The organism is Microcoleus sp. A6-C6, assembly GCF_036705955.1.
GTDB lineage: Bacteria > Cyanobacteriota > Cyanobacteriia > Cyanobacteriales > Microcoleaceae > Microcoleus.
The window spans coordinates 1-99,697 of record NZ_JAUBVR010000013.1 but is presented as its reverse complement, the minus strand read 5'-3'; the positions used below and the strand labels follow the sequence as shown (position 1 = coordinate 99,697).

Below are 99,697 nucleotides of genomic sequence, written 5' to 3'. Positions count from 1 at the left end.
CTCTGGCTTTTCGCTCATCTGACTACATTACCATATTTTTCGGCTCTCAATCAACTATTTTTTACCTGAATCCTTACTGCAATGCAAACATCGGAAGGACGTTTGTAGAGGAGGTTGATTCCTCACCCACGATCTCACCGCAGTTGGCAATATTGTTAGCGGAACTCGACGAGTTAAACGAGGAAGATTCATGAATCGATACAATACGATCGTCCAATGTTCTGACTAAGATCAACTTTTTCTAGTGACGATTCCAGAATTTGCCGATCGCGTTATCATGCCTTGTACTCATGGCAAAACCCGCAAAGCAGCCATCCGACATGGCGAAGAAGTCAGAAACGGCTTTGCAATAACTGCGAGACGCTTATGTATACGAAAAATATTGGCGGCAAAATGTTTTAATGTACGCGCGAGCACAGCTATCTCGCAGGAATCGCCCATCCCGTCAATTTACCAAAAGTGCGATCGACCTCAACCCCTCAAATCTCCCCATTCAACAAACTCTAAAAAATAGATAAGGTGCTCAGTGCGCGCCCTAATCGAAACCAATAAACCGGGTTATTTCAGAGATAGTTGATGATTTTCAGCAAGTATTTTCGTGAAAAAACCCGGTTTCTAGTAACCCGTTCGCAAGTCCTAAATCAGTGGAAAGTTAAGCAGGTTCTAATTTGGCAATTACCTTTTCCATGTACTCGGCAACTTTGGTTTCTTTTTCCACAGAGTTGGTTTCCATGTAAACGCGCATCAAAGGTTCAGTTCCCGAAGGCCGCAGCAATACCCAACCGCCGTCTTCAAGATAAAGTTTAATCCCGTCTTTGCGGCCAATTTCCTTAACACCGATACCCGCTATTTCTGTCGGGGGATTCTTGGTGAAAGAATCCAAAACTGCTGCTTTGTGGGCTTCCTCTAGGTGCAAGTCCAAGCGTTTGTTGTACAGGGGGCCGTCGGCTTCTTTGATGGCTTCTTCTACTAGCTGAGAAAGGGGTTTGCCTTCGTAGGCGATCGCCTCAGCAACTAGCATATCAGCCAAAATCCCGTCTTTTTCGGGGATGTGACCCAAAACGCTCAAACCGCCAGACTCTTCGCCACCGATGAGCACCGCTGTTTCCCGCATTTTTTCGCCGATGTATTTGAAGCCGACTGCGGTTTCGTAGATTGTTAAACCGTATTTAGCGGCCATATTGTCGAGCAAATGGGTAGTTGCGACGGTACGGACGATCGCCCCAGTCAAGCCTTTATTCTTAACCAAGTGGCGAGCCAACAGCAACAGCACGGTGTTTGGAGTCAAGACATTTCCCAACTCGTCCACAATACCAAAGCGATCGGCATCGCCATCGGTAGCCAAGCCCAAATCAGCCGAATCCTTCTTAACAGCTTCCACCAACTCTACTAACTGTTCGCCCTTGGGTTCAGGCATTCCGCCCCCAAACAGCACATCGCGGTAGGTGTGAAAACTTTCTACATCGCAGCCGCAGTGTTCCAAAACCCCGTCGAGATAGCCACGAGAAGTCGAATAAAGAGCGTCGTACTTCACCTTCAACTTAGCAGAGCGAATCCGTTCCACATCGATCAAAGTATAGAGAAACTTCAAATATTCGGGTTTCGGGTCAAAAGTGGAGATTTTATCGTTGTGGCTACCTTTGGCTGGGGCATCTGAAGCACCAGCAATATTTGCCACAATCGTATCAGTAATTTCCGGGGTAGCCGGGCCCGCATAGTCGGGGATGTATTTGATGCCGCAGTAAGGTGCGGGATTGTGCGATGCGGTGAACATCAAAGCGCCTGCGGAGTTTAGATGCTTGGCGCTGTAGGCGATGACTGGTGTCGGACAATCTCGATCGACTACCATCACAGTCCATCCCAAATCTGCCAAGACTTCGGCAGAGGTGCGGGCGAACTCGTCTGCCAGAAAGCGGGTATCGTAGGATACTAGCACTGGACGGTCTTTGGTGTAAGCGGTTTCGAGGTAGCTGGCGATCGCCCTGGTGACTTTTCGCACGTTGGCAAAAGTAAAGTCATGGGCAATCAGTCCCCGCCACCCATCGGTTCCGAACTTGATTTCTGTTGAATTGCTGGCGCTCATTTTATCCACTTCCTCTCGTCCTACTAATCCTACCCGAAGGTATAGCCTTAAAGACGCACTGGCTGTCCTGTTTGTAAGGATCGATCGCCCGTGAGGCATTGAAACCCACTTCTATCGTTGTGGGGGGAAGGTACCTCTTCCGGCCGAGGACTGGAACCAGCCAGGGTTTGTAGAGTGTGGGAACGATCGGGTGAGTCATCGAGATTCCGGTTTTGAATGGTGCTTGGGCGATCGAATGGACGTTCGATCGATAGCGGGCGATTCACGAAGAGGGATAGCTTCGCTTCACCGGGAAGCTAAAAAGCTGATAGAAAAAACCGCTAGCAATGGCATTAACGAAACGCACTTAAATCTGATTCTCCTCTCAAATTTAATTATTTATTCATAAAAGCCCCTCGTTGAATGTGTTAAGGTTCCGTAATTACCGCAAAAACGAAAATATTTTTTTGATTCACATAAGAAAATAAATCAATCAAAGTCACCGCTCGATCGTGATATAGCCTAGATTATTTGAGAACGTAGGGCGATCCTCTTCGTTGGCGTAGCCCCCGTAGGGGCGGGCTTCGCTAACGACAAAAGCACTCCAAAACAAAAATAAAATATCTCAAGTAGCAGTTTTTTTAAAGCAGACTTGACTTTAATTCTGAGGTTTTAAAACAAATTAAATTTATTTTCAGCCGTTTTTACAAGTCAAGAAAAAAATCTCAGGATCGTGATCGCAGGGTTAGGGTGTTCTAGCGCACAGTAAATAGCGTTATTAACGTGTATCTTATAAAAGATGCAGGCTGTAAAGCCAAATTGCCTATAACTTTAAGCACAATAGCGGATAACTGTCAGCGTACAAATGCAGAAGATTGTAGTTAATAACGTTAAAAGTTAGAGGAATCGATCGGGTGCTACTTCACAAAAAAAACGAGGTTTCTCATGGCTAGTATTTCACAACTCTCTTCAAAGTCTTTACCTGTGGCAGACGAAATTCAACAGGGCGACAGTTTTGCGTCACACAGTATTATGGGCTTGGACACTCACAAACTCCCAGAGGCTAAAGGCGTCAGCGTTTCTTCCTTAGCAGTTAGCTGGGCAAAAAAATATTACAGTATAGTGGCGGCAAGAAAAAAGCAAGCGCAGCAGCAATTTTCCGAAAGCCCAGAGTCAAGAAATTTTGAGGGAAATCGAGCCAAAATAGTTGACAAATTGACAGATACTCTGAAAGTAGCCAGCGAGATAGCTTGGAGTAGAGTCGAAGCGGTTTTAGAGGGACAAATAGAGCAGCAGGCGATCGATCCGAGCTTAATTAATCGTGAAGAAATTGTCGCCGACACTCGCGCCTTATATCGGAAAGCAATAGACGCTTACGGCGATAGAGAACCTGTTTTTCGCTTGTCAGTGCTGGTGGGAAAAGATATTGTTCAAGTGAGGCGAAAATACTCAGAGACAGATCCGTTAGTGCTGGGATTTGTAACGCTGGAGTTTCAATACACTAGCAAAATCTTGTTAGGATGTCTTTCGCAGTCAGATCGATCGCAATTTGCACCATACTTAAAAGTTGTAGATGACTACCTGCACATTCCCTACGGAGAGATTAACGAGGCTGCGGCGAATCAGCCCCCCAATTCAAAAGCTCTTCTAGCTGTGCAACATTTGTTGCAGCAGACGACTCAGATTGCTAGTGCAGTCTACGATAGAGCTAGTGCCCAGCATCCAGGATACCGCAGCAACAGCGGTTATTTGAGCGATCGGGAGATCAAAAATTCTGGCATCCGGGATGTCGAGATTTTTCAAAGCTACTTGTGCTGGTGCGTTTTGGAAGGTAGCATTCGCGCGGTACAGCAAGAATTGTTTCCAATTTGCGTGATGCTGTACCCGAAACTTCATGTAAGTTGGGAATTAGTGCAGGATATGCTGCTGATTTTGTTTAGGGAAATATCCGATCGGCTTCCTGCTGAAGATTTAATAGTATTTTTACCTTATTTGCGGACTGTGACAGAGATGTTTTCCAGCGATGTCTTTGAAAATTAGGGAATTGGGCATAGGGCATAGGGCATAGGGCATTGCAAGTGTCTGGTAAGGTGCTTATGGCGCACCCTAACATTGACCAATGCCAGCGTAAATTGTGTTTATATTCAATTTAATTGAATATAATTTTACCAATTACCTATTTGAAGCTAAAAGCTGCAAGTGCCAAACATCCCCAACCGACAATCAAAGCAACTCCGCCCAGGGGCGTAATTGCACCCAGCCATTTGATGTCTGTCAAACTCAGGGCGTACAAACTGCCTGAAAAGACGATCGTGCCGGCAATAAAAGCCCATCCAGCCACTGCAAAAAAGGTTTGAGACTCTGGGGCGCGGCTTAATAGTAAAGCGACGAGTAATAGAGCTAGGGCGTGATACATTTGATAGCGGGCTGCGGTCTCAAAAATGCCTAAAGCTCGATCGCTCAATTGATTTTTTAAAGCGTGGGAAGCAAAAGCACCGCCTCCAACGGATAAACCTCCGAATAGGGCGGCGGTGGCTATAAAAATGCGCGTTAGGATTAGCGTTGACATAAAGAAGGAAGAAGGAAGAAGGAAGAAGGAAGAAGGAAGAAGGAAGAAGGAAGAAGAAAGAAATAAAGAAATAAAGAAATAAAGAAATAAAGAACCTTTCTGTAGGGTGTGTACTGCGCACCTTACCCTTATTAGTAATTGTGAGGTTGAAGGTAGAAAGAATAAGGAAGAAGGCAGAGGAAAAAATAAGCTAATTGTTGATATCGAAGGTGTTCGGTAAGGTGCGCGGTGCGCACCCTGCGTTTATGAAAAAGTCGCTTTTTTACCGATATTTTTACCCTATTTGCGCACAGCTTCCAGCAAGCGAGAATAGTAAAAGCTAGTGCTATTCATGGCTGTTCTGTTAATCACAAATCCGTTGCTTTCTAAGATTTTGATAATATCTGCTTCGCGGTGCTGGTAAGCGCGAGTAGTTTTGCTTGGCCCTGGGAAAAGTTCGCCAAATTTTTTGAGGGCGGTAAGTGCTATAGTTTTGGGGGCAAAACTGAGAATTAGTCGCGATTGGGCGATCGAGCTTAGGTGAGCGATCATTTCCGCAGCCTTACTTTGAGGATAGTGGATCAGCACGTCCAAACAAATAACCGTATGGAATTTGCCCGTTAAGGCTTCTAAATCTTGGGTGGCGAAAGATATGTTGTAGAGCTTGCCGGGAACTGCTGTCGATCGATCGTAGGCTTCTGCTACCATCTTTTCAGAGATGTCGCTAGCACAAACAATTGCCCCAGCGTCAGCCAAAGGAATGGTCAGAGATCCCACACCGCAGCCGGCATCGCAGATACCAAGCCCGCGCAGATTGCCGTCAGCTTCCAGCCATTCGATGACTGTATCCACCGTTTTCTGATGCCCGGTGCGGATGTCTAGCTGCACTTTGTTGACTTTGCCATCGCCGTAAATTCGCTGCCAGCGATCGAATCCCGTCGAGTTAAAATACTGTCTAACTATAGTCTTGTCGTCTACCAAATTCATCGATCTGCCTACTGCTGAGTTATTGCCAACGGTTAGATATTATAGCAGAAGAAGGAAGAAGGAAGAGGGAAGAGGGAAGAAGGAAGAGGGAAGAAGGAATCGAACGCAAGGGTTTCAGCGATTCAGAACACCCTAAATCTCTGGCGCGATTGCTATTATGTAGCAATCTGGCTCGGAAAACGCGCAAGTTAGAACAACCGATTTTAGATTGGAGGTTTTAGATGGGAGATAAAAATCTAAAATCTAAAATCGGTTGTTCTAAAATCTAAAATCTAAAATCTAAAATAGTCTGTGCCAAGTCAATTCTTTTGTCGCCGCATTTAAATTCCAGCGCAACAATTGAGTTGCTGGTTTGCCGATAATTCCCGAAAGTCCGTTAGCGAAGCCCGCCCCTACGGGGGCTACGCCAACGAAGAGGATCGCCTTTCTGGGAGATTCAGTTGCTAGGGCGATCGCACTTTCAACATCGCAAATCCCCCACTTCACCAAATTCTGCACTCCCGCCAACAGCGGCAGAGTTGTACCTGCCAAAGTAGCAGATTCCAGTGGGGTGTGATAATCTAATGTTACCCAAGCCGTACCTTTTCTGACTTCAATTTGTCTGGAATCCCAAGGATAAACACCGTCAGGCAAACCCAAAGGAGCCAAAGCATCGCTCACTAAAAAAATGCCTGTTTCGTACCTAGCAGCGCGCAGCAAAAAATCAATCATTGTCGGAGAAACGTGCTTTCCGTCAGCAATTAAACCGCATTTTACACCCGGATAAACGATCGCCGCTCCCAACAAACCCGGTTCTCGGTGGTGTAAACTCGGCATCGCATTAAAAGCGTGAGTTACCATTGAAGCTCCTTGCGCAAATGCTTGCTCTGCTTGCTCTGCTGTCGCTTGGGAGTGTCCGAGACTAACGGCAATTCCCAAACTTTGCAAATAGGGAATGACTTCGCCAGTGCTGTCTAACTCCGGTGCTAAAGTAATTATTTTGACAATATCGGCACAATCTCCTAAAACTTGCTTGACATTTTCTATAGTTAGCGGTAGTAAAAACTCAACTGGGTGAGCTCCTCGCTTCTGGGGATTGAGAAAAGGCCCTTCGAGGTGAACGCCGATAATTTCGGCTGTTTTGGATTGATTGGTTGCGGGAGCCGTAGTTTTGGCAATGCGGATATAATCAGCTATCGTCGAGAGCGATCGCCTAAACTTATCGAGCGAAGTTGTCAGCAAAGTCGGCAAAAAAGCATCGACTCCCTGATTCCATAAAAATTGACAAATTTTCGGTAAAATTTCAAGATGTTTGCTTTCTAAATCTGGGAAAGCTAAACCGAGCGCCCCGTTAATCTGCAAGTCAACACCGCCCAGAGAAACCCAATCTCCGGCTGCATCAAGCACTTGCAAATCGGGAGGACAAATCCGTTTAAATATTTTGTCCATCGAGCAAATTTCTTGAATGATGCCCGTTTTGTCAATAGCAAGCATTTGCAAATCCTTGCAACCGGGGACGCGAGCATTGAGAATATCTATGGGGGCGGCAGTTGGGGTTGTGGCTTCAGTCATCCGATTTTAGATTTTAGATTTTAGATTTGCTCGCCGAGATAAATCTGCGGGCTCGTGATCAGGATGTGGAGATTTTTGCTTTCTGCACTCTTGGCTTGTGACCAAATTGCTTTCGAGCATCCGTTTGGCTACAAAATATCTAAATTTTAGTTAACGCCATAATTTAAAATTACCATTAATCTGAAATCTCATATCTTAAAATTGCATGAATGAACCGACAGTTGGAATTATCATGGGTAGCGATTCGGATTTGCCTACCATGAAAGATGCGATCGCAATTTGCGAAGAATTCAATGTACCTTGCTCCGTAGCAATTGTCTCCGCCCACCGCACCCCCTCGCGCATGGTGGAATATGCCCAAACCGCCCACCAACGGGGATTGAAAGTAATTATTGCAGGTGCTGGAGGAGCAGCGCACCTTCCGGGTATGGTGGCATCTTTAACGCCTTTGCCGGTAATTGGCGTGCCGATAGCGAGCCGCCACCTGCAAGGGATAGATTCCCTGTACTCGATCGTCCAAATGCCAGCCGGGATACCGGTGGCAACAGTAGCGATCGGCAATGCTAAAAATGCCGGCTTGCTGGCAGTTCAAATATTAGCAGTTTCTCAGCCAGAATTGCTAGATCGAGTCCTCGCGTACCGCAAAAACTTGTCCGAATCTGTAATGAATAAACAAAATCAGCTAGAAAATGTAGGTTATCAGGAGTATCTCAATCTGAACAAAAATCTATAAACTTCTGTAGTAGAATTGGAAAGTTTTCGGGTTCTTACCGATCGCAACATTTGTAAAAAGGGCGAAAATGATCAAAATGACTGTCGGGAAAAAAAAATCGAAACAATTCAGGCGGGAGTCTTTGGATTTACCAGCCGCGAAATCTTTTACAAAAGTTAACAGGTTCCAGAAATTACAAAAGGCGATCGCCCGCCTGAGACCGAGTTGGCAAGCCTGTATTCCTTTAGCTGCCATCATCGTCTTGATGTGGGGATATGCAGCGGTAGCCCAAACCCCTCCCACGCCAACCACAGAGGAACAATTGGCCAGCCTCAAGGTGGGCATGGATACCATGTGGGTGATGATAGCTGGGATGCTAGTGTTCTTTATGAACGCCGGTTTCGGGATGTTGGAAACTGGTTTTTGCCGCCAAAAAAATGCCGTTAACGTGCTCTCCAAAAACTTGATTGTTTTTGCACTTTCTACGATCGCATTTTGGGCGATCGGCTTTGCGTTAATGTTCAGCAACGGCAACGGTTTTATCGGCAGCAGCGGCGGATTTTTCCTGTGGAATGTAGCTGACAACAGCCCCGCTACAGGAGATGCCTATCAAGGCATTTTCACTGCCTTAAATTGGACGGGAGTCCCCCTCAACGCTAAATTCTTTTTCCAATTAGTTTTTGCGGGAACTGCTGCCACGATCGTTTCTGGGGCCGTGGCAGAGCGAATTAAATTCCTTGAATTTTTAATTTTCTGCTTGTTGTTAGTAGGCATTGCTTACCCGATTACCGGACACTGGATTTGGGGTGGCGGCTGGCTGGCAACAGCCGGATTCTGGGATTTTGCCGGTTCGACAGTGGTTCACTCGGTAGGCGGTTGGGCTGCTTTGATGGGAGCGGCATTTCTTGGGCCGCGGATGGGCAGGTATCGCAACGGCGATACTGTGGCGATGCCGGGACACAATATGAGCATTGCCACTCTGGGCTGTTTGATTCTGTGGTTGGGTTGGTTCGGGTTTAATCCCGGTTCGACAATGGCTGTCGATCCAAATGCGATCGCCCACATTGCAATTACCACCAACACCGCCGGCGCCTTCGGAGGCGTTGCTGCCACGATTACAGCTTGGCTGTACCTCGGCAAACCAGACCTTTCGATGATTATCAACGGCATCCTCGCCGGCCTAGTCGGAGTGACAGCGAGCTGCGCTTGGGTCAACGTCCCCAACTCTGCCATGATCGGCGCGATCGCCGGCATCCTGGTAGTTTTCTCCGTAACTTTCTTCGACAACTTGAAAGTTGACGATCCTGTAGGGGCAACTTCAGTTCACTTAGTCTGCGGTATTTGGGGAACTCTGGCAGTTGGTTTGTTTGCTGACGGCCCTACAACTGGAATTTATACCGCTGGGCCGAAAGCGGGATTGCTAGTAGGGGGAGGCTTCGATCAATTATTACCACAGTTGATCGGTATTATCTCTGTAGGCGGGATGACCGTGCTGCTGAGTACGATTTTTTGGGCTGCACTCAAAGCTTTGTTGGGTATCCGCGTTTCTGCTGTTGAGGAAGCTGAAGGTTTGGATATCGGCGAACACGGGATGGAAGCTTACAGCGGGTTCGTGAAGGAAACTAACTCGGGCAACAGAACAGAGGGCAGCTACGGCGGTTATTCTGAGGGTGCTGGGGACAGGACTACCAAACTTTAGAGCAAAACTGTAAAGCGTGGGACGATCGACTTTCTTCAGCTTTCTAGCCCTAGATGAGCCATTTGTACATCTAGGGCTAGATTCTGAAAAACCACAATCTGAAATCCCCCGCCCACAGATGCAGTGCCGATCGCACTCTTGAGCCTTTTAAACCCGGTTGATCGTTCTCAGTTGCTTGCTCAAATCGCGCAATTACGTTAACAAATCGGGTTGCTGATTCTAGGCTACTAGGTTAGGAAAGAAAAAAATGTAACTTGATAGAAGCTTTAAATCCTCATGGAGTACATCATTCCCCAATTTAAAATGTCAAATCTCAAATCTCAAATCGCCTGATGTCTGCGCCAGAAAGTTTGGCAGTCAGATTTTTTATGGTAAAGTAGTGCCAAAAAGCAAAGTTCTGCATCGCCGTCACGCCCAACACAGCACAGTGCTTGATTCTTACCAGAATTGAGTGAGGCGAAAATTGAACGGTAAAATTTGATGCAGCAATCAGTGCTAATTATTCGGTGTGGTGTCTGCAAATCGCTTGAGTTTATGGAGAAGTTTGGAGGAGTTAGCAGAAGTAGAACTCATAAATCCCTCTTGGGGATGGAAGTTAGCCGATCGAAAACAGTTCCGGTTTGGGCTTTGCTATCTCTGCTAACGAACGGGATACTGATACTCGCAGTCGCTCAACTGCTGCGGGGACAAAACTTGACAGAAAGCTCTCCTGCGAGTGCTGCGGTAACGGCAGAAGGCACTGAGGAACTAATTCGACAGCCGACGACAACGACAAACTCTGCAAAGGCAGTGTCAGACTTGCCTGTTGCCGGGCCGCGACACAAATGGTCTTACCAGCAGTGGGTGACGCAGTTGGGGCGGGAAGCTGAGGCTGCGGCGGCCAATCGCCCCCCAAAACTTAGTGTTTTGGCTGGGGATTCTCTGAGTATGTGGTTTCCGACGAAGCTGTTACCGCCCGATCGCATTTGGCTAAATCAAGGGATTTCGGGAGAGACTTCCGTGGGTTTGCTGAAGCGGTTGCAGTTGTTCGATCGAACTCTGCCCGATACAGTGTTTGTGATGATCGGGATTAACGATTTGTTGCGGGGGGCCAGCGACGAAGGGATTTTGAACAACCAGCGACAGATTATCCGCGATTTGCGGTGGGCTCACCCGAAAGCACAAGTGGTGGTGCAATCGATTTTGCCGCACAGTGGGGAACAAGCAACTTGGGAAAATCGCGATCGACTGTTGGCGATTCCTAACAGTCGGATTCGCGCCATCAATCGGCGGCTGAAAGAAATTGCTAGTTCTGAAAATGTTTCCTATCTGGATTTGCAGCCGCTGTTTGCGGATGCTGACGGCAATTTACCAATCGAACTGAGCACAGACGGCCTGCACCTGAACGATCGAGGTTATCTGGTTTGGCGATCGGGCTTGCAGATGTTCGGCCAAATGTAGTTGAAAAATTAGTTAGAAGGAAGAAGGAAGAACGAAGAGGGTAAGTCTGCTGATGCAAAATAGCTAGCTATATCTCTTCATATCTACTCATTTTATATGTTATAATCAGAAAATGAGTAAGGTATCCATTTCTGAAGCGGCAAAACTAAAGGGAGTAAGCGTTTCAACCTTGAGACGTTGGGAGGCGGAGGGAAAACTCGTACCAGAACGCACTGAGAGCGGTCATCGCAGGTACGATATTGCCAAACTGATAGGTGTTAAAGCCGAACTATCTTATACGATTGGCTATGCGAGAGTCTCCAGCCACGACCAAAAAGAAGATCTAGTTCGCCAAAAGCAAGTAATCGAATTGTTCTGTGCTACGAATGGATGGCAGTTCGAGACAATTGAAGATCTCGGCAGTGGGATGAATTACAACAAAAAAGGTTTGAAAAGACTAATCAAACTCATTATAGATGCCAAGGTAGAGAGACTGGTCTTAACTCATAAAGACAGGCTACTCAGATTTGGGGCTGAGTTGATATTTAGTCTGTGCGAACATTTTGGAACAGAAGTTGTGATCATCAATCGGACAGAAGATGCTAGTTTTGAAGAAGACTTAGCATCAGATGTATTGGAAATAATTACTGTCTTTTCCGCTAGACTTTACGGAAGTCGCAGCCCTAAAAACAGAAAAATTGTTGAAGAATTAAAAGAGGTAGCCAAGAAAATATGAGCATCTTAACTTACTGTAAAGGACTACCCACTCCAATTGAAGAACTAAATCCAATTGGATTTACAAACCTCGAAATATTGTTGACATCATTTAGCCAGATATCGCACTCAGCTACTTGTGAAACTGTCAACCATTTACTGAATTTGACAGACAAATTTGACCAAAGCAAGTGGAACACTTATCTTCAGATTAAATACCGAATTAACAAACGTCAAGCAGGTGGAGTTATCGCCTTAGCCCAAGGTAAAGTTGAGAGCGCAAAAAAATGTCGAAAAAACCATATCAAACAGTTAGAAGCCAAGCTCAAGTCAGCTAAGAAATGGATAAGTAAAGCAACCAAAAAACTTAAATTGCGACAGAAATTCTATGCTAAGAAAGACTGGATTGATTCAAAGACTGGTTGTAATTTTCCACTCAGTTCTAGCATCTTCTCGCGCGTTACTAACTGGCAGTGTGAATGGTTCAAAATTGCACCACAAGCAAAGGTATATTCACACTCTCGTCAACCGAATTAAGCACCTCAAGTTAGCTTCACTTCGAGTTAAAGTACAGCATGGCGAAGTGGTTATTGTTGGCTCTAAAAATGAGAGCTACGGCAACCAATCTTGTCAATGGGATGGTGATAAGTTGACAATGAGAGTTCCTTACTGCCTAGAGGATTCTTTTGGCAAAACAGTTAGTTCAATCATTGGTAATTTCCACCGAAATATTGATAGATTGCCAAACACTGGTGCTAAAACTTGGCACTTTTACCGTAAGGATGGACGGTGGGTTGTTGCAGTTCAATTTACTGCTACACCAGTACCTAAAGTTAGCCGCCAAATTCAATATGGTTGCATCGGTATTGACATGAATCCTGGTTCAATTGGCTGGGCATATATCGATACCTGTGGCAATCTAAAAGCACAGGGGACTATCCCATTGCAAACAGGCTTACCAACGGTCAAGCAGGATGCTCAAATTGTTGATGCTTGTCTTCAATTGGCAATATTAGCCACTACTTATGCTTGTCGGGTTGTGTGTGAATCCCTGGATTTTTCGACTAAGAAAACTCAACTCAGAGAGCGAGGTCGAAAGTATGCTCGAATGTTATCTGGTTGGGCTTATAGTCGTTTTTATCAATTACTGGAGTCAATTTTATCCAATCGTGGCATCTCTTTATTTACCCGCAATCCAGCCTATACCAGCTTAATTGGTTTGGTTAAATATGCTCGAATGTATGGATTATCTTCTGATGTTGCCGCTGCAATTGCGATCGCGCGTCGTGGTATGAATTTGAGTGAAAGATTGCCTCGCTCTGTGTCCATCTAGGGGTGAACCCTAGAAAGCACGTCTGGAGCGGGTTAAACCAACTGCATAAATTCAATGGTCAATGTGCTGTAGTTAATCGTCGTCACGATTACTATAACATCTCTAACTGGGCGGATTTGGTTATGGCTGATGTCGAGCGAGTCGCTAGTAATAGCAAAAGTCGGGCATCTTCCAAGCGTAAGCGTTAAATCTGATTGACTTAAAGTTACACCGTAGACTTATCCCTACTAATTTACTCGATGGGTAGATTTAGTTAGGTTTTTACAAGCGGAAGAAAAATGCTCCCACTCCCGAACTCTCCCCCTATCACACTCTCCCCAACACCGATTACTCTGCTTCCACAGGTTATGTCAAGTACATCGGGATAGATTAAGCAAATATGATTCTTAGCATTTAGTATATTCTGATACAGAATAACTATTTGTACAAATGGTGCAATCCATAAGGCACATACTATTGGATTGATACTTGACAAATTTAGATGAGTCCGGATATAGGAAGTTCGGGAGTTGAGGATTTGGGAATTATCTATTAAAGATTGGTTCCGCTAAAACAGGGACTTAAAACCAAATAACTATTGCATCTAAAATCCTCGCATCTAAAATCGGCTCGGTCTTCCCTAAAAATTGCTGACTATTTAGAAGGTGAAAGTAACGTGATCAAAAAAAGTTTTACGATCGGCATCCTCGCACTGTGGCTATTAAGCTGGCCGCTGATGAACAGTGCCTTAGCTCAAGATGCTCCTCCCCCTGCGGCTATTGCAGCGGTGGTGGCGAATCCGATCGACACTGGCGATACAGCCTGGATGTTAGTGTCATCAGCACTGGTACTGCTGATGACACCTGGGCTTGCGTTTTTCTACGGGGGACTGGTGCGATCGCGCAACGTCCTCAACACCATGATGATGAGCTTGGTGATGATGGGACTGATCGGCGTCACGTGGACGCTGTGGGGCTACAGCTTAGCTTTTGATGTCACCCCCGGTAGTCTGGATGCTAAAGGGTTCGGCCAAGGACTCGAAACCTTCATCGGCGGCTTCGACTGGATGTTTTTGAACGGCGTCGTCGCCGACAAACCAGATCCGATCGGCTACGCACCGACAATACCCCACCAAGTCTTCATGGTTTACCAGATGATGTTCGCCATCATCACTCCAGCATTGATTTCCGGGGCGATCGTCGAACGGGTAACATTCAAAACCTACTTCTGGTTCGTGCTGCTGTGGTCTACCTTCGTCTACTCACCTTTAGCCCACTGGGTTTGGGGTAGAGGCTGGCTGGGGGCGATCGGAGCATTAGACTTTGCCGGCGGCACAGTCGTCCACATCAGTTCCGGCGTATCTGCGGTAGTCGCAGCTTGGATGATCGGGCCCCGCAAAGACCACTTGAACAACCCCCACACCCCCCACAACGTACCCTACGTCTTGCTGGGAATTGGGTTGCTGTGGTTCGGCTGGTTTGGCTTCAACGGAGGTAGCGCCTTGGGTTCTGGTTCCTTAGCCACAGTGGCTTTTGTCACCACGATGATTGCTACAGCAGGCGGCGGCTTAACTTGGACAATCCTGGAATGGGTGCTCAGAGGCAAACCGACAGCAGTCGGAATTGCCAGCGGCTTCCTAGCGGGACTTGTAGGCATCACACCGGCGGCGGGATTCGTGCTACCAGTAGGAGCGGTTTTGATCGGATCGATCACTTCAGTTTGCTGCTTCTTTGCCGTTAGCTTCCGGGCTAAGCTGGGGTTTGACGACTCTTTGGATACCTTCCCGATTCACGGAGTCGGCGGTACTGTAGGCGCGATTCTGACTGGCGTGTTTGCCACTAAAGTAGTTAACGCTGCCGGAAATGACGGGCTGTTTGCCGGGAATCCGGGGCAAATCGTGACCCAGTTTGTAGGCGTTCTAGCTACTTACGTGTTTGCGGCTGTCGGCACTTTTGTGATCCTGAAGATTTTGGCGCTATTTATGGAACTGCGAGTGTCCTCATCTGCTGAAGACCAAGGTTTGGATATCGGCCAACACGGGGAAGAAGCTTACGGTGAGGATTTTGCCGGCGGTTTCAGTTCCTTTGAATCTGGTTCTCCTTTTGCGCCTAAAAAGGTGGGAAGCTGATTTTTAAGGGTAAGTTCGATCGTGTAGAGATGCAGTTATCTGCGTCTCTACGCTTTTTTTAAGTTTTTTTAACGAACTGATCAAAGTCGCGCCCGTCACAGCGGCGCATCAGCACTCCGGGAACGAAAATCCGGCACAGCATATAGCCATTTTTGCCGGATTTGCCCGATCGCAGCACTTGTGGCGGCACGGGTTAGCCTGCTGCGATCGACGTTCGTAACTGATAAAATGATTGCTATATTCCCTGTTCGCTACTAAATCCAATAATACCAGTTTCAAAAAAGAATGTAACTGCATACAAGCCGCAAACCCTTATGCAGTAATTCATTCCAATCTAAAATCTAAAATCTAAAATCGTATAATCCCGATCGCACCCAGGCCTTCTAAAATCAAAGGTAATTAACCTAAATTTCAACTCGATACCGCATGGATACTAAAGCTTTTAAACGATCGCTCCAACAGTCCGAAAACTACCACCGCAAGGGTTTTGGACACCAAGCTGAGGTAGCTGAGGTGATGCAGACGGCTTATCAAAGCAGTCTGATCCAGCAAATTCGCGACAACAATTACAGGCTGCAACGCGGCGCAGTCACTATCCGGCTGGCTGAGGCTTTTGGCTTTTGCTGGGGGGTGGAACGCGCTGTAGCTATTGCTTACGAGACTCGCCAGCACTTCCCCTCGGAACGGATTTGGATTACTAATGAGATTATTCACAATCCTTCTGTAAATCAGCATTTGCGCGATATGGAAGTGGGTTTTATTGCTGTTGAAAAGGGACTGAAAGATTTTTCGGTTGTCGATAGTGGCGATGTGGTAATTTTACCTGCTTTTGGCGCTAGTGTCCAAGAAATGCAGTTGCTGAACGATAAGGGCTGCAAGATTGTTGATACTACTTGTCCTTGGGTTTCTAAGGTTTGGAATACTGTTGAAAAGCACAAGAAGAAAGATTATACTTCGATTATTCACGGTCAATACAAGCATGAGGAAACTGTTGCTACCAGTTCTTTTGCCGATAAGTATTTGATTGTGCTGAATTTGCAGGAAGCTGAATATGTCAGCAATTATATCTTGCACGGTGGCGACAGAAATCAGTTTCTTACTAAGTTTAGTAAGGCTTATTCGGCTGGTTTTGACCCGGATCTGGATTTGGTAAGTGTCGGGATCGCTAACCAAACTACTATGCTCAAAACTGAAACTGAGAATATTGGTAAATTATTTGAAAAGACGATGATGCGGAAGTTTGGCCCGGAGAATCTTAATGAACATTTTCTGAGTTTTAATACTATCTGCGATGCGACTCAGGAACGGCAAGATGCTATGTTGGGTTTGGTTAAGGAGAAGTTGGATTTGATGCTGGTGATTGGGGGTTTTAATTCTTCTAATACTACGCACTTGCAGGAGATTGCGATTCACAAATCTCTTCCTTCTTATCACATTGATTGTGCGGAACGTATTTTACCGGGAAATCGCATCGAACACAAGCCTTTAGGCGGAGATTTGGTCGTAGCTGACAATTGGCTGCCTGATGGTAATATTGTTGTGGGCGTGACTTCCGGTGCTTCGACTCCTGATAAGGTGGTTGAGGATGCGATCGATCGCATTTTGGCGATGAAATCCACTGTTATTGCGTAATTTTCTGGTTCGCCACTGCACTCGGGGTCATCATTTTCGGCGTGCAGTGCGATCGTCTCTCTTGCAAACAGACTATAAACTCCAATTGCTTTTTATTCCCTCTCCCATCTGAAAATTATCCGCGTTAATCTGCGTTCATCTGCGGTTCGTTTCCCTAGCAATTTCTCCCCTGAGTCCTAAAATTTATTTTTAATAAAAAAAATAAATTGCCTTTTTTTTCGGGTAAAAAGCTTGACGCGGGTGGATTGACAAGGTATTATTAAATGATGGGAATAGTGGCAATTTTTAAATTCAATTCACCACTTCCATTATCTAAAATATACCGCAAAAATCAACCAAAATCAATAGGTAAAAACTCCTTTTTTCCTGCCACGATTTGAAAGACTCAAAGCAACAAAAGCGATGCTACAGAACATGGCGAATTAAGCTTGGCTGGCAGCGAGAGATGGCCTGTTTGCCGTCTCCAACTTAAGGAGGATGCGAGGGGAGCGAGAGTGAACTACCCGACTCTCATCCTACGGATAGAGAGCGGGCTTCCCAATTCAAGAGCAACCGCCTCGACATTAGTAGACTTACGCCCATACTGTTTTGGTCTTACATTGCCTCCAAGGGCAGTAACGCTGGTTCCCAACGCCAATATCCGTAAGCCTTCATTTTTAATATTGATGGCTGCATTAACGTCTCGGTCGTGCCGTTTCCCACAGTGGGGACAATCGAATTCACGGACAGACAAATCCATTTTTGGCAGCGACAGTAAAGTCTCAGAACAAAGGTGCGACGAAGGAAAGAATCGACCTACTTCTAGGTATACTTTACCGAATGCTTCTGCCTTGTATTTGAGCATAGTACAAAACATTCCCCATCCAGCATCGCTGATGGATTTAGCTAGGCAATGATTCTTCACCATGTTCTTTACTGCCAGATTTTCTACGACAATGATTTGGTTTTCATCGACTATCTTACGGGATAGTTTATGTCGGAAATCTTCTCTGACTCTAGCGATTCTAGCGTGGACTTTTGCAACAGCCAATTTAGCCTTACGTCGCTTATTCGTAGTCTTATTTTTTTTGCGAGATAGTTTTTTCTGCTGGCGCTTTAAGTTGCGTTCGTGTTTTTTTAGATGCCGAGGGTTCTGATATTTAGAGCCTTCAGACGTAACAACAAAGTCAAGTAATCCAAGGTCGATGCCGATTGCTTTGCCATCTTCTATCGTCTCAGGTCGAGCAATGCCATCATCCATCAACAATGATGCGTAGTAACGACAATCAGGCATCTTAGACGCCGTAACAGTTTTTACAATACCCACCAATTCACGATGAATTTTAGCCTTAACTACCCCAAGATTGCCAGGGAATTTAATCTGATCATGTTCCAAAACTTTAACGTTTTGAGGAAATTGAATCGATTGTTTGCCCTGACATTTCTTAAAGGTTGGATAAAGGGCGCGACCATCAAAGAAGTTGATAAATGCCTGAGACAGATTTAGTACCGAAGACTGTAAGGCACTGAGAGTAACACTCTTTGAGCCATTCAAACTCAGTCTTCCAGACTGGAATCTGTTTCTTCATCGTGAAGGCAGAGATACCTTTCCCAGTCTCTTTGTAAGTCTGGGACATCGTAGCCAATGACTGATTCCAAACCCAACGGACACAACCAAAAGCTTGCGCCAGATGGTTTTGTTGTTCCTGACTGGGATAGATTCTGACTTTGACTGCTTTCAACACAATGTTGTTTATCACGCTACTGGAACTATGATAACACAATGGATCAGACAATACAAATGCAAAGAATACGGCGAGTCGACCCATGCCCGTTCTCCTTCCGATATCTGCGATTGTTGGGATTGTCAAACGGGCAATCGTCGCTTCAGTCCCATTCATCCCGACGCTCATCCGAAGCGGATTGAGCGCGGGGCTTCTGCTGATCCAGCTAAACTAGAAACAAGATAAATCATCGCAGATTTGAGCCTTAAATTTAGACACTTTCGCCACCGTGTGTGCCCGGACAAAAAAACGATCGCCCACATCCAAGTAAAATAAAAAAAGCAGGACTTGCGTGCCGAGTATTTCAAGAATAAATCGCTGACTCGCCAAATCACCGCAGGCATCGGCATGGCCTTGGGGCTGCTAATTTTCAATGCGGCAACTTCCTACCGCAATACTCTCAAGTTAGTCGAAAACGAACGCTCAGTGAGCCACACTCACCAAGTTTCAACTGAACTCGAAGCCACACTTTCCACGTTAAAAGATGCTGAAACCGGACAGCGCGGTTATTTGCGGACCGGAGTAATTTATCGGCTTTGAAAGCTGGTTTCGATCGCCATTTGGCTAAACCCGTACCACCCGATGTTTTGGTGGAGGCTGTAGTCAGTTTGAGGCAGCAAGCGGTGACAATTTAAAATAACTCAATTAATAATTGGTAATTGTGTTTGATCGTTCGGAATGCAAGTCCTCATCAAACTTTGAGGACTTGCATTCCGAAGGATCAAACGTATAATGCTGATTCACCAAACTCGATCTAGACGGGAACCGCTCAACTCAAAAATACAAATTTTTATATTTTAAAGCAATTGAACTTTTTCTTGTGGGGCGATGCTCTGAGCATCGCCCAAAATATGCAATTTCAAGGCCGATCGACTGATTGGTTTGTGTTAATATGCTAAAATATCCAAAAACCACGCGGTAATTAAGTGGACAAACTTCAGACAGACATCAAAGCAATTTCTTCTCAGATTGAGGCATTGCGCCGGGAACGCCAGCAGCTTAGCATTGGCGCTGCCGCCCCCCTCGGTGATTCGCCTCAAGCGATCGCCGATGCTTACCGCCGTCACGCGAGGGAAACAGCAGAAGTGTCAGCAGAAGTCAAGGGGATAGATGATGCGATCGCTGCTCTGTCTGATCAACTTCATCAGAAACAGCAGCTATCGGTAAACTTGCAAAGAAGGAACCCGATGGAGGAGCAGGTTGAGGAGGGAAGAGTTCTCGCTCGCGGACACGCGGAACGGATTAACGAACTGGCGGGGGAACTGGCTGCGGAAGTGAAGGGACTCAAAGCCATCGCTGACCAAATTAGCCCCAGTTACTGGCAGGTTTATTACAAGCCTTTTATTACTGGTTTTAAGAGTATTTCTGTGCCCTACGTGCGATCGGACGGGGATGTTTGGACTATTGTCAATCGAGTAGTTTAGAGAGGCTGCGGGATCAGAAATTGGAACCACTCAAGACATTTTTTTCTGTCCCTCTTCCTCTACTTCAACCGCGCAGCAGTTGCTTAATCGTACCGACCAATTCCTGAGGGTGAAATGGCTTGGCGATGTAAGCATCAGCTCCTTGTTTCATTCCCCAGTAGCGATCGAACTCTTCGCTTTTGCTCGAACACATTACCACCGGCAGATTCTGAGTTTTGGGGTCGCTTTTGAGCCGGCGACAGACTTCGTAGCCGTTCATCCGGGGCATCACGATATCCAGAACGACTAAATCTGGGCGGTTGGCTTTGATTTGCTCTAGAGCTTCTACGCCATCACTAGCTACCGTGACGTTGAGTCCTCTACCTTTGAGCAAGTCAGCGATCATCTCCCGCAGAGTGACGCTATCATCAACAACCATAACTGTACTCATAGAATAATCCCTACCAAGTTTCTGGGTTGAAACGTTCACATTAACGTTTGCATTAACGTTCACCTTCAAAGGTGTCTTTTCCTGATTGAGATTGCGTTCTGCTAGATGTAGTTTACCCACTTTTGCTGATTTCCCAATCATTTTTTAAAGAATTATCGCGAATTTAAAGATCCGCGTAATCTCGGTTGACACACGAGGCTATGTCCGTTAGTCTATCATTTTCTTTCTCAAATGGTACTTTTCTCAAAAAATGACGGTGCAGCTTGCTTGTGCAATTCCGATCGAGGAAGGCGGCGCGCCGCCTGCATCAAAATTTGTCTAATTTTGATTTTTTGTACCTAAAGCGATTTTTTGGTCGTAGAGCGTCTCTAAACCGATCGGGCGCTGGCGATAGCTATGACGGTCGTTTTTGCAGCCGTTAGCCACGATTCCCAAGACGGAAGCTCCAGAAAATTTTAATTCTTCTAAAACTTTGCTAACTTGCGATCGATCTGTTTTACCAATTTGCACCACCATAATCGTAGCGTCGGTGTGAGCTGCGATCAAGTGGGCGTCTGCCAAGCCTGATAGGGGCGGGGTATCATAAATCACTAAGTCAAAAAATGCTTGAAACTGCTCCATCAGATACTGCATTTTTTTGGAAGAAAGCAGCTTGATCGGATCGGCGGGAATTTGGCCGGCGGTAAGTACGAACAAATTCTCTTGGTTGGGCGCTCGCTGAATCGCATCGTTGAGGCTGAGATCTGTGGAGATGGCATCGCCCAGGCCGCGCACGTTCGGCAGTCCTAGCTTAGTATGCAGTTGCGGGCAGCGCAAATCGGCATCTACTAACAATACTCGCTGTCCGACTGCTGCTGCTGTGGCTGCCAGGTGCAAAGCTACTGTAGATTTGCCGTCTCCAGCTACGGCCGAGCTCACTAAGAGCGATCGAATCGCCGTACCTGCACTGAGCAAGTGAATGTTCGTGTAGAGCGATCGAAATGCTTCTAAAAATTGATAGTCTAACTCCCTAAAAATACTTTGCCCCAGCATCGGAGCAGTAGGTGCAGCTTCGAGCGGTTCGAGAACTTGCACTTGCGACTTCGACGACGATCGAGCCGATGTTAGTTTCCTTGGTCTGGCTGGCGGTCTGCGCTTGACTTTTTTGGTAAACGGAATAACCCCTAGCACCGGCAATCTTGTGGCTGTTCTCAGCGATTCTGGAGTGTGGAAAACATTATTTAGCACCTCTACTAGCAAGCCGACTGCTATGCCCAGCAGACTACTTAAAATTACTGCCAGCACTAACTGTTTTTTGGTTTGTTTGACGGTAGCTGTGACAAACTTGCCGAATTTGTCTAGCGGAATTTCTGGAGGATTGATCAGTACCCAAGGTATTTGCTGCTGAGCTGCATCAATCCGCAAAGCTTCTCGTTTTGCCAAAAAGTCTGAAAAACTCTTAGTAACTACTTGCAGTTCCCGCTGTAAATTGTCGTATTGCCGCGTTGTCACTGAAAAATTTCTGATTTTTTGGTTGAGATCTTTTTGTAATTGAGTCATTTCGCGATCGCGCGCCTCAACTTCTTGGATTTGGCTGCTTAAATTTGCCATCACCACTTCTTTGGCTTGTTGACTTGCTGTCAAAATCAGTTCTTCCCGACTTTTTCGCAACGCTAAAACGGGCAAACTGTCATCTCTGTATTGAGCTAATTTTAGGGAGAGGTCTGAGTCTATTTTCTGGATTTGGCCTAAGAGTCCGCCGTAAGCTTGTCCTTGGGTCATCAACACGCCAACTGGGTTATTTTGATTGACTAATTTTTGATAACTTTGGTAGAGAGTACGCATCCCTTTTAACTGTACTTGGAGTCCTACTTGCTGTCCCCGAATGCTTTGAACTTGTTCTGACAGAGATTTTCCCTCTAGCTGGGGGTCAAACAAGTTACTATCCTGCCGCAGTCTTTGGACTTGTAGTTGCAGAACTTCGACTCTTTCTCGGAGCTTGGGCATCTCCATATCTATAAATTTAATGCCTTGATTAATGCCCGTCAGCCGCTGCTGCAAGCTATATTCTAGATAAGCTTTAGAAATTTTATCCAATACGCCATAAATTCTCTTTGGGTCTGAATCTTTGTAGCGAACTTCTAAAATTTTTGTGCCTTGTTGTTTGCCATCTTTTCCGTAGCTGACGCGGCTGATAGACAGTTTTGACATCATTTCGCTGTAGGTCAGGTTGGGATTCCAAGCTCGCAATTCCTGAAGCACTGGCTGCATCATTTTGGGACTGCGCAAAATTCTAATTTGGGTTTCGTAGTCTACTAAGCTAATCCCTTCTATATTAATTTTTGCTAAATCGGCAGCGACGGTGTTGTCTAATTGTTTGGATAGCAAACCTTCAGCGGTGGCTGGTTCTACTAACAGGGAAAAGGAGCCTTCATACTCGAGCGTTATCTTTTTAGAAGTCAGGAAGATCGCTGTTCCGGCAAGGGCGCTCAAAGCAATGGTGGCTGCTGCCATGACCAGGATACGGCGGCGCAGGACTCCTAACAGCCAGGACAAGTCTAGCTTTTCTTCCTCTGTCTCCTCGACAAACCTATCTCTGTAGTTCTGAGCCGAGAAGTCGGGCAGTTTGCCCTTTGATTTAGGTGTGAAGGGTTGGTAATCTTGTCTGCTATCCATATTCAGCCTGGGTATTTTTGAGGTTTATATTTGTGATGTTGATATTTTTGAAGCTGCCACGCCACGACGCCAGAAATCCTATTGTTTAATTTATTCTAGCCTTTCCCACGAATTATCCACCTCACCAGCAACGTTCTTACCTGAATAAATTTCGGAAAACGTTTATAAAATTTAACACTCCGGTAGCTGGTCCGACAGGCCCGACTACAGCGTTCATGCGGTCTACGAAGTTGACGAGACCGCTGCGGGAAACGATAATCATGTCGTTGTTCCGAAGTTGAGGATTTACTTCTTCGTTAATGCCTTGAGTTAAATCAACTTCGATCGTCCGTTTAGTAGCTGTACCGTCGGTATTGAGGCGGACTAGCTCAATTTTATTCCTTTTAGCTCTCGTATTCTCGTAGCCAAAAAAACCTCTAGAAATTAAAGCTTGATTCAGCGTGGCATTAGCTGGGAGCCTGACCGGATCGAGGGCTGTTCTGACTTCTCCTACTACATAAACGTTAATGCCGGGGGGAGCAAAGTTAGTGCTAGCCAGCACGCCAGCTTCTGCGGGGTTGACTATCGTGGCTTTGGGTACGAGGATCGTGTCTCCCTCCTGGAGGATGGTATCTTGGGCGCCGTCGCCGGACTCTAGGAACTGCCACAGGTTGACTGGGATAATTTGTTCGCCTCTTCTGGTGACGCGGCGCACTTGGATTTGCCGGATGTCGGCATCGGAGGTGATGCCCCCGGCTAGCTGAATGGCGCGGATGACGGTGGGGAAGCCTTCGCGACTGGCGTCGTTTGTGGTGTTGCCACCGATGACGACGTAAGCCCCCGGGCGGGTGACTTGGCCGACGATCGAGATCGATCGAGGTTTTTCGGGCGGTGGCGAAAAGTTGGCGATCGCGAATTGGCGCGCTTCTGCTTGGTTGAAGTTAGTGACTGTGGGGATCACAATAGTGTCTCTGTCTTGCAAAATGATGTCTTGAGAGATGTCTCCTTCTTGCAAGAATTTCCACAGGTTGACGTTGAGCACTTGATCCGGGCCGTCTGGTTGGGGACGGCGGACGCGGATGTTGCGGATGTCGGCGACACCCGTGACGCCTTCTGCGAGTCTAATCGCTTGGGTGACGGTGGGATACTGCACACTCGGCGCGACCCCCGGCCCTGGAGTCAGGGTAATGATGAAGTTTCCGGGCCTGGTGACTTCTCCGATCACGCCGACGTTCAGGGGGCGGGCGGCGACGAGGCTGACTGTGACTACCGGGTCTTTGAGGACGCGCAGGTAGGCGTTGCGGATGATGTTGGTGGCTTCTACTAAGGTGCGGCCGCGGATGGAGATCAGACCGATCAGGGGAAGGTTGACAGAACCGTCTGAGAGGACTTCGTACCCCCGGGTGAGTTCTGGTACTTCGAGTATTTCTACTTGGATGCGATCGCCGCCACCGAGTTTGTACCTTTCGGGCGATCGTCCAACGCCCCCCGATGGTGTTGTAACTGCGCCGGGACGCAATTGCAGTTGCGCCGTTGCACCAAGCGGGAACCCAAGGGAAATACTCGCGCAGGCGATCGTCCACAATGTCAAACTCAAGAGGGGTGCGGTTATTTTTTTGGGGAAATCAGCGTTAACCACAGGCTACCTATTTTATCTGAGGATCATTCACCAGTTTAATCGCTCACCATTGAAATGCCATGTCGATCGCAGATACAAAGAAAAAAAATCATCAAATTTTCTTCCCCTTCCCTCAAAGCACTTATCTAGAAGGCAGAATTCACAAAAACCTGATTCCCGAACCCCTCTCCTCCTACCTCACCAACCAACAATTTAGATCCGCAGCAGCTTACATAGAAAGATCGCGGGCGACAACTGCCTCGGTTTATTGTTATTTTGGTGGAATTAGCCCGCTGCTAAATTGATCTTTTTATCAGAGAGAGTAAATATTTATGGCGAGAATGATTAAGGAACTAATTCTCAGCAATAATTTGTTGCTGATGATATTGGGTGTCAGCGGATTGATAATCACTATGTTGATATTTCAGATTGCCAGCAAAAAAATTATAGGTATTACTTTTGAAAAATGTTTTGCTGTTCTGTACATTTTCATGTCTCCTCACGTTAATCTACCTCCTTTTAATTATATGCATTTCATCAATATCACTGATGCTGATGGTGGCGCAATTAAGCAGCTTCCTTTTGTGTTTTATCCCTGGATAATTCTTGTTCTTTCTGGAAGATTTATTGATTTTTTTAAATATAGATTTGTTGAAGGCTTGTCATTTGTCGTCCTGAGAAATCCTGGTTTTTCGCTGTATTGTTTGCTACCAATAACATCCACACTGTGGTCCCTAGTTCCTGAGATTACGCTGAAAGCGGGGATAGCATTTACAGGTTTTACTGTTGTTGCTTTTTATATAGGTGCGCGATATGAGTGGCACGAACTATCAGCCTTAGTGCGATGGGGCTATACCTCGATCGGTATAGTTAGTTTTTTGCGATACCCGAATGTGACACGGGAATTATCAGGAATTACGAGTCACAAAAATTCTCTGGGTAGCATCATGGTAGTAAGTACGGCACTTTGGTATCTGCACTATTCCCAAGGTGCTAAAACTCAGAAAGAACGCTGGATAGCTCTGGGATTCATGTTGTTTTCCTTTTATTTGGTGAGAGCTACTAGCTCCGGTGGTTCTTTAGTTAATAGTTTGATGCTGATAGTTATAGTATCATCTTTGAGTTTTTTGAGCAAGTTAAAGTTTCAATGGGCATTTACTTCTATTGTCGGTTTTACGGTATTGGGGATCATTTCCAGCGTTTATATAATAGACAATTTAGAGTCCATTGTTGTCGGAGGTTTGGGAAAGGATTTGACTTTGACAGGACGCACGGAGTTCTGGCCACAATTAATCGCGGCAGCCAATCAGCGTCCTTGGTTTGGCTATGGATTTGATGGATTTTTTCAACAAGCTTTACTGGGCGATAAAACCCCAGCTTATTTTGTATATACTCCGAATGGATTTCAACCGAAAACGGCTCATAATGGCGGTATATCAGTATTGCTCTCTTTCGGTTATCCAGGACTCCTACTAATCTTAGTTTCTCTGTTAACCAATCTAATTTTTGCCGTCCGGGAACTGAGCCGACGCCCGCTATCTGAATCGGGAATACCGATTATTTACTTAGTTTTTATTGTTTTGAATAACTTAACTGAAGGTTCTATCGGTGATCTTGGGGATGTGTGGCTTGCCTACGTGTTAATCACAGTTAGACTCAGTATCGATAGTAGCAAATCTCCATCCAGCAACCGCCGCATTTACGGAGGAGATTTGGTGCAGCGAGATCCATCCAGATTGAATCATGATTAACTTGCAGAAGTTAAAAATCGATCGAACTATGATATACTAAATTAATGAGCCTGGTTTTTGATTAATTCCCCAGCGCTCGAAAAGTATATTTATTTCTGACAAGGACTGAAAACTTTCTGATGTTAGATAAGCTAAATGCGGTCAGTCAAAAGCTCGGCCCCGGCCTCCGCCAGGTACTCGGCAACCTGGCTTGGCTGTTGACAGACCAAATTTTGCAGATGGCTCTGGGTCTGCTGGTGGGAGTGTGGGTAGCTAGATATCTAGGCCCGGAACAATTTGGCTTAATCAATTATGCGATCGCCTTTGTGTCCCTGTTTGCCTCGGTAGCAACGATGGGATTGGGTACTCTGGTAGTGCGCGACATTGCTCGCAATCCCGACTGCAAAGAAGAGACTCTGGGAACTGCTTTTGCCATACAATTAGCAGGCGGAATCATCACTTTACTGCTAACGGTAACAGTGATTTCGATACAAAATCCCAATGACAACTTAACTCGTTGGCTGGTGGGGATCATCGCCGCCGGAACTATTTTTCAGTCCTTTGAAACAATCAATTTTTGGTTTCAATCTCAAGTTCAATCTAAGTATACTGTTGTTGCTAAAAATTGCGTATCATTACTGGTTGCAGGACTCAGAATCGGATTAATTCAACTCAAAGCACCGCTGATTGCTTTTGCTTGGTTGAGGTTGGGAGAGGTAGCATTGGCGGGATTGGCGATCGCCATTGTCTATCAAAGCAGGGGAAATGATTTAAAGCTGTGGCGAGTCAGTTGGCAGCGAGGCAAACAATTGCTTCAGGAAAGTTGGCCGCTGGTGATGTCGAGCTTAGCAGTGTTTATTTATTCTAAAATCGATCAGATTATGCTCGGTTCTATAGATAAAACTGAGTTGGGATATTATGCAGTTGCAGTCAAACTATCGGAAATCTGTGATTTTTTGCCTGTGATCATCGCTTCTTCTATTTTCCCTAAACTCGCACAATTAAGAGAAAAAAATTATGGCGAATACTTAAAAAACTTTCAGATTTACTCAGATGCCATGTTATTTTTGTGGTTGGGAGTGGCATTACCAATCTCTCTGCTAGCTCCTTTCATAGTCCAGACTCTCTACGGCGCTCAATATACAGAGTCAGCCCGGGTGTTATCAATCTACGTTTGGGCTCAATTTGGCAGTAACTTCGGCATCGCTAGAAATACCTATTTTGCCTTAGAAGGTCAACTGCGATACGGTCTTTACTTGACATTTATTGGCTCATTTTTTAATATAGTATTGAACTATCTACTGATTCCTAAATATGGAGCTTTTGGAGCAACTACGGCAACTTTAATCACTTATTTCTATGTAATTATTTTAGTCAATTTTTTGATTAAAGAACTGAGACCTTTTGGCAATTTAATCCTGAATTCGCTGAATTTATACAAGGCTGCTTCCAGGCTGAGAGGATTGATCAAATGATTGAAATTAAACCCAAGCTCGAACATCGATCGCACTGTCCCTCATCTGGCCAAATACTCAAACCTGTCAAAGTATTGTGGCAAGGTGCCCGCGTCTGTGTTGTGTCTGAGTCTCCAGGAGGCGGCGAAATCATTGACGAGTTGAGAATTGGCCACGCCGCTAAAACTGCTTACAGCATTAACTTAGCTGAAGGAACAACATTTAGTGAGGACAACTATGCAGAAGAATTTTTAGCAAAACCCTTGCTCAAATCTCTGCAAAATCCTCAAAACGAACAGCTAGAAATTTCTCAAGAAACATTCAAATCTTGCGATCGGGTAATCGTATTAAACTGCATTGATTATCTTTACGGACACAGCCTTTTAAAGTTGCTCAACGCACAGAGGCATTTAGAATCTCACCCAGAATTGGGTTTAATTGTCATTGTCCAAAAATTTATGAGGTGGATGGTTCCCGAAGGAGTTGCCGAAGTCTGGACAGTACCTGTATCGCTGAAAAATGGTCAGTGTTACTATCCTAGTTTTGGGGATTTTGTTAGCAAACAGTTAGAACGTTTTGATGAAGTTTACGTAAGCAAAGCCTATTCTCATCCCAGTAAATTTGATATTAGTAAATTTACTGGGGTTCCCAAACACGATTTTGACAAAGAAGAATACAAAATTACTTTTGTTTGGCGGGAAGATCGGCTGTGGTGCAATAATTTACTTTTCAAAGTTTGCCGAAAATTAAACTTGCTGCAAATTCCTTTAAGTATTCAAAATTGGCAAGTGCACAGGTTGTTTACAAAAATGCAAAAATTGCTGCCTTCAGCTAAGTTTGCAGTTGCAGGTTTAGGCAAAAGCACTAGCTTTCCTGAGTGGGTAGAAGATTTAAGAGTGGATAAGTTTGATGAAAAAACTGAGAGGAAAATGTGTCAGGTTTATGCTGAGAGTCGCTTGGTGATTGGCATTCACGGTTCCAATATGTTGCTGCCTTCGGGGCACGCTGGTATGACGATCGATATGATTGATGAAAGGTGGGGCAATTTTGCTCAAGATATTTTATATCAGGAAACAGACGCCAGACTGTCTTCGTTTCGCTATCGATATCTGCCGCTGGCGACTAGCTTGAAAAACTTAGCACATATTGGTTCTGAAATGATTCTCAAACGCTCGGATTTCTATTTTCACATGACGGGCGATTCCCTACCCTTCGGGAACGCTTCGCGAACGGGATAGCTTCGCTTCACGGCTTTAATTGACTTTACACCTTAAAGATAACAGGAGATATACACCATGAATGACAGCGGTTCTGTTTACATAGTTACTGGAATGTGCTGTGATGAAGAAGGCCAGGAAAGTAAATATCCCCAGGGATCGAATGCGAAATCTTCATCGGAAAAATTTCAATCAGTTTACTGGCGATGTGCTGTGCTATATTTTGCTTCCAGCGTTAGAAATAACCTGGAAGCTCAGCATATCTTATTTACGAATGCCGATCGCATTCCAAATCTTGAAAGCTTTAACACCGTTGATTTTTTTGACAAAATCGGAGTTAAAGTTGTCCAGATTCCATTTACCTATCAGCCACCAATTGAATATTACCCCGCCTTTAGAAGTACGTTTTTTAAGTTTGACATCATTCAATATTTGAAAAATAATTCTGAGTTAAACGATCGCTGTATCGCTTTAGACTCTGACTGCGTGTGGGTAAACTCCGCCGATCGCATAATTGCCGATATTGAAAAAGAAGGTTTGGTAACATACGATTTGTACGAGCCTGACGACAAAAAAATCAGCGGTTTAACCAGGCGAGAAATGCAGACAATTTATGAGGAATTAGGCTATAAAGTAGATGAGCCTCCCAAGTATTTTGGTGCAGAATTTATCGTAGGAAGTGGTAAGCACATTAAAATATTGTCCGACGAAGTAGACTCGATCTGGGAGACTTGCTTGCAAAGATTTGCCGAAGGGAAGACAAAATTTTATACAGAAGAGCAGATGCTCACCTACATTTACAATAAGCTGGGATATGCTCGCGGCAGTGGGAATGCTTACTTTAATCGAGTGTGGACATCGCCGATCTACTATACAGCAACTGAGGCTGATTTCAAAATGGATGTGTGGCATTTGCCAGCCGAAAAAGGATACGGAATTAAGCGACTTTTTGCACAAGTTGCTAATCCCAACTCAGATTTTTGGAATGTGCCTGTAGGAGAACAGTTTACTAAATATATTGCGGGTTATGTAGGAATACCAAAACGCAATATTTCTAAGACTGTTTGGGATGTGTTTGACAATAAAATTTCTGGTCTCAAAAGGAGATTGTCGAAAGTCACAAGTGTTGTCCGCAATTAGCATAGTGGAGTTCTGTAAATGTTCGATCGACCATTAAAAACCCCCGTCGCGTTTATTATTTTCAAACGCCCGGAAGAAACCCAGAGAGTATTCGCTGAAATTCGCAAAGTTAAGCCGTCGAAGTTGTTAGTAGTTGCTGACGGGCCGCGGCCGGATAGACCTGGAGAAGACACACAATGTGCTGCTACTCGCGCAATCATTGAGCAGGTGGATTGGGAATGCGAAGTTTTGCAAAATTATGCCGATCGCAATTTGGGCTGTCGTCAGCGAGTTTCTAGCGGGCTAGATTGGGTGTTTGATACGGTGGAAGAGGCGATTATTATTGAGGATGATTGTTTGCCTGATAGTACATTTTTTTACTTTGCAGAAGAGTTGCTCGAACGCTACCGATACGACGAACGAATTATGTCGATATCTGGTCAAAACGTGCAGTTTGGAAAGCAGCGAACTGATTATAGCTACTACTTTTCTCGCTACACTCACTGCTGGAGTTGGGCGAGTTGGAGGCGAGCTTGGCGACACTACGATTTAGATATGAAGCTATGGCCTTCGGTTCGAGATGGCAATTTTTTGATGGATATATTGGGAGATGCTCATGCTGCCAAAATCTGGACTAAAACTTGTCAGTTGTGTTACGAAGGATCAATTGACACTTGGGATTTTCAGTGGACATTTGCGAGTTTTATTCAAAATGGTTTGAATATTTTGTCTAATGTCAATTTAGCAGCAAATATCGGACACGGAACGGGGGGAACTCATACCGATGATATCAACAGTCCCTACAATAATATGTCTGTTGAACCGATCGCCTTTCCTCTCAAACATCCTCCGTTTGTGATTCGCGACGCCCAAGCTGATAACTTCACTCAGGATAGTTTATATGATTACGATCCGAAATTGGTCAAGAAAGTACAACGAAAAATTAAACAATTGTTGAGTAAGTAGACCTGAGTTAAGGATGTTTTGATGAAAGTTCTGCTGGTAAGTAATTACGATCTTAAAGGTGGTGCTGCGAGGGCGACTTATCGCCTGCACCAGGGCTTGCAAAGTATCGGGGTAAATTCCGAAATCTTGGCTGGTTATAAGTCTAGTGATGATGAAACGGTACGGTTGATGCCGACAAAGTTAGGAGAAAAGTTTAAGAGTCTCCGATCTAAATTAAATAGATTGCCGTTAAAACTGTATCCAAAATTAGGTCAGGTAATTTTTTCGCCGCAATGGGTTCCTGATTCCCTGGCATCGGAAGTTGCCAAAATCAACCCAGATGTGATTAATTTGCACTGGGTTTGTGAAGGTTATATGCAGATTGAAACCCTGGCAAAGTTTAAGAAACCTGTGGTTTGGACGCTGCACGATATGTGGGCGTTTACGGGTGGATGTCACTATAGTGAAAATTGCGATCGCTATCTTGATGCTTGCGGTGCTTGTCCGCAACTGCACAGCACTAAGGATGCGGATATTTCTCGTTGGATTTGGCAGCGCAAAGCTGAAGCTTGGCAAAATTTGGATTTGACTTTGGTAACTCCGAGTCATTGGTTGGCTGAATGCGCGAAATCTAGTTCTTTGTTGAAAAAATATCCAGTTAAAGTAATTGCGAATGGTCTTGATGCTGAACTCTACAAGCCGCTGAACCGCCCGCAGGTGAGAGATAGTTTGAATTTGCCTCAACATAAACAGTTGGTGTTGTTTGGGGCGATGCAGGGAACGGGCGATCGCTGGAAGGGTTTTCCGTTGCTGGTTCCGGCTCTGCAAAGGCTGAGTCAGTCGGGATGGCAAGACAAAATTGAACTTTTGGTTTTCGGTTCTTCTCAACCTGAAAATCCGATCGATGTTGGTTTCAAAACTCATTATTTAGGCAGGCTGGATGATGCTGCTTTGTCAAAGGTTTATGCGGCGGCGGATGTGATGGTTGTGCCGTCGCGGTACGAAGCTTTTGGTCAAACGGCATCGGAAGCCTTGGCGTGCGGTACGCCTGTGGTGGCTTTTGATGTGACGGGATTAAAAGATATTGTCGATCGCCAGCACAATGGTTATTTAGCCCAACCCTATGACAGTGAGGATTTAGCGCGAGGGATTGCTTGGGTGCTAGAAGATTCAGAGCGACACCAAAAGCTTTGTCGCAACGCACGAGAGAAAGTTGAAGCAAAGTTTACATTAGAAGTGCAAGCTCGCGAGTATCAAAACCTTTTTCAAGAAGTTTGCCAAGATCCTAATTAGGTAAAACTAATTAGATGTAAAACTTGTAGGGTATTCAGAATGTCGGTTTTTGAGTGTGTATTGGTATATTTTCGGACAGTGGACGTGTTGATTGCTACAATCACCCCGTCAGGCAATTATCGTCGGGGCAAAGCTAGAAAATCAAAAAATAAACTATCGAGTAAATATCTTGATAGTTGGGGCAAACTAAGTTAATAATTGGATAGGACTCGAAGTCGATCGGCATTGTCGATCGCCCGAAGACTGTTTTCTACCATTTTTGCACAAACAGCCAAATATTTGATATAGATGGAGCAGATAAGTATAGCAGTCCTGATGACTTGCCATAACCGCAAGTTAAAGACTTTGGCCACTCTAGAGTCGCTGTTCAAGCAAAAATTAACAAGTGAAATTGCACTCAATGCTTATCTGGTAGATGATGGCAGCACTGATGGCACAGCCGCAGCGGTACAGCAAACATACCCTCAAGTCAAGATTTTTTCGGGAGATGGTAACTTATTTTGGAATGGAGGAATGCGGGTGGCTTTCAGCGAAGCCATCAAAGACGATCCAGACTACTATGTCTGGCTCAACGACGACACCGTACTCGATCCAGAAGCTTTAAACGACCTGTTGACCACCAGTAGCGAGCTAATGAAAAAAGGAGAAGAAAAGGCGATCGTTGCCGGCTCTACTCGCGATCCAGAAACAGGTAATTTTACTTACGGCGGTATAGTCAAGATTACCCCATTACTTCCCTTTAAATTTCGCTTCCTCCAACCAACAAAAGCAGCTCAGCCTTGTGACAGCATGAATGGTAACTTCGTGTTAATTCCCCGCAGCGTCGTTGAACTGGTTGGCAATCTCGATCCAGCCTTTATTCATTATTTATCAGATTGGGAATACGGTCTGCGTGCTAGACAAAAAGGCTGTACAGTTTGGATAGCTCCAGGATATCAAGGAACTTGTTCTCCCAATCCGCAGTCAACCACAACAGCGGCTGCCAATATGAGTGAAGGTTTGCAAAAAATGAACCAACCCAAGGGTTTAGCTTTTAAAGATGCTACCCTTCAACCCTGGGAAGAGTGGAAAGTGTTTGCTCAGCGTCACGGTGGTTTATTCTGGCCAGTGTATTGGTTGCTACCTTACAGAAGGTTAGTTTGGTTTTCAGTTTTGAGCAAGCTGGGATTGACTAAAAACAAAACTGAAGGTGAATAGCATGGTCGATGGAGATGATTTGCGCGTCGCTTGGCTGGTTCCAGAAGTAGAATTGGGTGCCTATTGGCAGCCTGTATTGAGAGAATTTACAAAAGTATATAAAAATACTGTGTTTTATACTGGTCGCGTTTGGTCTGGGTTCGATCCGACGCTACCAGGAGCATCAGCAATTAAGTTGGTAGGGGAGACTAAATTTGTCGAGACGGAAAAGATAGAAACAGGATACGATCGCGGTTTCATCGCAGTGTCCCCTAGCATAATCGGTCACTTGCTCAAATTTAGACCTCAAGTAGTTTTTCCGCAAGCTTTTTCTTTGTGGACTGTCTTAGTAATTCTCCTCAAACCGCTTTGTCAATGGCGAGTTGCAATTATCTATGATGGTAGTTCTCCGAACACGGATTTTCGAGATTCGAGCTTTCGGACATTCGCCAGACGCATTCTAGCTAAGTTTGCCGATGCTTTTGTTTCTAACAGCCAAGCCGGGAAAAGATATTTGGTGGAGGTTCTCCATGCACCGGAAGAGCAAGTTTTTACGAGAACTTATTTAGTTCCCGATGCGGAAACGCTGCTAAAACCTTTGACAACAAAAAAGCGGCTCAATTTAGATATCAAAAAACCAGTTTTTTTATATGTGGGAAGGATCACAGCTCGAAAAGGAATTAAAACCCTCTTAGAAGCTTGTGCTATTCTAAAAAAACAAGGATATTCTGATTATACTTTACTAATTGTTGGCAAGGGCGACCAGCAAGATGAGTTGGAAGCTTTTATTAAAGAGCAAGATTTCCCCGATCAAGTAAACTGGGTGGGATGGGTTGATTACGGAAGTTTGGGTGCTTATTTTCAGCTTGCTGATGTTTTTGTTTTTCCTACTTTTGAGGATGTCTGGGGCATGGTTGTACCGGAAGCAATGGTGTTTGGTAAACCGGTATTGTGTTCTAACGGTGCAGCTTCTAGTGAGTTAATTGCGTCAGGGAAAAACGGTTATATTTTCGATCCTAGCAATGCCAAGGAGTTGGCAGAAAAGATGAAGATTTTTATAGATAGTCCTGATTTGATTGAATCGATGGGAGACTATTCGCGGCAGCTAATTTCTCAAAAAACTCCTGAAACAGCAGCTAAAGCTTATGTTGAAGTTACATCTTTTTTGATGAAGTAAGTTGACGGTTGACAGTTGACAGTTGTTAGTTATTAGTTATTGGTTATTGGTTATTGGTTACCAATAACTTCCCGATTCTATCTACAATGCCCGATGCTCAATGCCAAATTCCCAATGCCCAATGCCCAATGCCCAATTCCCGATGCCCGATGCCCGATTACTAATTACTAATTACTGATGAAAATTTTATTATCTGCCTTTGCTTGCGAACCAAATCTGGGATCTGAAGAGGGAGTAGGATGGAATACTGTGATCCAATCTGCTAAACATCACGAAAGTTGGGTATTTACTCGGACGTTTTGTCGATCGTACATTGAAGCAGAACTAGAACGCAATCCAGTCCCAAACCTGCACTTTGTTTATTTTGATCCGTTTGGGTGGAGCGAAGATTGGAAGGGAAAACAGGGATTGCTGCAACTTCACTATTATTTGTGGCAAATCTGGGCTTATTTTATCGCTCGAAAGCTCGATCGCGAAATCGGTTTTGACATAGTACACCACGTAACTTATGTTAAACATTGGTCTCCAAGTTTCCTAGCGCTGTTACCACATCCTTTTATTTGGGGGCCTGTCGGGGGCGCAGAGGCAGCACCAAAGCCTTTTTGGCAAGATTTTAGTCGCCGGGGCAAAATTTACGAAACGCTGCGAGCATTGGCTCAAAGCGTCGGAGAACGCGATCCGTTTGTGGGGCTGACGGCGCGCCGCAGTGCCGTCGCGCTAGCTACTACCGAAGAAACAGCAGCAAGACTGCGATTTCTCAAAGCAAAAAATGTGAAAATTTTCTCACAAGTCGGTTTATCGCAGCGGGAAATTGAGGAACTCGAAAAATTTCCAACTCCGCCGGATCTACCAATTAGATTTATTAGTGTTGGTCGTCTATTGCACTGGAAAGGGGTACATTTGGGACTCCGTGCATTTGCGGAGGCGAAGCTGGAACAATCGGAATATTGGATTGTCGGAGATGGTCCAGAAAGACAGCGTTTAGAAACTTTGGTGACAGAATTGGGACTGGGAAATAAAGTACATTTTTGGGGAGCTTTACCGCGCAATGAAACTCTTTCAAAAATGGGCGAATCTCACGTTCTTCTCCATCCGAGTTTGCATGACTCTGGCGGTTTTGTCTGCACGGAAATGATGGGGGTTGGCCGTCCGACGATTTGTTTGGATTTGGGTGGCCCAGCTACTCAAGTAACTGCTGAAACTGGCATTAAAGTCGAGGCTACTGATCCGGAAAGTGCAGTAAAAGGTCTAACAGAAGCTATAGTGTATTTAGCACAGGATCGTGAATTGCGATCGCGCTTGGGTCGTGCCGGTCAAAAGCGTGTCAGGGAAATCTATGATTGGGATTTTAAGGGTAATTTTTTTGCCGGATTGTGCGAAAATGTATTTCAAGGAAAATCAGGATAAATTCTGATTTTACCTAGATCTCGCAAAACAAAGAAAACTATATTTTTTAGGCGGTGAAATGTGAGCGTTGCAATCATTACTGGAGCGGCGGGTTTAATTGGGTCTGAGGCTTGTAAGTTCTTTGCCAAACAAGGTTTCGACATAGTTGGTATCGACAACAATATGCGCCAGTTTTTTTTTGGTGCTGATGGTTCTACTAATTGGAACCGCCAACAACTAGAAAAATCACTGGGAACAAAGTATTACCATTTAGATGTGGACATTCGCGACTATGAAGCGATTACCAATATCTTTCAGCGGTACGGCGAGTCGATCGAGTTAGTAATTCACACAGCAGCCCAACCCAGTCACGATTGGGCTTCCCGTGCTCCGAAAATAGACTTTACCGTCAACGCTAACGGTACTCTCAATCTTTTAGAAGTAACTCGCTTGTACTGTCCCAAAGCCGTTTTCATTTTCACTTCTACTAACAAAGTATACGGCGATACGCCCAACAGATTACCTTTAGTTGAATTAGAACATAGGTGGGAAATTGAACCCGGTCACACTTACGAAAACGGCATTCGGGAAGATATGTCAATTGACCAGTGTCTGCACAGTTTGTTTGGTGCTTCCAAAGTAGCCGCTGACATTTTAGTTCAAGAATACGGCCGTTATTTTAATATGAACACGGCTTGTTTTCGCGGTGGCTGTCTGACTGGGCCCAATCATTCTGGAGCTCAATTGCACGGATTCCTCGCCTACTTGATGAAGTGTGCTGTAACAGGAACCCCATACACCGTGTTTGGCTACAAAGGCAAGCAAGTCCGCGACAACATTCACAGTGCTGATTTAATTTCGGCATTTTATGAATATTATAAAGCTCCCAGAAGCGCGCAAGTCTATAATACAGGAGGAGGCCGCTACAGCAACTGTTCGATGTTAGAAGCCATCCAGATGTGCGAGGCAATTGCGGAACGCAAATTTAATTGGACTTATGCTGAAGGGAATCGCATTGGCGATCATATTTGGTGGATTAGCGACAATTCAAAATTCGCCAGTCACTATCCTGACTGGAAAATGAAATATAATGTTAAACAAATCCTACGGGAGATTTATGAATGTAACCGCGAGCGGTGGCTGAAAGAAGGGGCGCAGAATTGAGCTGGACAAAAAAAATGTCCGGGCAATTGTGGTACACGATTGAATACAATGTTAAACCAATCCCACAGGAGGTTTATGACTGTAACGGCAAGTGTTGGCTTAGAGAGGTGTTCCATGATTGATTTAGGGAAAAAGAATGTACTCGGCATCTTAGTAAATGCCCTTAATTATGAAGCTGCTGTCAACAAAATTATGGCGGCAGCCAGCACCAGAACACCACTTTCTGTTTCGGCTCTAGCAGTTCATGGGGTAATGACTGGGGTGCTTGATAGCACTCACCGCTATCGGATCAATCACATTGACTTAGTATTGCCAGATGGTCAACCCGTAAGATGGGCATTAAATTGGCTCTATAATACGGGATTGCCCGATCGAGTTGGCGGGCCAAATGCAATGTTACAAATCTGCGAACGTGCGGCCGAAGAAGGATTATCTATCTATTTGTACGGCTCTAAAGCTTCTGTACTGGAGGCTTTATCTCGCAATCTCTGCCAGCGTTATCCCAAGTTAATTATTGCGGGAACTCAGCCTTCTAAATTTAGGCACGTTTCGCCGGAAGAGAAACAGGAAATTGCCCAGCAAATTCGCAACAGCGGTGCAGCAATTACTTTTGTGGGTTTGGGGTGTCCGCGACAAGAAGTCTGGGCTTATGAATACCGGGACGACTTATCGATGCCACTGATTGCTGTAGGTGCAGCCTACGATTTTCATGCGGGAAATTTGGCTAAATCTCCTGAGTTTTTATCTAAGATAGGTTTGGAATGGTTGTTTCGGCTGGTGAAGGAGCCCCGGCGCCTCTGGCAGCGGTATGTTTTGTTGAATCCGCTTTATATCTGGCTGTTTTTGTTGCAAGCTTTCAAACTCAAAGAGTTCGACCCCAAAGACGCTACGCCACCTGTAGAAGAAGTGTTGTATGGTTGAAATTTCTCTCTTCTGTTGTAAATAGTCAGTTTTGACAAATAAAAAGCCACAAGCCAAAAGTAGAAATAATAATTAATTATTTTGACTGGAGACTTTAAACTTGTGACGATTTAAATCACGAATTAATGGGTTGTTTTCTGTAACTTCAGTTTTGCTTGTTTTGTAAATTACTATCTACGTTACTGAGGAAGTATCAACCGTCCTTGTTGGATCATTTGGAGGACTTGGGTTCGACAGCCCGTGCAGTCGCAGCCTAATTTTATGGTGGCGAGGTTCCGATTTTATCAGAGTTGATTTGTGGCAGCGAGGATTGGCTTTCGTCTTGATTTATATCTGGATTTGCTGCGATTTCGCGATTGAACTCAATGCTACGATTTTGGAAATTGGGGTGCTAGCATTGGCGGGATTTACTGCTAAGAGCATTAAGGCTACAGAACCGGAGCAGCCCAGCAAAGTTAGTAGGTTTTTGTTGACGATTACTCTCCAGTAAACAAGAAGAATTTTATTTTAACAGATCGATCGACAGATTGGATGCGATCGCCCCAGACAGCGCAAGATTAGCCAATCCCCAAGCAGACGGCATCGCTATTTTATCCCTGACACCAAACGTTTTGCCAGATCAGGTGGAGACAAAAATGAGTTTGTCACCCGACTGGTTAGAATTGCTGTTAGACCGGATAGTTGTCAAAAAATCAGAACCAGTCGCAGGAGATTTGAGAACAGAGGGCGGAAATGCGATCGAGTCTTCAACCTTGATCGCGATCGACTTAAAAAATGCACCGACATCTAATAATTCTCCATCACCTCAAGCATTGGCTTTAAAAGGATTCCGCCCTCGCTGGCTGCCCTAAATAAAATCTTTTACAGGACTTACGCAAGAGGTCTAGGGATAGGGGCGATTCCTGAAGAGGGATTGTTCCTACTTTCACACCGTATGTAGAGGTAGTGCGTCAGGGGAGCATCTCAGTTTTGCTTGAATAGTGCGAGTTCATATAGCTTTATGGAAGCTTTGCTATGCAGGGAAACTCGAACCAAGGCAAAAAAGACTTCATTCAGTTGACAGTTGACAGTTGAGGGCGGCCTCTACCTGGAAGGAAGAGGATTGGAGTAATGAATAGTCTACTTTTAATTTCTCCCTACAAGGGAGAGGCTTTAGCCCAATTTTTTCTGGTAATTGTCGAAGTGAGATGCACCCTGCGTAAGTCCTGTCTTAGGTAATGCGAAGCCTTGATGCTGAAATTCTCAAGTTACTAAGAAATTCTCAAAGCTTTATTTCCCTTCCTTCGCTCTTACTAGGGCTTTTTTACAACAATTCTGACTGAATCGTATTTTTTGTGGTCGGGAGCAAGAAATGTTTTCAGTAGTAACTTCCAAGATTGGAATTTACTGTTTTCTTTGGGCTTAGCAATCCCCTTTAATTCCATTGAATTGAACAAATTCAAGATTTTTCTTTCATCATCAATCCAACCGTTGGTAAATAAGCGATAGTAGCCATTAAACTCAGTAGAAATCACCTCAAATCCCACCTGTTTACAGATAGCGCGCAAACTGTCGGCTGTGAAGAAATACAAATGCCTTGGCACATCTAGGTGGAGCCATGCAATCCCTGATGCTTTTAGCGCCATACACGAGTTATTTGGTACTTCCATCACCAATTTGCCACCGTCCACGAGCAAGTCCATAGTATTGCGGAGTGCCAGTAAAGGATCTAGGGTATGTTCCAGTACGTGGTTCATAATAATTATGTCGTACTTTCTCGACGTGATTTCCGGGGGCAAAGATTCAGCAGTGCCATAATATACATCAAGATTTCGTTCCTTGGCGAAAAACAAAGCTTGTCTATCTGGTTCTACTCCCCAGACCTTGTGACCATCTACTTTGAATTCTTCCAGCAGTTTGCCATTGGCGCAACCGATTTCTAATATCTCGTAAGAAGAAGTCCCGAAGTGCTGTTTCCACCATTGAGTTGTGACATCTACTCCCCTATCGAAACGCCAAGCTAGGTGGGTGCGCAATTTATCGAAGAAGGAAATAGAAGAGGCAGATTTTGAGTCGGTAAAGTCTGTATGGTGAGTATAGTAATCGTCGATGTCGTAGAAGCTTTCGATTTGCTTAAGTTCTGGTAGAGGATTAAGGCATCCAAGTTGTGATTTTTGACACCAGTACAATTGAAATGACTCTTTATTTGTTGGTCTTCGCCAATCACCCGGGATCAATAACCAGGGTTTCATACTCTGTCCCGATATAGGACAAACGACGGTAGGACTTAAGGAATTCTGAGTTTGCATTGTAGTTCTCCTTATTTCGGTACTTGATGACTGATCACCAGTGAAGTTGAAGCTTAAATCCTGGCATCAATTATCGTCGTTGAAAATTGTGTATCGTAATACACATTAGATGAGTAGCCTAAAATTATTAGGCTTCAGAAACACATTGCTCCGGGATAGTTTTGAGCTTAACATCTTATTTAAGATAACTCATTTAAGATGTAAGATGAATAGTTCGGACAGTTTTCAATCAGGAATCAGCGTAGAATAGGGTTTCAGGTTCCTTAGAAGCTAAAATTTAAACTGTAGAATGCGGGTTTCAGGCGCTACCCAAAAAATGTCCCGATCGTTGCAACTTGCTTTGTCACTTTTTACAGAAAAACACATACATTCCGTTATTTTCTTTAATGAAGCGGATATACAAATTTTTGAAAGTAGACTTGATCACGCGGGGCATCCCAAAGTCAATGGGCATCATACTTTCGGGCAACTTCCAATCCAAAACTTTGAGAGTTTCCGGGTGCAACAGCGGAAAATCGATCGCCTCCAAATTCGAGCACAGCCGCAATTTGATCGCCGCAGCTACAGTCGGAACCAGCGCCGGATCGACATTAATAATTTCCACTAAAGTTCGATCCAAAGCAAACACATCACTCGACGCGCCCAAAATTCCTAAAAACTTAGGTTCGCCGCCGCTGGGCCCGTTACCTTCGTGACCGATTATACCGTCTAAAATCGTCAGATTTGGGTTAATTGTTCGGGCCGTTTCTACCAGCATTTGACCGAATCTGGCGCTATCTTTGCCGGCTTCCATGTGCCACCAAGCCTTCATTTTCCCCGGTACGCAGCCGAACAAGTTTTTTACGCCCATTGTCACGGTTAATTGAACGTGAGATTTGAGTTTGGGCAAGTTAATCACGACATCTGCTTCCATTGCTTCTTTGCAAAGTCGGAGATGATTGAACTCTTGGCTGACTGTTTCGTAGCGTTTTCCTTGAAACTCCACTACTGGCAAATTGAGTTCTGCCAACAGTGGTAAATAACCGTTGGCTTTGGCTACACCCATCGCGCTACCAAAAGCTGGACTGTCTCCTAAAAACGGTTTTCCGCCCGCTTCAATGACCATTTTGGCCACGCAGTAAACTAATTCTGGCCGGGTGACGCATTCTTTGGTAGGGCGAGCACCTGTCAGAAGATTGGGTTTGAGTAAAACCCGATCGCCCGATTTGACAAAAGCCGACATTCCGCCCAAGGGTGCGAGCAAATTTTCTAAAGATTTTAGTAGATTTTGGCGATCGTATGAATTGGCACGAATTAAACTAACAGCAGACATAATGGGTAATGGGTAATGGGCATTGGGCATTGGGCAGTGGGCATTGGGCAGTGGGCATTGGGCATTGGGCATTGGGCATTGGGCATTGGAAGGAGAAATGGATTATTGATGTTTTTTCGTTTCGTGATTACCCATTACCAATTACCCATTACCTATTAAGCTGTTCTACGTTTAAATTGTACATCAAAAATTAATAAAGATATTGTGAAATGGGCAGGCGAACCCGTTCCAAATATCCAATTTAAATGCTAAACAGCTTACCAATTACCCATGACCAATTACCAATTACCATCAACTAAGTTTAAGTATTCATCGGCAATCTACCAACAGCAGCCCGCTGCATGGTACTAACTCGCTGCGAGTTAGAGAATATTCCTTGGCCTTGCAGTTCAGGGATAGCAGGTTTAACTTCCACTTTCACCAACCTGGCAGTGCAGATAAAAACCGTTTGATCGACTAAATGAAAAGTCAACCAAGGTTGATTTAATAAATTCAGCACTTCCTCTTGAAATTCTTGTGCAGGCATCGGGATAGTAAAGGTTTCCGTGTGACCTTCCACATAATGAAATGTCACTTGAGTTGTGTTCTCTTTATCTTGAGTTAATTTGCCAAAAGAACCTGCGCGCATAAATCTTGCTCCCAAACTTTAGACTATAAAAAAAATTCAGAATTAAATGTAAGAGATTGAATTCTGAATTCTTTAACTGTAACCTGTGACAGCCGTTAAGCAGAACTCAGAAGGCAGAATGCAAAATTAAATCGAGTTCAGCCTTCTAGTTTCTAGCTGATTCCTGCGAGATCCTATACGTTAGCAGAAGATGTTGGCATCGCACTCATTTTCTCTAAATCTAGAACTGTTGCCAAGTCTTCTGCATTCATTAAACCGCGTTCTAGCACAATTTGCCGCAAAGATTTGCCGGTTTCGAGAGATTCTTTGGCGACGGCGGCAGCGTTGAGATAGCCGATGTGAGTGTTGAGGGCGGTAACGAGGGCGAGACTGCCTTCTGCGTAGGCGAGACATCGATCGCCCTTTGCTTCAATTTTGTCGAGGCATTTGGTTGTCAGGGCGCTGATGGTATTGCCTAAAATTTCGATGCTGTGAATTAGATTGTAAGCGATTAAGGGCATCATCACGTTCAATTCTAATTGTCCCGCTTGGGCTGCTAGGGCGATCGCGCTATCGTAACCCATAACTTGAAAACACACCATCGAAGTCATTTCTGCCATCACAGGATTGTATTTTCCCGGCATAATTGACGAACCAGGTTGCACCGGAGGCAGTTGAATTTCCTTAAAACCCGTTTTCGGGCCGGAGTCCATCAAACGCAAGTCATGGGACATTTTAACGCAATCCTGAGCGAGATTTCGCAGTGCGCCGGAGACATTAACAAACGGTGCCATACTCTGCATCGCTGCCATTAAATGCGGTGCTGGTTTTAGGGGGTGGTCGATTAATTCTGAGAGAATTTCAGCAACTTTTTGAGAGTATTCAGGGTGAGTATTTAACCCTGTTCCTGCGGCACTTCCCCCCAGTCCCAGGGATGTCAAATCATCGGATGCCCTGTCAATTCTCAAGGTATGTTCTCTGAGAATTTGCGCCCAAGCGCCGAAGGTGTCGCCGAGTCGAACCGGCACAGCATCTTGCATATGAGTGCGGCCGGATTTAACAATATTTTTGAATTCTTCTGCTTTGTTTTCTAGGGCGACTACGGCATCCGACAAAGCCGGAAACAAAGTATTTTCTAACGCCAACAATCCGCCGATCCGAATCGCAGTCGGAATCACATCATTGGTAGATTGACCGTAGTTTACATGATCGTTGGGACTGACGCGCTTGTAGTTGCCTTTTTCATCGCCCATAATTTCCAAAGCGCGATTGGAAAGAACTTCATTAATATTCATGTGGTGAGAAGTTCCCGCGCCTGCTTGGTAAACATCAACTACAAATTGATCGCGCAAATTTCCTGCTAAAACTTCATCAGCAGCTTGTATCAGTGCTTGGCTGATATCTTCAGGAATGCAGCCGAGTTTACCGTTGACTATCGCCGCAGCTTTTTTAATTAAAACGCAAGCATCGACGTAAGTTGATAAAGGTTTGATACCGCTAATTGGAAAATTTTCAACGGCGCGCAGAGTTTGAATGCCGTAGTAAACGGTAGATGGGATTTGTTTGTCTCCCATTGAGTCGCTTTCGGTGCGATAGGTAATGGCTGGCTGTTGCGTCATATCGTTTGGTTTGTGATAATTAGGAAGTGTACATTTTTTTTGTAACAGCGTGTTCTGGGTGTTTTTACTTTACCGCACCCGCTGGCGACTATACAGTAGCATAAATTGCGATCGCCCAAAATTATCCCACATCCTAGGGTTTAATCTCAAATCTCGAAACTCAAATCAAGTCTGGGGCGAGGGCGAGGGCGAAAAAGCCGTTGACAGAAAGCTAAAATTTATCTGCAAGGGCGATCGCACGCAGACAGGAATGCTTAGCTATAATCGTACAAGTAAATCCATTTCATACTAAGAGTGAAACTCCCATGAACAAACCAGCAAAAACTTTCAAACAGCTAAATAATTTGATAATCGGCTTAAGTGCCTCTGCAATTTTTCCAGATTCAGTCAAGGCTATGTCCAGCATTTTCCCCTCCACAGCAATCCGGGAACAATCGGCAATTTTAATGGTTCAGTGACAGCAGCAGATTAAGTTTAAAAGAGGTGCTAGCTCAGTCGAAGTAAAAGGAGGAGTAGCGCGCGGCAAAGTCATAATTTATTTGATTGGTGTCAAACAAAGTTAAAGGATGAATCTTGAAATTCAATCAGTCGAAGCAAATGCTGTTTTTAATGCGATCGATCCGAATACAAACGCCTTAACTGAAGGAGCAAAAACTTGGTCGGAATAATTGCCCCAGACGGGAAAATATCAGATAGTCGTCGGTACAGAACGAGGCGGTGCGAGTTACACTTTGTCAGTTTCGATACACTAACATTTCGACGTTTCCTTTAGATTGTTAAATCCTGTCAGCGATCACATTACCTTCATTCCCGAAACTAGATTTCTGTAACTCCCGCGCCGTCTCGAAGATGACAGCGCTAGCAGCACGATCCTCTTGGGCTGGCTGCTAAGTGCGATTAATTGCAGAAATTGCCGTTTTAGCGATCGATCTGCTGGTTTTGTGACACAATAGATTGTAGTCTTAATTTTTTAGGAGTTTTCATGGCTCGTTTCAATCCAATCCTTATCCTCAGTGCCGTCACCCTTGTAGCTTTGGCTGGTTGCGGCGACAAAGAAGCATCCACTCCGTCAACCCCACCTTCAGCGGTTCCCCCTGCTACGACTACGACGACTACTACTACCACCGGATCTGAGAAACCAGTATCTACTGCTAGCTATCCAGAGTTAATGAGTGTAGTTACTAATACCAAAGCAGCAGTTGACACTGGTGATTTCGTTAAAGCTAAAACCGAATTTGACCAGTTTGAAACTTCCTGGAAGAAAGTCGAAGATGGCATCAAAGCTAAGGAACCTAAAAGCTACGATACCGTTGAAGAAACTACAGAAAAAGTAACAAACGAACTCAAAAAAGCCAAGCCCAGCAAAGACCTAGTGCTGGTTGAATTGCAGTCGCTAGAAAAGACCATCGCTAGCATTCCTAAGTCCAAAATGTAAGTGCTAATTTGAGTGTTTGTTTCTAGTGCGGCGTTCGCCGTAATTGCTCAGAAACAAACACTCAATGCTACCTCATTATATAAGCTGAGTATTTCTAAATTTTCAACCGTTATGAAAAAAGCATTTCGCAAGTACCATCGCATTCTAGCTATAATTGTTTTTTTACCAATTACCCTCACTGTGTTGACTGGAATGGCTACAACAGTTGTCAAAGAGTGGCCGATTAGCACAGGAATTTCATCGAGATTATTGTTGAAAATTCATACAGGTGAAATTTTTCACCTGCAAGCAATTTACCCGATTTTAAACGGATTGGGAATGCTCGGCTTGCTGGTGACAGGTTTAAGTATGTCGGGTTTGTTTGCTAGAAGAAAGCAGCCAACCTCCAACGATTAAAAGTAAAGATGTAAAAAACTTACGAAGGACTTGATGACGACTCTTGAACCAGGTAATTTTAGGGTGAGAAATATTCCCTTAAAAATCCAAACAAATAACCTATGCAGAGTTCCGGTTCATCGTACCGTAACTGTTGAACCAAAATTCTGAATCTTGTAACAAAAATTCAAGTTTCGCATCCCATAAAGTTGTTATAATTGGGTTGCAATTTTTTTTTGAAGCGGGCGCATCGCCAAAAATTATGCCGCGTTACCCAAGTATAGATAACCTTCTTAGCCTCCAACAGGCACTGGAAGCAATAATTGTTGACGATTTAAAAAAGCTCAAAGCATTATTACCCGATTCTCGTAAATTAACCCGTAAAGCGGATCTTGTTGATGGAATTAGATCGCAATTGCTGGGAGATAACCTTCGGAAACTGTGGACGCAATTAGACGATCTCCAAAAAGCGGCTGTAGCTGAAGTTATACATGGGGAGGATGGCTATTATTTTCCTGAAATATTTAGGGCGAAATACGGAGAATCACCAAATTTTGGAACAATCGATCGCTATGGAACTAACAGAGAACCATCACTGCTATGCTTGTTTATTTATGGCAGCAAGATTCCTTACGATTTAGAAAAATCATTGCTAAAATTTGTGCCAAAGCCGAAAAAAACGACCTTGGATCATAGTGGTGAAACATTAAAAAATCATGTTAAACTCAGCGTCCGAAAATACAACTATAGTACAGGGGAAAAAGATACAGAAGAATACGATATTCCCTTGGCTTCTTGTGAAACACAGTTGGCAGCCACAAAGGATTTAGCTGCTGTTTTGCGTTTGATTCAGTCGGGGAAAGTTGCTGTTAGCGTGAGAACTGGTTTAGCTAGTGCTGCAAGTGTAAAAGCGATCGCCTCTATATTGCAAGGCGGTGATTTTTATAATGAGGAACAGCGTCAAATTACCCTAGCGCAGGATAGCGACTATGATGATGAAGTATTCGCTGAAGTCGGTAGCATTAAGCCCTTTGCTTGGATAATGATAGCGCAAGGGAGCAAGTTCGCGGAACGATCGGGCAAAAAGCTAGTTTTGACAAAAGCGGGACTGAAAGCCTTACAAGAATCACCCGCCAAAGGTTTACAAACAGCATGGAAGCGCTGGTTAAAGACCAAAATCTTTGATGAATTTCGCCGCATTGATGCGATCAAAGGACAAACTGGCCGGGGTGCAAATGGGATGACGGATGTGGCGTGGCGCAGAGATGCGATCGTCTCTGTGCTCGCAGAATGTCCTGTCGGTAAGTGGATTCTATTTTATGATTTTAGTAAATATCTAGTCGCAACAGGTCATAGATTTGAGGTAACAGAGGAACCGTACTGTTTATATATTGGTGAAGCTGGGTATGGAAACTTATCAGAATTGGGTGGGCATAGTTGGTCGATTCTGGAAGAACGATATATGCGGTGTTTTTTGTTTGAGTATGCTGCTACTTTGGGAATCATTGATGTTGCATATGTCGATCCTGCGCTCATACCAAGCGATTATGACAATCTTTGGGGAACGGACTATATGGAATTCCTCAGTCGTTATGATGGCTTAGTATATTTTCGCTTGACGAGTTTGGGGGCTTACTGTTTGGAGTTGACGGATAAGTATACTCCGCCAGTAATTGAGATCCGTCAAACGCTGCGGGTATTACCGAATCTTGAAATTATTGCGGCGGGAGATGGTGTGGAGACATCTGATGCGATCGTCCTAGATATCTATACTAAGAAAGTGTCGGATGTTGTGTGGCGTCTGGATCGCCCAAAAATCTTCGCAGCCATTGAAAACGGATATCCATTAACTGAGTTTACAGAGTTTTTGGACGCCAGGAGTATTGAACCGCTACCGCAAACTGTGCAACAATTTTTAACTGATGTTATGGAGCGATCGAATAGCGTGCAAGATATAGGTAGTGTCAGGTTGATCGAATGTACTACCGCCCATTTAGCATTGCTGATTGCGAATGATTCCCGTACTAAAAAGTTCTGTCAGTTGGCGGGCGATCGCACTTTAGCGGTTCCATTGGGCCAGGAAACTAAATTTCGCACCGCCCTGCGGCAAATGGGCTATGTTTTACCCCAGAGTGATAAATAATACACCTGATATTATAGCCTTTCTCAAAAAGGTGAGGTACGCGAAGGGCATAGGGCATAGGGCATAGGGCATGAGGCTCTCCTTATCTTTCTGAGAACTGCTATATTAGTGTCAACAATCGCCCGAAAACCTTTGTATCTTTTGTTTATAGCTGAGTCCAGATCCCCCTAAATCCCCCTTAAGAAGGGGGACTTTGAGAATAATCTTGTCCCCCCCTTCTTAAGTATTTGTAGGGTGCGTCGCGGGCGATAAATCCCTAAAAAGATCGACAATCTCGATCGCGACGCACCTTTGACATAGACTGGATCAAATAAACCAAACATTTCTCTTCCCTCTTCCCTCTTCCCTCTTCCTTCTTCCCTCTTCCTTCTTCCTTCTTCCTTCTACTTATGAGTTATGTTGCTGAAAATGCTTTAATCGTACAGAGCGATCGCTCAATTTTACTAGAAGTGCACGCCCCAACAGCACAAAAAGCACGAGAAGCGATCGCACCCTTTGCCGAATTAATCAAAAGTCCCGAACACATCCACACCTATCGCATCACGCCCTTAAGCGTGTGGAATGCGCGGGCGGCGGGAATGTTAGTTGAATTGATGATCGCAGCTTTGCGAAAGTATGCTAAATATGACATTCCTGAGTCGGTAGCGCAGGAAATCGCACTGCTTGGTACACGCTACGGATTGACGGTAATTGAAAGGATTGATGCGGAAAATACCGATTTACAACTGCGGATTGCCGATCGCCCGCTGACGGAGTTGCTAGTGCGGGATGAGCGCGTAAAACCGCTGTTAGGTAAGCGGATTTCGGATCTTTGCTTTCAAGTCGATGCGGGGAATCGCGGTGTACTCAAACAAGCTTTGCTAGCTGTGGGTTATCCGGCGGAAGATTTAGCTGGATATGTGGAAGGTGCGGAGTTGAAAATTACGTTGCGCGATCGCACTTTAGGAAGCGACTTACCCTTTAATTTGCGTGCCTATCAAAAAGAAGCAGTAGAAGCATTCTATCAGAGCGGAGAGGTTCGAGGTGGCAGCGGTACGATCGTCCTACCCTGCGGCGCTGGTAAGACGATTGTGGGGATGATTGCGATGAGTTTGGTGCAGCAAAAAACATTGATTCTCACCAGTAGTTTGACATCGGTGCACCAGTGGCGCAGGGAAATATTAGACAAAACGAGTTTAACTGAAGATGCGATCGCCGAGTACAGCAGCAAGAGCAAAAAAACGGCTTCTGTAACTCTCTCGACTTACCAAATGCTGAGTTATCGATCGACTAAAGATGATGAATTCCCGCATTTCGAGTTATTTAACGCGCAATCCTGGGGACTGATTATTTATGACGAAGTGCATCTATTACCCGCACCGATATTTCGGATTACCGCCGACTTACAAGCGCGACGCAGGTTAGGTTTGACGGCGACATTGATTCGCGAAGACGGGAAGGAAGGCGATGTGTTTACGCTAATTGGCCCCAAGCGCTATGACGTACCTTGGCGGGAATTGGAAGGACAGGGATTTATTGCCACAGCCAATTGTACCGAAATCCGTGTCGCCCAAAATGAGGCCGAAAAGATGGAATATGCCCTAGCGCCGCGCCGCAGTCAGTTTCGGGTTGCTGCGGAAAATCCGGGTAAGTTGGATGTGGTGCAAAGTTTGTTGCAAAAGGAGGCGGGGCATCGTATTTTAATTATTGGTGAGTTTCTGGAGCAGTTGGATGCGATCGCCCTTGTTACCAAATTACCGCTGATTACGGGGAAGACAAAACAGGTTGAGCGCGATCGGCTATACGAAGCATTTCGTAACAAAGAGATTCCCGGATTAATTCTATCTCGCGTGGGCAATTTTGCCGTCGATTTACCCGATGCCGATGTGTTGATTCAAGTATCGGGTAAATATGGTTCTCGCCAAGAAGAAGCGCAGCGCCTCGGACGAATTCTCCGCCCGAAATCTGATGGACATACTGCGAGTTTTTATACATTAGTCTCCCTACAAACTTGCGAGGAGGATTTTGCGCGACACCGCCAACTGTTTCTGACTGAACAGGGCTACAGTTATACTATTGAGGTTCAAGGCGATGGTTAGTCAGCGTTGTAGAATAGACTTGAATTGCATTCATTCCCTTTCAATTCTTGAATTTATCTACGTCTATCTGCGTTAATCTGCCTTGTATCTACGGTTTACGGATCGAACTATTTAGGGAATTCAAGTCTATTAAGCGATCGATCCGACTCCACCCCCTAAGAAACACTACTCATAATGCGTCCACATCCGTAAAATTTTCACCGTATTTTCAGAATCAATAACCTCATACACCAGACGATGCTGAATATTGATTCGCCGCGAGTACGCACCTGCCAAATCTCCCACTAATTTTTCGTAGGGTGGTGGATTTTGAAACGGATTGATTTTAATGATATCAAGTAAGGCTTGTGCCTTATCTCGTAAATTACTAGAAGCCAGTTTTTGGGCATCTTTCTGTGCCTGTTTGGTGTAAACTAAATCCCAACTCACCACTCTAACTCCCGCTCGCATTCCTCAAGCGGTGTCGCCAATCCTTCCCGAATCGATTCTCGCATTCCCGGAACTGAGAGAAGATACAATGTTTCTTGCACCGATGCCCAATCAGCTTCAGATAACAACACGGCATTGCTACTCTGTCCTGCAATAATAATGGGCTGATGCGACTGGCTCACCGTATCAATCAAATTTTGTAACTGCTGTTGAGCAACTTTGACTGGAATCATAACTCTTTTTAACTTTTCCTGCCTCTATTATAGTTTGAGCGATCGCACATTTTACTCGATTACGATACTCATTTCGTATTTTTTCTGATTAGAATAGCTGTGTTTTTCTAGGATATGGGAAAAGGGCGGGCGATGTAAAGATTCGGAGCAGGGATATAATTATAGCATAGAGGTGCAAGGGGATAGTTAGTCAGCGATCGATAAACTCTTGATAAAACTGCTCGTGCAAACCTGAGAAATTATCCATCCCCTCCTTTGTCAGACACCCGCTCTTACCAGTGTGCGGATTTTTTACGTAGCTATAAATTACTTTTGAAACATTAGGATTCTCGCGCCAACTAATGTTGAATGCTGCATACTTTGGGAAAAAGGTCATTCCTGCATAAGCATCAATGTGGTCATGTATCCACCATGCCAATGCTGTCCAATCTTGAGTGCGTTCATAGTAAGGGATGAATGATGTAACAACAATACATACTGTTGCTCCCATATACCCCTCTGAATCTTTTACGTCCCAGATATGTTGTGCATAGTTGGACTCATTACTGGCACAGTTGTACTGATTTTTATTCTCTGCTCCTTTGGCGTTCACCACACAAGAACGATAGGCTGAGCGGATACTAATCCGACCAAGCGCATCTTGAATTGGTTCAAGCACTCTCTCACACAAATTCTTTCCGGCTGCGATCGCCAATTCAGGATCGCTAGGAATGTTAGAGATACCTTCAATTTGAGAGATTTCCAAATAAAGAAACTCACGCATGAAAAAACTCTTAGAGAGTTGAATCCGTCCTAGCTCTTCCAAAGCTTTAACAGTTTGTGGCTTTCTCATAGAATTAACTACAGCAATTAGAGGTGCATACCTTAATGTTAAACACTGACAGATAATTTAGAAGAATTATTTCAGCCAAAAGCGAAGCCAACTAACTTATAATTGTAGTGCAGATGCGGTACAATACATGATAAAGTCTAAAAATACCGCAACTTGCCCACGTGTGTCCGCCCCTTCTTACCCCCGTCGGAATCTCTTGTTCTCGATCGACGGCGCACCATCCGACTCAAATATCTTACTCATCGCACTTAAAAAGCGATCTTCGCCTGCTGACAGTGCAAATTTGATATAGAACAGGTAAAGTGTGCAGTACGCGCCCTACAAATACCCGTACAAAAACACGATCGATGTGCAGGTAAAAATCAATGACACAAACACTCGATATCGAAAAAATATTATTAGATAATCTGCGGATGCTTTCGACAGACAAACAGCAGGAAGTGCTCGATTTTGTGCAATTTCTAGTACACAAATTGCAGCAGACACAAGATTTATCAAAAGAAAGTTATGAGTACAGCAGTTCGCTAACATAACCGCCACCACTCAAGCTATTTTTCACAGAAATTGCTAAATTGCCGATCGCCATAAAATACTAGCACCATATATGGCTGTCACAGCCCAATATTTTTTGACAGATCCTGAATTAACTGAATAGGGTTAAGACAGATGCCCCTAACCCCCCTTAAAAAAAGTGGGGACAAGAATACCGATCAAAGTCCCCCTTATTAATGGGGATTCAGGGGGATCTAGACTCAGATTAAAGCGAAATTATTCAATGGTTTCAGGCATAATTTGACACCAATACTTACTTAACGAGCCCAATCAGTACCGCGCCAGATTGTGAAAAACAAAACACTAGAAATCAACGCGCCCAGCAGCCACTTAACAGCATTTTTGAATAACCCCAAGCGCTGACTTGACTGAACCGTGGCGCTTTGAGACTGCAACCGTTCCTTAGCCGGAGTAATTCTCGAAAGAATTTGGCTTTTCAATTCCTGCGGGTTTTGCGTATCCGCTGGTACCCCCAAACGGCTAAGTTCCCCTGCCAAATTCTTTAAATCTTCAGGAGTACCCTTATTTAACTTTTCTTCTACCTGCTGCAACTGAGCTAATTGTTGGTTGGCTTGAGCAGTAATTTGCTTGTCATTTTGGTTGTTCACGTAGATAGTGCCAAAAATTCCCAAAGGCATCATCAACAGAAAAACCACCGCCAGCAGCAGACACACCCAAGACAAAACCTTCAAAAAAACGTTTTCCAAGCTTCTGCGGTCATATCCTTCTCCAAAAAATATCAGCGCCATTGCCAATAGAGGAACTGGCACCCGTTCCACCACAGCGCCAATCGTCTGCAATTCCCAGACGCGATTCCCAAAATTTGCTGGTATCAGAACTGCGATCGTATCTAATAAAGATAGAATTAATAGACCGTAGCCAATCCAACGCAGCCTGTAGATCGAAAAACCTTGCTCGCCTTGTACGTCATTCATAAATAATCACAATTGTGGTTACAAAAAATCTCTCTTGACTTCACTTAAGGTTCGGGAAATCGTGGTTGCCACCACCCATACCAAGAAACCCAAGCATTTTCTAGAATTTTTTGGGCATCTTCTGGAGTTGTTTTATCCAAAGGTACAGACATCTGAGCCCACAAACATCGCCGGTCTTGAATATTACCCCTACCCAACAGCCAAAACAGAATGCGGTTTGGCTGCCAATCGCGAGTATTGCGATTGTATCTAAACTGTTCGGCAGTGACTGTAGCACCGCCACGAGGATTGATACACGAACTCAAATACAGTCGATTCTGCTGTTGCAAAATTCCGTGAAACCCCGCGCCTTGAGTCTTTGCTAATGCTAGTTTACCAGGAGACGACTTGAGAATAGTATGTCCCTTCATCATACTTTCCACATCCCCGATGGTGTTTACCGCATAGCGCATCTCTATTTCTAAAGCAATGCTACTTTTTTGATATTCATACTTTCTGGCAGCTTTGACTTCTGAAGTATCGCTAATTTTGAGTGGGGTGCTCTTTTGTAGTTTCCACTCTGCTAGAGGTACTGACTCTGGAAATTCAAACTGGGTGGCAGCCTGATTTCCAGTCGAAGGATATAAGGTGAACTTTCCGGCGACTAACAAAACCCCTGCAAAAGTAATAGCCAAAAGAGAAATCCTAACTGGTTTCCAATAGGTAATAGCCATTAGCAATTTTGTTTTTCCTTAGTGGGCGGTTCGTCTTTCAAAATTGCAAACCAGCAGAATAACCCGAAAATGAAGACAGCAATCATCGAAAATACTACCGAACCATTTCCTTCGTGCCAGTATTTAAATGCTGCGGGTTGAGATAGCGATACCAGCACAGCCATGAGAGCGACTCGCGCGGCATTCACTACAAATGCAGTAATTATTGCCACGATTGGTACTACAATCTTTTGACCTAAAGTTGTCGGAAACATCAGCAAGAAAACCAGGGCTAATCCTAACAATTGTAGAATTGCATTCACCCCCGAACAGCCGTGATACACTTCTACGCTGCCTTTTTCTAGGATGAGAAATACTCCTTTCCGTATCACTTCAAATCCTAAGTAGTGCAGGATGAAAGCAGAAAATTTTGCTGTTAATTGGGCTACGTCAACGAATACTCCGATCAATCCGGGAGGAATGGCTGTGTAGGCAAGAATTAGCAGTTCCTGCCAGTATTGTTTCAGCCCTTTTGTGCCGGAAGCTAGCAACGCCAGACTTACTCCTGTCAAGAAGGGCGAAAGTCTGATAAAAAAGTCGTATCCCGCAGGTATCGAAGAACTTTTGAGCAAGATGAAAGCAATTAACGATGCCCCAAAGAAGCTGGCGAAAACTCCGCTTTCAAAAGTTAGGGATTCGTGTTTTTCCCAAATCAGAAATGCTACGACTCCCCAAAACAGTAACATTGTGCCGAACAGGTCAGTGTCGTTGGTTCTGGAAGTCAGAGTCAGGTGGAGGGCAATCAAACCGGAGGCGATGCCTAACAGCCAGTATTTAGGTTCTTGGACTTGTTTGAGCCAGTTGATTTCGGTCATTGCTGCTTTCTGTGTTTACTAAAAGCTTCTAAAATGTTTAATTTGATCGCTCTATTGAAATTATCAGCCACAACCACTTAAATTTGTGCGTTTGGGATGACTGTTAACTAAATCTTCACAAAGATTGACAATGGTGAATATTTATGATATAAAATGCACTTAATTAAATCAGGATTTACGCGGAAACCGGGTTTTTTAACTAAAATGCTTGGTTCAAGACCTGGATAAGAGTTGAAAAACCCGGTTAATGATTTACACGCTGGCGTGCGATCGCACGAAACTGACTAATTAGCGTATATTTTGCTGTAATAAGTTTGATATTCCTCGGAAAGTAGGGGTTCCCACCACTCGCGATGGGCTAAGTACCATTCCACGGTCTGTCGCAAACCTTCTTCAACTGTGACTGAGGGAGTCCAGCCCAACTCTGTTTTAATTTTGTTGGCATCAATAGCGTAACGCCGATCGTGCCCAGCTCGATCTTTGACAAATGAGATCAGTTGTTCGCAAGGACGCGCGGGTAAATCTGGGGCTAATTCGTCCATTAACTGACAGAGCATTTTGACTAAATCGAGATTTTTTACCTCGTTGTTGCCGCCAACATTATAGGTTTCCCCAGGCTGTCCGCGGTTGATCACGGCATCTAAGGCGCGGCAGTGGTCGAGCACGAACAGCCAATCTCGCACGTTTTGACCGTCGCCGTATACTGGCAGCGGTTTGCCCAATAGCATATTGATGCACATTAATGGAATCAATTTTTCGGGGAAGTGATAGGGCCCGTAATTGTTGGAACAGTTGGTGATAATTGTGGGGAGGCCGTAGGTGTGGAAATAGGCGCGGGCGAGGTGGTCGCTGCCGGCTTTGGAGGCTGAGTAGGGACTGTTGGGGGAGTAGGCGGTTGTTTCGGTAAATGCTGGGTCGTCGGGGCCGAGACTGCCGTAAACTTCGTCGGTAGAAACGTGGAGAAAGCGCATTTGGGCTTTGACAGACGAATCATCAATGGCTTCCCAATGCTTGCGGAAGGCTTCTAGGAGTGTGAAGGTGCCGACAACGTTGGTTTGAACGAAGGCGGCAGGCCCGATAATTGACCTGTCAACGTGGGATTCTGCGGCAAAGTGGGCGACTGTGTTGATGTTTTCTGCTTTGAGCAATGTATCGACTAGGGTACGATCGCAGATATCGCCTTGGACAAACCGAAAATTTTCTCCTCCTTCCAAACTTGCCAGGGTTTGTCGGTTGCCGGCGTAGGTTAAAGCGTCTAGTACGACTACTCGTGAATTGGGATAGCTGCTGCACCAGTGATGCACAAAATTGGAGCCGATAAATCCAGCCCCGCCTGTGACCAACAATCGATGAGGATCTCGCTCAATGCCTTGATTCCCGCTGTCTGTCATAAAAATAAAAAGTTTTCCAATAACGAAGTCTTTTCAAAAGTAGCCTTAAATGTAGTTTGTCATCAAGTGTTTGCCACGCTGTATTAAAATTTCTGCTATTTCACCTCAATTTTTTTGATATGAGTGCGATCGAAATATTGGCTCACCTGACTTTCAATTATACCAATCTTTTAGCCAAAACGCTTGCATCACAATAGTTTCAGCCTGGTAATTTGGTAATTTAAAATTTTTATTGAGATCGGGCGAGCGTTGGCAGTTGCGATCAATCTGTGATTTGGGCGGCGATCGCCTGTTGATAGATTTGTAAAGAGCTGTTACCATTTATTTTTTAATGATCCTTTACAAAATCCAGAACACCATGAAGAAGTTTCAAGTGTTAGTTGGCATTGCTTCCATCGTGGCAATCGCCAGCAGCATTGCCATAGGTGATGCTGCATCTGCTTTCCCCTGTTCCTACAACAAATCTGGGGCGACGAAATCTGGTTCTGCGACAACGCTGCTAGGTTCCGGTGGCTCTGATCAAATTAATCCGTGGAAATCTTACAAAACAACAGCTCTTGGTTTTCTGGGTTTGGGGATTTTGGGTGGCGGTGCGGCTTACATGAGCTATCGCGCCGGTCAGCGCGCCTCTGCTGCTTGCGCTGCGATGAGCGATAATTTTGAAATTTTTGAAGATCCGGCAGATGCAGGTGTAACTGAGCCAGCAGATGCGGTTGCAGGCGTTCGCGAACATCCAGAAGCTCCGGGCGGCGAGCTGGATTTGTCGATCGAGCAAGTTGCCGAGTTGAGTTCGGAAATTGCGATCGAACAAGTCGAAAGTGCGATCGTCAAATAGTTACCTTAAACCAAAGTATTCGCTCAGCAAGCCTCCAATCTTGCAAGATTGGAGGTTTTTTGATTTTAAATTATCGACACAATTTGCGGTGATTGCGATCGCGAAGCACAGCAAACAATCACAGAGGAATCGATCGCTCAAAATACCCTCGATCTCAATCTGAGGTTAGACGGCAAGAGTTCAAATCGCCTGCTATTGTTGGAAATATAGCCCTACAGATTTACAACTATAGTTTTTTATGAATGCTTGGCGCGATCGATTCAATCAATTTACAGGTAAAACTCGATTAGCAGTTTGCCGCATATTCGTTCAGCTAACAGGCGAAGAAGTTGCACCGCTGTTAGGAGTTCTCAACCGCACCGCCAGAGAAGCAATTGATGCCGATGGCGATTTAGAAGTGTTAGGAGAAGGGCTGGTTGAAATTTGCAATCACCTGTTGCAGTATGACAACTACTGGCAAGCAGCGGCCAATGTCGGCGATGTTTTTTGGGATGAAGGCGAAGCAGGCGATTATGTAGATGAACTTTTTACGGATTCAGCGGATCGCTATCTGAGCGAGCCTCAACATAGTACATCTGTTTACGATAAAAATTCCCCCTTGTCTTTGCCAGTAACTAGAAATGTGGTGGTGATGTTGACAGTCGCCTATGAAGGCGAAGTTCCGGATCTAGAAACTGACCTTGCTGACATCAGCACCCTGAAAGTCGGCTTAAAAGCATTGATTAATTTACATTACCAAGAAAGGCTGCGAGCTGTGCAAGTTCACTTTTCTCCCGCACAGTTGGGAGACGAACTGACCAACGACCAAGTTTTGGTGAATTTCCCAGAACTGATTCCCCTTTAATAATGAGAAAAATTCTAACTAAAAAAGGTTTGTAGTGAGGGCTTCAGTCCTCAAACTGTGAATAAATCAGGAGTTGAGTCCAAAGTGCGATCGGGTGTGGAGGAAGTTGTTGATAATTCAATAGGATGGGAATCTTACATTCGAGTAGGCGAAAGGCTGTGAAAAACAGATGCTGCGATTGCTTCGTTCCTCGCAATGACAAACAAAAAAAAGCATTAACCCAAGCAGATTGATGACTAATGACTAATGACTAATGACTACTGACTAATGACTACTGACTAATGACTAATGACCAATGACCAATAGACCTCTTGCAAAAATAACTAGGACGGGCAAGATGCCCATCCCACAAAAAACATTTTTCCTTGTGGAACGGGCATCTTGCCCGTTCCAAAATTTGATTAAAAGGATTTTTGCAAGAGGTCTAATGACCAATGACCAATGACCAATGACCAATTATTATTTATTATGCTGCGAAAACTGACAATTTATTTAATGGCTTTAACATTATTGTGGACGGCAACTGCCTGCGGTTCTCCTAGCGCGCAATCTCCTGTGAATCAGCCTGAAACTCCGGCTGCAAATCGGAATATTAACACGGTGGGTGCTGCACCAAACAATAACAATCAGTTGAGTCAAGGTCAATATCCCGTACAGCAAGCTACCTACGACGATAGTGATGGCGAGTACAGTTTGATGTTGCTGAATACTCCCCCCGGCAGTACCCCTGTTTACCGTACTACCGATTTGCAAATGGCTCGCTTGACGGAGGAAGAAATCTCGGCAGGCAAGAAAAGTTATCTAAGTCTGGATAACAATAAAGCGAGCTTGCATTTGACAGAAGATTTTAAAATAGAGTACGTTCACAACGTTACTGAAACTGTTAACAATCCTCAAACAGGTCAGCCACAAACGGTGGTAGTTCGGCAGCAATCAGGCTTCTGGGCGCCGTTTGCAGGGGCTTTGGCAGGTCAGGCGATCGGCAGTTTGTTATTTACACCGCGATATTACGTGCCGCCACTCTATCAGCCTGGGGTAATTATGAGCGGATATGGCGGGTACGGCAATACTTACGGCCAAGCTGTCTCGCAATATCAAACTCGCTACCAAGCCCCGCCTCCGGCTGTGAGAAACCGTCAAGTTTTAAGGACGACGGGCCGCTTGCGATCGCCCACATCGAATGTGCCAGTAAGACGCCCAGCACCGCCAAATGCCAATCGATCGACTGGTTCGGGTTACGGAGGCAGCGATTTGAGGCGATCGCAGCAGGCACGTCCCAATCAAAACAAACGCCAGCCAAGCTTTGGTAGCGGCAGGAGTTCTCGTCAACCGAGTCGGAGTCGCTCTTTCGGAAGCGGCAGAAGGCGCTGATGAAAGAGATTGATTGCCTTGCATCAGCAACCGATCTCGATAAAAGTTGATTTTATCTATCCTCCCGATGCCACACCGCCGCAAGTATTGACGGCGAGAACTTTGGAATAGTTGATGGTAGCGGTCTCTGCCTTCGCCAGACTCAAAAAATATGTGATTTAATTGCTTCATTGATAGTAGGTGACAAGTATGTCTTCTCCACAACCCCCGTTAAAGCAAAGAAACCCTCTAGGTTTTGATGAATTGATTGCGATCTTGGTTGCTTTCGGCACGATGGGAGCAATTTTCTTTTGGGTAACGGGCAGAAATCCCGATCGATTGAATGCCAGAAGTTGGCAATTTCCAGCGGTTTTTTCTCAACCTGCTGCTGCGCCCGACAGTCTGAAAATATTAACGCCTGTGTCGCCGAGTTCGGATATGCGATCGCCCGCTACCACGATCGTTCCCTCGCAACCGGATATCGCCCCTGTCGCACCTATCGGGCCTGTTTTACCAGTATTTCCTCTTCTGGGGACGATCGTGGTTCCCGAAACGCCAATTGCGCGATCGACTGTCCCTCCAGTCATTATCAAACCGAAAGCAGCTAAACCAAAGGTTGGCGCCGTTAAATTGTCCGATGTTCCTGAAAAATATTGGGCGCGTCCCTTTATTGTCGCTTTAGTCGATCGCAAAATCTTTACTGATGTCACCGACAACAAGTTTCGGCCTGACGAACCGATGACGCGAGCCGAACTAGCGCGCTTAATTGAGCGAATGTCCGACAAAGAACCGAGCCGAAAAACGATTAATTTTGAAGACGTGAAAGACAAGAACCCTGCCGCCAGTGCGATCGATGGCAGCGTACAAAAAGGATTTCTTAAAGGATATCCCAACAATGAATTCCGTCCCACAAAAGACGTTCCCCGTGTCGAAGTCATCGTAGCATTAGCTAGCGGTTTAAACCTGAAACAAGAAAAAAATACCAGCAAGATTTTACAAGTTTATACAGACAGGAAAAAAGTTCCGAAATGGGCAGTTGACAAATTAGCAGCAGCAACAAAAGCTGGCATTGTTGTCAACCATCCCAATCCTACACTTTTGCAGCCAAACAAAATAGCAACTCGCGGGGAAGTAGCAGCCATGATTTACAAAGCTATGGCGAAACAAGGCAAAGTTCCTGTTAAGCCTTCTGACTATGTTGTGAAGCCCGTCAAGCCATCCAAATAATATTTTGGGGCGCAATCAACATCAAAACTGAGATGCTTCCGAGGGGGAGAATGGGAAGAGTGGAAAAGGCCCAGATGAAGAAAATATTTCCTTCAAGCCTCTTCCCTCTTCCCTCTTTTTTTCCTTGTTCATCAGATATTAATCGCCGACTTCCCCGACAACCTCAGCAGCAGCCTGAGTTTCGAGCCAGAGTTTGAGCAACAACAGTTCTGCCCGATCGCCCAAAACAGTCGCAAACACCCCATCAGCGCCCTCTGACGCGCCTCCAATCCACGTACCGCGCAGAGTCACTTCCACAAAATCAGCATCAGCAACACAAAGATCGATCGCCTCGCTGTCATTTCGGCGGGCCTCAGATTCCAACAGAGACAGCGCCGGCAAATTCGCCGGCAGCAAAAATGCCGCAGTGCTCGGTTCGACGCTGATGCTTTGACCAACTCGCATAGCCAGCACAACTCGCAGCGCCACTAACTGTTCGGGAGATTGAGCCAAACGCTCCAGGTTAAAGCCCGTTTCAGTATAAGTCAACTTCAGCATATTGACAGCCCTAAATTTGAAATTGAAAATTTGAAATTAGTCATTAGTCATTAGTCATTGGTCATTGGTCATTGGTCATTAGTCATTGGTCATTGGTCATTGGTCATTGGTCATTGGTCATTGGTTATTAGCATTTCGTAGGGGCGGGTTTAGCTAAAAATATATGATACAAATGAATAGAAAAATGGCAAAACCCGCCCTCTTAATCATCAGTCATCAGTCATTAGTCATCAGTCATTGGTCATTGGTTCGCATATTAGGCATGGGTAGTGAAAAATCGGGTTTATACGAGTTTTGGGACAATCCACGAGCAATGTATTAAGAAACCTGGTTTCTGGGGTGACAAATGCGATCGCGAAATACAATTGTTAGTTGTCAGTTGTTTTTGATTAACTAATGACCAATGACCAATGACCAATGACCAATGACCAATGACTAATGACCAATTTGGTATTCTTGCCAAAACATTTCGGCAAAAACAACAGTGGGGTGCATAGGAGCCTTCGGCTTAGTTCGCAGAGACATTTGAGCTTCTATGGGAGTTCGATCGCCCTTACGAGAGTTGCACCCTTCGCAAGCAGTCACCACGTTGTCCCAAGTGTGCGGCCCGCCCTTCGATCGAGGCATCACATGATCCAACGTCAAATGCCGATTGCTGCCACAGTATTGGCAAGCATGGGCGTCGCGGCGCAGCACTTCCCGGCGATTAACCGGTGGCACTTTCCAAACGCGCTCCCTGTTACCAAAAGTCAAGCGGATTTGTTCGGGTACATGGATGCTGGTGCTGGGCGATCGCACCAGATAGCCATTGCCGATGCTAAAATCCAGAGGTTCAGCCTTGCCTGTTACCAAAAGTACGATCGCCCGTTTGATATTGACACGGCTCATCGGTAAGTAATTTTGAGAAAATACAACTACAGATTGCCTCAATACATCAGTTGCTATGATCACGGCTTGCTCCTCCTCATTTGGATTTTAGATTTTGAATTTTAGATTTTTGATTTGGGATTTTCGTTTCGCTAGCATTGGCTACACCTAGTTTTTGCGAGTTCCCCAAGCCTTTCCAAATTGCTCAAATATCCAATCAAATGCCCCCGTTTCTGTTACGACAGAAGCGGGGGCCAAAAAAACTGCTTTCATGCAAATTTTCATCCTGTGTCGGTACAGTTTTTTTAGCTGTACCTCCCGCTTCGCGTATCTTTTTGTGGCTGTGCCACTCCCAGACCGTCCCGGTCTACCTGGTTGTAATTAATTTCTGCATTTTGTCTTAATCCACTATAACCGGGTTTATTTAGACGATCGCCCGCCCAGAAGGTTGCTGTGGTGACCAAACCCACCATCAAAACGTGCCGTGACGAGTCGCTGCAACCCCAAGGGCGATCGCGCTGCGGTTGATAGGTGGAATTGGTGGAGAGAAATGTCACAGTAGGCACAAAGCGATCGGAGACCTTTAAATCTAGCTTTAAACATACTACACTGATATTACACGTATGTCCACCTGTCACGGAGAAAAATAATGCATACCTTACCTAGAACCTCAACCACCGAAATGGAAGTCACCAGCATTCGACTAGAAAAAGAGCTCAAGGAGAGACTCAAAGAGCTCGCGGGGAATCAAGGCTATCAAGCTTTGATTCGAGATTTGCTCTGGAATTACGTCCAGCAGAAGTCTGGAGAGTATCGCCAGATGTTTTGCCGAGAGGATATTCGAGCCAGTATTAATGCCACAGCACAGCAGGAGGAACGCTGCGCGCTTACAGGAGAAACGATCCGAGTTAATGAGTCGATGTTATTAGGCCTGACGATGCACGGGGAAATGGTGCCGCTAAGTATGGGGAGTATGGCTGGATAAACCAGTCGATCGAGAATTTGCCCGGCCTGGGGTGAAGGCCCCAGGCGCTGAATATCAAATCCCGAAGCATTTCCAGATATCTATTTAACGAAAGCAAGAAGACGCGAAGTGCGCGAAGCAAGATCGGAGAAGGAAGACGCGCAGCTAATGCTAAACTTTCCATCGGGCGTGCCGACAGATGATGGTAAATTTGATGGAAAAAATTAAGGTAATGTTGAAAAACCGCTACTTGACTGCTGTAAGTTCGATCGCCATTCTCACAATTATCACCGGATGCGCCGCTACCGAATCAGCCCAACTTGCAACTCCCTCTCCTATAGCCGAATCTTCCCCGCCGCCGGTTAAACCAAGTCAGCCCTTAACAGTCTCTGTCAACAATCCCGAAACCGCCACAAATACCAAAATCCAGCAATATCTCAACGGATTGACAGCCCAAGGTTCTGCCAAAGAAGACCAAGGAATCTGGATGCAATCGGGCAATACTTTGCTAGCCAACCATCAAGGTACAGTTCCTCTGTCAGCCGCATCCATTACCAAAGTCGCCACATCTCTGGTAGCCCTGCAAGAATTCGGGCCGGAACATCAATTTATCACTTTAATTAGTACCGACGGGACAATCAAAGACGGCGTATTAAAAGGCGATTTAATTATTCAGGGTAGCGAAGATCCATTGTTTGTTTGGGAAGAGGCGATCGCCCTCGGTAACACCTTAAATCAAAAAGGTATCAAGCGCATCACTGGCAATTTGATAATTGTCGATAAATTTTACATGAATTTTGAATTAAATCCCCTCAAATCAGGAGAATTGCTAAAACAAGCATTCAACAGTCAAAACTGGCCGAGCGAAGCCGCCGCCCAGTATCAAACACTAGCTCCAAATACCCCAAAACCTCAAATAGTAATTGATGGTACTGTCAAAGTTGTGGCAGCACCTCCCACCAGCCTGCCTTTAGTAAAACATTATTCTTTGCCCCTCGCTGAACTGATCAAAAAGATGAATCAGTACAGCAACAATCTCATGGCAGATATGCTGGCTGATAGTGTCGGCGGCGCGAAAATAGTCGCACAAAAAGCAGCAGCAGCAACTGGAGTTCCTCCCGCCGAAATTCAACTCGTCAACGGTTCGGGATTGAGCGAAGATAACCGTATTTCTCCGAGGGCTGCTTGCGCGTTATTTATAGCTTTAGAAGGCTATCTTAAACCTTACAATATGACAGTTGCCGATGTCTTAACTATAGTTGGAAAAGATGAAGGAATCCTCTCAGAACGACCGCTGCCAAAATTAGCAATAATCAAATCTGGCACGTTGGATAATGTTAGCGCTTTGGGCGGAGCGCTGCCAACTCAAAAACAAGAAACAGTATGGTTTGTAATTATGAATCGAGGGGCAAATGTCGAGGGATTTCGCACTCAGCAAGAGGTTTTGCTGAAAAGCTTTTTGAACGATTGGGGAACTGTTCAAGTCTCACCGGCGGAATTAACGCCAAATCCTGCTAGAAAGAGTAAGGTATCTCGCAACGAAATTGTCAATTAATTTGGTTTGTAGTAAGGAGTTTCGTCCTTTATTTTTAAGTAGCCTAATGTGTGCCACAAGCACCCAGCCCGCTCAGGAGTGCAATGGACGGATTTGCGTCATTATAGGTGTTCGCGATCGGCAATCAACAAGATTTATTGCCGATCGACAAATTCCGAGGATCGCCCTATTCAGGAAAGCGATCAAACACTCTCAGGATAGAAACACCAGATTAATTGCCATAAAACTGCTCTGTCTCTACAGCTTGCGAAAATAGCCGTTGGAATACTCACAAGCATAGAGTACAGAGACTTTTTCAGGCTTGTCTTCAAAAAACTCGTCACAAGCACGTTTTACACCAGGCGATTTGAATGGCTCAGCAGTATATGGACGTGAAAACACCTTTTCATCATAATAAATGCCAAATAAGCAAATAGCTCCTGGCGTTAGACGCTCGTACACATAGGGCAGTACATATTTAGTAGAGCTATATATATCGCCGTCCACAATTGCAAAGCTTATCCGATCTGGAAGACATGAAGGAACAGTATCCTCGAACCATCCTTTATGAATATGTGGTAGCTCCAGTCCAACATCGGAAAAATTCTTTTTGAATCTTTCGAGTTTAGCTGTCATCGAACCTTGAGCGTATATTCCATCTTTAATATCGTCTTCTTGTAGTTTTGGAAGCCCTTCAAAGCTGTCAAACACATGAAATTGTTTCTCCGGCGCATACTCATTCAGAATTTTTTGGATCACAATGGAGCTTTCGCCGGCATTACAACCCACTTCGACAACATCACCATCTACTTTGTATACTGCTGTTTGGCTCGCAAAATGAAAAATATTCATTCGAGCTTCTACACTTGCCATTCCAGGCGTTTTTGGAATAACTTGACCGTTCAAGCGAAATTTATTCAATACCCGATTAGCCAAACGATGGCGTTTGCGTGGAGTCCGGTGATCCCAATCAAAATAAGTTGCAATGAAAGTATTGTCCATGTCGTTTACTAGATGAAATCGTGAATAGTGGTTTAAAGGATGATGACTTCACTTAGAATCATTGCGTCAGCAGCATAGTAGTGGAACAAAATTACATAGTTTTGAACAGCGGTGGAACAAACGTTTTGGAATCTGCTAAAAGCAATGATTTTAAATAGAAGAAATGAAAATCCTATCTTTGCAAAGAAGTTGAGTAACACTCACTTCATTGGTAACTGTTCAGGGGGTAAATAGAGAATCAGGGTTTCAGACGATAAAATCACTTGACTTAGCCTCATAACTTCAAACTTAGAGGCTTAATAGTGTCTCAAGCTTATTAACTTCGTACCCTCCCTTAACACTTACAGAGATAGAGTACCCAAAGAAAATGTTGCTACCTGAGATACTCCAAATTGGTTGACTTCTCTAGAATTGCACGCAATTATGAAATCAGGATGAAATGCCGATCGCTCCAAAGCCTGAAATCATCTCACTTTCTGAAGCAAGAGGCAATTACTTGAATTTACATCTAAGGTAAAGGCTGATGGTCGGTAGGTTCTCACTTTTTGTCAATTCACCAATGTCTCAGGGTAAGTGATTACCAATAAACTACATTTATTGGTAATCACTTGTTAAAAGAATGGGGAGTTTTGATTTGTAACTCCGCAATTGAATTTAGCAAACTGTGGCATCCTCCTTTTTGGCAATGGATTTTTGCTACATTATTCGGCAGTCTATTTATCGGTAGTGGCTTGGCTTGCAGAGGATTTTGTTTGGTATATCTTGGGATGTATTATGGACTGGTTTTGGTGGTTTGTCTGAAGCATAAAATCCTGAAAAGACACCAAAAAGCCTAACAGATTCGATTGTTAGGAATGCAAGTCCTTTTTTTGATAACAGGTTTGTAGTTAGGAATGCAAGTCCTTTCTTTTGATAACTTCACAGATCTTTATCTGGGATCGATCGCCCTAGCGACTACAATGCCGATCGCGCTTTCGACTCTGCTAATATATCTGTGCAAGTCGTAAGCAACTGTCACAGCCCCAGCCGGCGAAGCGTGAATTAAACCCAGATTCCCGTCTGCATTCCTGTACACAAAACCCGTGTGGGTGACATCCAATCCTTTAACATCCGTGGCTACCGCCACAATATCCCCCGGTTTTAACTGAGAATAAATACTTTTTATCCGATTTGTCGGGATGTAATTAACAATCGTTTTGGCTAAGTCTGCTTCTTGGTTGACTATGCACTGATAAGTTGCTTCGTCTTTCACCATTTGCGGATAACTGCTGCGGTGCTGGCTCATGAAATTTAGTGTTTTATTCATGGGTACTCCGCCTAATTGAGCGGTAATGTTTTCTACTGTTTGTCGTTTTTGATTGTCGTTAATCCATTCGGAAAAATAGTGCAAGCGGCTGCAATAACCATTCATTTTACCGTTTACATACCGCTGTTGTTCTAGGCGATTTACAAAGTTTTGATAGTCGTAATCTTTGACAGCTACGCCTCGCGAAATCGCTAAAACGGTTTCGACAAACAAAACGCAATCAAATTTATTTAAAGTTACGATCAACTTTTCTTCGCCGGTACTGTCAAGCAAATTCTCGGCGTAGGGTTTTCCTAGGAAATTATCGCCGATCGCCTGGATGATTTGTCCGATCGCGCGATCGGGCAAATTTTGTTGTTTTGCATACTGTACAATCTTTTCAAAACGTGCTATATCTTCAGGCTGTGCAGCGTTTTTTCTCGCAGTATTGTCTGAGTCTGGTCGTCTCGCCAGCACTTCGAGCCATTGGGAATAGGAAATTTCAGCTAAATTGTTCAAGTCCCAAAACGGACTCGGAAAACTGGACACAGTTTGCTTGTTTGTTGTTTCCCGATTTTCGCTTTCTCTGGTCAACTGGGCCACTACATCCGCGCCCTGTGCTGATGTTTGTCGATCGACAACAGCGACAGCAGGTGGAGACTGAAATGCCCAAACATCGGGTATCAAAGAATTATTCACGCAGGCGATCGCAAATCCCAAAACAGCCAGATTCCCAAAATTTCTCATGTTTTTTTAAGGATTTTGCTTCAACTGAGTGCTATCCTGAAACCTTTACAATTATTAGAACTGTCAATCAGCCTAGCAGGCAGATTAAATTGACGATAGCGGACTCGATCGACACTCTTGTCAATTGGACGCCGCCCTATTATAAACTGATCGTGCGAGTTTGATACCACAACACTGTAATGCAAGTAGACCGCCGACGCCGCCCAATCGGGCCCCAACGCCCCATCCAGCCCCGACGCCACAGCAGCGAGCGTCCAGTCCCATCCCGACGCCCAACCAGCGATCGCCCAGTCCAACCCCGACGCCCAACCAGCGATCGCCCAGTCCAACCCCGACGCCCAATCCAGATCCGACGTGCAATAGACTTTTGGCAAAAGTCGCTCTCAATTATTAAAGTTATCTGGGTTGATCTGCGTTTGTCTGCCTTGTATCTGCGGTTGATCGATCGATTAAAGATTTATGTAAGAGCTCTAATTCAATCTCGATCTCAAACCAGCGATCGTCCAGTCGCGCTGCGACGGCAAATCAGCGATCGCCCAGTCGGATCTCGATCTCAAATCAGCGATCGCCCAGTCGGATCTCGATCTCAAATCAGCGATCGTCCAGTCGCATCTCGCTCTCAAATCAGAGATCGCCCAGTCGCATCTCGCTCTCAAATCAGCGATCGTCCAGTCGCGCTGCGACGGCAAATCAGCGATCGCCCAGTCGCATCTCGATCTCAAATCAGCGATCGTCCAGTCCCATCTCAACGCCGACTGAAGGCAAAATTGTCTCGGCTCAAATACCGCAACATTTTGTGTTTAATTGCCGGGGCGATCGCGTTCTTTTGGATACTCACAATGCCCTTCAGAACTCGCCGCCCCGCAGAACCACCCGTCATCTTGCCTCAAGAGGCTATCTCGCCACCGACAATTCAAACACCCCAAAATGTAGTCGATAGTCAAAGCGATCCTACCTTCACCTACAACATCAAAACACCTCCCAATCCAGTTTATTCTCAAGAATTGCAAGGGATTGTTGATGAAGCTGTGAAAATTGCAACCAGCAAAGGATTGCCCGCAGACAAGCTATCAATTAGCTTATTTGATGTCAGCAATCCTCAAAATCACAGCTTCGCCGGATATCAAAATCAAACTCTCAGATTTCCTGCTAGCGTTGCCAAGTTATTTTGGATGGCAGCCTTTTACTCAGCCATAGAAAAAGGCATGATTACCCAAAAAGAATCTGCGTTTAAAAACGACCTAGAACAAATGATTGGCATCTCCAACAACGATGCCGCTAGCAGGATTTTAGACAAACTCACTGATACAAAATCCGGCGGACGGCTCGCAGGAGAAGAGTTGCAAACATGGCTGCAAAAGCGCAGGCAAATTAACACATTTTTCCAGTCAGCAGGCTACAATGATATTCGTATAAGCACCAAAAATTATCCCATATACTATTTAAGGCAAGAAGGCCCAGTCGGTCGCGATTTGCAATTGCGGGGCGATGATTCTCAGCCGATTCGCAATCAAGTAACTAGCGATCAAGCCGCCAGATTAATATATGAAATCTATACTAGGCAAGCTGTTTCCAGCATCGCCAGCCGCAAAATGGCTTACTTGCTGACGAGAGATTTAGACCCCAAGGCATGGAAAAATGACCCTAGTAACTCGATCAAAGGATTTCTGGGCGAGTCTTTACCAAGTAATATTTATTTTGGTTCCAAGGTTGGCTATACTTCCAAATCCCGCAGCGAAGTTGCATTTGTCAGGACTTTGGACGATCGCGCGATTTATATCTTAGCTGTTTTTGCCGACGATCCGGCTTATTCCAAGGACGAAACAGCCTTTCCGGCAATTTCCCGATACGTGTTCGATCGACTAAATACTCGCGGGCCCGGTGCGATCAAACAACCATAATAAAATTGGTTCGTAGCTTGGATGCAGACGGCGGTTGAAACCGCGTCTATACAAACGATGTCCGCCTCTGCGGACTAAGGAATGAGAATTAAATAACTTACAATTTGATGATTCTTGTGGGATGGGCGTCCCGCCCGTTCTTTATGGACGGGCGGGACGCCCATCCCACAAACTTGTGTAAATTATTTAATTTGCGATCGTAAGAGATGATAGCGCAATTTTAACCGCCCACTCTTCAACCCGCGGAGGCGGGTTTTGCCTGTGTAGACGCGGTTTCTAACCGCCCGGTTTTCTTTCATCAACAATTGAAAAAACAATTGCAAGAATCATATAACTGGGGCGAAAGGATTCGAACCTCTGAATGGCTGGACCAAAACCAGCTGCCTTACCACTTGGCGACGCCCCAACGTCTTAACCTTCATCATATTAGCACTCACACACCGGAATCTGTCAAGCACTTTGACAATAAAGTTTAAAAAATCTTTTTGCAACCGATCGCCCGCCAGTTTATTCTTTCACCATAACGGGTCGAACCAGCGGGATTTCAATCCAGAACTCCGCTCCCTGTCCGGGTTTCGAGATACACTTCAAACTGCCGCCGTGTTTTTCCACCACAATCTGGTAGCTGATAGACAAACCGAGTCCCGTACCCTTACCCACAGGTTTAGTGGTAAAGAAAGGGTCAAACAAGTGGCCTTTAGCTTTTTCGGCCAATCCCGGCCCGCTGTCGCGAATCCGAATCACCACAAGTTGACCGATCGACTTTCCTGACTCAGCAGCCTCCGAGTATCGGCTCACCACCGCCGTCGAGATTTCGATCGTCTTGGGTGCGGGCTGATTTTCCAAAGAGTCGATCGCATTCCCCAAAATATTCATAAATACTTGGTTGAGCTGTCCGGGATAGCACTCTACCTTCGGCAAGTCACCGTAGTCTTTAATTAACTCAATTCCCGGTATTAGCCCGTTTGACTTCAAGCGGCTGTGCAAAATCAGCAGCGTGCTGTCAATCCCTTCGTGAATGTCCACCGGCTTCATCTCGGCTTCGTCGTGCCGCGCGAAGTTCCGCAGAGACAGGACAATTTGGCGGATGCGTTCGGCTCCCATCTCTATTGAAGACAGAATTTTCAGCAAATCCGGCACTATGAAATCAACATCGATTTCTTCGCTTTTGTCGAGAATTTCCTGGCAAGGATCGGGGTAGTGCTGTTGATACAAGTGCAGCAAATCCAGCAGATTTTTCATGTACTGCTTGCAATAAGTCAAGTTGCCGTAAATAAAATTAACCGGATTGTTAATTTCGTGGGCGACGCCGGCGACCATTAGACCGAGAGAGGACATTTTTTCGTTTTGGATGAGCTGAGCTTCTTTCTGCTGCAACTGCTGCAAAGTTTCCGTCAGTTGGCGGGCTTGAGTTTGGGCGGCTAAGGCTGCCGCGCGGGTTTGGGCGTAAAGTTCGGCTTGGTCGATCGCGATCGCCAGTTGATCCACCACCGCTTGCAGCAATTCCACTTCGCTCGTCGCCCAGGAACGGTGGCTGCTGTAATGGTTGCAAACTATCGCCCCCATTTGACCGGAGTGAGTCTTGAGCGGCAGCAGCAGCTTAGAAACAATTCCGACACCAGTTAAAAAAGCTCGCGTGGGCGGTTCTATGCAGGGTGCTGTTGCAGCGTACTCGATCCGCAGCGTTTGGCGATCGCGAATTTTCTCGGCCAGCAGCGTTACTTGTTCCATCGGGTATTCTGTGAGGCGCTCTTTCAGTTCGGGATTTGCCGCCTCGTGGGTCATCGCAAAGTTTGGCTGCCCGTCTCGCGAGATGGAGTACCACAAAAAGTAGCACTGGTCAACCTGCAACAAGCTGCGAATTTCGTTGACAGCCGTATCTAAAATTTTGTCGAGGTCGAGGGAATTCCGCATCTGGCTGGCGAGACCGAAGAGCAGGCCTTCCCGGCGGCTCAACAATTCTTCTCGGGCCTTGACGCGATCGATCGCCACCCCGATGGCGTTAGCCATGCAGCCCAGAACTTCTAGCGCCCCCTCGCTTACCGAAGCGCTACTGCATAGAGCCATCACTCCCACCAGCCGCTCCTCCACAATCAGCGGATAGGCAATCGCCCAGAGAGACGGGTTCGACATTAGGCACACAGGAGCCGTTTGGAGTTTTCCCGGTTCTGAGCGCACCCAATCTTCTATTTGCCGTTCCCACTCTTGGCTGCTGAGTCCTGAAGCCGCCTGCAATTCTAACCGCTCTGTCTGCGGGTTGAACGTCCAGATGCTCGCCCCTGCGGCGTCGAGGTAATCTACCATTGCCTCGGTGCAGCGGTTGAGGATGGCAGATATTTTCCCCCCTTGTCCGAGGGCTGCACCGACTTTAGCTTGCAGGGTTCCCAAGCGCGATCGCTCCTGTAGCGAGGCTGCCGTTGGTTGGCGATCAGAGCTGTCCCGTACTCCGGCAAAGATTTCTGGGATTTGTTTGGTATCGCGATCGCCCCCGATGCGCCCTGAAGTTTCCCGCAAATATTGAGATTTGTCGGTTTCCCCGATGGTCGGGAGCTTTTTTGTCCGGTATCTTCTCGTGCCGCTCTGTGGCGTCTGTGCGGCACAGGGGGAGTCGCGGTATCGAACTAACTCCGAGATTTGCTGCCTGTCCGAGGTGATATCTTCTACCTCTGCTGTCTCTTTCTGGGCTTTGACTAATTGCCAGCGCAGCTCCACCAAAATCGCAACTTGCCGAGTTAAAGTTTCCATAGCATCTATCGTTTTTTTTGTCAAGTCTCTCGGCACGGAGTCCATGACGGATAGCACTCCTAGCATCTGCCCGTCTGAGGTGACGACTGGGATGCCGGCGTAAAATTTCACAAAGGGGTAGGAAACGGTGAGCGGATGCTCGACAAATCCCACGTCTGTGGAAGCGTCTCGGACAATGGCGGCGGGTAGTTCCTTGAAGGAATTTGCAGGGGGTGCGATCGCTGAATAAGGAGCAACTGGCGGTTTTTGTGGGGGAATTGCCCGGTCAAATTCCGAGTTTGAGCCGACGGCTAACTCTTCGGCAGTTTGGTTGATCGCGCGATCGCAAAAATTTAGGTAACGGTGGCCCAAAGTTCGATCGATACCTAGCTGCGACTTCAACCAGTGGCGGTTACCGTCAATCAAGCTCAAGAAAGCCATAGGAGTGTGGCTGATCTGAGCCGCCAAGCCTACCAAATCGTCAAAGCAAGCCTCTGGATCCGAGCCGAGAAGCTGATACAAGTCGATGTTATGGAACTCGAACACTTTTTTACCAAGAGGCAAGGGTGCTTTCATCATCTATAACTTCCCATCTAGTTGCTGGCAACCGCCCTTCTCAATACTTCCCTGGAAAAACAAGCTATGAATTTTGTGCTGGGAGACTGTGGGCGCAAGTCCCGCGCAGGCTGCTTGCGCCGAACTCCGACTAAAATCTTGACTGACATCGAAACTTTTGAGTTATAGCAGTTAGAGCACCGCAGATCTAAGACTGTATAAATTATACTTCCAGTTGACTATGCTTTTGATACATCCGGCTGGGTGAATCTAAGAGCCTCGGTGGGGAGGAAGCACCTTTCAAGAATATATGGCGATCGCTTACATAGAATTTTTTAATCAATTTAATAGTATCTTAACAGACTTATCTAATCGTGGGTAGCTGGCTTACTGGTAGATTAAAATAATTGGTTTGTGTCACAATACCACGGCAGTTTACCGAGCTGTGCCGCAGGTAGATCAACTACATTTAGGAGATCAACTACAAAAGATTGCCAAAATGTTAAACTTTGTAACAATAGTTGGTCAAACTCCACCGTCGAGGGTTTCTACGTTCGGATGCACATTTTGCTTATAATCGCCGATCGACTCCTTTCCTAATCCATTTTTTAGAGTTTGAGGTCAAAAAAACAGCGGTGAGGTTTCTAGTAGCACTCCAACGGAGTTGGCAATTATTTCGCAGAGGCAACTCTCAAAAAATGACGGCGGCAATTATGTTTTGTATTTTCAACAACTATTAATAAACAGGGAGAAGAATATGTCTGCAAGTAGCAGTCAAGTACCAACCATTTTGGCCGTTGATGATAGCGTCGTCATGCAAGGACTGGTCAAACAAGCCTTAAGCAAAGAGTTTCGAGTTCTCGTGACAGACAATGCAGTGGATGCTTTGTCAACTATTTATCACGAACAAATTTCGGTTTTGTTGCTCGATGTTTCCATGCCTGGTATTGACGGATTGGAACTCTGCCGCACCGTGCGCAGCTTACCTCAATTTCATAATTTGCCGATCGTGATGCTGACAGCGCGAGATGGAGCATTTGATAAGGTACAAGGGCGTTTGGCGGGAGCGACAGAGTATTTAACTAAGCCCTTTGATGCTGAAAAATTGCGCGAAGTAATTGGTAAATTTATCAATCTAAAATCATAAAAGTTATCCGCCCTACATCACAGAAACAGTCCTCTATATGTAGGGTGCGCACTGCCAGCCCTGTCAAGGTGTGTGCTGAGCTTGGTTTTTAGTGCCTCAAACCCCTGAAATCTCGAAGGATGCGATCGTTAAATCTGCTTTTTTTAACAGGTGATTACCGAAGTCTGCCACTAGGATGATGTAAATAAATTGATCGCACTAATCATCGTTCGGGCAATACACACTTACAAACTACGGAATTTCAAGGATTTTACGTACTAAAAACCAAGCTCTACAGACACCTTGACAGGGCTGGGTGCGCACTGCGCACCGAGAGCGCTATAAGTAGCGCGTCAAACAATATTACCAATTCCCAATTCCCCATGACCTCATTCAACTGCCAGGGGGAACGCATCTTATTGAACACTGTTCATCGGTGGTGAGTATATTTTAAGATAAATTCACCATTGTTAGAAGCTAGAGACACACTTTGTAATGACTTTTAAGAGAAAAGAGGAACTGATTAATGATAATTTTTACTTGCTGCCATTTTTGAGACAATAAAAAGCTTACAACTACTGTTTACAAGTTGTATAATAGTTAGCAATGAGTTGTTCGTGAGAATTTAGTTGACTGAAACAGCGAGGATTTTAGTCAAATACTCATCATCCCACCCGGCTCAAAGTCGCTTGTTCTTTGCTCCAGTTTTTGAGGTTTTTTCTTGATTCAAAAGATTGAGAGAGATATGTCTAAGAATAGAAAAATTTTGCGGAGCATTATCTTTTATGATCCGACAATCATCTTCACGAAAACCCAGATCTAGTACCCAATGTAAAGAATTTTCGATTCCCCAATGGCTGCGTACTGATTCACCAAGATGAGAGAGCATTATTTGGTAAACTACTAATGTAATAACGAATTTCAATAGTGGTTTTCCCCTTCACTATTCGCACCGATTCTATCATACCTATACTCTGAAGTTTCTCCCATTGATTGTCTGGATCAATCAGCTCTTTGATTTCACTTAACATTAAGTGATTTCGGATTTCTGAGCGATCGTGATTATTCTCTTTTTTGGGCGAATAAACTGTATATGTAAAGCCAGAAAATCCTTTTCTAATTGCTTATTTAAACAACTCCTCTACTCTGGCATACAGGGATGGCTGGTTCTTTTTTAAGGTGATAACGTAGTCTCCTCCCTGTTCGACAATTGACTTCACAATTAACCTCTGACAGCCCATCGCATCAATGGTGACAATGCTTCCGTTTAATTCTAATACTTTGAGTAAAGCCGGAATTGCTGTGATTTCATTGGATTTTTTGTCAACTTTAACTTGCCCTAAAACTAATCTTTGACTGGTCGCCCAAGCACTTACCATATGAATCGCTTTTTTATCTCCTCCCGATCGTAAGAATGGCGAAGAGTTTTGCCATCAATTGCGATTACCTCTCCTGGATTGAAGCAGCTAATAGATTGAATCCAGTTCAAAAAACATTTCTGAAACTGCTCCGGTTTGAGACGAGAAAATACTCTTGCAATTGTGTCATGTGATGGTATGCCATTCGGTAATTCTAAAATCTTCTTTAACCATTCGTATTTAGAGCGACCGTAACTCTCGATATCCACCCATGTGTCAGCACCACAAATCACGGCACAAATTGAGATAGTAATAATATCAATTAATTGATGGCGTTTCGTCCGCTCAACTTGCTTGATCTTCTAAGTCGGCAAAATGGTCGGCAATGGTAATTTTAGGTTTGAGTTTCATAATGATAAACTCTAATTAAATGTTTTTTAGGTAGTTAAGAATTCTTCTCCAGGATACCATAAGCTGTTAACATAAAATTTAGATGCGTTCGCCCTGTTAAGGGGGGCTAGGGGGGATCGCATTCTATGCAGCCTCATAAAAAATTGGTATTATGCGATCGTATTAGGTTGGGTAGCGAGGTACTTACAAAAAAAATTAGTTTGTAAATTCTCCCTGCGCGTCAGTTTTGTTAGCTGTACAATTTTACCAATTTTTTTTGAACATCCATCAATACTTGACTCGCTGTCATTTTTCCCTGCTGCTCGATCGGAGTATGGGGCGGGAGTTGTTTGAGAATATCGCTAGATGAATTATACATTTTAATAGCTATATTTAGCTTGCCTTCTTTATTGTATATATTCCCCAGTTCGAGATACGCTGAAACAAAATACGGGCAAAGATAAATAACTTTTCTTAAATATATTTTAGCGGTTTCCAAGTCGTCCTGTTCTTCAGCAATCTGAGCTTGTAAATAATAAGGAAATATTGACATAGTATCTAGTTTGCTAGCTCGCTTACAGTATTCGATCGCCTGAGAATACTTGCCTAAATTTGCATAAATTTGAGCTAGCAAATAATCAGCCTCAAAATTTTGAGATTGCAGGTGAAGCGCCTGTTTTGCTTTATCAATTGCCTCAACATAAGCTTTATTTTTAAAACAAGCTTTTGCTTCTAAAATTAGCATCTGAGGCGTTTGGCGATTGGCTTTTTCTGCTGCGAGTGTTGAAGGTAAAGCGGGCGCTTTATTAATCGCCAGATCGCGCTCGACATAGCTAGTTTGCAGCATTTTTTCTAGCCCAGCACCTGATGTTAACAGTGACCCGATATCCGCAAAATTGCCGTCAAAACAACTAGCTGACACGGTTTCTCCCGGTAGCAACTGACCGCTGTTGCAGTCCAATTCTCCTTCCTTTCCCGATTCCCCAAATGCTGATTTTACTTTCGATTCTTGTGCAATAAAATAATTTATTTTACCTGGTTCTTCCCCTGGGACATTCTTGGCTTGATAAACAACTGACTCCGGGAAAACCTTGGCTTGAAAATCGTTCATCGTGTGACTGTGAACTTCAGCGTGACCGGTCATTAAATATCCTCCAGGTCTTAGCGTCTTGGCAAACTTTTTCAATACCTGTGAAATATACTTATTTTCAAAATAAACAAAAACATTTCTGCACAAAATCAAATCAATGTTATGAATATCTGTATAAATATTAGGAAAATTATCGGTGACCAAGTTGAGGCTGCTAAAGTTGACAAGTTGGCGTAATTTTGGGTCAATTTCCCACTCGGTTTTACGCCGCTCGAAATACCGATTTTGTAGTTCCGTATCGACTAAGCGAAATGACCAAGGGCTGTAAATTCCCCGCTGTGCTTTTTCTATTACTTCTTGATTGATATCAGTACCTAAAACTAAAATATTCCATTTTTCCAAATCGGAAATTAGCTCTTTTAAAATAAAAACTAAAGAATAAGGTTCTTCACCGGTGGAACAGCCTGCACTCCAGATTCGCAGGGTTGGCTTAGTTCCTAATTTATCGTGCAGTTTGATTTGGCGATCGATCAATTCCGGGAAAATGACTTTTTCTAGGAGCGAAAATTGTCCTTTGTCCCGCATGAAATAACTTTCGTTGGTTGTCAGCAGCAGGGCGAGTTTGTCCCATTCGTTTTGACTTTCCAGACTCGTCGCAGCTAACATTTGATAATAGTTATCGGGAAAGCCTATTTTTACAGCTTTCATCCGAGTCAAAAGTTTTTGAGCTAAAGCCGATCGATCTTGCGGGCGAATTTCTAAACCAGTGCGAGCCGCAATTAATTGAATAAATAGCTGAATTTGTGCATCGTTCATATCAAATATGGTAAATATTTAGGTATCAGGTGTTATGATAATGGGTTGGTAATGGGGAATTGGGTAGGCATTTGAGCCGATCGCACTCACAACCAAAATATACCAACGGAAATAATATTATCTCCGCCCGATCGACTACCAAATTGCGGTCTGGGCGAGTTTACGTCCTCGCTGCTGCCGATCTTACAGATCCAGGCGTAAACCCGCGCAGACAATTATCGTTAATTTAGCCGATTTGAGATCAAAGGCAAAAGGTAGAAAACAGAAAGAATCATGAAAAAAATTCGATCGTTTGCCTTCTACCTTCCGCCTTCAAAAGCACCAATTTCCAAAAGTTAAGCTGGAAAAATCCGCAGGCGGCGGTTGGGTTCTTCCCCAAAACTGTGAGATTTTAGGTGATAGTGTTCCACAAGTTCGTGCTGCATTTTGCGGACATTGGGAGAACGGGGTAAAAGTTCCACCGGCTGTCCCTTGGGAATCACAATTTGCTCGACAGCCAAGCGGGTTTCTTCGAGAGCTTCGAGCTCGTCAGAAGTACCGCTGCGGGCGAATAAGGCGAGGTCTGCCACTTCCGGCGTGCCGGGGTCGTCCATGTCCAACAAGCGCCGCAAAGCTCTTGCTACGTGGGGAATAGTGCCAGCTTTGATTGTGTGCAGGGGAACTTGGCGAGTTTTAGCCAAGTGCCTTAATTTTGACTGGTTCCGCACGTTCGATCGCAAAGCCAAAACCACGTCAGCACTTTCAATATCCTTCGTCAACTGCACCGGCAGGTTCAGGGTAGAAATCACCTGTTCGAGCTGGTGGCGAGCTATGCCGTAAGGATAAACGTGGAGGGGCAAATCTTCGCCGTTAGGGCCGACATTCTGGGAATAACGTCCCCGGTACTGCGGTACTGGTTCCACGGACAGAGATTCTTCGAGGAGTTGCTCGAAATACCGAGTCTCAGGAGCCACCTGCGCGCTGTTAGCTGCTGCGAATTTCTCGCCTTGAGGGGGCATCGGCACCATTTTGCCGGCACTCCGCCACCCAGAAATCGGTGTGACTGGCCGGATTGCTGATACCGCAGCGGGGCCTGGGCCAGAAGCTGAGATCCCTGGGAACCGGGCGGGCGGAGATGCTGATTCGCGCTCGATAATTACTTCTCCGCTGTCGCTGACGCTTCTGATTTGCTGGTTCGGTTCGCGTCCCCGCAGCAGGCTGTCGATCGAATCTGAGACTCGTTCGTGGATTACCCAGCGCTGGCGTTCGAGCATTTCGATCGCAATTTCAAAAGTAGGCGGTGATTTGCGCTCCAAAACTGTCTTTTGAGAACCGCGCCGCCTTGCTTCGTCATCTCCTAGCGTTACCGCTTGGATTCCGCCAATTAAGTCGGCCAGAGTCGGGTTTTTCATCAAGTTTTCGATGCGGTTCCCGTGGGCGGTACCGACCAATTGCACGCCCCTTTCGGCGATCGTCCGAGCGGCCAAAGCTTCTAATTCCGTGCCGATTTCGTCAATCACGATCACTTGCGGCATATGGTTTTCCACTGCTTCGATCATGACTTGGTGCTGGAGTTCGGGACGGGAAACTTGCATTCTGCGAGCTCTGCCGATCGCCGGGTGCGGGATGTCTCCATCTCCGGCGATTTCGTTGGAGGTGTCGATGATTACCACTCGTTTTTCCAAGTCGTCGGCGAGCACGCGGGCGATTTCGCGCAGGGCTGTGGTTTTGCCGACTCCGGGGCGGCCTAGCATCAAAATTGACTGACCGGTTTCCACTAAATCGCGGATAATGCCGATCGTCCCGAACACAGCGCGGCCCACCCTCAATGTCAAGCCGATAATCTCGCCGCTGCGGTTGCGAATGGCGCTAATTCGGTGCAGGGTTTGCTCGATACCGGCTCGATTGTCGCCGCCGAAGCTGCCGACTCGATCGATGCAATAGTTGAGGTCTGCTTTGGTAATCGGTGTTTGGGAAAGATGTTCGGCCGAGGATGGAAAACGAGCTTCTGGTCGGCGGCCCAAGTCCATTACAACCTCAATGAGATTGTTGCGCTGCGGGTGCTGCTCTAGGGGCTGCCGGATCTCGTTTGGCACGATTTCTAATAATCTGTTGAGGTCGTCTGTAATCTGCATTCGCCTCGGTGTGTTCGGTGACTGTTGACTGTTGACTGTTGACTGTTGGCTGTTGACGGTTGATAGTTGACAGTTGATAGTTGACAGTTGATAGTTGACAGTTGTCTGTTCATTGATTACGCATCGGTGGCTATAAACCCGGTTTCTACGAGTTTTGCGTCGAAAAACGAGAAATATACTAAGAAACCGGGTTTCTGATGGCGCAAGTGCGATCGCGAACTACAGTTGTTAGTTATCAGTTTTCAGTTTTTTTTTGATTAACAACTGTCAACTGACAACTAACAACTGACAACTAACAACTGACTACTGTCAACAGTCAACAGTCAACTGACTAAAATTCTTTGATCTGAGAAACTAGAGAACGAGCTAAACTCACAGCCTCCGAGAGAAGTTCTGGGACGGCTTCGAGTTGATTCAACCGATGTGTTGGAACTTCGGCTGCGCTGTGAGCGGCTGCCACCGGAACGGCATAAGCTCGATCGCTCTGCATTGTGTCTAATTGTTCTAAAATTGGCGACAGTAAAACCCTGGCATAGCTGCCGTAAGCTACACCGGCAATGTATTGGACAGGGGGAACAGACAAATTTTTCCCGCCATCCAAGAGCAGTCCAGAGGCTTTAAGTTTGCTGACAGTGTGAGCATTAGTGCCGCCTGCAAGTTGCACAAATCCCGGCAACTGGGCAGCCAAAACTTTTTGACCGAGTTTGACTGCGGCTCTAGTAGTTCCTGTTCCGATATCTCCGCTCATTGGCCTACCGTCGGTTTGCCAAATTAGGGGACAAGGAAGGGGGGAAATTATTTGATACAGTGTCCGCAAATAGTCAATCAAACCGTCTCCATCGGGGCAACTAATTGCTATTACTTTGAGTTGATCTACCCAGGGAGCTATGCTCGACCAAAGTCGCGCAAAATCTGCCTCTCTGCCTACTTGCGTGTGGATTTCTAGGGCATCCGCACCGGATTGCAAGATTAAAGGTGCGATCGCGCTGGGAGCAGACACGTAAGAACGAGTGTAAATCAGTTGGCTCGGACAAACTGGCAGACAGCGACCGCAGCCATAGCACTGCTGGTCTATCACCCCAGAAAAACCCTCAACAGCTTCCTGAAAAACTATTGCTTCGGCTGGACATATTTTTTCGCAGGGCCGCCAGCAGTCCATCGGACATTCGGCTGGGTTAAATTCGGCTTTGCGAAAATGCGGGTCTTCCCCATCGTTTAAACTCACCATCAGCCAGGGCAACCCTTTGCCACCAAATCTGCGGTTTTGAGTTCTTGTCTGTAATTCGCTGGCAACTTGTAGGGCTTCTTTCGCTGCTGCGACGGCGGCGGGATCTGCCGCGACATCGATACAGTCAGCGCCTGCTAAGGTGTAAGCCAAGGTGAGATTCCGAACCGCAGGCAGGTGTTGAAAGCTCGCCCCACAGATCAACTTGAACCAGCGGCCGCTTTTTAATGAGTTTAGGGGATGATAATTTTCTGTCACCCTTATATGCTAATCCTTTCAACTAAAAATTACTATGTGAAAATTTTTATTTTTTTTTGAGATTTCGGCTGATACTACCCAGAAACGCTACTGATAGCAGTAGCTCTGGCGCTGTTGGCCCTATATGTAGAGTTCTGACTTAACTATTTTTGAGAAATCTAATTTTTTTGAGAGTGCCTAACGATGACGCGATTTTTAATTTTGGCGATCGGCTTTAGTTACACACAGAATTTCTCGTCTATCATACTTAGGTGGATTTAGCAAGGAAAAAGTAGACTAGAGATTTTTTTTTGAAGTTGCCGTGAAGTGGCAATTGCCATAAAGTTCGATCAAGCATTGAAGCCAATCGACCAACCGCAGATGAACATTCTCCTCCCTCGCTAGAAGCTAAATTCATCTGGGTTAATCTGCGATTCAACTACCTATACTACTTGCTCAGCCGCTTGTAAACCGTAGCCAAAGCATGGCTATCCCCGACATTTCCCGGAAACAAAACCACAGGTAAATTGGGAAACAGAGGATGATCTGCCTCGGTTTTCACCACCGAACAACCTGCGAGAATTTGACCGATTTGCCTGACACTTTTCAGCGACAAACCTGTACTCAAAACATCATTGGAAGTAATGCCGCCCTTGCTAATTAAAAAACCGATATCCGCAGGCAGTCCCCGCACGACATCCATCAACAAAGCAGAAACAGCAGCTCCAAATTTTAACCGAATTTCTGCTGTGGGAAATTGTAGTTCTTGGCGGCTGGTATAAATTACAGGCGTTTTGCCGTCGGCATGAGCGGTGCGGACTTTTTCGAGAATTTCATCGAGAATTTGGGTGCGATACTCTGGTGAATCTTCTAACAAGTGAGATACATCTATTTCAATGCTAACTATATTGGGTTCTTTTAACAAGCGTTCCAATTGTTCTGTAGTTTTCTTAACGTGGGAACCCACTATTACTGCACCGGGTTTGCCCTTTCTCACATATTTTGCCATTTCGTCGGCTGCTACAGGCTGGTGGCCGATGTCAGCTAAGGATGTTAAAATACTGGCCGCGCTGCGGAATAAAAACTTTTTACCTTGACTGGCTGCATCGAGAATGTGTTTGGCAAATGTGTCTAAATCGCCTTGACTTTCGCCGTCAACAACTGCACATTGGTTGTCTGTCATGTCCATCAGTCGATCTAAACTTCCGTAGCGCATATCTGCGAGTAAAATGCGATCGACTGTATCAGCTTTGATGCGACCTTTGGTTTTTTCTTCTACGTAGTCTGGCAGGTAACTGTGACTGTAGCCGAAGACAGAATCTTTGGCAAATTCGGTTTCGTGAACAGGGGTTGCAACGCTGTTAACCATGAGGTAGTGTACGCTGTTGCGGGTAATTCTGCCTCCTTCAAAAAAGGCGGGAATTAGAAAATGTGCGTCGAAGGGGCCGAGCTCTTCGGCGATCGCGTCGGTTTCGATCGGATAGTGACCGCGCAGGGTAGAATCGGAACGGCTAACGATTAGGAAGTCTGCGATTTCTTCGCTGGCGATCGCCTTTTTAAGATTTTGGCACACTTCGCGGGTGACGGAGGTGGCTTGTTCGGGAGTTAGCGATCGAGTATTTGTCAGTATAAAGAAAATCGGGGACTTGTCCCGCAGTCCCAAACGCAGAGTGTCTTCGTCCCAACGTGTCAGCAGCAAGCAACTGTGCACGGTTTGAGAACCTGTCGGATCGTCGTCGAGAACTATAATCTTGGGTTTGCTAGAAGACATACTGACCTTGTTGTTAACGTCACCTTTCCAAGATATCCTTACCTGTTACTTAACAGCCAAAAATTTACAATCATGATATTTCTTAACAATTCTCATCACTGATGAATTTTAAAATGTCTTTGAGTTCGATCGCTTCAGTAATGTGCCAGTTGCTACCAAATAAGGCGATGCACCAATAGGTGTCAAGGGAGCACCTCAATGAATGCGAAAAAGCAATTTCTTTACAGTGCGAGCTTAAGAACTCGCGAGTGTTGGATAGATCGCGAGTTCTTAAGCTCGCACTATAAAATCAAAACTGAGATACTCCCGGTGTCAACTCGGAGCATCTCATTTTTGTAAAAAGCATTTTTAATGATAGTGCGAGCGTCCCCGCTCGCGTATTGTACAACTCGCGAGCGGGGACGCTCGCACTATAGCAAAACTGAGATGCTTCCTGTCAACTTAACTCTAAAACCTTTGTATCTCTCGTTTATAGCATAGTCCATATATCCCTCGCATCGCCATTCTTCAGGGGAACTTTAAGTAAAAAATGCTCTTTTTCTACCTGATGAAAGGGGGTTTTGGGGGATCGAAAACCCTACTAATTGGGGCAGTTTTTTTAGTTAGCAGCGTTTCGATCTTGCAATTTTTTTATTTCTGCTTGAACTTCTGTAGCTAACTGCAAAGCTTCGTTGAGCAATCTCCCTTGTTTGGTGGCTCGATCGCTAATTTGCAGGGCATTCAAAGTTCTCAAATTATTGGCAAACAGTTCCGAGTTAGTTGCGACAAATTTTTTGTTGTCCCTGAGAATTCTTTCAGTTTTTAAAGCTCGAACTAAATCATCTCTAATCATCTGCAAGGCTTGAATGACTTTGGCTCGATCGCCTATTTTGACTTCCGCATTGCCCGCATCTTCTATCCGATCGTTAATTTCGATCGCTTTGATTATACCATTATAGCGATCGACATCATCAAACAAATTGATTAAATCTTTATTTTGGCTGCTCCAAATTTTCCACGCATCCTCAAAAATCAAACCGCAGATCGCAGCGAGGTGAAGGGCGAACCAAAACACATAAGCTCTAGGAAATATCGCCACCAGCAGCCAACAACTAATTAGAACCAAAACAATTAAACCAACTGTTTTCAAAGCTTCGCGAGCAAACTTGGTCGCACTCACAGGCCGGTATACGCGATCGGGCCCCGCACCGCACAGGTGCTTGAGTTCACCGACAGTAATTTCTAATCCCTGAATGTCAGCTCGCATAAATCTTCACAAATATTTGTTAAATATAAAGTTTTGTGGTAGAACAAAAGCCTCGTCTACAATAAATCTAACACTTTTTTCAACCAAAACTGCACTATGTCCGCACGCCCTATCTACCTCGACAACCACGCCACAACCCCTGTAGACAAACGGGTAGTTGATGCGATGCTGCCGTATTTTACCGAACAATTCGGCAACGCAGCCAGCATCAACCACGTCTACGGCTGGGAAGCAGAAGCAGCGGTAAAACAATCGCGACAAATCATAGCAGAAGCGATCAATGCTTCTCCAGAAGAAATTGTGTTTACCAGCGGCGCAACGGAAGCAAATAATTTAGCGATTAAAGGCATCGCCGAAGCTTATTTCAGCAAAGGAAAGCACATTATCACAGTAAAAACTGAACATAATGCAATTCTTGATCCCTGTACGTATTTGCAAAAATTGGGGTTTGATATTACTGTTTTACCAGTAAAAAGTGACGGACTGATTGATATCGGCGATTTGATCAAAGCGATTCGGGCTGAGACAATTTTAGTTTCGGTGATGACGGCTAATAATGAAATTGGTGTGATTCAGCCGATCGCCGAAATTGCATCTATCTGTCGCGGAAATGACATTCTGTTTCACACAGATGCGGCCCAGGCGATCGGCAAAATTCCCCTGGATGTACAGGAGATGAACATTGATTTAATGTCTTTGACGGCGCACAAAATATACGGGCCAAAAGGCATTGGTGCGCTCTACGTCCGCCGCAATAAACCGAGAGTGCAGCTAGCGCCGCAAATGCACGGAGGAGGCCACGAACGGGGAATGCGATCGGGCACTCTTTACCCACCGCAAATAGTCGGGTTTGCCAAAGCAGTAGAATTGGCAATTTCGGAAATGGAGTCGGAAACAGCACGAGTTGTGAATCTGCGGCAGCGTTTGTGGGAAAATTTGAGTGAATTGGGTGATGTTGTTCTCAACGGTCACGCGACGAAGAGATTACCTGGGAATCTGAATATTAGTGTAGGCGGGGTTGACGGTCAAGCGTTGATGTTGGGTTTGCAACCGGCGGCGGCAGTTTCTTCGGGTTCTGCTTGTACTTCTGCGAAAATTTCTCCATCTCATGTTTTAGCAGCGATCGGGCGATCGGATAAATTAGCTTACGCTTCTATCCGCTTTGGAATTGGGAGGTTTAATACCGCTGCTGAAATAGATGCAGTGTCGGAGCACGCGATCGCAACTATTCAATCTCTCCGCCAAGCTCAAAAAGTCATGAGTTAGGAGTTAGGAGTTAGATTGCGTCCGTCTAAATACATCCTTTATTCTTCAGTCCGCGCAGGCGGACTTCGTGTGTTTAGGGGCGGTTGAAACCGCCGACTTCCTTTGACAAGGGGCGGTTTCAACCGCCCAATTTTACTTAGAACCAAACACCTCACGCACCCGATAAATCGGTTTTCCCTGCGACTCATGATAAGTCCGCATCATCACTTCCGCCAACAAACCAAAACAAAATAACTGCACACCAGTCAACAACAAAACCACAGCCAAAATCAGCAAAGGACGATTACCAATACTTTGACCCAGACCCAATTTCACGAAAGTCAAATAAATCCCTAAAACCGTTCCGAACGCCATCGAAATCATTCCCAAAAGTCCAAAAACGTGCATCGGCCGAGTTAGGAACTTCTTCATAAAAGAAATAGTTAACAAATCCATCAACACTCGAAAAGTCCGCCAGATCCCGTACTTACTTTGACCGAAACGCCGCGCGTGATGTCGCACCGGAAGTTCCGCAATTCTAGCCCCTTCAATAAAAGCCAAAGCAGGCAAAAATCGGTGCAATTCTCCGTACAAATTCAAGTCTGCTACTAACTCGGATTTATAAGCTTTTAAAGAACAGCCGTAGTCGTGCAAAGTTACGCCCGTAACGCGACCAATTAACCAATTGGCAATTTTAGAAGGAATCAAGCGGCTGATAGTATTATCCTGCCGATTTTTGCGCCAGCCGCTAACTAAATCGTAGCCTTCATTTAACTTTTCCAACAACATCGGAATATCAGCAGGGTCATTTTGCAAATCGCCGTCTAGGGTAACAATAGCACGACCAGTTGCGCGATCGAAGCCTGCCGACATGGCAGCAGTCTGCCCATAATTGCGGCGCAAAAGTACAGCACAAAGGTCATCGCGACTGCTGGCTAATTGCTTGAGAAGTTCCGCAGAACCGTCTTTAGAACCGTCATCTACACAAATAATTTGATAGCTGAGTCCAGATGGTTGAATCGCAGAGGCGATCGCCTCAATTAGATGAGGTAAACTTTCCACCTCATTATACACCGGCACCACCACCGAAACATCGAGAACAATCTCATCGGCAGCCTGCTGTGCGGCCAATTTTTCCAAAAATAATGCAGCGTCCATTGTTTTGTTAGATAACATCATTAGTCAGTTGTCAGTTGTCAGTTGTCAGTTGTCAGTTGTCATTAGTTATGAGTCATTAGTCATTAGTCATTAGTTATGAGTCATAGATGAACAACTATAGAACTTAGGCGTGGTGGCCAGAAACCGGGTTTTTTACGAAAATCATTTGTTCCAACCCTCAATCTCGGTAAAAACCCGGTTTCTTTGTTCGTAGTGCGATCGCGAAATAAACTAACTAGGTTGATAACTTGCCACAACTTTACCATATCCGCGCAATTGCTGATAATAAGCTTGACTGACTGCATCGCCCTTTTCTGACAAAAAATCAATACCGATACCGTCGCGACCTTGGGCTTTTCCTGAACTGTGAATGTAGCGATCATCTCCGAGATATAATCCTACGTGAGTTGCTTTTTCCGCTGTACCAAAAAAGACTAAATCTCCCGGTTGTACATCACTAATACTAATAGGCTGAGTAAAACCTTCCTGCTGATAAGCATCCCTCGGCAACCAGATGCCGGCAGCCACAAAGGCAGCTTGCATTAATCCCGAACAATCATAATTTGGCCCGACTGTACCGCCCCAAAGATAATAATTGGATTGGTGCATAGCCTCGTGAGTAAAAGTAATTGCGATCGGCAATTTTTCTCTAATTTCTGCCTCAGAAAGCACCAAAGGATGATACGATGTTTCTGTGACTTCGAGCAACTCAATATCTCGAAGATCCAGCCATCCCGGATAATCATCTTCGCACAGTCGCACCATCACAGCCTTTGTATCCAAGTTTACATTGTTCAAACTCTGGTTAAGGGCGCGCAAATGTCGCCCCAGTGCTGCTTGAGTTGCTAATCGATCGCACTTTGGGGAATCGTAAATATTTATGTGCGATCGCGCGCGGTACTCCACACCATCAGATAATTGATAATTGACCATTGCTAATTGCTAATTGTTTGCTGTTAATTGTTCACATTTAACGATTTATTGCCATTAGCCACTAGCCGTTAACCGTTAACCGTTAGCCATTAACATGACATTTTTCCACAAAGACGAACAATTAAAAACCCTCGGCAGTAGCATTATAGACGCAGCTCAGGCAGAATTTACAGGATTGAAGGGCGATCGCACAGCCATTACCTGGATAGTCTACGATCCACCGGTGCGAGTCAACACAGGCGGAGCCCTCAGCGCCCAAGAATTTTGGAAATATCAACCGCGAGGTTTTAGCGCCAGAGCATCCGAACGAATTTATCCCGCTAGCATCGTCAAATTATTCTACCTCGTGGCCATCTGGGAATGGGCGCAAAAAGGCATGATTCAAACATCGCCAGAATTAGAACGCGCCGTCCGAGATATGATAGTTGATTCCAGCAACGACGCCACCGGTTTAGTAGTAGATGCCCTCACCGGCACCACCAGCGGCCCAGAATTATCACCAGGCCCCTTTGAAACTTGGAAACAGCAGCGAAACATCGTCAACCGTTACTTTCAATCATTAGATTGGCCAGAATTACACAACATTAACGCCAATCAAAAAACCTGGTGCGATGGGCCCTACGGTCGCGAGCGAGCATTTCTGGGAGAATTAATGGAAAATAGAAATATGCTCACTACAAATGCCACAGCGCGTTTGCTGCACAGTATAATCGGCGGCGTAGCTGTTTCTGCAAAAGCATCGCAAGAAATGATGGGCTTAATGAAACGCAGTTTAGAACCAGCAGAATTACAAGCCGATCCAGAAAATCAAGTTACAGGTTTTTTAGGTAGCGGATTGCCAGAAGATGCAAAAATCTGGTCAAAAGCGGGGCTGACAAGTCAAGTTCGTCACGATGCTGCTTATATTGAAATACCTGGTTTGCGGCCGTATTTATTAGTTGTATTTACCGAGGGGAAAGAGAATAGCAAGAATGAAGAGATTTTACCCTTTATTTCGCGGCAATTTGTCGAAGCAATCAAGGCGCTTGATTAGATTTGGTAGCCGATGATTGCTGCTAGACTAGAATTGAATTGCGAAAATAATTGGGACGGGCTAGAAGCCCATCCCACAAAATTTGATTAAAAGGAATTTTTTCCTAGAAGTTTTAGAACGGAGAGGGGGGGATTCGAACCCCCGAAGGGTGATAACACCCTTAACAGATTAGCAATCTGCCGCTTTCGACCACTCAGCCACCTCTCCACGATGACGGTAACTAACTATAGCACACACACCAGGCTCTTGCCAACCCCTAAATCAAAAATTCTTCAATCCCTCTCCCTATATACCTTTGGTCGAAGGCGGAAGGCATATTTCCCCACTCTCCCCCTCTCCTACTCCCCAAAGCCCCTAGCCTTCAAGTGCTTTTCCCAACTAAAGTTAGAACTCAAAAAGAACCTCTTAGTATACAAATATCCCAATCGGTACAGCTTAGCCTTGCGATCGGCATCTAGATTAAAATCCGTCGTCGTCACCGCAGCTTCAGTCACATCAATATTGATAACTCTGCCTTTATCCATTTCCCGCTGGTGATAGCGGTCTCTTGCTTTCATCATCGTGGTGAACATCGCCGACAGCATCGACACCGGACTATTAATCTTAATTTGGTTCTCAATGCCAGTATCAATTAATCGAAACCCAAAGGTAAACCAGCGCGGCGCAACCGGAGTCGAACCGGATTGTTTGTCATAAATCCACAGCGGGAAATTGCTCAGAATTCCCCCATCGACAATTAAGTCATTGCCCAGTTTTCCCGGCTCAAAAAATAGCGGAATGCTCATCGACAGCCGTACAGCTTCAGCTACGCTAAAATCTTCGGGATTTTGCAGTCGCAACTGCTGGTACAAAGCATCGGAATCTGCCGAGTCTTGCCGCCGTAAGTCATCGGGCAGCACCAACATTTCACCGCGAGTCAGGTTGGATATTACTACTTTTAATTCCCGCTCTTTTTCCAGTTTTTTGACATCGGCAAAACTCTGCAAGTGACCTTTACTAAGTATTGCTTCCAGCCACTGCCGGAAAGGTTGTGCAGAATATTCTCCCATCTGGCGGCTAATTGTGAGAAAAATTAGCGTCCAAGCTGGAGATTGCAAGTCGTCTGCTGGATCGCCATTTAAAATTAGAGGACTGTTTTTTTGAGTTAAAAATATGCTGTAATCGAGGTCTCCTAACAACTGCTCTAAGTCATCCATTGACAAGTCTGTTGCCAATACTGCGGCAGTAATTGCACCCGCAGAAGTACCGGCCAATTTTCGCCAACGGATACCCAAATCGTGACAGCATCTGAGTGCTCCTAAAAAGGCAACTCCGCGCACGCCACCACCTTCAAAAATGGCGTCTGCATAAATTTGACCGTCTGTGTCGGGAGGCGGAAATTTTTTGAGAATTGTTTCTTTTTCGGTGAGGGACATCCTGACGCCCGGTTCTTGCAAAATTTGCTGGGGATACAACTTGCTCATTTTAGATTTTGGATTTTAGATTTTAGATTTATTGTGCTTGATTTTGGTTGGCATTCATTGCTTCTTTGACGTGTTCTTGAACTTGCGATCGCACTTGTTCGTAGGCTACCGACGCGCACCAGGGCCGGAGAGATAGAATAGTCGTATCTGGAGTGATCTCGGCTACCAAACAAGTCGGGGGCGGATTTTCCAAAACCAGCGGGTGAGAATGGGCAATTTCTAACAACTCAGCCATCGTTGGACGGATCGGTCGATCGCCAATATCAATTTTCATGTCTACTCGCCTCGTTCCCATTGCCGTGGTATTTTTCAGTGTACCGTTAAATAGCTGATTGTTCGGGACAATAATTTTTATGCGATCGTCCGTCACGACGGTTGTCGAAAAAATCCCGATGCTGTCCACCACTCCCTTAACATCCGCAGCTTCGATCGCATCTCCGACTTCAAAAGGCCGTAAACTAATCAACATTACCCCAGCAGCAAAGTGAGATAGAGTATTTTGCCAGGCCAAACCAATCGCCAAACCCGCCGCACCCACAACAGCCACCACGCTAGTCGTTTGAATTCCCAACTGATTCAAAGCGGCGACTACTCCCACTATCAAAATCACAATTTCCGCAGCTTGAACTAAAAATTTCCGCAGCGTGGCTTCCGTGCGGCTGAGGGTTCGGCGAGTCACGCGGCCCGCAACGTCGATCGCAAATCGCGTAATTAACAAAATACCGATCGCCCACAGCGCTTGAGGTACAACTTTAAACCCCAATTCTACGAATTTTTTCGAGAATTCTTGGGCTACTTGCATCGCCTGTATTCTTTCTGCATCTAGCTGCGCCGTCAAGGTTTGAGCTATTAGTATAATTGTGCTAGCTGTCATGTCAATTGGTAATTTGTAATTGGTAATTTGTAATTGGTAATATCAAATTTGATCGCATCAAAATTATACTCCTCTACGGTTAAGTTAAGCCCGATCCCCCCTAGCCCCCCTTAAAAATGGGGGAACAAGAAATTGCTCAAAGTCCCCCTTGCTTTCGGGGGATTTAGGGGGATCTCCGGGGCATAAACATGATTAACTGAAGCGTCTTGAATCATACTGTATTTGCGAGCATCCAGATCGTCCTAGTTAAGAGTTTACTGCAACGCGAGGCAATCGGTGTTTAAAACCGCAGAGAATTTCCCATGAAATAGTTCCTAAAGTTTCCGCCCAATCATCAGCAGTAATTTTATTTTCCCCATCTTTACCCAATAAAGTCACCACTTCCCCGACTTCTAAATCGGGAATATCAGTTACATCCAGCATTAATTGATCCATCGTCACAGCCCCGACTTGCGGCACAAATTCGCCCCTAACTAAAACCTGCATTTTATTAGAAATATTGCGGGGAATCCCATCTGCATAGCCGATACCAACTACCGCAATTTGTGTCTCGCGCCCAGCAATAAATTGATAGCCATAACTAACGCCAGTTCCTGCTGCAATTGTTTTCACCTGCGTCACCCGAGCTTTTACCTGCATTGCGGGCTGCAAATTGGTGATCGCCTGCAAGTGAGGAGCAGGATAAAGACCGTAGGTAGCCAAACCGACTCGCACTAAATCATAGTGCAAATCGGAGTCTGTGAGAGTGGCAGCAGAGTTGGCCAAGTGGAGGCGACGGGGGTTAATTCCTGCTGTTTGGATTTGGGCGATCGCCTTTTTGAACCCTTGCTGTTGCTCTCTCATCACGGCGGGATCGGGACTATCGGCTGTCGCCAAGTGAGAGTAAATGCTGGCTAATTTTAAATTTGGCAAACTATTGACTAATTGCACAAATTCTGTAGCGTCTTGCCAGAGTGTACCCAAACGAGACATTCCCGTATCTAACTTAGCGTGAACAGACAAAGATTGATTGAGACTGACGAGAACTTCCGAAAAAATTAGGGCTTGTTTGGCAGTACAAATAGTGGGTTGTAAGTGCCATTGGGCGATCGCCCTTACCTGTGCGGCTGTATGAGTTGCCCCCAACAGCAAAATCGGCGCTTCTATCCCAGCTTCTCGCAATTCTATGCCTTCGGGAATCGTCGCCACACCCAGCCAACTAGCACCTGCTTGCAAGGCTGTTTGACTAACTGCGATCGCACCGTGCCCGTAAGCATCTGCTTTCACAACTGCCATCAGTTCGGTTTGGGGAGATAAGAGATTTTTAAGCTGTTTTACATTGTGAGTTAAAGCTGCTAAATCGATTTCGACCCAAGCCCGCTGGCAAAGTCCGCCATCGCCTTCCCAGAGCAGCATCTGGCGGGATTTTGGGGGTGTTGATCCTGCGGTTGTTTGTTCCTCACTCAACATTAGTCGATCGCTCCTACTTGCTGACACCATTAAAAACTGCTCGAAGATTTCACCCTAGATTTAATTATAATGAGAATTTCTCTTTCATCAATGTTAACTGGTGTATCATAGCATCAAAAATACCTGGTAAAAACTATGGACGGATTAGCTTACCTGCATTTAGCTGAAACTTGGGAAACGCCCCCAGCTCAAACTCGATCGCCCAACGCGACAAATCACCTAAATTTAGCCTCAACTCCTTTACTCTTCTTTACAATCTGTCTCACAATTTCCAATTTAGTTGATCCCGCACTCGCCATCAAAAAAGGTGATTCAGGCCCGGAAGTTGTCGAACTCCAGAAAACTCTACAAACATCAGGATATTTTGGCCGTAGGGCTACAGGATTTTACGGTTCTATCACCCTGGCTGCGGTGAAAAAGTTTCAAGCAGAGAACAACCTAAAAGTTGACGGAATTGTCGGCCCTCAAACCTTGTCAGCCCTCAAAGGCAAGTCGCCAGCCGCCAGCCCTGACCAGGAATCTGCGGAAAAAACATCGTCAAAGGTCGATCGACCTTCGCCATCTCCTACCGCCACAGAAAACAACAACAAACTCGAAGATACAACTAAAAATCAGCCACAACAACCTCTCTTTCAAGAACCATTTTTACCACCATTTAAAACAGAAACTCCTGCTCCAAACCTTGAAAACAAAGAAAATGAATCACAAGGTAAAAGGCTGGTAAATACTGAAGGTAAAATGACTTTAAAAAAAACTATTTACGGCAAAATATCGCCCAAATCAATAGTTTATTCGGGAGCGGGTTTGTTCTTTGCTCAAAACATGATGTACAGCCATAGCATCACAGTTTATGATAGGAACTTTAAATTAGTCAAGACTATTCCCGATACAGTCAACTTGTCAAAGTTTGGCTTTTCTAAATTCAAAGGCAATTATCAAGGTTCTCCCGTAGAAGCTGCTTTTTCAACAGATGGCAAGTATGGCTATGTATCCAACTATCAAATGTACGGTTCTGGGTTTAAAAATCCCGGTAGCGACAGGTGTTCTCCATCAGCAAAACACGACCAAAGTTTCCTGTACCGCATCAACACCCAAACATTGAAAATAGAACAGATAATTCCTGTAGGTGCCGTTCCGAAATTTAATGCTGTTTCGCCTGACAATCGCTTCGTACTCGCGAGCAATTGGTGTACTTGGGATTTGAGCATAGTTGATATCAATAAAAATCGCGAAGTCGAGCGGGTAAAACTGGGTGCATATCCTCGCGGAATTGTGGTCACTCCCGATTCCAAAAATGCCTATGTTGCCGTCATGGGTTCTTCCGATATTGCGAAAGTAAATCTGCTAGACTTTTCGGTAGAATGGTTGAAAAATATTGGCAATGCGCCCCGTCATTTGACGATAGATCCCAATGGCAAGTATCTATATGCCACTTTGAATGGTGAAGGGAATGTGGCCAAAATTGACCTGGCAACTGGTGAAGTGGTAGACAAAGTTTCGACGGGAAATGCACCTCGCAGCATGACGATTTCTGGTGATGGAAAATTGATTTATGTGGTTAACTATTTCTCGAATACTGTGAGCAAAGTGAGGACGAGCGATCTGAAAGTGCTGCAAACAGTGAAGGTTAATTCAAGTCCGATCGGGATTACTTACGATCCGGAAACTAATCAGGTTTGGGTCGCTTGTTATTCGGGCAGCATTATGGTGTTCCAAGATTAATCTACCTGGTTCAATCCTTCGGACTGAAGTCCTAAAAAAAATCAGCAAAAAGGACTAAAGTCTTTACTAACAACCTGGTTCTATCGTTCGGACTTAAGTCCTAAAAAAATCTAGTAACAGGACTAAAGTCTTACTACAAACCAGGTTTGCAGTCTTACTTTTCACCGCATCCCTGAAAGGTAGAGCAGGAATTCATTTCAGCCGGTACAAATGGCGGTAAAGTGGTGAAAACACAATAAAAAAAATCATAAAAATGTTTAACTGGTGGGACAAGAATGGAGTCAGTATTGAATTAGGAGACGAGAGATTCAGCAACCGAGCCTGCTCAATCGGCAAAACCCTAAGTGAGCGATAATGAGATGCTCCCACAGGGAAGAAGGAAATATTTTGTTCATCTCCCCCTCTCCCATTCTCCCCCTCTCCCATTCTCCCCCTCTCCCATTCTCCCCCTCTCCGACTTCTCCCCCTCTCCCGCTTCTCCTCATGGTGTATAAATTAGGTTGAAGTAAATGCCGTTATCTTGCAGATTGTCGCCTTTATCGCTAATTCTCACCAAAGGAAAAGCGTAATCTACGCGCAAGTTCACCTGCCGTATCGGTGCCCAGATTACCCCCAAACCCAGACCTGCCAAGAATCTTTGATTGGTTAATTTATTGGGATTGTTGGGAGTATTCCACACCGTACCCGCATCTAAAAAGGGAGCTAATTGAAGTTTGGGATTTCCCGAAGCATCGCGCTGCAAAGTAATCCGATCCTCGATCGACACTCGGAAGCCGTTATCGCCAGAACTGACATTCTGGCGGTAGCCGCGCAAAGATTGCCCGCCCCCAATTACAAATTGCTGTGAAGGTAACAAACTATTCGCTGAAAGCTGCAAGTCTGACTGCAAAATTAATAAATGTTTGTCGTTCAATCGCTGTACTCGCTGCACTTGACCCAGCCAGCTAAAAAATTGTCCGTCAGGGACAGAACCTTCGTTTTGAGTAGCATCAAACAAGCTAGTGCCGATCGTAAATTGCGATCGCAAGGCCCAAGCACCCTGGGAGTCGCGCCGAATGTAGTCCTGTCCCAGCTTAATTGCACTGGTAGTTGTAACACCCTGGGAGTCAGGGCCGATGCCAAAAGGAAACGGTTCGCCGGCGAGAAAAGTTCTGCCTGTCTGATACGTAAAACCGGCAGATAAGGCAAATTCTTCGATCGGCGTTCTCCGCAGCGGTTGGCGGTAACTAACTTCAAATAAATGTGACTTCCCCGAAATATCAAAAGTGTCAAAAGGTGCTTGTACAATACTGTTGCGGTTCGGCGCAGCCCTCAATTGCAGCGTGCCGTTCATCGCATTTAGTGGCACGCGATAGCTGAAATCAAACACATCTGAATCGCCTAGCGATCTATAATAAGCAGCGGCAAGTTCGTCGCCATTTCCTGTTATATTGCGGTGCCGTAAACTAACACCCAATCTTTCAGAACCGACGCTGGGAGGCGAGTAATTATCAAAGCTGAAACTAGATTGAAACGGATTAGCTTCCGTGACTCGGACGATCAGAATGCTCTCTCCTTCATTATCCCCAGCCCGCAGACTGGCTTCTACATTGTCAAATAAAGGATCGACTCTCAGCAGCCGGAGTTGGTCTTCTAATGCACCTGTACTTAAAGGCATTCCGGCACCGAGTCGAATCCGGCTGCGGATGTAATTTTGGTGCAATCTTTTAGTTCCTTCTACCTCAATTTTGCCCAGCTTGCCTTCGATCACTTGAATTTGCACTACCCCTGCGGTGATAGTTTGGGGTGGCAAGACTGCTCTCGAAGTTATGTAGCCTCGATTGAGGTAAATTTCGGTAATTTTGTCGGCAATTTGTTTGAGCTGTTCTAGGGTGGCAGAACTACCCTCAAACGGCTTGATTAAGGCATTAATTTCGTTTTGGGTTAAAATTGTGCTGCCAACTACTTGAATTTTCCGCACCTGAATTACTGTATTCGGCAGTGGCAGGGGAACTGGGGACGGGCGATCCGGCGCAACTGGTTGCGGTATTTGAGGAGGTTCTGCCGAAGGCTGCGGGGCTGGTTGCAAAAATCGATCGCGATTTGGATCGGGCTGAGTCGGTGGCGGCGGCAGGTTTGGAGGGGGATTTTGTTGGTTTTGGGCTAAAACATCGCAATCTAGAGGGTTCTGACATTTGGGTTCACTGTCAACTAGATTTTTGGCTGCGGGCTGGGGGCTAACCTCACAATCCGTTTGATCAATTGTGGAGCAGCGATCGGGCTGGTTGTCAAGAGGGTTGGTTTCTGGAAAATCGGGGAGTTGATTTAAGTTGGTTGCGGTTTCATCCTGCTGGATTTCGAGTTTTTGCCATGCTAATACTCCGTTGCTTGGATCTGCTGAGTTGTGAGTGGCGGCGGGCAACTGAGAAATATCGTCTGTTTGGGATAGGGCTCGATTGGCGTCATAGCAAGCGATTGGGAGCGCCGTTAGAAGTGAAATCCCCAACCGAAATATAGCAATATTTGCAATCGGGCGCATAATTAATATTTTGTCTAAAATAAGTTTGTATGCTGCTTGACTGTGCGAGTTTATCATTTAGTGTTGGGAGCAGTTTAACAATCAAGATTTCAAGAGTCCGGCTTTCAAGAGGCAAGCGATCGTTGATGAGCGTTACCACAAAAATTTTAATTTATTGAGGACGATCGACCAAAAAACCTCCAACGCCTCATAAATCATCTGTAGCGCTGCGAAATACTGCGATCGCCACCGGGTTTTTGGTACTTGCTGCATAAGTCCAATTATTTTTTGGCAATTGGTGTTAACTCACTGGGGACTAATGGTTCTTGGGCGATTTTGCCGAGTTGGACTGAGTTCAACATTTCTGACCACTTGAGCGCTAAACTGTCATCGCTGGGAGACTCCGTGCGCAATTGAGCTAGAGTTGCCAGGTACTCGTACCAGAGACCTTGTTGGGCAAAGATACTGAGCTTGGCGCGACTGTCGGGCGATCGATCCAACTCTGTTTTCAAGGTTGGGGCGACTGCGGTGCGGTTGATCCACCCGGAAACGAGAACATCATCTGTTGTATAGCTTTTTGGGTTGCATTTGATCGTAAAGTACCATTGATAGTTTTTGCCAACTTTCAGGGCTGGCGAGTTGCCGTCGGAGCCGAGGCTGACGCTAACGATACCAGCACGGCTAGTTACCATCCGAAAACTTTTTTTGTATACTGTTTTGTCGTTTTCGTCCGCTAACTCAAACTGAACTGTTTTGTCGAGGGCTAGCGGAACGTAGTAAAAAAATGTCGGCTTTTCTGATATGGTTTGCCCCATAGTTGATTGGGGAATCAAGGCAGTTAAGGCATTTGTAGCCGTAGGGCAGGATAAGCCGCGGGTTCCTCCGCCTTCGCGCCTTCCAGGTACTCCCTGCTCCGGCGGTTGAAAGTTATTCCACGTGACTCCCGGTTGCTGGGTGTTCGGTCTGCTTCCGGTTGGGGAGAGGGTTTGAACTGTTTGCCAGTTGAGGGGTAGCTGCGGTGGTGAGGGGGGGTGAACGCTGTTTGCGGGGCTGTTGAGAGCCTTTGCTGGTATTAAGAAACTACCAGCGGCAACTGCCTCTAAAGACAGAATTAAGGAAAGGGTACCGATGTTTAGAGCAGACTTCCAAGCCATGACGAACCTGCCTTCTGATGAACCGAGGAACTTAAACGTATGATTTTATTCTACCCAAGGTTTTGACAGATATAGTAATCTGTTGTACTTAATTTATATCTTCCAGCAGATACTATGAGTTTGGATGCTCTGACAAATATGGCATTCTGTGTCGCGTTTTTCAGTGGTAGCTTAGTAGTTATACTTAGTCGCATTCATGGCAGCAACTTGGGTTGAGCTTCTTAAACCCAATTTAGACAAAGACTAATATTCCGGGTTTTTTAGCTCTGGTAAGAGGCTACAACGAAATATATTCGTAAAAAAACCCGGTTGATGCGTCAGTCCAGGATATCAGGAACCTCAGCAATTTTGCTGCTGAACCTGACGCGATCGGCTACAAGTTACAAGATCAGGTTTTATGTACAATACCGGCAAGAAATTTAGCATGAATCTCGATTCACCTGTTCTCTCGGACAAACAAAATTCAGGGCTGCGGATGGTAAGACCGATCGGTGTATCTGCACTGCACGGCATTGCTTTTTTAGGAAATAGGTTGTTCGCGCTCGATCGCACCGAAGGGCTACTATTGGAGATCGATCGCGAAACTGACAACACTACTGTTTTGAATCCTCATCAAACGGCTAAGTTTGCGGGCGCAACCGGGCTGGCTATTTGGGAAGATACTCTCTGGTTTTCCCAGGATGAGGATATTTGTTGCTGTCCGGGGGCAATTCGGGACGGAGCAATCGCACAACTCAAACCGGAACATTTTGTTTCCCTTTCTTATCCAGTTGACGGGATTGCAGTTTGGAAGTCTACGCTGTATGTGACTTGCCAGAGATTGGGCTATATTCTGGTTTTTGATGTAAAAACTGGTCGGGAAATTACTCGGTTTTATGCTCCAGGTATTGGAGTAGAAAATATCACTGTCCGGGATGAGGAACTTTGGGTTTGCGACAAGACTGAGCAAACTGTTTATTGTTTGGAACGGGCAACTGGCGAGATTAAATTTAGCGTTTTGACTCCCTTTGAATGGCCTTCTGGTTTGGCTTTTCACAAAGATGCCCAGACGGGGGAGGAGATTCTGTATGTGGCTTATGCTGGGGATGAACTTTATATCCGGGATGACCCAAATTCGGAAGATCCTTTTCAGTTGACGAAGCGCGATCGCACTTTTGTTCACCCTTTGTCTTTTCACTATAATGAAGCCGAACGCTACGCTCTGTCAAACGGTTTTTTGATGGAAATGTCCTATGTGGAGGAATTGTCTCCTCTGGATGAGGTAGAAATCGATAATTTGGAGTGGCGGATTGCTTTACCTTCGGACACTCACCGCCAAAAAGTGAGAAAAATTACGCCGATTGGGATGCCTTTTACTGAGGAAATTCAGGAAGGGGAACGGGTGGCGGTGTTTAAGTTCGATCGCCTCCAGAAGGGGGAACGGCGAATCTTTGGCTGGAAGGCTTTGTTGGAAGTGCGATCGATTAAGTATCAGTTGTCGCCTCGGGATGTGGAAAAGATTCCGCAACTGTCGCCGGAGTTTGCAGCTAAGTATTTGGTGGACAATGATAATTTGGCGATGGATACGGAGATTGTGCGATCGGCTGCGGTGGCCTCAATTGGCACTGAAACTAATATTTTGAGGCAGTTACTGAGCATTCGCAATTTTGTTTACGACCAACTTTCTTACGGGATCAGACCTCACATTGACACTCCCGATATTGTACTGCGGCGCGGCATCGGTTCTTGCGGCGAGTACGTGGGGCTGTTGTTGGCTTTGGCAAGGTTGAATGGGATTGCTTGCCGCACAATTGGGCGCTACAAGTGTCCAGCTTTTGCTGACAGAAAAGGTGTGCCGCTGGAACCGGATTTCAATCACGTTTGGCTGGAGTTTTACATTCCCGGTTTTGGCTGGGTGCCGATGGAATCTAATCCTGATGACATTCAAGACAGAGGCCCTTATCCTTTGCGGTTTTTCATGGGTTTGGCTTGGTACCACGTGGAAATTGGCAAGGGAGTTCGGTTTCAAAGTCTCACCAGCGGGGGTCTTCCTTTGAAGAAGGAGGATGTTTCTGTGGGGAGTCTGGCAATTAATCATGTCAGGTTTACAATTTTGGAAGAGTTGTTTTAAGGAAGAAGGCAGAAGGCAGAAGGAAGAAGGCAGAAGGCAGAAGGAAGAAGGCAGAAGGAAGAAGGAAGAGGGAAGACGGAAGACGGAGGATTTTTCTGATCTCCCCCTCTCCCTCTCGCCCAATTCAGAGAAGGCAGAAGGCAGAAGGCAGAAGGCAGAGGGAGGATTTTTCTGATCTCCCCCTCTCCCTCTCGCCCAATTCAGAACACGTCCGGTAGAATAACCGTTATCACATAATTGGGTTTAAAACCCCGTCCTTCGCTCGACGGCTTTAATTGTAAACTTTAATTACACATTCACCAC

Annotated in this window: 90 protein-coding genes, 2 tRNA genes and 2 pseudogenes; 51 read left to right on the top strand and 43 right to left on the bottom strand. The window is 45.3% G+C overall.

Annotated features, from left to right (window positions below; all coding sequences use genetic code 11):
* A partial coding sequence (locus QUB52_RS08300) for a hypothetical protein (protein WP_332972878.1) occupies positions 1–194 on the top strand: 194 nt, incomplete at its 5' end.
* Positions 191–334 (top strand): annotated as a pseudogene (locus QUB52_RS08295) (type II toxin-antitoxin system HicB family antitoxin); the annotation flags it as partial. The gene QUB52_RS08300 and the pseudogene QUB52_RS08295, both read left to right, overlap by 4 nt.
* A gap of 318 nt (positions 335–652) precedes the next feature.
* Here the strand turns inward: QUB52_RS08295 and QUB52_RS08290 are convergent.
* A complete protein-coding gene (locus QUB52_RS08290; RefSeq protein ID WP_265239047.1) occupies positions 653–2,083 on the bottom strand; it encodes a phosphoglucomutase/phosphomannomutase family protein in 1,431 nt (476 codons plus the stop codon).
* A gap of 190 nt (positions 2,084–2,273) precedes the next feature.
* Between QUB52_RS08290 and QUB52_RS08285 the strand changes: the two genes are divergently transcribed.
* On the top strand, positions 2,274–2,471 hold the full coding sequence (locus tag QUB52_RS08285; RefSeq protein ID WP_265239046.1) for a hypothetical protein: 198 nt from the start codon (positions 2,274–2,276) through the stop codon (positions 2,469–2,471).
* 536 nt (positions 2,472–3,007) lie between these two features.
* Positions 3,008–4,102: a hypothetical protein gene (locus tag QUB52_RS08280; protein ID WP_265239045.1), complete on the top strand. Its 1,095-nt coding sequence runs from the start codon at positions 3,008–3,010 to the stop codon at positions 4,100–4,102.
* A gap of 136 nt (positions 4,103–4,238) precedes the next feature.
* On the opposite strand, the gene QUB52_RS08275 is transcribed toward QUB52_RS08280, so the two are convergent.
* Entirely contained in the window at positions 4,239–4,631 is a 393-nt protein-coding gene (locus tag QUB52_RS08275; protein ID WP_265239044.1) for a DUF423 domain-containing protein, read from the bottom strand.
* A 279-nt stretch (positions 4,632–4,910) separates the two neighbouring features.
* Entirely contained in the window at positions 4,911–5,597 is a 687-nt protein-coding gene (bchM, locus tag QUB52_RS08270) for a magnesium protoporphyrin IX methyltransferase (protein ID WP_332972879.1), read from the bottom strand.
* Between bchM and QUB52_RS08265 the strand changes: the two genes are divergently transcribed.
* Positions 5,578–5,733 carry a hypothetical protein gene (locus QUB52_RS08265; RefSeq protein ID WP_332972934.1) on the top strand — a complete coding sequence of 52 codons (156 nt, stop codon included), beginning with the start codon at positions 5,578–5,580 and terminating at the stop codon, positions 5,731–5,733. The two genes, bchM and QUB52_RS08265, sit on opposite strands and share 20 nt — an antisense overlap.
* 143 nt (positions 5,734–5,876) lie before the next feature.
* Here the strand turns inward: QUB52_RS08265 and nagA are convergent, their stop codons facing one another.
* Positions 5,877–7,148, bottom strand: coding sequence for an N-acetylglucosamine-6-phosphate deacetylase (nagA, locus tag QUB52_RS08260; protein ID WP_332972880.1), 1,272 nt, complete (start codon positions 7,146–7,148; stop codon positions 5,877–5,879).
* 205 nt (positions 7,149–7,353) lie between these two features.
* On the opposite strand from nagA, the gene purE reads away from it, so the two are divergent.
* The 7 genes from purE (at position 7,354) to QUB52_RS08225 (ending at position 15,132) form a co-directional block, all read left to right on the top strand.
* Positions 7,354–7,881 (top strand): 5-(carboxyamino)imidazole ribonucleotide mutase, encoded by a 528-nt coding sequence (gene purE / locus QUB52_RS08255; protein ID WP_265234020.1) that lies wholly within the window; start codon positions 7,354–7,356, stop codon positions 7,879–7,881.
* A 76-nt stretch (positions 7,882–7,957) separates the two neighbouring features.
* Positions 7,958–9,559, top strand: coding sequence for an ammonium transporter (locus QUB52_RS08250; protein ID WP_336798485.1), 1,602 nt, complete (start codon positions 7,958–7,960; stop codon positions 9,557–9,559).
* Positions 9,560–10,147: 588 nt separating this feature from the next.
* Complete coding sequence (locus QUB52_RS08245) at positions 10,148–10,999, top strand: SGNH/GDSL hydrolase family protein (protein ID WP_265234030.1); 852 nt, start codon at positions 10,148–10,150, stop codon at positions 10,997–10,999.
* A 112-nt stretch (positions 11,000–11,111) separates the two neighbouring features.
* A complete protein-coding gene (locus QUB52_RS08240; protein ID WP_265234018.1) occupies positions 11,112–11,714 on the top strand; it encodes an IS607 family transposase in 603 nt (200 codons plus the stop codon).
* The gene (locus tag QUB52_RS08235) at positions 11,711–12,229 is read left to right on the top strand and encodes a hypothetical protein (RefSeq protein ID WP_332972881.1); all 519 of its coding nucleotides are present in this window, start codon (positions 11,711–11,713) and stop codon (positions 12,227–12,229) included. The genes QUB52_RS08240 and QUB52_RS08235 overlap by 4 nt, the downstream gene beginning before the upstream one ends.
* A complete protein-coding gene (locus tag QUB52_RS08230) occupies positions 12,168–13,025 on the top strand; it encodes a hypothetical protein (protein WP_332972882.1) in 858 nt (285 codons plus the stop codon). Before QUB52_RS08235 ends, QUB52_RS08230 begins: the two co-directional genes overlap by 62 nt.
* A 655-nt stretch (positions 13,026–13,680) precedes the next feature.
* Positions 13,681–15,132 carry an ammonium transporter gene (locus QUB52_RS08225; RefSeq protein ID WP_321161538.1) on the top strand — a complete coding sequence of 484 codons (1,452 nt, stop codon included), beginning with the start codon at positions 13,681–13,683 and terminating at the stop codon, positions 15,130–15,132.
* Positions 15,133–15,190: 58 nt separating this feature from the next.
* Here the strand turns inward: QUB52_RS08225 and QUB52_RS08220 are convergent, their stop codons facing one another.
* A complete protein-coding gene (locus tag QUB52_RS08220; RefSeq protein WP_265234015.1) occupies positions 15,191–15,322 on the bottom strand; it encodes a hypothetical protein in 132 nt (43 codons plus the stop codon).
* Positions 15,323–15,558: 236 nt separating this feature from the next.
* On the opposite strand from QUB52_RS08220, the gene QUB52_RS08215 reads away from it, so the two are divergent.
* A complete protein-coding gene (locus tag QUB52_RS08215; RefSeq protein WP_332968739.1) occupies positions 15,559–16,764 on the top strand; it encodes a 4-hydroxy-3-methylbut-2-enyl diphosphate reductase in 1,206 nt (401 codons plus the stop codon).
* 499 nt (positions 16,765–17,263) lie between these two features.
* Here QUB52_RS08215 and QUB52_RS08210 read toward each other — a convergent pair whose 3' ends face one another.
* Together QUB52_RS08210 and QUB52_RS08205 are read right to left on the bottom strand one after the other, a co-directional pair.
* Complete coding sequence (locus QUB52_RS08210; protein WP_332972883.1) at positions 17,264–18,298, bottom strand: RNA-guided endonuclease InsQ/TnpB family protein; 1,035 nt, start codon at positions 18,296–18,298, stop codon at positions 17,264–17,266.
* Positions 18,216–18,572: a helix-turn-helix domain-containing protein gene (locus tag QUB52_RS08205; protein ID WP_332976152.1), complete on the bottom strand. Its 357-nt coding sequence runs from the start codon at positions 18,570–18,572 to the stop codon at positions 18,216–18,218. The genes QUB52_RS08210 and QUB52_RS08205 overlap by 83 nt, the downstream gene beginning before the upstream one ends.
* A gap of 243 nt (positions 18,573–18,815) precedes the next feature.
* Here QUB52_RS08205 and QUB52_RS08200 point away from each other — a divergent pair, with 243 nt between their 5' ends.
* Both QUB52_RS08200 and QUB52_RS08195 read left to right on the top strand, forming a co-directional pair.
* Positions 18,816–19,067, top strand: coding sequence for a CHASE3 domain-containing protein (locus QUB52_RS08200; protein WP_332972885.1), 252 nt, complete (start codon positions 18,816–18,818; stop codon positions 19,065–19,067).
* A gap of 386 nt (positions 19,068–19,453) precedes the next feature.
* Positions 19,454–19,951 (top strand): hypothetical protein, encoded by a 498-nt coding sequence (locus QUB52_RS08195; protein ID WP_332968737.1) that lies wholly within the window; start codon positions 19,454–19,456, stop codon positions 19,949–19,951.
* A 64-nt stretch (positions 19,952–20,015) separates the two neighbouring features.
* Here the strand turns inward: QUB52_RS08195 and QUB52_RS08190 are convergent, their stop codons facing one another.
* From QUB52_RS08190 to QUB52_RS08180, 3 genes are all read right to left on the bottom strand, one after another.
* On the bottom strand, positions 20,016–20,381 hold the full coding sequence (locus tag QUB52_RS08190) for a response regulator transcription factor (RefSeq protein WP_039886668.1): 366 nt from the start codon (positions 20,379–20,381) through the stop codon (positions 20,016–20,018).
* Positions 20,382–20,699: 318 nt separating this feature from the next.
* On the bottom strand, positions 20,700–23,036 hold the full coding sequence (locus tag QUB52_RS08185; protein ID WP_265234011.1) for a GumC family protein: 2,337 nt from the start codon (positions 23,034–23,036) through the stop codon (positions 20,700–20,702).
* A gap of 136 nt (positions 23,037–23,172) precedes the next feature.
* Positions 23,173–24,654, bottom strand: a complete 1,482-nt coding sequence (locus tag QUB52_RS08180) for a polysaccharide biosynthesis/export family protein (protein WP_332972887.1) — start codon at positions 24,652–24,654, stop codon at positions 23,173–23,175.
* A 59-nt stretch (positions 24,655–24,713) separates the two neighbouring features.
* Between QUB52_RS08180 and QUB52_RS08175 the strand changes: the two genes are divergently transcribed.
* The 14 genes from QUB52_RS08175 (at position 24,714) to QUB52_RS08110 (ending at position 39,066) form a co-directional block, all read left to right on the top strand.
* Positions 24,714–24,938, top strand: coding sequence for a hypothetical protein (locus QUB52_RS08175; protein ID WP_332972888.1), 225 nt, complete (start codon positions 24,714–24,716; stop codon positions 24,936–24,938).
* A gap of 27 nt (positions 24,939–24,965) precedes the next feature.
* On the top strand, positions 24,966–26,384 hold the full coding sequence (locus QUB52_RS08170) for an O-antigen ligase family protein (protein WP_332972889.1): 1,419 nt from the start codon (positions 24,966–24,968) through the stop codon (positions 26,382–26,384).
* Positions 26,385–26,503: 119 nt separating this feature from the next.
* On the top strand, positions 26,504–27,838 hold the full coding sequence (locus QUB52_RS08165) for a flippase (protein ID WP_332972891.1): 1,335 nt from the start codon (positions 26,504–26,506) through the stop codon (positions 27,836–27,838).
* Positions 27,835–29,055, top strand: a complete 1,221-nt coding sequence (locus QUB52_RS08160) for a hypothetical protein (protein WP_332972892.1) — start codon at positions 27,835–27,837, stop codon at positions 29,053–29,055. Before QUB52_RS08165 ends, QUB52_RS08160 begins: the two co-directional genes overlap by 4 nt.
* Positions 29,056–29,112: 57 nt before the next feature.
* The gene (locus tag QUB52_RS08155; protein ID WP_332972893.1) at positions 29,113–30,174 is read left to right on the top strand and encodes a hypothetical protein; all 1,062 of its coding nucleotides are present in this window, start codon (positions 29,113–29,115) and stop codon (positions 30,172–30,174) included.
* Between the two features lie 18 nt (positions 30,175–30,192).
* The gene (locus QUB52_RS08150) at positions 30,193–31,119 is read left to right on the top strand and encodes a glycosyltransferase family 2 protein (RefSeq protein ID WP_332972895.1); all 927 of its coding nucleotides are present in this window, start codon (positions 30,193–30,195) and stop codon (positions 31,117–31,119) included.
* 21 nt (positions 31,120–31,140) lie between these two features.
* A complete protein-coding gene (locus QUB52_RS08145; RefSeq protein ID WP_332972896.1) occupies positions 31,141–32,391 on the top strand; it encodes a glycosyltransferase family 4 protein in 1,251 nt (416 codons plus the stop codon).
* 315 nt (positions 32,392–32,706) lie between these two features.
* A complete protein-coding gene (locus tag QUB52_RS08140) occupies positions 32,707–33,588 on the top strand; it encodes a glycosyltransferase family 2 protein (protein ID WP_321161534.1) in 882 nt (293 codons plus the stop codon).
* Between the two features lies 1 nt (position 33,589).
* On the top strand, positions 33,590–34,744 hold the full coding sequence (locus QUB52_RS08135; RefSeq protein ID WP_332968748.1) for a glycosyltransferase family 4 protein: 1,155 nt from the start codon (positions 33,590–33,592) through the stop codon (positions 34,742–34,744).
* A 177-nt stretch (positions 34,745–34,921) separates the two neighbouring features.
* Positions 34,922–36,151, top strand: a complete 1,230-nt coding sequence (locus QUB52_RS08130) for a glycosyltransferase family 4 protein (RefSeq protein ID WP_265234001.1) — start codon at positions 34,922–34,924, stop codon at positions 36,149–36,151.
* A gap of 60 nt (positions 36,152–36,211) precedes the next feature.
* Positions 36,212–37,294, top strand: coding sequence for an NAD-dependent epimerase/dehydratase family protein (locus QUB52_RS08125; RefSeq protein WP_265234000.1), 1,083 nt, complete (start codon positions 36,212–36,214; stop codon positions 37,292–37,294).
* A 75-nt stretch (positions 37,295–37,369) separates the two neighbouring features.
* The gene (locus tag QUB52_RS08120; RefSeq protein ID WP_265233999.1) at positions 37,370–38,215 is read left to right on the top strand and encodes a WecB/TagA/CpsF family glycosyltransferase; all 846 of its coding nucleotides are present in this window, start codon (positions 37,370–37,372) and stop codon (positions 38,213–38,215) included.
* Between the two features lie 295 nt (positions 38,216–38,510).
* Positions 38,511–38,705 carry a hypothetical protein gene (locus tag QUB52_RS08115; RefSeq protein ID WP_332972897.1) on the top strand — a complete coding sequence of 65 codons (195 nt, stop codon included), beginning with the start codon at positions 38,511–38,513 and terminating at the stop codon, positions 38,703–38,705.
* A 37-nt stretch (positions 38,706–38,742) separates the two neighbouring features.
* Positions 38,743–39,066 (top strand): hypothetical protein, encoded by a 324-nt coding sequence (locus QUB52_RS08110; protein ID WP_332972898.1) that lies wholly within the window; start codon positions 38,743–38,745, stop codon positions 39,064–39,066.
* Positions 39,067–39,507: 441 nt separating this feature from the next.
* Here QUB52_RS08110 and QUB52_RS08105 read toward each other — a convergent pair whose 3' ends face one another.
* The 4 genes from QUB52_RS08105 to QUB52_RS08090 form a co-directional block, all read right to left on the bottom strand.
* Positions 39,508–40,383, bottom strand: coding sequence for a class I SAM-dependent methyltransferase (locus tag QUB52_RS08105; RefSeq protein WP_332972899.1), 876 nt, complete (start codon positions 40,381–40,383; stop codon positions 39,508–39,510).
* Positions 40,384–40,846: 463 nt separating this feature from the next.
* Complete coding sequence (locus QUB52_RS08100; protein WP_265233996.1) at positions 40,847–41,815, bottom strand: DUF362 domain-containing protein; 969 nt, start codon at positions 41,813–41,815, stop codon at positions 40,847–40,849.
* A 301-nt stretch (positions 41,816–42,116) separates the two neighbouring features.
* Positions 42,117–42,443, bottom strand: a complete 327-nt coding sequence (locus QUB52_RS08095) for a hypothetical protein (RefSeq protein ID WP_265233995.1) — start codon at positions 42,441–42,443, stop codon at positions 42,117–42,119.
* A 173-nt stretch (positions 42,444–42,616) separates the two neighbouring features.
* Positions 42,617–44,041, bottom strand: a complete 1,425-nt coding sequence (locus QUB52_RS08090) for an aspartate ammonia-lyase (protein WP_332972900.1) — start codon at positions 44,039–44,041, stop codon at positions 42,617–42,619.
* 305 nt (positions 44,042–44,346) lie between these two features.
* Between QUB52_RS08090 and QUB52_RS08085 the strand changes: the two genes are divergently transcribed.
* From QUB52_RS08085 to QUB52_RS08065, 5 genes are all read left to right on the top strand, one after another.
* Positions 44,347–44,499, top strand: coding sequence for a hypothetical protein (locus QUB52_RS08085; protein ID WP_332972901.1), 153 nt, complete (start codon positions 44,347–44,349; stop codon positions 44,497–44,499).
* A gap of 524 nt (positions 44,500–45,023) precedes the next feature.
* Positions 45,024–45,476 carry a hypothetical protein gene (locus QUB52_RS08080; protein ID WP_332972903.1) on the top strand — a complete coding sequence of 151 codons (453 nt, stop codon included), beginning with the start codon at positions 45,024–45,026 and terminating at the stop codon, positions 45,474–45,476.
* Positions 45,477–45,587: 111 nt separating this feature from the next.
* Positions 45,588–45,872 carry a peptidase gene (locus QUB52_RS08075; protein WP_265233991.1) on the top strand — a complete coding sequence of 95 codons (285 nt, stop codon included), beginning with the start codon at positions 45,588–45,590 and terminating at the stop codon, positions 45,870–45,872.
* A 241-nt stretch (positions 45,873–46,113) separates the two neighbouring features.
* Positions 46,114–47,994: a hypothetical protein gene (locus QUB52_RS08070; RefSeq protein ID WP_332972905.1), complete on the top strand. Its 1,881-nt coding sequence runs from the start codon at positions 46,114–46,116 to the stop codon at positions 47,992–47,994.
* 389 nt (positions 47,995–48,383) lie between these two features.
* Positions 48,384–50,072, top strand: a complete 1,689-nt coding sequence (locus tag QUB52_RS08065) for a DNA repair helicase XPB (protein ID WP_332972906.1) — start codon at positions 48,384–48,386, stop codon at positions 50,070–50,072.
* Between the two features lie 165 nt (positions 50,073–50,237).
* Here the strand turns inward: QUB52_RS08065 and QUB52_RS08060 are convergent, their stop codons facing one another.
* The 3 genes from QUB52_RS08060 to QUB52_RS08050 form a co-directional block, all read right to left on the bottom strand.
* Positions 50,238–50,522: a Txe/YoeB family addiction module toxin gene (locus QUB52_RS08060; protein ID WP_332972907.1), complete on the bottom strand. Its 285-nt coding sequence runs from the start codon at positions 50,520–50,522 to the stop codon at positions 50,238–50,240.
* The gene (locus QUB52_RS08055; RefSeq protein WP_332972908.1) at positions 50,498–50,734 is read right to left on the bottom strand and encodes a type II toxin-antitoxin system Phd/YefM family antitoxin; all 237 of its coding nucleotides are present in this window, start codon (positions 50,732–50,734) and stop codon (positions 50,498–50,500) included. The genes QUB52_RS08060 and QUB52_RS08055 overlap by 25 nt, the downstream gene beginning before the upstream one ends.
* A gap of 190 nt (positions 50,735–50,924) precedes the next feature.
* Complete coding sequence (locus tag QUB52_RS08050) at positions 50,925–51,566, bottom strand: peptidase M15 (protein ID WP_332972909.1); 642 nt, start codon at positions 51,564–51,566, stop codon at positions 50,925–50,927.
* A 365-nt stretch (positions 51,567–51,931) separates the two neighbouring features.
* Between QUB52_RS08050 and QUB52_RS08045 the strand changes: the two genes are divergently transcribed.
* Positions 51,932–52,099 (top strand): DUF2281 domain-containing protein, encoded by a 168-nt coding sequence (locus tag QUB52_RS08045; RefSeq protein WP_265233986.1) that lies wholly within the window; start codon positions 51,932–51,934, stop codon positions 52,097–52,099.
* A 276-nt stretch (positions 52,100–52,375) separates the two neighbouring features.
* On the opposite strand, the gene hpsJ-A is transcribed toward QUB52_RS08045, so the two are convergent.
* The 4 genes from hpsJ-A to rfbB all read right to left on the bottom strand — a co-directional run bounded on the left by hpsJ-A (position 52,376) and on the right by rfbB (position 56,011).
* Positions 52,376–53,053 carry an HpsJ-like protein, cyanoexosortase A-associated gene (hpsJ-A, locus tag QUB52_RS08040; protein ID WP_265233985.1) on the bottom strand — a complete coding sequence of 226 codons (678 nt, stop codon included), beginning with the start codon at positions 53,051–53,053 and terminating at the stop codon, positions 52,376–52,378.
* Positions 53,054–53,097: 44 nt separating this feature from the next.
* Positions 53,098–53,766, bottom strand: coding sequence for a cyanoexosortase A system-associated protein (locus QUB52_RS08035; protein ID WP_332968713.1), 669 nt, complete (start codon positions 53,764–53,766; stop codon positions 53,098–53,100).
* Positions 53,766–54,620 carry a cyanoexosortase A gene (gene crtA, locus QUB52_RS08030; protein WP_332972910.1) on the bottom strand — a complete coding sequence of 285 codons (855 nt, stop codon included), beginning with the start codon at positions 54,618–54,620 and terminating at the stop codon, positions 53,766–53,768. Before crtA ends, QUB52_RS08035 begins: the two co-directional genes overlap by 1 nt.
* A 284-nt stretch (positions 54,621–54,904) precedes the next feature.
* A complete protein-coding gene (rfbB, locus tag QUB52_RS08025; protein ID WP_332972911.1) occupies positions 54,905–56,011 on the bottom strand; it encodes a dTDP-glucose 4,6-dehydratase in 1,107 nt (368 codons plus the stop codon).
* Between the two features lie 358 nt (positions 56,012–56,369).
* Between rfbB and QUB52_RS08020 the strand changes: the two genes are divergently transcribed.
* The 5 genes from QUB52_RS08020 (at position 56,370) to QUB52_RS08000 (ending at position 60,267) form a co-directional block, all read left to right on the top strand.
* The gene (locus tag QUB52_RS08020) at positions 56,370–56,846 is read left to right on the top strand and encodes a hypothetical protein (protein ID WP_265233981.1); all 477 of its coding nucleotides are present in this window, start codon (positions 56,370–56,372) and stop codon (positions 56,844–56,846) included.
* A gap of 238 nt (positions 56,847–57,084) precedes the next feature.
* Complete coding sequence (locus tag QUB52_RS08015) at positions 57,085–57,690, top strand: DUF1517 domain-containing protein (protein WP_332972912.1); 606 nt, start codon at positions 57,085–57,087, stop codon at positions 57,688–57,690.
* A gap of 468 nt (positions 57,691–58,158) precedes the next feature.
* Positions 58,159–59,061, top strand: coding sequence for a hypothetical protein (locus tag QUB52_RS08010; RefSeq protein ID WP_332972932.1), 903 nt, complete (start codon positions 58,159–58,161; stop codon positions 59,059–59,061).
* A gap of 9 nt (positions 59,062–59,070) precedes the next feature.
* On the top strand, positions 59,071–59,172 hold the full coding sequence (locus QUB52_RS08005; protein ID WP_321161531.1) for a DUF3370 family protein: 102 nt from the start codon (positions 59,071–59,073) through the stop codon (positions 59,170–59,172).
* A 78-nt stretch (positions 59,173–59,250) separates the two neighbouring features.
* Positions 59,251–60,267, top strand: coding sequence for an S-layer homology domain-containing protein (locus QUB52_RS08000; protein ID WP_265233979.1), 1,017 nt, complete (start codon positions 59,251–59,253; stop codon positions 60,265–60,267).
* A gap of 138 nt (positions 60,268–60,405) precedes the next feature.
* On the opposite strand, the gene QUB52_RS07995 is transcribed toward QUB52_RS08000, so the two are convergent.
* The 3 genes from QUB52_RS07995 to QUB52_RS07985 form a co-directional block, all read right to left on the bottom strand.
* The gene (locus QUB52_RS07995; RefSeq protein WP_265233978.1) at positions 60,406–60,804 is read right to left on the bottom strand and encodes an alr0857 family protein; all 399 of its coding nucleotides are present in this window, start codon (positions 60,802–60,804) and stop codon (positions 60,406–60,408) included.
* Positions 60,805–61,239: 435 nt separating this feature from the next.
* The gene (locus QUB52_RS07990; RefSeq protein ID WP_265233977.1) at positions 61,240–61,755 is read right to left on the bottom strand and encodes an HNH endonuclease; all 516 of its coding nucleotides are present in this window, start codon (positions 61,753–61,755) and stop codon (positions 61,240–61,242) included.
* A gap of 221 nt (positions 61,756–61,976) precedes the next feature.
* Positions 61,977–62,237 (bottom strand): hypothetical protein, encoded by a 261-nt coding sequence (locus QUB52_RS07985; RefSeq protein ID WP_265233976.1) that lies wholly within the window; start codon positions 62,235–62,237, stop codon positions 61,977–61,979.
* 83 nt (positions 62,238–62,320) lie between these two features.
* Between QUB52_RS07985 and QUB52_RS07980 the strand changes: the two genes are divergently transcribed.
* Together QUB52_RS07980 and QUB52_RS07975 are read left to right on the top strand one after the other, a co-directional pair.
* Entirely contained in the window at positions 62,321–62,656 is a 336-nt protein-coding gene (locus QUB52_RS07980; RefSeq protein ID WP_265233975.1) for a ribbon-helix-helix domain-containing protein, read from the top strand.
* A 193-nt stretch (positions 62,657–62,849) separates the two neighbouring features.
* On the top strand, positions 62,850–64,190 hold the full coding sequence (locus tag QUB52_RS07975) for a D-alanyl-D-alanine carboxypeptidase (protein ID WP_332972914.1): 1,341 nt from the start codon (positions 62,850–62,852) through the stop codon (positions 64,188–64,190).
* A 237-nt stretch (positions 64,191–64,427) separates the two neighbouring features.
* Here QUB52_RS07975 and QUB52_RS07970 read toward each other — a convergent pair whose 3' ends face one another.
* The 3 genes from QUB52_RS07970 to QUB52_RS07960 all read right to left on the bottom strand — a co-directional run bounded on the left by QUB52_RS07970 (position 64,428) and on the right by QUB52_RS07960 (position 67,577).
* On the bottom strand, positions 64,428–65,171 hold the full coding sequence (locus QUB52_RS07970) for a TylF/MycF/NovP-related O-methyltransferase (protein WP_332972915.1): 744 nt from the start codon (positions 65,169–65,171) through the stop codon (positions 64,428–64,430).
* Between the two features lie 928 nt (positions 65,172–66,099).
* The gene (locus QUB52_RS07965; protein ID WP_332972917.1) at positions 66,100–67,203 is read right to left on the bottom strand and encodes an N-acetylmuramoyl-L-alanine amidase-like domain-containing protein; all 1,104 of its coding nucleotides are present in this window, start codon (positions 67,201–67,203) and stop codon (positions 66,100–66,102) included.
* Positions 67,204–67,223: 20 nt separating this feature from the next.
* Complete coding sequence (locus QUB52_RS07960) at positions 67,224–67,577, bottom strand: hypothetical protein (protein WP_332972918.1); 354 nt, start codon at positions 67,575–67,577, stop codon at positions 67,224–67,226.
* A gap of 303 nt (positions 67,578–67,880) precedes the next feature.
* Here QUB52_RS07960 and QUB52_RS07955 point away from each other — a divergent pair, with 303 nt between their 5' ends.
* Entirely contained in the window at positions 67,881–69,104 is a 1,224-nt protein-coding gene (locus QUB52_RS07955; protein WP_442923176.1) for a serine hydrolase, read from the top strand.
* Positions 69,105–69,438: 334 nt separating this feature from the next.
* On the opposite strand, the gene QUB52_RS07950 is transcribed toward QUB52_RS07955, so the two are convergent.
* A tRNA-Gln gene (locus tag QUB52_RS07950) sits at positions 69,439–69,510 on the bottom strand.
* A gap of 101 nt (positions 69,511–69,611) precedes the next feature.
* On the bottom strand, positions 69,612–72,407 hold the full coding sequence (locus QUB52_RS07945) for a GAF domain-containing protein (protein ID WP_332972920.1): 2,796 nt from the start codon (positions 72,405–72,407) through the stop codon (positions 69,612–69,614).
* 733 nt (positions 72,408–73,140) lie between these two features.
* On the opposite strand from QUB52_RS07945, the gene QUB52_RS07940 reads away from it, so the two are divergent.
* Positions 73,141–73,530: a response regulator gene (locus tag QUB52_RS07940; protein WP_265233970.1), complete on the top strand. Its 390-nt coding sequence runs from the start codon at positions 73,141–73,143 to the stop codon at positions 73,528–73,530.
* A 658-nt stretch (positions 73,531–74,188) separates the two neighbouring features.
* Here QUB52_RS07940 and QUB52_RS07935 read toward each other — a convergent pair.
* From QUB52_RS07935 to QUB52_RS07910, 6 genes and pseudogenes are all read right to left on the bottom strand, one after another.
* Positions 74,189–75,278 (bottom strand): annotated as a pseudogene (locus QUB52_RS07935) (ISAs1 family transposase).
* A gap of 229 nt (positions 75,279–75,507) precedes the next feature.
* A complete protein-coding gene (locus QUB52_RS07930; RefSeq protein WP_265233969.1) occupies positions 75,508–77,163 on the bottom strand; it encodes a CheR family methyltransferase in 1,656 nt (551 codons plus the stop codon).
* A gap of 335 nt (positions 77,164–77,498) precedes the next feature.
* Positions 77,499–79,277: a R3H domain-containing nucleic acid-binding protein gene (locus QUB52_RS07925; protein WP_332972921.1), complete on the bottom strand. Its 1,779-nt coding sequence runs from the start codon at positions 79,275–79,277 to the stop codon at positions 77,499–77,501.
* A 331-nt stretch (positions 79,278–79,608) separates the two neighbouring features.
* Entirely contained in the window at positions 79,609–80,760 is a 1,152-nt protein-coding gene (gene ldpA, locus QUB52_RS07920; RefSeq protein WP_332972922.1) for a circadian clock protein LdpA, read from the bottom strand.
* A 427-nt stretch (positions 80,761–81,187) separates the two neighbouring features.
* Positions 81,188–82,510, bottom strand: coding sequence for a four-carbon acid sugar kinase family protein (locus QUB52_RS07915; protein ID WP_265233965.1), 1,323 nt, complete (start codon positions 82,508–82,510; stop codon positions 81,188–81,190).
* 598 nt (positions 82,511–83,108) lie between these two features.
* Entirely contained in the window at positions 83,109–83,756 is a 648-nt protein-coding gene (locus QUB52_RS07910) for a hypothetical protein (protein WP_332972923.1), read from the bottom strand.
* A gap of 96 nt (positions 83,757–83,852) precedes the next feature.
* Between QUB52_RS07910 and QUB52_RS07905 the strand changes: the two genes are divergently transcribed.
* A complete protein-coding gene (locus QUB52_RS07905; protein ID WP_332972924.1) occupies positions 83,853–85,022 on the top strand; it encodes an IscS subfamily cysteine desulfurase in 1,170 nt (389 codons plus the stop codon).
* 132 nt (positions 85,023–85,154) lie between these two features.
* On the opposite strand, the gene QUB52_RS07900 is transcribed toward QUB52_RS07905, so the two are convergent.
* Positions 85,155–86,177, bottom strand: coding sequence for a glycosyltransferase family 2 protein (locus QUB52_RS07900; protein WP_442923177.1), 1,023 nt, complete (start codon positions 86,175–86,177; stop codon positions 85,155–85,157).
* A gap of 213 nt (positions 86,178–86,390) precedes the next feature.
* Entirely contained in the window at positions 86,391–87,092 is a 702-nt protein-coding gene (locus tag QUB52_RS07895; protein WP_332972925.1) for a C40 family peptidase, read from the bottom strand.
* 94 nt (positions 87,093–87,186) lie between these two features.
* Here QUB52_RS07895 and QUB52_RS07890 point away from each other — a divergent pair, with 94 nt between their 5' ends.
* Positions 87,187–88,125 carry a serine hydrolase gene (locus QUB52_RS07890; protein ID WP_265233961.1) on the top strand — a complete coding sequence of 313 codons (939 nt, stop codon included), beginning with the start codon at positions 87,187–87,189 and terminating at the stop codon, positions 88,123–88,125.
* A 118-nt stretch (positions 88,126–88,243) separates the two neighbouring features.
* Here QUB52_RS07890 and QUB52_RS07885 read toward each other — a convergent pair.
* The 4 genes from QUB52_RS07885 to alr form a co-directional block, all read right to left on the bottom strand.
* Positions 88,244–88,332, bottom strand: a tRNA-Ser gene (locus QUB52_RS07885).
* A 131-nt stretch (positions 88,333–88,463) separates the two neighbouring features.
* Positions 88,464–89,588, bottom strand: coding sequence for a patatin-like phospholipase family protein (locus QUB52_RS07880; protein ID WP_332972926.1), 1,125 nt, complete (start codon positions 89,586–89,588; stop codon positions 88,464–88,466).
* 28 nt (positions 89,589–89,616) lie between these two features.
* Positions 89,617–90,462, bottom strand: coding sequence for a mechanosensitive ion channel family protein (locus tag QUB52_RS07875; protein WP_332972927.1), 846 nt, complete (start codon positions 90,460–90,462; stop codon positions 89,617–89,619).
* Positions 90,463–90,708: 246 nt separating this feature from the next.
* Positions 90,709–91,857, bottom strand: a complete 1,149-nt coding sequence (gene alr, locus QUB52_RS07870) for an alanine racemase (protein ID WP_332972933.1) — start codon at positions 91,855–91,857, stop codon at positions 90,709–90,711.
* Between the two features lie 189 nt (positions 91,858–92,046).
* On the opposite strand from alr, the gene QUB52_RS07865 reads away from it, so the two are divergent.
* The 3 genes from QUB52_RS07865 to QUB52_RS07860 all read left to right on the top strand — a co-directional run bounded on the left by QUB52_RS07865 (position 92,047) and on the right by QUB52_RS07860 (position 94,127).
* A complete protein-coding gene (locus QUB52_RS07865) occupies positions 92,047–93,633 on the top strand; it encodes a peptidoglycan-binding protein (protein ID WP_332972928.1) in 1,587 nt (528 codons plus the stop codon).
* A gap of 253 nt (positions 93,634–93,886) precedes the next feature.
* On the top strand, positions 93,887–93,988 hold the full coding sequence (locus QUB52_RS29220; RefSeq protein WP_442923175.1) for an IS4/Tn5 family transposase DNA-binding protein: 102 nt from the start codon (positions 93,887–93,889) through the stop codon (positions 93,986–93,988).
* Positions 93,978–94,127 (top strand): hypothetical protein, encoded by a 150-nt coding sequence (locus QUB52_RS07860; protein WP_332976150.1) that lies wholly within the window; start codon positions 93,978–93,980, stop codon positions 94,125–94,127. Before QUB52_RS29220 ends, QUB52_RS07860 begins: the two co-directional genes overlap by 11 nt.
* Here the strand turns inward: QUB52_RS07860 and QUB52_RS07855 are convergent.
* Both QUB52_RS07855 and QUB52_RS07850 read right to left on the bottom strand, forming a co-directional pair.
* On the bottom strand, positions 94,115–96,208 hold the full coding sequence (locus tag QUB52_RS07855; protein WP_265233957.1) for a ShlB/FhaC/HecB family hemolysin secretion/activation protein: 2,094 nt from the start codon (positions 96,206–96,208) through the stop codon (positions 94,115–94,117). The genes QUB52_RS07860 and QUB52_RS07855 overlap by 13 nt on opposite strands.
* A 203-nt stretch (positions 96,209–96,411) precedes the next feature.
* The gene (locus QUB52_RS07850) at positions 96,412–97,284 is read right to left on the bottom strand and encodes a DUF928 domain-containing protein (RefSeq protein WP_265233956.1); all 873 of its coding nucleotides are present in this window, start codon (positions 97,282–97,284) and stop codon (positions 96,412–96,414) included.
* A gap of 424 nt (positions 97,285–97,708) precedes the next feature.
* Between QUB52_RS07850 and QUB52_RS07845 the strand changes: the two genes are divergently transcribed.
* Entirely contained in the window at positions 97,709–99,394 is a 1,686-nt protein-coding gene (locus QUB52_RS07845; RefSeq protein WP_332972929.1) for a transglutaminase domain-containing protein, read from the top strand.
* Positions 99,360–99,569, top strand: coding sequence for a hypothetical protein (locus tag QUB52_RS07840; RefSeq protein WP_332972930.1), 210 nt, complete (start codon positions 99,360–99,362; stop codon positions 99,567–99,569). Before QUB52_RS07845 ends, QUB52_RS07840 begins: the two co-directional genes overlap by 35 nt.
* Positions 99,570–99,697 lie beyond the last annotated feature (128 nt).

What these genes read in the sequence shown, in the direction of transcription:
- QUB52_RS08290 (WP_265239047.1), bottom strand. Translation starts at nt 2,083, where the DNA reads ATGAGCGCCAGCAATTCAACAGAAATCAAGTTCGGAACCGATGGGTGG.
- QUB52_RS08280 (WP_265239045.1), top strand. Translation starts at nt 3,008, where the DNA reads ATGGCTAGTATTTCACAACTCTCTTCAAAGTCTTTACCTGTGGCAGAC.
- QUB52_RS08275 (WP_265239044.1), bottom strand. Translation starts at nt 4,631, where the DNA reads ATGTCAACGCTAATCCTAACGCGCATTTTTATAGCCACCGCCGCCCTA.
- bchM (WP_332972879.1), bottom strand. Translation starts at nt 5,597, where the DNA reads ATGAATTTGGTAGACGACAAGACTATAGTTAGACAGTATTTTAACTCG.
- nagA (WP_332972880.1), bottom strand. Translation starts at nt 7,148, where the DNA reads ATGACTGAAGCCACAACCCCAACTGCCGCCCCCATAGATATTCTCAAT.
- purE (WP_265234020.1), top strand. Translation starts at nt 7,354, where the DNA reads ATGAATGAACCGACAGTTGGAATTATCATGGGTAGCGATTCGGATTTG.
- QUB52_RS08250 (WP_336798485.1), top strand. Translation starts at nt 7,958, where the DNA reads ATGACTGTCGGGAAAAAAAAATCGAAACAATTCAGGCGGGAGTCTTTG.
- QUB52_RS08245 (WP_265234030.1), top strand. Translation starts at nt 10,148, where the DNA reads ATGGAAGTTAGCCGATCGAAAACAGTTCCGGTTTGGGCTTTGCTATCT.
- QUB52_RS08240 (WP_265234018.1), top strand. Translation starts at nt 11,112, where the DNA reads ATGAGTAAGGTATCCATTTCTGAAGCGGCAAAACTAAAGGGAGTAAGC.
- QUB52_RS08235 (WP_332972881.1), top strand. Translation starts at nt 11,711, where the DNA reads ATGAGCATCTTAACTTACTGTAAAGGACTACCCACTCCAATTGAAGAA.
- QUB52_RS08215 (WP_332968739.1), top strand. Translation starts at nt 15,559, where the DNA reads ATGGATACTAAAGCTTTTAAACGATCGCTCCAACAGTCCGAAAACTAC.
- QUB52_RS08205 (WP_332976152.1), bottom strand. Translation starts at nt 18,572, where the DNA reads ATGGGTCGACTCGCCGTATTCTTTGCATTTGTATTGTCTGATCCATTG.
- QUB52_RS08190 (WP_039886668.1), bottom strand. Translation starts at nt 20,381, where the DNA reads ATGAGTACAGTTATGGTTGTTGATGATAGCGTCACTCTGCGGGAGATG.
- QUB52_RS08185 (WP_265234011.1), bottom strand. Translation starts at nt 23,036, where the DNA reads ATGGATAGCAGACAAGATTACCAACCCTTCACACCTAAATCAAAGGGC.
- QUB52_RS08175 (WP_332972888.1), top strand. Translation starts at nt 24,714, where the DNA reads ATGTCGATCGCAGATACAAAGAAAAAAAATCATCAAATTTTCTTCCCC.
- QUB52_RS08170 (WP_332972889.1), top strand. Translation starts at nt 24,966, where the DNA reads ATGGCGAGAATGATTAAGGAACTAATTCTCAGCAATAATTTGTTGCTG.
- QUB52_RS08165 (WP_332972891.1), top strand. Translation starts at nt 26,504, where the DNA reads ATGTTAGATAAGCTAAATGCGGTCAGTCAAAAGCTCGGCCCCGGCCTC.
- QUB52_RS08160 (WP_332972892.1), top strand. Translation starts at nt 27,835, where the DNA reads ATGATTGAAATTAAACCCAAGCTCGAACATCGATCGCACTGTCCCTCA.
- QUB52_RS08155 (WP_332972893.1), top strand. Translation starts at nt 29,113, where the DNA reads ATGAATGACAGCGGTTCTGTTTACATAGTTACTGGAATGTGCTGTGAT.
- QUB52_RS08150 (WP_332972895.1), top strand. Translation starts at nt 30,193, where the DNA reads ATGTTCGATCGACCATTAAAAACCCCCGTCGCGTTTATTATTTTCAAA.
- QUB52_RS08145 (WP_332972896.1), top strand. Translation starts at nt 31,141, where the DNA reads ATGAAAGTTCTGCTGGTAAGTAATTACGATCTTAAAGGTGGTGCTGCG.
- QUB52_RS08140 (WP_321161534.1), top strand. Translation starts at nt 32,707, where the DNA reads ATGACTTGCCATAACCGCAAGTTAAAGACTTTGGCCACTCTAGAGTCG.
- QUB52_RS08135 (WP_332968748.1), top strand. Translation starts at nt 33,590, where the DNA reads ATGGTCGATGGAGATGATTTGCGCGTCGCTTGGCTGGTTCCAGAAGTA.
- QUB52_RS08130 (WP_265234001.1), top strand. Translation starts at nt 34,922, where the DNA reads ATGAAAATTTTATTATCTGCCTTTGCTTGCGAACCAAATCTGGGATCT.
- QUB52_RS08120 (WP_265233999.1), top strand. Translation starts at nt 37,370, where the DNA reads ATGACTGTAACGGCAAGTGTTGGCTTAGAGAGGTGTTCCATGATTGAT.
- QUB52_RS08100 (WP_265233996.1), bottom strand. Translation starts at nt 41,815, where the DNA reads ATGTCTGCTGTTAGTTTAATTCGTGCCAATTCATACGATCGCCAAAAT.
- QUB52_RS08095 (WP_265233995.1), bottom strand. Translation starts at nt 42,443, where the DNA reads ATGCGCGCAGGTTCTTTTGGCAAATTAACTCAAGATAAAGAGAACACA.
- QUB52_RS08090 (WP_332972900.1), bottom strand. Translation starts at nt 44,041, where the DNA reads ATGACGCAACAGCCAGCCATTACCTATCGCACCGAAAGCGACTCAATG.
- QUB52_RS08085 (WP_332972901.1), top strand. Translation starts at nt 44,347, where the DNA reads ATGAACAAACCAGCAAAAACTTTCAAACAGCTAAATAATTTGATAATC.
- QUB52_RS08080 (WP_332972903.1), top strand. Translation starts at nt 45,024, where the DNA reads ATGGCTCGTTTCAATCCAATCCTTATCCTCAGTGCCGTCACCCTTGTA.
- QUB52_RS08075 (WP_265233991.1), top strand. Translation starts at nt 45,588, where the DNA reads ATGAAAAAAGCATTTCGCAAGTACCATCGCATTCTAGCTATAATTGTT.
- QUB52_RS08070 (WP_332972905.1), top strand. Translation starts at nt 46,114, where the DNA reads ATGCCGCGTTACCCAAGTATAGATAACCTTCTTAGCCTCCAACAGGCA.
- QUB52_RS08065 (WP_332972906.1), top strand. Translation starts at nt 48,384, where the DNA reads ATGAGTTATGTTGCTGAAAATGCTTTAATCGTACAGAGCGATCGCTCA.
- QUB52_RS08060 (WP_332972907.1), bottom strand. Translation starts at nt 50,522, where the DNA reads ATGCGAGCGGGAGTTAGAGTGGTGAGTTGGGATTTAGTTTACACCAAA.
- QUB52_RS08055 (WP_332972908.1), bottom strand. Translation starts at nt 50,734, where the DNA reads ATGATTCCAGTCAAAGTTGCTCAACAGCAGTTACAAAATTTGATTGAT.
- QUB52_RS08050 (WP_332972909.1), bottom strand. Translation starts at nt 51,566, where the DNA reads ATGAGAAAGCCACAAACTGTTAAAGCTTTGGAAGAGCTAGGACGGATT.
- QUB52_RS08045 (WP_265233986.1), top strand. Translation starts at nt 51,932, where the DNA reads ATGACACAAACACTCGATATCGAAAAAATATTATTAGATAATCTGCGG.
- hpsJ-A (WP_265233985.1), bottom strand. Translation starts at nt 53,053, where the DNA reads ATGAATGACGTACAAGGCGAGCAAGGTTTTTCGATCTACAGGCTGCGT.
- QUB52_RS08035 (WP_332968713.1), bottom strand. Translation starts at nt 53,766, where the DNA reads ATGGCTATTACCTATTGGAAACCAGTTAGGATTTCTCTTTTGGCTATT.
- crtA (WP_332972910.1), bottom strand. Translation starts at nt 54,620, where the DNA reads ATGACCGAAATCAACTGGCTCAAACAAGTCCAAGAACCTAAATACTGG.
- rfbB (WP_332972911.1), bottom strand. Translation starts at nt 56,011, where the DNA reads ATGACAGACAGCGGGAATCAAGGCATTGAGCGAGATCCTCATCGATTG.
- QUB52_RS08020 (WP_265233981.1), top strand. Translation starts at nt 56,370, where the DNA reads ATGAAGAAGTTTCAAGTGTTAGTTGGCATTGCTTCCATCGTGGCAATC.
- QUB52_RS08015 (WP_332972912.1), top strand. Translation starts at nt 57,085, where the DNA reads ATGAATGCTTGGCGCGATCGATTCAATCAATTTACAGGTAAAACTCGA.
- QUB52_RS08010 (WP_332972932.1), top strand. Translation starts at nt 58,159, where the DNA reads ATGCTGCGAAAACTGACAATTTATTTAATGGCTTTAACATTATTGTGG.
- QUB52_RS08000 (WP_265233979.1), top strand. Translation starts at nt 59,251, where the DNA reads ATGTCTTCTCCACAACCCCCGTTAAAGCAAAGAAACCCTCTAGGTTTT.
- QUB52_RS07995 (WP_265233978.1), bottom strand. Translation starts at nt 60,804, where the DNA reads ATGCTGAAGTTGACTTATACTGAAACGGGCTTTAACCTGGAGCGTTTG.
- QUB52_RS07980 (WP_265233975.1), top strand. Translation starts at nt 62,321, where the DNA reads ATGCATACCTTACCTAGAACCTCAACCACCGAAATGGAAGTCACCAGC.
- QUB52_RS07975 (WP_332972914.1), top strand. Translation starts at nt 62,850, where the DNA reads ATGGAAAAAATTAAGGTAATGTTGAAAAACCGCTACTTGACTGCTGTA.
- QUB52_RS07970 (WP_332972915.1), bottom strand. Translation starts at nt 65,171, where the DNA reads ATGGACAATACTTTCATTGCAACTTATTTTGATTGGGATCACCGGACT.
- QUB52_RS07965 (WP_332972917.1), bottom strand. Translation starts at nt 67,203, where the DNA reads ATGAGAAATTTTGGGAATCTGGCTGTTTTGGGATTTGCGATCGCCTGC.
- QUB52_RS07945 (WP_332972920.1), bottom strand. Translation starts at nt 72,407, where the DNA reads ATGATGAAAGCACCCTTGCCTCTTGGTAAAAAAGTGTTCGAGTTCCAT.
- QUB52_RS07940 (WP_265233970.1), top strand. Translation starts at nt 73,141, where the DNA reads ATGTCTGCAAGTAGCAGTCAAGTACCAACCATTTTGGCCGTTGATGAT.
- QUB52_RS07930 (WP_265233969.1), bottom strand. Translation starts at nt 77,163, where the DNA reads ATGAACGATGCACAAATTCAGCTATTTATTCAATTAATTGCGGCTCGC.
- QUB52_RS07925 (WP_332972921.1), bottom strand. Translation starts at nt 79,277, where the DNA reads ATGCAGATTACAGACGACCTCAACAGATTATTAGAAATCGTGCCAAAC.
- QUB52_RS07915 (WP_265233965.1), bottom strand. Translation starts at nt 82,510, where the DNA reads ATGTCTTCTAGCAAACCCAAGATTATAGTTCTCGACGACGATCCGACA.
- QUB52_RS07910 (WP_332972923.1), bottom strand. Translation starts at nt 83,756, where the DNA reads ATGCGAGCTGACATTCAGGGATTAGAAATTACTGTCGGTGAACTCAAG.
- QUB52_RS07905 (WP_332972924.1), top strand. Translation starts at nt 83,853, where the DNA reads ATGTCCGCACGCCCTATCTACCTCGACAACCACGCCACAACCCCTGTA.
- QUB52_RS07900 (WP_442923177.1), bottom strand. Translation starts at nt 86,177, where the DNA reads ATGTTATCTAACAAAACAATGGACGCTGCATTATTTTTGGAAAAATTG.
- QUB52_RS07895 (WP_332972925.1), bottom strand. Translation starts at nt 87,092, where the DNA reads ATGGTCAATTATCAATTATCTGATGGTGTGGAGTACCGCGCGCGATCG.
- QUB52_RS07890 (WP_265233961.1), top strand. Translation starts at nt 87,187, where the DNA reads ATGACATTTTTCCACAAAGACGAACAATTAAAAACCCTCGGCAGTAGC.
- QUB52_RS07880 (WP_332972926.1), bottom strand. Translation starts at nt 89,588, where the DNA reads ATGAGCAAGTTGTATCCCCAGCAAATTTTGCAAGAACCGGGCGTCAGG.
- QUB52_RS07875 (WP_332972927.1), bottom strand. Translation starts at nt 90,462, where the DNA reads ATGACAGCTAGCACAATTATACTAATAGCTCAAACCTTGACGGCGCAG.
- alr (WP_332972933.1), bottom strand. Translation starts at nt 91,857, where the DNA reads ATGCTGCTCTGGGAAGGCGATGGCGGACTTTGCCAGCGGGCTTGGGTC.
- QUB52_RS07865 (WP_332972928.1), top strand. Translation starts at nt 92,047, where the DNA reads ATGGACGGATTAGCTTACCTGCATTTAGCTGAAACTTGGGAAACGCCC.
- QUB52_RS29220 (WP_442923175.1), top strand. Translation starts at nt 93,887, where the DNA reads ATGTTTAACTGGTGGGACAAGAATGGAGTCAGTATTGAATTAGGAGAC.
- QUB52_RS07855 (WP_265233957.1), bottom strand. Translation starts at nt 96,208, where the DNA reads ATGATAAACTCGCACAGTCAAGCAGCATACAAACTTATTTTAGACAAA.
- QUB52_RS07850 (WP_265233956.1), bottom strand. Translation starts at nt 97,284, where the DNA reads ATGGCTTGGAAGTCTGCTCTAAACATCGGTACCCTTTCCTTAATTCTG.
- QUB52_RS07845 (WP_332972929.1), top strand. Translation starts at nt 97,709, where the DNA reads ATGAATCTCGATTCACCTGTTCTCTCGGACAAACAAAATTCAGGGCTG.
- QUB52_RS07840 (WP_332972930.1), top strand. Translation starts at nt 99,360, where the DNA reads ATGTCAGGTTTACAATTTTGGAAGAGTTGTTTTAAGGAAGAAGGCAGA.